This is a genomic window from Paraburkholderia dipogonis (genome assembly GCF_046027395.1).
Lineage (GTDB): Bacteria > Pseudomonadota > Gammaproteobacteria > Burkholderiales > Burkholderiaceae > Paraburkholderia > Paraburkholderia dipogonis_A.
Window position 1 is genome coordinate 1 of the sequence record NZ_JAQQEG010000020.1, and the last position, 115343, is coordinate 115343.

The following is a 115343-nucleotide window of genomic DNA, read 5'->3' on the forward strand; positions in this document are numbered from 1 at the left end:
GCAAGGGGGCGCCCCGCCTTTTTTATTGTGTCCTGGAGACGTCGTTCAAGCGTTCAGGCCGGTTGCGCGTTGACCCGTTGCATGACGCGCATCGTGCTGACCACCGCGGCGACCGCCGAGAAGCATGCGGCTACATAGAGCGCGATGGTCGGCCCGTGTTGTGGCGCAATGCCGAAGATCAGCGCGACCAGCGCCGCGCCGAGCGTCTGGCCGGTCAGGCGCGCGGTGCCCAGCATGCCGCTCGCGCCGCCGCTGCGCTCGCGCGGCGCCGCGGACAGCATGGTGCGATTGTTCGGCGACTGGAAGATGCCAAAGCCGGCGCCGCATAAGGCCATGCGCCACGCGATCTGCATGGCGTCCGGATGCGCGCCGAGCGTGGCGAGCAGCAACAGCCCGGCCGTCATCGCGACAAGTCCGACGCCGCCCAGCCATCCCGACGACACCTTGTCCGACAGCACGCCCGCAATCGGCGCCGCGATGATGATGACGGCGGGCCAGGGTGTCATGAGCAGTCCGGTTTCCACCTGCGATAAACCCAGCGTCTCCTGCAACAGAAAGGGCAGCGACACGAAGGCGAGCATCTGCGCGCAGAACGAACAGACCGAGGTGCCGATGGAAAGCGCGAAGATGGGAATCCTGAGCAAATCGATCGGCAGCAAGGGCGCCGGCTGCGTCAATTGACGGCGCACGAAGAAATAGCCGATCACCGCTGCAGCGAGCGCTTCGATCGCGACGTAGCCGAATCCCTCGCCGTGGCCGAGTCCGTCGACGGCAAAAATCAGCAGGCCGAAGACGAACGCGTTCATCACCGCGCTCAGGTAGTCGTAGGGCGATTCGTGGCCGGGGTTCATCGGCAGCGCCTTGAAGCCGCCGACGATTGCCGCGATGCCGATCGGCACGTTGATGGCGAACAGCCACGGCCACGAGGCGACGGCGAGCACGCCGGAAGCGACGGTCGGCCCGACCGCCGACGACACCGCGACCACCATCGCGTTGATCGAGATGCCACGCCCGAGCTGCGCGGGCGGATAGATCATGCGCACCAGCGCCGTGTTCACGCTCATGATGCCCGCCGCGCCGAAGCCTTGAATCACGCGAGCGAGCGCGAGAGTCGGCAGCGAAGTCGACAATGCGCAACCGAACGACGCCACCGTGAACAGGATCAGCCCGGCCAGATAGATACGCCGGTAGCCGATGCGGTCGCCGAGCGAGGCGAGCGGCAGCAGCGAGATGGTGATCGCCAGTTGATAGGCGTTGACGACCCAGATCGAGCCGGCGGCGCTGGCGTGCAGGTTGCGTGCGATAGTCGGCAGCGCCACGTTGGCAATCGCGCTGTCGAGCACCGCCAGCGTGAGGGCGAGTGCGATGACCAGCATCGCCCAATAGCGCTGCGGAATCGGCAAGCCTTGTTCGGTGCTGTCGGAGAACGAGGTGTCGGGGGCGAGCGTGTCGGCCGCTTCGGCGGGTATGGCGCCGTCCTTGCGCGGTGGTTGTGCGTGCATCGATTGTTCGAGTTGTAGTGGGGCGGCTCGCCGCTCGCGCGTGCCGAGTGCCGCCGTGAAAGAGCCGGCAGGCGCAGCGACGATGGCCGGCGCTCTTTGCGCACGCCGGCCATCGCGTCTCCCGCGTTATTTGAGTTCGTACAAGCCGGTGTGAGTGGTCGAGTCGAGTTCGTTCAGATGCGTCATGAAACGCGCCACCGCGTTGGTCGTGTCCGCGTTGATCGGCAGATGCGGCACGCGCAGCGCATGCAGACGGAAGATATAGCGATGTGCCTTGTCGCCGCGCGGCGGCGCGGCGCCGCCGAAGCCGACCGTGCCGTAGTCGTTGCGCACCTGCAGCGCGCCTTGCGGCAGCAACGAGCCGTCCGCCTTGCCGGCGTTGCGCGGCAGCGAGCGGGCGTCACCCGGAATATTCACCACGACCCAGTGCCAGAAGCCGCTGCCGGTGGGCGCGTCGGGATCGTGAACGGTGAGCGCGAAGCTCTGCGTGTCGGGCGGCGGTCCCTCCCACTGCAACGCGGGCGAGATGTTCTCGCCGTCCACGCCGAAGGCCTTGTCGTGGTATTCGTGGGCTTTCGGCATGAAGCCGTTAGTGGGAAATTCGTCGGACCAGAGACGGAAATCTGCCATGATGTGCCTCCCTTCTTGAGTGGTTCTGGGATGGTCGGGGCGTGCGGTTTTGCAACCGGTTTGCAGGGCAGGGCGCCGCGCGGAAGTACCCCGAGTTAGCCAATCGAGTGTATCACCAGCGGCCTGAAGAATTCGTGCTAGCCGGGCAGGCTACAGGCGGCTTTCAGCCACGCTCCTCGAAGCTGGGCGCGTCGCTCTTCAGCCACTCGACGAGCCGCTGCAAGACACCTTCGATATCGCGATTGGCGCCACGCAAAGCGCATTCCCATACCACCGCGACGCGCCAGCCGTTGGCGAGCAGCGCCGCGCGAACCTTGTCGTCGTTGCTGCGATTGCGGCCGATCTTGTCGCGCCAGAACTCCGGCCGCGTTTGCGGCCATTTGAAAAGACGACAGTCGTGGCCGTGCCAGAAACAGCCGTGCACCAGCACGACGGCGCGGTAGCGCGGCAAGACGATGTCTGGGCGCCCCGGCAGATCGCGCGCATCGAGGCGAAAGCGAAAGCCCTGCCGGTGCAGCAGGCTGCGGATCAGGATTTCCGGTTTGGTATTGCGGCCGCGAATGCCGGACATCATCCGGCTGCGCGTCGCGCTGTCGACGATATCGACCATCTTTAACGCTTGGCTAGTGTTTCGACGCGGCGGCCACCGCGAGTCGCTGACCGCTCACGCGTAGAGCGAGAGCGTTTGCTTCGAACCATGGCGCGTCTCCTCGGCAAGCAGGGTTTGCACATGCGGCAGCATGATGCGCGCCACTTCGCGCATCACCGGCATCACGACGCTGTTGCCGAATTGCCGGTAGGCCTGCGTGTCGCTCACGGGGATCCGGAAGGTATCGGGAAAGCCCATCAGGCGCGCGCATTCACGTGGCGTAAGGCGGCGTGGACGCAGTGCCTCGCCCTGATAGACAAGGATCTCGGAGCCGTCCTTGTGATAACGCGCCGACAGCGTGCGCGTCACACTGTTCGGATAAGCCATGCCGAAGCCGAAACCGTTGCCCGCCGCGCGGTGTTTCTCCGCGTAGTTCTGCAGGTAAGTCCAGAGGTTCGGCGTGAGCGTGTACTTGGGCTGCACGCGTCGGCTCGCGTGGTCGAAGAAGCGGTCGTGGTCCCACGGCAGCACCGGTTCGCTCCCGTCCGTGCGATGCAGGATCGAGCCCAGGCGCGGCCCGTCTTCCGGCAGATGCAGGTCGTCCCAGGAGAACGAAGTCTTGCCGCGAAAGCCGACGATAATGATCCGTTCCCGATGCTGCGGCGTGAAATGCTGGCCGTCGACCACGCGATAGTGCACTTCGTAGCCGAGTTCGTCGCGCAAGGTTTGCAGGATCACGTCGAAGGTGCGACCCTTGTCGTGCGAGAGCAGGTTCTTCACGTTCTCCAGCAGGAACGCGGCGGGGCGCTTCGCCTCGATGATCCGCGCGACGTCGAAAAAGAGCGTGCCCTGGGTCGTGCATTCGAAACCGTGTGGCCGGCCCAACGCGTTCTTCTTGCTCACGCCGGCGATCGAAAACGGCTGGCACGGGAAGCCGCCGAGCAGCACGTCGTGGCTCGGCACCTCTTCAGCCGGAAACGAGACGATGTCGCCGATCAGTGCGTGCTCGCCGCCGCCGGGGTAATTCTCGCGATAGGTCTTGGTCGAAAAATCGTTCCACTCGCTCGTGAAGACGCAGTCGCCGCCATGCGCTTCGAAGCCCATGCGAATCCCGCCGATGCCGGCGAACAGATCGATGAAGCGGAACTGGGCGTCGCCAGCCGCGCTGCGTTTGGCCCGCGCGCGGTTTTGCAGCAGATCGCGCAAGGCCGGTTCCAGCATCGCCGGGCACTGCGTTTCGCCTTTTTCCCAGCGGCGCACCGTCTTGATGTCCTTGCCGACATGCGCGGCGATTTCGCGTTGAGTGAAGCGGGCGCGCGCTTGCTTGAGCAGTGCGAGCGGTGCGGCGAGGGTCACGGGCGTCCTTGCTGGGAATTTTTGCGGACATTATGACCTAAGGTCGTCCCATTTCCCTATTTTTTGCGTAGCTTGGGCAGAAAGTTTCCAGGTTCGGCACACCGGGACAGCGCAAGTCCACCGCTAAATGTGGCTGTCACAGTTGCGCGTGTACGCTTCCAGGGTGACGCGAATTCCCCGCGTTGCGACGTGTTGAGGCCGCGAAGTGTTTCGCGGCCTTTTTTTAACTCGCGCAAATGGGCTGCCGCCGGTCCGGAAAAGGGCCGGGGTTCAGGCTCGCAGCGCGTCAGCCCGGGTGGCTGGCGTTGGCCGGATACGGCGGTGGGAACAGGGCGGCGGAGGCCGGCGCCAATTCATCCCAGGCCAGCTGAGGTTCGGCTTCGTACTGATCGAGCTGGAGCAGGAGACTGTCGACCGTGCACAGTTGCGCGTGGGACAGGTTGCCGGCGTCGAGCAACTGGTACAGACGCTTGCGCCAATACGCGGCCGGCAGGATCGGGCCGCCCAGATCGCCGTGTAAAGCCGGCCGCATCACACGCGCAATGTGCGCGATGTCCCGGTCGATCAGTGCGGCTTGGGATGATCCCGAAAGCGTAATGAGTGTGCGGTCCATGACTCCTCCTTCGCACCTTTACGGCAGGCTGTGGCGGGACTTTAGGCCTTTCTGAAAATATTTTTCGCGACGCGCGCTGGCGAAACCAGGCCGGGCGCAGGCACGGGCACACCCGTTGCTGAGTACGGATACTGGCGTAATGTCGCGCCGGCATTCCAAATAGTGGAGCCGAACATGAACAAGGACCAGGTGAAGGGTGTGACCGAGCAGGTCAAGGGCAAGGTCAATGAAGCGGTCGGCAAGGCCACGAACAACCCGGGCAAGGAAATAAAGGGCGATCTGCAACAGGGCGCGGGCAAGGTGCAGAAGGCCTATGGCGACGCCAAGGAAGACGCCAAGGACAACGCCAAGCGCAACGCGCCGTAATTCGGCTTGCGACGGGGTTGGACGGAAAAGGCGCTTCGGCGCCTTTTCTTTTTGCCGACGCTTTTGCGTTGTGCAAACGGACTTTTTCGACCGATGGCGGATTTTGCCTGGGAGTAACCCGGGGTTGGCGTCCAGAGCATTCCGCACGCGGTGCGCCGCCTTTAGACTTGGCGCATCCAACACGGAGACGGCGCCCATGACACCCGAAAAAATTCTTTCGATGTTCGAACGGCAATACCTTGAGGGCAAAACGCCCGTCGACCTGGAACAGACCTGCGCGAGCTTCGCCAGTTGGCTGGCGGCGGCGTGGGAGCTGCTCGATGGCGAGCAGAAGACGCTGCTGCTGACGGTCGGCGCGTCCTTGTGGCGCGAAGGTTATAACTTGCGCGCCGGCACGGCGACCAAGGATTTGTGGTGAGTGCGGGCTAGTGTGCGTTTTTGTTAGCGGGCCGCCGCTTACACGCATGTCGACTGTAAAACTTGCGCGCCCATAGGACCGTTGAGTTGCGCGCGCACGCGTTGCGCCGAGTCGGTTTATATTTGGCGATCTTGCGTCGGGATCTTCGCTGCCGGTCGTCTGGCCGGCTGACGAGGCCCGATTTTCGTATCAAGCCGCCACTTTCGCAAAAGGTTACACCGCCACATGACCGAACTATCCGCTTTTCCGATCACGAAGAAATGGCCTGCCGAGCATCCGGACCGGATTCAGCTCTACTCGTTGCCGACACCGAATGGCGTGAAGGTGTCGATCATGCTCGAAGAAACGGGTTTGCCGTACGAGCCGCATCTCGTGCGCTTCGATGCCAACGATCAGATGACGCCGGAGTTTCTGTCGCTCAATCCGAACAACAAGATTCCGGCGATCATCGATCCGAACGGGCCTGACGGCAAGCCGTTGCCGTTGTTCGAATCCGGCGCGATCCTGATTTATCTCGCGGACAAGAGCGGCCAGTTCATTCCGCAGGATGCCGTCGGCCGCTATGAAGCGATCCAATGGGTGATGTTCCAGATGGGCGGCATCGGGCCGATGTTCGGCCAGGTGGGTTTCTTCCACAAGTTCGCCGGCAAGGAGTACGAAGACAAGCGTCCGCGCGATCGCTATATCGGTGAATCGAAACGGTTGCTCGGCGTGTTGGATCGGCAGCTCGAAGGACGTGACTGGATTCTGGGTGATACGTATTCGATCGCCGATATCGCCACGTTTCCTTGGGTGCGCAATCTGATCGGCTTCTATGAAGCGGGCGATCTCGTCGGCATTCAGGACTTCCCGAACGTGACGCGCGCACTGGCTGCGTTCGTCGCGCGCCCGGCTGTGGCGAAGGGACTGGATATTCCGAAGCGTCCGTCGTAGTCGATTCATACGGCCGGGCGGCGGATTTCGTCGGCCGGCCGTCTTCACCTTGCGCCCGCCGCGCTCTCTGCGTGGATCTTGGGTTGTCTCTCTTCTATTTGCGTTCGCTTAACGCCGCTTCGACTGCATCATCATCGTCCGCGATAGTGCTCAGCCATGTGATCGACGAACGCCCGTACCTTGGGCGCCACATAACGCGTTTGCGGATACAGCGCGTAGTAATGGCGGCTTCCGAGCGCGTAGCCCGGCAAGACCTGAACGAGACGGCCGCTTCGGATGTCTGTCTGAACCGTCTGCCGCGTAAAGGCGGCAATACCTGCGCCCGCGAGCGCCGCGCAGTAGAGCGCAGTGATAGCGTCCGTTCTCAGCCGGCTGCGTGGCAAGACATGGATTGGCGCGCCTTGCTCGGATGTCAGCACCCATTCTGTCGCTTCGAGCGCGCCGGTAAAAGACAGTAACTCGTGCTCGGCGAATTGGCCGGCTGTGTGTGGGAGTCCGTGTCGAGCCAGATAGGTCGGCGATGCGACCAGAACGACGTCCGAGACGGTCAAGGTCTTCGCAACCAATGTCGTGTCCGCCAATGGTCCGCTGATGCGTAGCGCTACGTCAATGCCCTCTGCAACGAGGTCGACGAACTGGTCGCTGCACGACAACTCCAGCTCAATGTCGGGATAACGCTTCTGGAACGCCGGAAGCCAGTCAGCCAGTTCCAGTGTGCCGATGGCAAGCGGCGCGGTGACGCGCAGCAAGCCGGCCGCCTGTTGATGTTCGTTCGTCATGGCCTGCGCCGCTGCTTCCACGCGATCGAGAATATCGACGCTGGCTTTGTAGTAGCGTTCACCCGCGGCCGTCAGCGTAAAGCGTCGCGTGTTACGGTTGAGCAACTGAACACCAAGCGAAATCTCGAGCTGCTTCAATTGACGCGACACGCTCGAATGCGTGGTGTCGAGCCGCTCGGCCGCAGCCGAAAACCCTTGCGCTTCGACGATGAAGCGGAAGGCGCGCATTGCAAGCAACTGGTCCATGGGCGAGATTGGCGCTACGCGGCGTCACCACGAAGTGAATCGGGCCAATGCTTAGCGCAGCGGTAAGTGAATGATTTCCGACGTGCTCATCACGTCGCCAAACGGTCCTTCGATTTCGGCCAGTGACGCACGATGCATGCAGTGCACCGCCGAGGCGTCCGATGTTAACACGATCCAGGCAGCCACCAGCGAATCACCTCGGCCGATAATCGTTAGGATCGCGGATTATCTGATTGGCCTAATGAGCTTCGTGTCGTCCGTTAGGCTGTCAGCGACAGTACGTCGGCGGTGCTCATCACGGAGCCGAAGGTGTCGGCAATTTCAGCCAGCGCCGACCGATGCAGCATATCGTGCCCGACGCGCAACTCGCTATCGACGACGATGTCGCGGGTCGCGCATGCATCGGCGGCTACGACAACTTCAAAGCCTGCCGGTACCGCATCTCGGGCGGCACCGGCTACGCAGGCGTGCGTCATGAGGCCACCAATGACGAGATGCGTGATGCCATCGTCTTTCAGCGTCTGCGCGAGATCCGTGCTGGCAAATACGCTCACGGAGCTTTTCTCGACCACGCGATGGACGGGCTTCGGCTGCATGTCGGCGTGAATTTCGACTTGCCGGCTACCGGCAGCAAACAGAGGCGAGCCGGCCGGCGCAACGTGCTGCACGTGGACGACACGCCACCCATGGCGGTCGGCGCATTCGACAAGCCGGCGCGCGTTTTGCAATGCAGCCGCGCCATCAGGAATGGGCAGCGAACCCGTGAAATATTCGTTCTGAAAGTCGATCAGCAGCAACGCGGTGGTGCGAGCCGGCAGCGACGCGGGTAAGCAGGCACCGAGGATGCTACGAAGTGTGGGGCTAGACATGGTTCTCTTCGGAAGTATTGGAGAGGAACCGAGTCTACGGTCAGCGAAGCGTCGCAACAACGCTACGGGCGAGACAAAGTCTGTGCGTGATTTGCACAGATCGATGCCGCCGGAGTGGTTTTCTCGTGCGGCGGCTTGCGTGTTACGCAAGAGCGACCATCGCGAGAGGTTCTGCATGTTTAGGGCACTAGACGACTTGTTGAACTGTCGTAGCCTGATCCTTACCAAACATCTCATCCGCGTGGTGGGATACTCGCCACGCGTCCCCGGAATAGGTAATGAATCCACCTCAGCACGTCCGGATTGCTGGCCTCGACGGCTTACGTGCGCTTTCTGTCATAGCGGTATTTCTTGCGCATACCGGTCTTGCAGGCGTTGTGGGGGGCGGGTATGTCGGTGTCGACGTATTTTTCGTTTTGAGCGGCTACCTGATCACGAGCCTGCTGGTAGCGGAACAATTGCGCACCGGGCGGATCGATTTGCCGGCGTTTTTTTGGCGCCGCGCCCGGAGGCTGTACCCGGCCCTATTGCTGATGCTTGCCGGCGTCACGGTCTATTGTCTGATATTTCCTGCCCCGTTGAGATGGGCTCTGGAAGTCCTGCCGGCTTTCTTCTATGCGATGAATTGGGTGCGTGCGTTCGAGATCTACGACGCGCATCTCACCGGACATACATGGACGCTTGCGATCGAGGAGCAGTTTTACCTCGTTTGGCCCCTGATCCTGCTGGGCGTGTTGAAATTTTGGCCACGTCGCATCCTGATCGCGGTCGCGCTTCTCACAGTCGCGGTGATTGGGTGGCGTTCGTTTCTGATCTCGCATGACTTCCCAATGGTCCGCGTTTATTGTGGTTTCGATACCCACTCCGACGGTCTTCTGATCGGTGCGTTGCTGGCGGCGGCGCCTCGCAGTTGGATCTCCCGGGCCGGCAAGTTGTGGCCGATTGCTGCTGCCTATATCTGTTTCGTGCTGCTGAGCGAGACCGGCGTCGAGTTTTCGTTGCAGGCGTTGGGCTATCCGCTGACGCCGTTAGCCGCAGCACTCATCATTGCGAAGGTCGTGAGGGATCAGCGTTCCGGCTTGGTTCGTGTGCTCAATATCGCGCCGCTGGTGGGACTGGGGCGAGTTTCGTACGGCTTTTACCTGTGGCACTACGTTGTCCTGCAGTCGATGCTCTACGGTGGGCATGACACGCTGGGCGCATTTTTCGGTGGTTTCTCGCACCCGGATATCGCCATGGTGACGATCACTTTCGTCATATCGATGGTACTGACCTTATTCTCATGGTTTGTCGTCGAAAAACCGGCGATGGGATTGCGATTCCCCTGGCGGCGACGCGGTGATGGTCCGGGCCGAAGCCGCTGCGCGAGGTACGCGGCCGACGAAAACGCTCATTAGCGTGATGGGCGACGTTTGCCGCGTCTGCGACACCGAATAGTCGAGGGCGTCGCCATCAATTGTTTAGTTTTCGTGTCAGTCGATAGGTAATTGATTTGTTCGGCTTGCCGTGCAAGACATGGTAAGTTGCACACTGCCAGTCCCCACGCGAGAGGTAGTTCATGAATCTGGTCACGACGCTGCGCCGCGGACATCTTCTGAAACATGCCAATCTGTCGGGAGTCGGTCTCGAGATAGGGCCGTACGATCAGCCGACCGTGTTCAAGTCGGAAGCCGATGTGCGATATCTGGACTGGAAAGATAAAGAGCAACTGGTTCGGGAGTGCACGCACCCGGACATGATCGTCGACATACCTGAAATCGACTACGTGGTTCATTCGAACCGGTACGGCGACTACATCAGCGATAAGTTTGATTACATCATCGCGAATCATGTGATGGAACACGCGCCCAACATGATTCAATGGCTGTCCGATCTGTGCGACATGATGCAGCCGGGCGGAATTCTGTTTCTTGCCTTGCCCGACAAGAAATTCAGTTTCGACAAATATAGGCAGGACACGGCGCTGAGCCATTTCGTGGCCGAGTATCTGGCGGGCGTCGAGGAAATCCCGCGCGAACATCAAATCGAATGCGAGATCTATTACGACGAAGCATTCGTCAACAAGCCGATGCATGTGGCCGACAAGCTGGATATGAACCGTATCAGGCAGAAGCTGCAGGCACCTCCGCATGTCGGTATTCACAGCCACGTTTTCGAGAGCGGCACGATCGTGTCGAAGGTCTTGAAGCCGATCCTGAAGATGGGTTTCGTGGAGTTCAATCTCGTCGACTTCGTGCCTGCGCGCGGAGAAACTGGCGGGGAGATGATCATTGTTTTTCGCAAGGAACGTCCTCGCGTGGAACTCACGACCGAGGAGTTCTACGGTGCTCCGGTGGGTACGGAGAAGGCGGTGAACGCGAGCGCCGACCCGGCGGAGCGGCTCGCCGAGGCCGAAAAAGCCCTTGCCGAAATCCGAGCCAAGGTGGCAGTGATGCAAGAGGAGATTACATCGAGAACTTCGACGATCAGGGCGCTGGAGTCATCGACATCCTGGCGAATCACGGCGCCGCTGCGCGCCGCGGTGACGAAGCTGCGCGGACTCGGTGCGAGGGGGCGAAACGTATCGTATTGAGTGCGCGCGTCGAACCCGCTACTTACTCCGGTGTATCTGGCCACCGCGTCGCAATGGGCGTAGATAGCCGATTTGGGACCAAGGGCGGCAGCCTGAACAGGCCATCTCGAGAAAAACTCTCCTGCACCCAGGCGCTGCCTACACGGCCACACCGCTTCTTTGTATGATATTCGTCAGATGCCCTTCACCATTTGTCGGAGATCCCATGAAACCGATCAAATTGCGTGTGCCGCGCGAGGAAGCCGCCGACCTGCCGGACGATCTCACCGCGTGGGCGAGCCTCTCTGGCGTTGATCCGGGACTGACTGTATTGAGCGAGCCCGGTGCCGCGACCGACAGTAGCGCACCGGTCCTGTACCAGATCTACGTGAGCCAAAGCTTCTTCGAGCAGTTCCCGGAATGGCGGATGTACATCGAGCAGTAGGGGATCATGGCTCGATGCGCCGGGATAGTGGTCAGAAGGTCGCTTTGCGATTGATCCGGAGGAGCCATGTGCCGTCGGCAAGCGCTTTGTGAAAACATCGTACGAAATCCCTGGTTATATTCGTCGACAGGGGTCTGTAAGATAGCGATTCACCAGCGCCCCGAGCGCGGTGTGTGTTTTGAGCCGCGGCGTTGCCTGCGGCTTTTTTTTACCCGGCTTTTCTGAGCCGGGGTAGTAGTTTCCCTGGCGGCTCACCCTGGGGCATGGCGGTTGCGCATACTGGCTGCATACGCGGACCATCGCGTCAGGAGAGTGATCATGGCATGCCAGTCCTATGCTCCGTATCGCGGGTTCAGAATCGACGTTCAGGTCACGACCGGGAAGACGTTGTGTTTGCACAATGTCGGACGCCGGTACAAGGTGTCCTGGACTATCAGTTCGCCCAGCCAACCTGCACAAAAGGTTGCAAGTTTTCCAGAGCAACTGGAATTCATCTCTGAGCAAGACGCGTTCAGATACGCCGAGAAGCGAGCGCATACGTTTATCGACTGCATGCACTCGGAAGACTCCGCCATTTATTCCCTTCGTGATGGTGGGGGTGGGCGGGAGGAAGCGCCTCGGATGTGAAGGGGGATGGTTGGGCGATGCCTGTGTGGTCGACGTGCCCGGCGCTGCGTTGTACGCGTCTGCTCGTGTCTTGCGGTGATCGGGCGATTCCGCCTTGGCAGTCTTGGGTGACGACATCAACAAAAAGTCCGGCGGCGTTTTAGGCTAAGGAGCTTCTCGGGCAATCATGGCAAGCTGAAAAATTTAGTTCGTCCCTGACAGAATTCATACGTCAAGGGCTGATAGGGTTTCCGCTCGCTTTGCAATTTTTATACCCCCGCCAAGCCCCTAAATCCGTCTCCTGAGAAAGTACAGGTGCCATTTCCATGGAGCGTTGTAGTGAACATAAACGCCGAACGGGGATAGGTCTCGACCGAACAGCGACGATTGTTACATCACCGTTAGTCGCTGAAGGCGGGCACCCATTCCACGGCCGCTTGGGGCTCATGATCCATGGCCATCACAAAATGTCGTGCCATCACCTGCCTGAACGAATGTTATAGGCCGAAAAAGCCTTCTCAACCCGTGCGGAATCTAGACGAGCGCACGCATGGGAGCCTGCTCTGTCTTCCTCAGATGCTCCCGTCAGCGTGTCCGCGGCGAAAGCTGTGGCCCTATTGTCCCAGTAAGCACCCAGCAGAATTGCCGCAGGAACAGGATCGCGTTCGGCGGCGTCTTCATCGTGTTGATCGAGGTGACGTAGACGAAACAAAAACCCATAAGCTCCCAGAATCAACTGAGTACGATGCACCACATCGAGGATGTCTTTGGTTTCAATCACGCGCGTGATTCAACCTGACAATTTAACAAAGAAGCTAGCGGGCTATCCGCGAGCGTGAATGTTGGTTGCCATACGGTACTTCTGCCTTCAGCGTACGGTGAAACGCGCTCGGTGGATGGTAAGGCCGGCTGTAGGTGAAAGCCTAAAGAAAAGCCGCCTATGGCCGTAAAGACGCCCATGAAACGACAAATACCGGTCTGGATGCTGGTGGCGTCGCTGACCGGCTGCGCGAGCTGGTGCGATCACAGTTCCGACGTTCAAAAATGTATGAATCGCGTACATGCTGCCCAGGCGGTCGGCGCGGTGGCGCTCGTGGTGACCGCGGTTGTGCTCGTCGCGAAGAAATCTGGCGGCGGTGGTGTTGACGACGGGAGTCAAAGCTCTAACTACGGTCGACCGTACCCGGGAAATTGCCAATACGATTGGCAGACAGCCGCTGACGGATCACGTTGCGGCGCTCGGTCGGCCGAGTCGCGGCCGGGCGGTTATTGACCTACTCCCGGGACCGCAAGCCTTATTCTTCAACTTATTCCCTCCTCTTCGGAAGAAGACGTTCGCCCCGCCGGGTAGCGTCAGATGGTTTGATGCATAATCCCGGCTCGCCCACGCAGACGAGTTCACATGCAAGCGTTGCCCGCCCACAAGCCCCGAACGAAAAATATTGATCTGGAAGCATTGCGATCGATTGGCATTTTGTTTGTTCTATACCCTCACTCGCACAATATTTTCCCATGGAAAGTTGATTACGTTTCGAGGCTTTCGCCGGTTTTTTTTACGTGGACTGGAGTTGACCTGTTTTTTTGCGTTTCTGGGTACATCATCACGCGATCGGTTTTGTTTGAACTCAGGAATTGCAACGGCTGGGGTGATTTTGCGAAATTCGCAGTTCCATTCTGGGTAAGGCGCGCGTGGCGCCTTTGGCCAACGGCATGGCTGTGGCTGACCTACCTGCTGGCAGGATCGATATTATTCCACGCAAGCGGCTATTTTGGCGGAGGAGGCAGGAACTTCCTCTATCAGGTTTATTCGATGTTGCACCTTGCAAACCTTTATGGATGGTATTGCACGCTTAGCAATTCATGCGGCATCAATACCGTGTATTGGAGCCTGAGTCTGGAAGAGCAGTTCTACCTGCTCTTTCCTTTCCTGCTTTTTGCCATCCCGCGGAAATGGTGGTTTCACGCCTTTGCCGCGATAGTTCTGGTGCAAATCCCGCTGAATAGGGGCGGCTCGCTTCTTGGATTCGTGCGGTGCGACGCATTGGCGATTGGCGTAATCATTGGGCTATGGCAAAGTCGTGCGTCATATGCCGCGTTTCAGCCGAATTTTCTAGCTAACAAAAAATTGGCCTTGTTGACGGCCGTTATCTTGACCGTCTTCCTGGGGGCATTTGGGTGCCTACGAAATAACGATGATCCCATTTTCGACCGGGATCGTCGCAGTGCTATCGGGCCTGATGGTGTTCATATGCAGCTGGAATCAAGGTTACTTCGTTCCATATGCACCGCTTCGTGGGATCGCGGCTTATATTGGATCTCGATCGTATACCTTGTATGTCGTGCACATTCCGGCATTTATAACGGCTAAAGAGATCTGGTACCACATCCTCCCGGCTGGCACCGAACTGAACGGGACATACACAGTGCGTTTTGGCCTCACGGGTCTCGCGATTCTGATTATCTTTGTCGAGTTTAACTACAGAATTGTCGAAATCCCCTTGAGACGAAAGGGGCGAGCGATCGCTGATAGGCTTGGTTGGAAATTTTCGAAGCAGGATTCCACTGCGGATTCTTTCGAAAAGGTCGTTGCTGTTCAGTGACATGCTGCCGACCTTCCCCTGCTACAAAGCAGCCAGTGGGCGTCTTTTTCAAGCGCCGCTGCATCATCCTCAAAACCGATACTTCACCATACGCACGTCCGCGCCCGACCGACACCCCGGCAACCTTGCCGATCTGCCAAGCGTGGGGCGCATCGGAATGGATGGTTGAGGTGGGCACTCCCGGACCGGGCGACCAGTTATAGACAGTCACGTCCCAATCCGAGCGATACAGAACAACCCCGCTTCAGCACCTATGCGCCAGCCTTGGTATCCGAAATACGGCTCAACGGTGATCGAGACGCCCTGTGCATTGCCATTGCCGACAAAATTCGCATTCGGAACGTTGACCGGCATCGGGTTGATCAGTTTGGGTCTGCGTGCTGTAGTTCACGTCGACTGGAGTGCATTCGCACTGCGATGAGACATGTACGAGGCTGACGTAGCTGACGTGCCAGTCGATGCCCCATCTTTCACGTGTGTAGAGCGGCCGAGTGAAGCCCGCGGGCAGCACAGGCGCGCTCAAATCCGAGTTGATGCTGCATGCCTTGCTGATATCACGGGTTATCGCCTTGGGTACCGTCTCTGGAAACGCCGGCGCCAAGCTCGAGACGCACATAGTCGGTGATGCTGTCAGCGTGCGCGGCCGCAGCGGGACGGCCGAGCGACATTGCTACGGCTGCTGTTCTCCATCGGGCGCCGGGGTGTCGGTGTCCAAGTCGATTGTTGCTCCGACTCGGCGCGTGCGCTGTAGCACTCGTTCGATGGTCTGGGTGTCCAGTTCCAAGCGCGCCATCGCAAAGAACAGCATATGTGCGCCGAGCTCGCGCTTGTTCTTGGTGTCGTCGGATTTGGATGTGTACCGGCGAAATGCGCGGTTCCCAGCGACGCCGAACAGTTCCGTCATCTGCGTGCCGTGCAGACCGAGTTCCTTCTTGAGACGCTCGATGTCTTCCGGCTGAGGGGGCTTGTAATGCATGTCCGGAGATTTCCAGGTGCGCGAAAAGGCGCACGAAAGCAGGCTTTCATGATCGTTCCTATGGGGATGTCGGACCGCGCGGAAGGCGAGGTGCCAGTACGATCAGAGCAGGACCATCGGTCCTATATGTCAAGCAACACCACAACAATTTAATCAACAGCCGCCTAGTCGGCTTTTCCGATCGGTTGCGAGACTCTATGACGCATAGTTAGCGGGCGAGATCGACACGTCTTTGTCGAATGGCAACGATCGTCCAGAACATCGCAACCGCTTAAATTGCGCTGCCAGTGGGCTAGGCAATTGCGCCACGCCGGGGAGTGAGACGCGACAAGATTAGTCTCTGCGCGGGAATCTCTATCAGATGGTGGGCTGCTGCTGCGACCGCGATTGCCGCCAACCAGTACAAGGAAAATTTGGCTGCAATCGGATAGTCTGGCGTCATATAGCCGTGGTCCTCCGCATACCGCAAGACGAGTTGATGCACCATGTATAGAGCAAAACTGATCTCGCCAAGGTAAATGAGAGGCCGAGCTTGAAGCAGGCGAGACAGGGCGCCCCCTTCAAGTGCGAAGACGGCTATCAACAGAGTAAACAAAACGCCGGCGCCACAATTAGAGAGCCAGATTGCAACGGGCTTGATCGGATGGAAGGGTAGATCCGAGACGAATTTGAGATCGGCCGCCCAGATCGCTGACGCGACAATCAGCGCGGTACCGATCTCGAGCGCGCTCGCGCGCCAACCGCCTTTAATGGCGTTCCGAAGTTTGTCTCGCAATTGATAGGCTGCAATGCCCATCATGAATTCACTCAGCCTGGTGATGGGCGAAATGTACGCGGACCACAGCATTAACGGGCGCCCCATGTTCTTAAAGGCAAACAGCATTGCAGCCGTGACGATTGCTGTTCCTGCTAGTTTGGCTGCCCAGGTGGCATTTACCCGCCAAATTAGTAATGGGAAAACCGCATAGAAAAAGGCCTCATCGGACAAGCTCCACGAGATCCCGTTCAATGAGAAATACGTGGTGATGTCCCATGACCAGGCATGCAACAGAAGCACGTTGAGGATAGCGTCTGCGTCCCTCACCGAGCCACCTTCAAAATGGATCAGCCACAACGCCGCGGCAGCGCCAGCGAGATGGAGCGGCCAAATCCGGGCGAACCTCTTGAGATAGAAGATGAAGAGATCCGACCTCGAGGTGATCGTTCGATGGGTGTGGGCGAGAATGTACCCGGATAGAACGAAGAAGAGGGATACGGCTTGCGTGAGCGCCAGGTGGTTGGCGAGGCCGAAATAACCGAACTCGCGCCGCGTGTGAAAAACGACCACCATTGCTGCAGCGAAAAACCGCAACGACGTCAGCGAATTGATTTTTTGGGCTGGCACTGGTAAGGCTCCGAAAGATTTGGAGATCTTACCAGTGTCGTTGCGGCCGCATGGCAAATCGCTATATCACCATCGCAACATGGGCTCAGGCCCCGAGGTCGCGCGGTGCGGAATCAAGTGATAAGGCTCATCCTTGCTATAGAATGCGTTCCGCAAGCCAACTGGTGGGGCAGGCATGGCTCAACTATCACGGGGGAACATTTGAAAAGTATCGGGGAAGTTCTAGATCAGAGCGGAGGATTGGGTAAAGGATTCGGCTTTTTGCGGATAGCGCTAGCAGTCACTATCATTGGTTGGCACAGCCTGGTCATTTCTCAGGGTGATCGTATTTATTTCGACCAAAGATATATTTGGTCTTTGAATTATTTCTTGTTGCCAATGTTTTTTGGTTTGAGCGGTTTTCTCATTGCCGGCAGCGCGCAACGTCTCAGCATATTTGATTTTTACATCAACAGAGTTGCCAGAATATTTCCCGCCCTTGCTGTCGAAACAATAATATCCGCAATTATTATTGGTTCAGCAATAACGTCATTGCCGTTGGGCGATTACTTTACGCAACCAGGTTTTTTTGAGTATTTCAGAAACATGTATGGGGCGGTGGTATATGTCCTGCCCGGCGTTACCTTTCTGCCGCCTTACCCGGAGATTGTCAATGGCGTGATTTGGACCGTTCCTATCGAACTTGCCTGCTATCTCGTGATGGGCCTTCTGATTGTTTCGGGTTTACAGCGCCGTTGGGGACTGATCATTGGCGTCGGAATTTTCCTTCTCGCAATTCCTCACTTGATCAATCAGTTCAACATGCAGCAACTCAGTTCGTTTTTTGCAAGTTCGCACCACTTGAGTTTCCTGAATAGCGCTCGCGGAAAAACGTTGTTGCCGTCGTTTCTGTTCGGAGTCGCGGCCTACAACCTAAGGTACTCAATTCCGTTTAGCAGGATTGTCACGATGTTGTGCGTGGCGATAGTGATGGGCCTCGGAATTGCGGGCAATGTAAGCGAGGTGTTCTCTAATTTTATTTGCGCCTTGGTTTTATGCATCGCTTCCGTCGGCCTGATGTTGCAGATTGGTTGCTCCAATTTGGAAAAACTTTCTCCCAAGGGGGACTACTCGTATGGACTTTATATTTACTGCTTCCCATTTCAGCAGATAATCAATAAAGGAATGGCGATTGGCGGCGCCTTTGGTTTTTTTGCGAATTTTGCTCTGAGTCTGCTTATCGCTTTTTTCTTCGCAGCGTTTTCGTGGACATACGTGGAGAAACCGGTGCTTAAACTTCGCAAGCGATTCGGTCTTGTCAAAAAGGTGGAGTTGTCCGCTTAGAGTCTTCCAGGACAAGCGATCCACCGGACAGAAGCGACAATGACGCAGCACAAACCGCCCGCAGGGCGGTTTTTTTTCGCCTGAAACTAAGACCGCAAGCCCTCTCCAGAGGTTTTTTTGTTTCCGGGGATTGATGGAAGCCAAAGACATGTTGACGATGCCCGATCCGGAATTCCGCGCGCACGTTGTCGAATAGCTCGTTGCATACGATGCGGCGATTGCAGAGAACACCGAGGTCGCTCGGAAGGTAGAGGCGGCGGCCGATCAGGTCGCCGAGGACACTGCACTCATTCGCGGCATTCTGAGCGACGTCGCCGCCGGCGCGCGGTTCGTGTGTCGTCTCGCGGCCTCGTGGCGCTTCTTCCAGAGACAGGCGTTCATTCTCATCGTCCTGCCGCTGCTCGGGCTCTACGGATTCTGGTTCTACACGCAGTTCCATCGCTTGTGGGCGATCACCACGCCGCTGAGCGTCGCCGCGTTCCTTACAACCGTTGGCCTCGAATCGGCCCGGCTGGTCTTCACGAAAGAGACCTGGGGGCCGACGCCCACTCAACGTTGGTACGAGCCGCCGTCGAAGAAGGCGAGTGAGCCGGGTAACACGCAGCCTGGCGACGGTCTCCGATTCTGCGGCCGCGGGCTGATTCAAGTAACCGGCCGGCGCAATTACACGCTCGCGGCGATCGGCCTTGATCTCGATCTCCGCAATCCCTCCGAGCTACTTGAGCAACCGACCAACGCCGCGATGTCTGCGGGCCGGTATTCGTTCAACCGCAAGCTCAATGGAATCGCTGATGCTGGCGACTTCCTTGGCGTATCGCGGGCAGTGCGGCGTCGAAGGCGACACCGAACGGTTACTCGGAACGGCTGGCGTTATACGGCGCCGCGAAGGATGCGCTTGGCATCGTTTAACGGTTACACAAACATTTGATGTTTGTTCGTTTTTTGAGTCATTTGCGACCAGCCGCTTCAAGCGGCTTTATCGGTTTACGGGCCGTGACCGACGCTACCCAAATCCACGAAGAGAAAGAGACGTTTACCGTCGACGTCAACATCCCCGGCCACGAGCGACGCAAGACAACGGCACTGTTCGAACGCACGCGGAAGGTGCTGATCGCGCGCGACGGTGGGCGCTGCTTCATTTGCAACGCGACGGCAGAGGAGAGCGGTCATCCGCTTGAGGCGCATCACTACCCGATCGAGCGATAGTTCGCCGAGATGATCGACTGGTAGCGCTTCAAGTTCGACGCGCAGGCTGGCGTGTGGGGTGAGGCGATCAAGGAATCCGACTGGGACCACTTCACTGACTGGACCCAGTTCGTCGACGACATGACGGTCAACGACATGTTGCTTTGCAAGGCGCATCACATCGGGAAGGGCGAAGGCATGCATGCGTTGCCGTTCGCGATCTGGGGTATTCGTCCCTACTCCCCGTCGATTCCCCCAACGAATCTGGCTTGTGTTGGGCAAACGCGGACAATGACGGCAGCAAAAAGCCCCGCAGCGCAAGGCGTACGAGGCTTTTCTGGTAAAACTTGGGAGATGCTGGGAAGCTAGTTGGTCCCCCTGACAGGAATCGAACCTGTATCTAGCGCTTAGGAGGCACTTGTTCTATCCATTGAACTACAGGGAGAGGACCAAACCAAAATCATCGCCGCAATCCCGCTATCGAACAAGGTCTGCGGGGATCGGGCGAGTCCAAATTCGCCAGCGAGCGCAGAGTATATCAAACACGCCCAAACGCGAGGAGTGCCGCGCAAGAGCGCAGAAGCCTGTCCCACAAAGCAAACGGCCCAGCAGTCAAAGCCTGCTGGGCCATGCGAACCACGTCAACGAGCGCACGGGGCGCGCAACAAACTAACGCATCGCCCCCGCAACCCGACAAACCCGCCTCAGAACTCCACAACCGCGAACTCAGCCTTGCCCACGTCGCACAGCGGGCAGCGCCAGTCTTCGGGAATCGCGGCGAAGCGCGTGCCCGGCGCGATGCCTTCTTCGGGCAGGCCTTCTTCCTCGTTGTAGATCCAGCCGCAAATCAGGCAGACCCAGCTCTTATATTCAGTCACTTCAATTACTTCGCTCACGACGCACTCTTCTCTAGTTCAATGCAAGATCCGCCCAGTCTGCCCCTTTTTTGGGCACAGCGGCGACCTGCAATATTACCGGAATTTGCCAATTCTGCTGAAAACCACTGATGTGGCAGCGCCGCAAAGCGCCCGCGACAACGCCGAACCCACTCGGCGGACCGCGTCACACACAGCGTGTATGCTCTGATCCGCAGTTGATCTTTTGGACCGGCGCGCCGGGGCGCCTGGCATGAACTGCGACGATCGGCCTCAGGCCATTGAGGTGCCGTCGTCGCCGACATGGCCCGCGCAGACTCTCGTTTCCCAAAAAAGGAGAAAAACGATGTTCAAAAACAAATGGTTGGTCGGTGCGGCATTGGCCGGATTGCTCGCCGTATCCGGCGCGGCGCAGGCCGCGAGCGTGTCGTTCGTGCAGCCGGCGGACGGCGCGACCGTCAGCAATCCCGTCCACGTGGTATTCGGCGTCGACGGGATGAAGATCGCGCCGGCCGGTACGATGACGGAAGGCACGGGTCACCATCATCTGCTGGTGGACGGCAAGCCGCTGCCCAAGGGCGAGGTCATTCCCGCGAACGACAAGTCGCTGCACTTCGGCAAGGGCCAGACCGAAACCGATCTGACGCTGCCGCCGGGCGACCACACGCTGACGCTGCAATTCGGCGATGGCGCGCATCGTTCGTACGGTCCGGAAATGAGCAAGACCATCACCGTGCACGTGAAGTAATCCGCCGCGCGACACAGCCGGGCGCGTGCAAACGCCGTCCGGCTTCTTCATCATGCGCACCGGGCTTGTCCGCGTTTGGCAAGCCGGCCATTTGGCCTATCTCTTCCGGCATACAGGCACCCGCCCGCGCGCCCGGTACAATGGGCAGTTCCGACTCATCGCTGTCTTCTCCAATTCTCCATGTCGCTTTACACCATTACCGGAGCCCAACTGGCGTTCGGTCACGTCGCGTTGCTCGATCACGCGGATTTCTCTCTCGAAGCGGGCGAACGCGTCGGGCTGATTGGCCGCAACGGCGCGGGCAAGTCGTCGCTGCTGAAGATCGTCGCCGATCTGACCAAGCCTGACGACGGCCTCGTCACGCGTCAGCAGGGCCTGACTTCGGTCTACGTGCCACAGGAGCCGGAGTTCGACACGGACGACACGGTGTTCGACGCGGTCGCCGCCGGCCTCACGCACGCCCGCGCGCTGCTGGACGAATACGACGCGGTCGCCAACCAGCTCGCCGACGAACCGGAAGGTCCGGAGCACGACGCGCTGATGTCGCGCATGAACACGCTGCAATCGGCGCTTGACCATTCGGACGCCTGGAACTGGAGCACGCGCGTGGCTACCACGCTGCAACAGATCGGCCTGAACGGCGAGGCGCGCGTGGGCTCGCTGTCGGGCGGCATGCAAAAGCGCGTCGCGCTGGCGCGCGCGCTGGTCGTGCAGCCCGACGTGCTGCTGCTCGACGAGCCGACCAACCACCTCGACTTCGACGGCATCCGCTGGCTCGAAGACCTGCTGGTCTCGCTGCGCGCGGGCCTGCTCTTCATTACCCACGACCGCGCGTTTCTCGATCGCGTCGCCACGCGCATCGTCGAACTGGATCGCGGGCGTCTGCTCTCGTATCCGGGCAATTTCAGCGCTTACCAGACCAGGAAGGCGCAGCAGCTCGAAATCGAGCAAGTGGAAGCCGCCAAGTTCGACAAGCTGCTCGCGCAGGAGGAAGTGTGGATCCGTAAGGGCGTCGAGGCGCGCCGCACGCGCAGCGTCGGCCGGATCGCGCGGCTAGTGGAGATGCGCAACGAGCGCGCGGAACGCCGCAACGTGCTGGGCAACGTCAAGCTCGACGTCGGGCAGGGCGAAAAGTCCGGCAAGATCGTCGCCGAATTGACCGACGTCACCAAGCGCTACGGTTCGCGCACGGTGGTCGACAGCTTCACGGCCACGGTCATGCGCGGCGACAAGATCGGCTTTGTCGGTCCGAACGGCGCGGGCAAAACCACGCTGCTCAAGCTGATTCTCGGCGAACTGGCGCCGGACGAGGGCACGGTGCGCATCGGCACGAATCTGCAGGTCGCGTATTTCGACCAGATGCGCGCGCAGCTCGATCTGGAAAAGAGCCTCGCCGATACCATCAGCCCGGGCAGCGAGTGGGTCGAAGTCAACGGCCAGAAGAAGCACGTCATGAGCTATCTCGGCGACTTCCTGTTCGCGCCGGAACGCGCGCGTTCGCCGGTCAAGTCGCTGTCGGGCGGCGAGCGTAACCGCCTGCTGCTCGCACGCCTGTTCGCGCGTCCAGCCAACGTGCTGGTGCTCGACGAACCGACCAACGACCTCGACATTCCCACGCTCGAACTGCTCGAAGAACTGCTCACGGAATACGACGGCACGGTACTGCTGGTCAGCCATGATCGCGCGTTCCTCGATAACGTCGCGACGTCGGTGATCGCGTCGGAAGGCGGTGGCAAGTGGCGCGAGTATGTCGGCGGCTTTACCGATTGGCAGATCCAGCGCGACCGTTCACAGCAAATGGCGCTGGACGCGCAGAAGGAAGCCGGCAAGGACGCAGGCAAAGAAACGGCCGCGGCAAAAGACAGTTCCGCGGGCCGCAACACGCCGCAACGCGCCGCGAAGTTGTCGTTCAAGGAGCAGCGCGAACTGGACGCGCTGCCGGAGAAGATCGCCGCGCTCGAAGCCGAGCAGAAAGCGATAGGCGCACAACTCGAAGACGGCTCCGTGTTCGCCAAAGACGCGCAGGAAGGCACGCGTTTGACGGAGCGCTATGGCGCGATCGACGAAGAACTGCTGGTCGCGCTCGAACGCTGGGACGAGCTGGAAAAGCGGCGCAAATGAGGCACGGGGACGGCGCGGGATTGGGCCTAGCCACCGCCGTCCCTTATCCAGACGGCCAATCCCGTGCATCGTGAATTGCCGCGCGTATCGAAATCAGTAAAATACCCCGCGAACAGGCTTCCCCGGCGTTCGCACCAGCGTCGACGTTGCCCGCCCTGCTGCATGCAGGACAGGCTTCGAGCCGCCGTCGAGCGCGCCAACGGGAAGCCATGCGACAAAACAGCTTGCCCGCACTGCGGGCACCCCACCTAACCCCGTTGTTTCGTTTCGCTTTTTTTGAAAACTCAACGCATTGTCCACAGACCTGTGAACAGGACCTGTGGACAACGATGAACCGACGCACCGAGTCAACCATGTCTACGAAAAAGCCAAACGCCGCGTATAGCGAAGCGTCGATCAAGGTGTTGAAGGGCCTGGAGCCGGTCAAGCAACGGCCCGGGATGTACACCCGCACCGAGAATCCGCTGCACATCATTCAGGAAGTCATCGACAACGCGTCGGACGAGGCCCTCGGCGGCCACGGCCGGCAAATCACGGTCACGCTGCACGCGGACCATTCGGTCTCCGTCGAAGACGACGGCCGCGGCATTCCGTTCGGTCTGCACCCGGAAGAAGGCGTGCCGGTCGTCGAGATCGTTTTCACGCGCCTGCACGCGGGCGGCAAGTTCGACAAAGCCGCCGGCGGCGCGTACACGTTCTCGGGCGGCTTGCACGGCGTCGGCGTGTCCGTCACCAACGCGCTGTCCACGCGCCTCGACGTCACCGTGTGGCGCGACGGCAGGATCGCCGAACTGAGTTTCGCCAATGGCGACGTCGCCAAGGAACTCGAAGTGCGGCCCGCCGCGAAAGGCGACAAGAAATCCGGCACGCGCGTCACCGCGTGGGCCAATCCCAAGTACTTCGATTCGCCGAACCTGCCGCTCGGCGAACTGCAACGTCTGCTGCGCTCGAAAGCGGTGCTGCTGCCCGGCGTCGAAGTCACGCTGATCAACGAGAAAACCGGCGAACAGCAAAGCTGGAAATACGAAGACGGTCTGCGCGGCTATCTGCTCGAAGGCATGAACGGCAGCGATCTGCTGATTCCGCTGTTCGAGGGCGAGCGCTACGCCGAAAACTCGCGCGCGAGCGAAGAGACGTTCGCTGAGGGCGAGGGCGCCGCGTGGGTCGTCGCGTGGAGCGAGGAAGGTACGCTCACGCGCGAGTCGTACGTCAACCTGATTCCGACGCCCGCGGGCGGCACCCACGAATCGGGTTTGCGCGACGGTCTGTATCAGGCGGTGAAGAGCTTCGTCGAACTGCATAACCTGCAGCCGAAGGGCGTCAAACTTTTGGCGGAAGACGTGTTCGCGCGCGTGTCGTTCGTGCTGTCGGCGAAGGTGCTCGATCCGCAATTCCAAGGGCAGATCAAGGAACGCCTGAATAGCCGCGACGCGGTCAAGCTGGTGTCGTCGTTCGCGCGACCGGCGTTGGAGTTGTGGCTGAATCAGCACGTCGAGCACGGCAAGAAGCTCGCCGACCTCGTCATCAAGCAGGCGCAGGCGCGTACCCGCGCAGGCCAGAAGGTCGAGAAGCGCAAGAGCTCGGGCGTCGCTGTGTTGCCGGGCAAGCTGACCGATTGCGAATCGACGGAAATCGGCCGCAACGAACTGTTCCTCGTCGAGGGCGATTCGGCGGGCGGCTCTGCGAAGATGGGCCGCGACAAGGAATACCAGGCCATCCTGCCGCTGCGCGGCAAGGTGCTGAACACGTGGGAAACCGAGCGTGACCGCCTGTTCGCCAACAACGAGGTGCACGACATCTCGGTGGCGATCGGCGTCGATCCGCATAGCCCGGACGACAAGGTCGATCTGTCGAATCTGCGCTACGGCAAGATCTGCATTCTGTCGGACGCTGACGTCGACGGCTCGCACATTCAGGTGCTGCTGCTCACGCTGTTCTTCAAGCATTTCCCGCAATTGATTGAACGCGGCCATGTGTGCGTGGCGCGTCCGCCGCTGTTCCGGGTCGACGCGCCCGCGCGCGGCAAGAAGCCGGCGCAGAAGCTGTATGCGCTCGACGAAGGCGAACTCGAAGCGATTCTCGACAAGCTGCGCAAGGACGGCGTGCGCGATACGCAGTGGTCCATCAGCCGCTTCAAGGGCCTCGGCGAAATGAGCGCGGAACAGTTGTGGGACACCACGATGAACCCCGACACGCGGCGCCTCTCCCCGGTGGCGCTCGGCGAACTCGACTACGACGCCACGGTCGCGCGCATGACGATGCTGATGGGCAAGGGCGAAGCGGCGTCGCGCCGCAGCTGGCTGGAAGAAAAGGGCAACGAAGTGGAAGCGGATATCTGAGCGCGCTCATAGCGAACAAAGCGCGCGCATTGGATATTGAAAACGCACAGCAACTTCACGCCAAACACGGATACGGAATCTAGATGGACGACGATAACACTCTCGACCTTTTCACCGAGCCGCCGCCTCCCGAAGGCGACTTTCTCACGCTCGGCAACTACGCGGAACGCGCGTACCTCGACTATGCGGTGAGCGTGGTCAAGGGCCGCGCGCTGCCGGATGTGTGCGACGGCCAGAAGCCGGTGCAGCGCCGCATCCTGTTCGCGATGAACGACATGGGTCTGTCCGACAACGCGAAGCCGGTCAAGTCGGCGCGCGTGGTCGGCGACGTGCTCGGTAAGTATCACCCGCACGGCGACCAGTCCGCGTACGACGCGCTCGTGCGTCTCGCGCAAGACTTTTCGATGCGCTATCCGCTGATCGACGGCCAAGGCAATTTCGGTTCGCGCGACGGCGACGGCGCAGCGGCGATGCGGTACACGGAAGCGCGCCTCACGCCGATCTCGAAGCTGCTGCTCGATGAAATCAACCAGGGTACGGTCGATTTCATGCCGAACTATGACGGCTCGTCCGAGGAACCGAAGCTGTTGCCCGCGCGCTTGCCGTTCGTGTTGCTAAACGGCGCATCGGGTATTGCGGTCGGATTGGCCACGGAAATTCCGTCGCACAATTTGCGCGAGGTCGCGGCAGCGACGGTCGCGATGATCCGCAATCCGAAGATCGAACACGCGGAATTGATGCAACACATCGCCGGGCCGGATTTTCCGGGCGGCGGTCAGATCATTTCGAGCGACGCCGAGATTTCCGCTGCGTACGAAAGCGGCCGCGGCAGCCTGAAGGTGCGGGCACGCTGGAAGATCGAAGAACTCGCTCGTGGTCAGTGGCAACTGGTGATCACCGAACTGCCGCCGAACACCGCAGCGCAGAAGGTGCTCGAAGAAATCGAGGAGCAGACCAACCCGAAGATCAAGCTCGGCAAAAAGGCGCTCACCCCCGAACAACTGCAAACCAAGCAGACCATGCTGGCGCTGCTCGATGCCGTGCGTGACGAGTCTGGCCGGGACGCGCCCGTGCGGCTCGTGTTCGAGCCGAAGTCGAGCCGTATCGATCAGACCGATTTCGTGAACACGCTGCTCGCGCACACGAGCCTCGAATCGAATGCGTCGCTCAATATGGTCATGGTCGGTGGCGACGGCCGGCCGCGTCAGAAGGGCTTGAGCGAGATCCTGCACGAGTGGATCGCGTTCCGCTTCGCCACGGTGACGCGCCGCACGCGGCATCGTTTGTCGAAGGTCGACGACCGGATTCACATCCTCGAAGGCCGGATGATCGTCTTTTTGAATATTGACGAAGTCATCCGCATCATTCGCGAATCGGACGAACCGAAGGTCGCGTTGATGGCCGCATTCGGCTTGTCCGACCGTCAGGCCGAGGACATTCTTGAAATTCGTCTGCGTCAGTTGGCGCGGCTCGAGAAGATCAAGATTGAGAAGGAACTCGCCGAACTGAAAGACGAGAAGGCCAAGCTCGAAGAACTGCTCGGCAGCGAATCGGCGATGAAGCGTCTGCTCATCAAGGAAATCGAAGGCGACGCCAAGCAGTACGGCGACGAGCGTCGCACACTGATCCAGCAGGAAAAGCGCGCGACGTTCGAAGCGCGCGTGGTCGACGAACCGGTGACGGTCGTGGTGTCGCAGAAGGGCTGGGTGCGCGCGCTGAAGGGCCACGGGCTCGACGCGGCGGGCTTCACGTTTAAAGCCGGCGACGGGCTCTATGCGGCCTTCCAGTGCCGCACGCCGGACACGCTGGTCGCGTGGGGCAGCAACGGCCGCGTCTATTCGGTCGCGGTGGCGATGCTGCCGGGCGGCCGCGGTGACGGCGTGCCGGTTACATCGCTGATCGAGCTGGAATCGGGCAGCCATCTGATGCATTACTACGCGGCGTCTGCGGATCAGGCGTTGCTACTTGCGTCGAGCAACGGCTTCGGCTTTGTCGCCAAGGTCGGCGACATGGTGAGCCGCGTGAAGGCCGGCAAGTCGTTCATGACGATCGACGCCGGCGCCGCGCCGCTCGCGCCGATGCCGATGCTGCCGGATGCGACGCACATTGCGTGTCTCTCCTCGGGCGGGCGTCTGCTGGTGTTCGGCCTCGACGAGATGAAGACGCTCTCGGGCGGCGGCCGCGGCGTCACGCTGATGGGTCTCGACGACAAGGAAACGCTGGTGCAGGCGCTGGCCATCAATAACGCGGGTGTCGTGTTGATCGGCACGCGCCGCGGCGGCCGCGTCGACGAAGAGAAGGTGAGCGGCGCCGCGCTCGCGCCGCATATCGGCAAGCGGGCGCGCAAGGGCCGTACGCCTGAGAGCAAGATGAAGCTCGAAGGCATGCGTCCGGTGCTGGCCGCTTAACAAAGCTTGACGCTGGAACACGGCAAGCGTCTGCTAGCATGCGAGGCACTTGTCGTGCGTGGTACAAAACCGGGGAGCAGCATCGCCATTACGGTGGATATGCTGCGATAACAACTACAAAAACGGCGTGAAAGCCTCGAGTGCGATGGAACTGCGTGCATGGCATGCGGTCGAATGCGCTCAATAGCCGCTTGTTATAAGCGGTGTGGCGTCGTCGAGAGAGGAAAACAACATGAACAAGGCTATCGAACTCGCGCTCTTTCTCCATCTGCTCGCGGTCGCGGTGTGGGTAGGTGGGATGGTGTTCGCGCATTTCTGTCTGCGCCCGGCCATTGCCGATCTCTCGCCTCAATTACGCTTGCCGCTGTGGGAATCGGTGTTCGGCCGCTTCTTCAATTGGGTCGCCGCCTCCGTGCTGGTGATTCTCCTTACCGGCGGCTTCCTGCTGATGCAATTCGGCGGCGGGCATGCCACCTGGCCGCTGCATGCCATGGCCGGCCTCGGCATTGTGATGATGCTGATCTTCGGGCACATTCGTTTTGCCGTGTTCCCGCGCATCCGCCGCGCGGTGCAGGCGCAAAAATGGCCGGATGGCGCGCGGGCCGTCGGCACGATTCGTCGACTGGTGCTCATCAATATCGTGCTCGGTGTGGTGACGATCGGTGTCGCGGTACTGTCGCGCGGCTTCTGAAATATTGCAATTGCCCGTTTGAAATCCGATAGCCGCGTGGTGACACCGCCGCGCGGCGCACCCTTGAAGCCTCGTCATCATTGAGCGAAGCGCCGCTGTCGTCTAAATCAGCGCGCCATACGCGAGCCACAGCCCGCACACCACCGCCACCGTCCCGTACACCACGTACACCGGTACCTTCAGCTTGGCAAAGCACATGGCGGAGAACAGCGCGGTCAGCAGATAGACCGGTTTGAACGGCACATGCGCGGCAATGCGCAGCACGGCCACCGCGAGAAACGCGGTGGTGACGGCGCGCAGAATCCGCATGCCGTGCTCGAATCGCGGATCGGCCTTCAACTGATGCAAATGCCGCTGCGCCAGCACGACGAGACACCCCGACGGCACGAATAACGCGAGCGTGGCAATCAGCGCGCCCACCCAGCCGTCCACCAGATAGCCGAAGAACGGCACCACGTTCAACAGCGGTCCGGGCGACAGCGGCGACAGCGAGAACGCCAACGTGAAGTCGTTATCGGAGACGCCGATCGCCGGCGTGACGAACAGCGTCTTGAGCACCGGCAACGCCGAGAAGCCGCCGCCGAACAACGTCATGCCGGCACCCGCAAGCCGCGGCCACAACAGCGCCAGTTCATAGCGATGCGGCAACGGCATCGCGAACAACACGAGAAACACGCTCAGGGCGGTCAGCATCTGCCAGTCGCCGCGCGCGAACGACACGACGACGCGCGAGTTCCGAACCGGACTCACCAGCCAACCGGTGCCGAAGGCCGCCCCGAGCATGACGACGTAAGCGGCCGGACTGCGCGCATAGAAGAGCGCGATGCAACCCAGCACCGCCGCGCCCCATTCGAGTTTGCCGCGCACCAGGGCACGCGTCTGTTTGTACCAGGTGAGCGCGATCAGCGTCGCCAGCACAACGCTGAAGTGATTGAGCAAGGTTTGCGAGGCGGCGGCGCGCACGAACGGCGTGCGGTAGAAGATCGCGAACAGCGTCATCAGCACGAAGAAGGGCAGGACGCTGGCAATGCCCGCGACCCAGGCGCCGGCGCGTCCGCGCAACGCGTGCCCGAGTTGCACGGCGACGTTGCAGCCTACCGGGCCGGGCACCATCCAGGCGAGCGCGATCAGATCGGAGAAAGCGACGCGCGAGAGGCGTCCTTCGCGCTCGACATAATGGTTTTCGAGTTGCGCCATGAGCGCGAGGCCGCCCCATGACAACGCGGACAGGCCGAATACGACCCGAAACAGCGTCCATAGCGGTTCCCGTTCACCTCGTCTGGCAGCATCCTGGCTCGTGATCGTCTGCATGGCGCCACGCGCGCCCGGTACGCGGGCGCTCGTCCTTTGAGATCATCGTTTAGTGGTTTTGACGCGGCCGTCGGGCGGCATCGCGCTGTGATGCAGTACTGCGAGAATGTAGCCGGTTTTTGCGGCGCTGCGGGTAGATGACCCGTGATGGCCCGCAACGGGCGCCGCGCTCAGGTGTTGGTGCTGGATACGCTGCTGGTGCTGTCGGCTTCGTGCGCGCTGCGGCGGCCCGTCATCCCGCAGACGCCGAAGCGTTCCAGCAGCGCCGGAATCGCGTCCACCGGCACGGGACGCGAGAACAGAAAGCCTTGCGCCTCGATATGGCCGAGCGCGGCGAGCCACGCAATCTGCTCTTCGGTCTCCGTGCCTTCGACCACCACCGTGAGCCCGAGCGAACGCGCCAGATTGACGATCGCCGTGACCATCACACAGACGCTGCGGTCGCCCGGAATTGCCTGGATGAACGAACGGTCCACCTTCAGCGTGTCCACCGAGAAGCGGTTCAGGTAGGACAGCGACGAATAGCCAGTGCCGAAATCGTCGAGTGCGATGCGCACGCCGAGGCGCTTCAACGCGAAGATCTTCTCCGAGACGAGTTCGGGATATTCCATCATCGCCGTTTCGGTGATTTCGAGCTCGAGGCGGCGCGCGGAGATGCCGCTTTCCTCGATGGCGTGCGAGATCGTTTCGTACAGGTCGCCGCGCCAGAACTGCACCGCCGAGATATTCACCGCGAGCGACAGCGTGTCGTAACCCTGCTGCTGCCACAGCGCGAGTTGACGGCAGGCGGTCTCGATCACGAAGTCGCCGATCGGCACGATCAGGCCGGTCGATTCGGCAACCGGAATGAACTCGTTGGCCGGAATCAAACCGTGCTGCGGATGATTCCAGCGCACCAGCGCCTCGAAGCCCGTAATGCAGCGGCGCGTCAGATCGATCTTCGGCTGATAGGCTAGGAACAGTTGCCCTTCGGCGAGCGCCACGCGCAACTGCTGCTCCCACTTCATCAAGTGATCCGCGCGATGCGACAGTTGCGGCGAATAGAACTGATAGCAGTTCTTGCCCGCGTCCTTCGCACTGTACATGGCGAGGTCGGCTTTTTTCAGCAAGTCGATCTCGTTTTCATTGGCGACCGAGTAGAGCGCAATGCCGATGCTCGCGTGCAGCACGAACGAACTGCCGCGTACTTCGAACGGCTTGGCGAATGCTTCGGCCGCGGCTTCGGCGAGCGCGACGGCGCGCTTTTCGACGTCGTCGCCCTTGATCACGACGACGAACTCGTCGCCGCCGATGCGGCTCAGCGCGCCGCCTTCACCGACCGCGGTGGCGAGCCGCGAGGCCGTCATTTGCAGCACGATGTCACCGGCGTTGTGGCCGAGCGTGTCGTTGACGGTCTTGAAGTTGTCGAGATCGATAAAGAGAATCGCGAGGCGGCCGAGGTTGGCCGGCAGCGCCACGTCGTGCCGCAGGGTTTGCAATGTCGCGTAGCGGTTGCGCAGGCCGGTGAGCAGATCGTATTCGACCAGATGCGTCATCTCGCGCTCGCGGCCGAGCAGTTTGCCGATCAGGCCGGTGGCCACGGCAAAGAAGCTCAGCATGGCGAGCGAGATGAAGCCCGCCATCAGCAGATAGACGTTGCGCGTGTGGTTGTAGTCGGCGAATTCTTCCGCTTGCGACAGACCCACCAGCACGCCGAGCGGATAACCGTCGATATGCCGGTACGACACGATGCGCGTAACGTTGTCGATCGAATCGACGTAGGTGCCCGACACATGCTCCGAGGTCGGATACGAGCCGCTCGCCGAGAATGCGCCGTTGGCGGTTTCGGCGCTGCCGGTGCGCCGCGCGAGCACGGTGCCGTTGTCCGAGATCACCGCGATCACGCCTTCGTGGCCGATGGCCGCGTTGTTGTAGAAGTCGGTGGTGAAATAGCTGGGATCTTCGGAGACCACCACGACGCCCGCGAACGAGCCGTCCGGATGATTCAGACGCCGCGTCATCTGCAACGTCCAGTGGCCGGACACGCGGCCGAGCACCGGCTTGCTGATATACAACTGGTCGTCGTTCTCGTGTTCGTGGACCTTGAAGTGTTCGCGGTCGGATAGATCGATGCGCTTGGGATTGAGTTCGGCCGTGTTGGCGATCAGCGTGCCGTGTTCATCGATCAACGATACCTGCACCAGCGTCTCGCTTTGCACGACGCCTTTTTCCACTGTGCTGGCGAGATCGAAATGATTCGGCGTTTTCTCGAACTCGAATTTGACGAAGCGGGTGATCTGATCGACCTGGTGAATCGCCTTGACCGTGTGCTGCTCCAGCGCCGCGGAGAGAATCGCAGCAGAGGCCATGGCTTCACGATAAGTGGCTTCTTTCTCGACCGACAGACGCGCGAAGATCACCGTCCAAAGCAGGATCAGGACCAACACGCCCAGCGCGGGAATCGCGAGCAAAGCGCGTCGGCGCGACACTGCGGGATCGCGTCGGGCTTTGGCTTCGCGCTGGTCGGAGAAGCGGGATTGACTCATCGGGCGGCCCGTGCCTGGGTGCCGGCCGGTTGCAAACGAGCGAGCGTCGACTGCGCTGATTTCATGAGTGGCTGCATGGTGACCAAGGTGCCGGAACTGCTGCGCAGAAGAGATAAGCGTGGCGCCGTGCCTGACCATCCGCAGGTCATCGGGTACGTCTCGATATTACTTAATGCCACTGGATTAAGGAAGGGGCCGGGCATCGGGTATACGAGGGCGCGGCAAGCTGCCTGGTGCGGCGATTTTGGCACCCTGTGCGGCCAGTGTTGAGGCCGCCCCAGCGCGGTCGTGTTCGAATATTTCATCGGAAATCAGCGGCAAGGCGCGCCAGCATTCAGGTGTGCCAGGCCTTTAACAGGCCTCTTCCAATGCAAGGCGCATTTTAATAGGGCGAACGCTGCGGCGTTTTGTGGTCAAGCGCGGCCAGGCAGGGCGAACCCTATGCCGCTTCCGGTTGCGTGCCTGACACATGAACGAGGCAAGGGGCGTGCCGATCAGGGCAAGCGAAACGTGCCGTCGACAATCGTCACCGACGAGCCGCCAATCCATGTCTTGCGGCGCGCGTCGTCATAGTGCACGGAAACCTGGCCGGCACGGCCCAGCGCGGTGCCTTGACGGGCTGAATAGTGCGTGCCCGGGCGCAACTGCTGGGCGCTCAGCAGGCCGGCGAGCGCCGCATTGGCGCTGCCTGTCACAGGGTCTTCACCGACGCCGAAACTACCGCCGGCCATCAGGCAGCGCACCTCGAAAGTGGCCGGGCCGCCGGCCTCGTGCGGACCGTAGACGGCGAGGCCAAACGTATTGACCGAACGCGCGATGGCGGCGAGCGCGGCTACGTCGGGTTCGAGCGTGAGGCATTCACGCGCCGAATTGACGCGCACCACGAGCCACGGCGCACCATTGTCGACCGCGCAGGGCGCCGCGCTGAAATCGATTGCGTCGCTACGTAAAGCCGTAGAGAGTGCCGCGTAGCGATCCTCGGCAAGCGGTGTAACTCGCGCGGGTGGCGCGGCGAAGGCCCATGCGCCCTCCGATTCAGGCAACGCCTCGAGTTCGACGAGTCCCACGCCGCATTGCTGCACGAGTTTGCCGGCCTGCTTCGGCTGATAGCCGCTTTCGAGCAGCGCGTGCGCGCTGCCGAGCGTCGGATGGCCCGCAAACGGTAGCTCGCCATGCGTGGTGAAGATGCGCACACGATAGTCGGCGGCCGGGTCGGTCGGCTTCAACAGGAACGTCGTTTCGGACAGATTGGTCCAGTGGGCGATGGCCTGCATCTGATTCGTATCGAGTGCATCGGCATCGAACACGACGGCAAGCGGATTGCCTTTGAACGGCACCGACGTGAACACGTCGACTTGTTTGAAACGGACAGTGTGGGCGGGCATCGGGCGCGGTCCAGCGAATCAAACGGATGGATAGGGTTGGCGGATTCTATCCGTTGACGACGGAACGATCTACCTCGCCACAAATGCAAAACGCGCCGCGGGTGGCTGACACCTCGCGACGCGTTCCTGTCCCGCTGCGCCGGACGAACCGGCGGCTTCGACTGCGTTACTGCGTTACTCGACTTCGGCGATCATCTCGATCTCGACGCACGCGCCAAGCGGAATCTGCGCGACGCCGAACGCCGAACGCGCATGCTTGCCGCGTTCGCCGAACACGTCGGCGACCAGTTCGGACGCGCCGTTGGTGACCAGATGCTGTTCGGTGAATTCGAGCGTCGAGTTGACGAGACTCATCAGCTTGACGATGCGCGTGACGCGGTTCAGATCGCCGACATGCGCGTGCAGCGTGGCGAGCAGGTCGATGGCGATCGAGCGTGCGGCGGCTTTGCCTTCCTCGGTGGTGAGGGTGGCGCCGAGCTTGCCGGTCCATACCTTGCCGTCCTTCTTGGCGATATGTCCGGAGAGATACACCGTGTTGCCGCTTTGCGCGCTCATCACATACGCGGCAGCCGGCGCGCCGGCGCTCGGCAGTTCGATGCCCAGTTCCTCGAGCTTGTCGTACACATTCGTTTGAGCCATGGTGTGTCCTTCGTCAGTAGTGGAATTCGGTGAATGCGGGCCGGGCGAAAATCGCGCAACCCGCGCGCAAAAAATCGCGCAACCCGCGCGCAAAAAAGCGCGCGGCAGCGTTCAGATTTTCGCGCGGATCAGCGCGCCGAGACGCGACACGCCTTCGTCGATTTTGGCCGGCGGCACCGTCACGAACGACAGGCGCAGCGTGTTGTGTTGCGCTTCGTTCGCGAAGAACGGACCACCCGGCACGAACGCGACGTTCTGCGCGACAGCTTCTTCCAGCAGCTTCATGCTGTCGATCTGCGCGGGCAGATTCACCCACACGAACATGCCGCCTTCCGGGCGGTTCCAGCTTACGCCTTCCGGCATGTAGCGTTCGAGCGAGGCCAGCATGGCCGCGCATTGATCGCGATACAGTTCGCGGATGGTCGGCACGTGGGTGTCGAGGAAGCCGTCCTTGATCACTTCGTACACGATGCGCTGCGTGAAGCTCGGCGTGTGTAGATCCGTAGCTTGCTTGGCTTGCACGAGTTTGAAGATCAACTCTTCGGGCGCGATGATGTAGCCGACCCGCAGGCCCGGCGCCAGCACCTTCGAGAACGAACCGAGATGGACGATGTGGTCCGGCGCCATCGACAGCATGGTGGGCAGCGGTTCGCCCGCATAGTCGAGTGCGCCGTACGGATCGTCTTCGATCACCGGGAACGGCGCGGTCTTCGCGAATTCGGCGAGCGCTCGGCGGCGTTCGATCGGCAGGCGGCGGCCCGTCGGATTCTGGAAGTTGGGTTGCGCGTACAACAGGCGGGCGCCGGCCGTCAGGTCGGGCGTGAGGCTTTCGGGAACGAGGCCTTGTTCGTCGGTCGGCACTTGCACGTAGCGCGGCTCGTACATCGAAAACGATTGCAGCGCGCCGAGGTAGGTCGGCGTTTCGACCAGCACCGGGCTGTCCGGGCACACCAGCACCTTGCCGAGCAGGTCGAGCGCCTGCTGCGAGCCGGTCGTGATCAGCACCTGAGTCGGACGAATCTGCGCGCCGTTCACTGAATAGCGCTTCGCGATCCATTCACGCAGCGGCAGAAAGCCTTCGGTCGCGCTGTATTGCAGCGCCGCGGCGGGTTCGTCGCGCAGAATGCGGTCCGCTGCCGCGCGCATGCGTTCGGCCGGGAAGGTAGCCGGCGAGGGCAGGCCGCCCGCGAACGAAATGACTTCGGGCCGCTCCGTGACCTTCAGAATCTCGCGAATCGCCGAGCTCGTGAGCTTGCGTGCACGTTCGGACAATTGCCACATGGGGGCTTTCAAGTCGCTTTGGTCCATGGTCTCCTCTGCTGGTACTGGAACCGGTCAAAACTTCAATTATCGCGCGAGTCGGCGACCCGCGCGCGCTGCTTATTTAAGGGTCCGTAGACCGTCGGGTGTTTCAAACTCGGCGACGAGCGCCGGTGCGCCTTCCGTAGGCTGCAACGCGATCAGATGCGCCGCGCCGAGCCAGCGCAATTGCGCGGCCACCGTGTCGGCTTGCGGATGCGCGCCTCTCAAGGCTTTCAGCGAGATCTCCGTTTCCGGCAAGGCCGTCGACGGATGCTTCGTCGTGTCCCACTGGATCAGCGAGGGCAGCACACCGTCGCCAATGCCTTGCCAGGCGGGGAACGCGCCGTTGTCGGGCACCGTCAGGCCCCACGTGAAATCGCCGCGCGTCATCGGCACGACAGGAGGAATGCGCTGCGGATACTGCGCCTGCCACGTCGGCAGATGTTTCGGCCGCTCGACCCGCGCGACCCAGTGCGACAGATACGGTCCGTTTTCGAGCCGCGCGTGCGTCGCCGGGTCGTCGAGGGCGAACAGGCGGGGGCGCGGCGCGCTGCCGTCGGCCGGCGCACTGGCCAGCGACACGACCTGCGGATCGACCGCGATCACTTCCAGATACACGCCGCCCCACAGGTTCAACAGGCGGTTGTGCGTGCGCATCAGCGGATGCGCGCCGCCGCCGGCCGGTGCGACGCCGAGCGTATCGGCGACGTACTGAGTGCCCTCGTCGAGGGTGCGGGCGGAAATCACGAGGTGATCGAGGCGGAGCGGATGAGCAGTCATGACGGATCGGGGAAACGGTTTCTGCGGTAAACCGGAGCGCGCCGGGTGTCGCGGCAACGCTGCCGGGGCCGTAAGCATAACCGTTTGCCGGATCGGCGGGCCATGCGGATGGGTGTTCGGCAGGGTTTTGCCGGAGAGCACGTGGGCGTCGTAAGGCTTGCCGTGCCGCATTCCATCCTTTACTTATCTCAAATGTAGCGATGCCGACCGGCACAGTAACGGTACAATCGGTTCGATACTGTTCGGTACAGTTGGAGCCCGTCATGTCCGTCCCGCTCGCCCAGATTCCCGCCCCGCACGACACTGCCTCGCTAACGCTGGTCGAGCAGCTCGTCCAGTGGGCGCGCCGCCGCATCGAGGAGCGCGTGTTCCGCCCCGGCATGCGCATGCCGTCGATCCGCAAGCTCGCGCTCGACAAGGGCGTGTCGCGCTTCACCGTGGTCGAGGCGTACGAACGGCTGGTGGCGCAGGGTTTTCTGGAGTCGCGGCGCGGCTCGGGGTTCTATGTGCGCGAGCGGTTGGGCGCCGCGGCCAGCACCACCGCCGAGATTCATCCGCTCACCGCAGCGGCGCCGGCGCCCGCGACGATCGATGTGGTCTGGCTGCTGCGCAACATGCTGCACACCGGCGCGCGGCCCGAACGCAGTCCCGGCCTCGGTTATCTGCCGGCGCGCTGGCTCGACGGCGATTTGATCACCAACGCGCTGCGCACGCTCGGCCGGCAAAGCGGCGCGCAGATGCTCGGCATTGGCACGCCGCAGGGTTTTTTGCCGCTGCGCCAGCAGTTGCAGACGCGGCTCGAGGAACTGGAGATCGGCGCGTCGCCGGATCAGATCGTGATGGTGTCCGGCATCACGCAGGCCATCGACCTGATCTCGCGCATCTACGTGAAGCCGGGCGATGCCGTGATCGTCGGCGATCCGGCGTGGTTTCAGATGTTCGGGCGTTTCGCGTCGCAGGGCGCGCGCCTCGTGGGCATGCCGTACACGCCGGACGGCCCGGACCTCGACGCGCTCGAGTCGCTCGTGCAGACGTGGCGGCCGAAAATGCTGGTGATCAACTCGGTGCTGCAGAACCCGACCGGCACGTCGCTCACGGCGGCCCAGGCGTTCCGGATTCTGCGCCTTGCCGAAGCGTACGATTTCATTGTCGTCGAAGATGATATTTATGGCGATCTGTGTCCGCCGAGCTATCCCGGCACGCGGCTCGCGAGCCTCGACCAGTTGAAGCGCGTGATCTACCTCGGCAGTTTTTCGAAGACGCTCGCGCCGAATCTGCGGGTCGGTTTCGTTGCCTGCGCGCCTGAAGTGGCCACGGCGGTCAGCGACCAGAAGATGCTGATCGGCATGACGAGCCCGGAACTGAACGAGCGTGTGCTGTACAAGATTCTGACCGAAGGCCACTACCGGCGGCATGTCGAACGGCTGCGCGTGCGGCTCGACGGCGTGCGTGAGAAATCCGTGCGGATGCTGGAGAAGACTGGCCTGAAGCTGTTCCTGACGCCCATGGCCGGCATGTTCCTGTGGGCCGACACGGGCGTCGACGCCGACGCGCTGGCGGCCGCCGGCCACGAAGCCGGCTTTCTGCTAACGCCCGGCAGTCTGTTTTCCCCGCAGCAATCGTCGACCACCTGGATGCGCTTCAATATCTCCAACTGCGGCGATCCGGAGCTGGCAAGCTTTTTGTGCCGTTATCTCGACAGCGTGGCGCGCCGCGCCTCTTGAAACCGCGCCGGCTTGCCCCCAATTACGCGGACAATCCGGCAAGCCGCCGCTCGGGAGCCCCGGGCGCTTTGCGGCCGCCGGCGGTAGCCGCGTCGGCGCAAGGTCGGCCCGCGGGCGTTACGCCGGCGGCGAGCCGGCAGGGCCGACCGCAACGAACGGCGCCGCACCCGACTTGAACCCCATTCGCAACAGAGAGGAAGTCCGACCATGGCACAAGAAACCATGAGCTTTCAGGCAGAAGTGAAACAACTTCTGCACCTGATGATCCATTCGCTGTACAGCAACAAGGAAATTTTCCTGCGCGAGCTGATTTCGAACGCGTCCGACGCGGCCGACAAGCTGCGCTTCGAAGCGATCGAAAACAGCGCGTTGTACGAAAACGATCCGAACCTGCGGATTCGCGTGTCGTACGACAAGGCCGCGCGCACCATCACGCTCGACGACAACGGCATCGGCATGAGCCGCGACGAAGCGATCGCCAACCTCGGCACGATCGCGCGTTCGGGCACCAAGGAATTCTTCGGCAAGCTCTCCGGCGACCAGCAGAAAGATGCGACGCTGATCGGTCAGTTCGGCGTGGGCTTCTATTCGGGCTTCATCGTCGCGGACAAGATCACGGTCGAGACCCGCCGCGCCGGTTTGCCGGCCTCGGAAGGCGTGCGCTGGAAAAGCGCGGGCGAGGGCGATTTCGCCGTCGAGCAGATCGAGCGCGCCGCGCGCGGCACGACCATCACGCTGCATCTGCGTGCCGATGAAGACGACCTGCTGTCGTCGCATCGTCTGAAATCGATCATCCAGAAGTACTCCGACCACGTCGCGCTGCCGATCCTGATGCAGAAGGAAGAGTGGGACGCGGAAAAGAGCGAGATGGTCACGAAAGACGAGGACGAGACCGTCAACCAGGCCAGCGCGTTGTGGACCCGCGCGAAGAACGACATCACCGAAGAACAGTACAAGCAGTTCTATCAGCACCTCTCGCACGATCATCAGGATCCGCTCACGTGGACGCATAACCGCGTGGAAGGCCGCAGCGAGTACACGCAATTGCTGTACGTGCCGACCCACGCGCCGTTCGACATGTTCAACCGCGATCATCGCGGCGGCCTGAAGCTGTACGTGAAGCGCGTGTTCATCATGGACGACGCCGAGCAACTGCTGCCGGCCTACCTGCGTTTCGTGAAGGGCGTGGTCGATTCGGCGGATCTGCCGCTGAACGTGTCGCGCGAAATCCTCCAGGAAAGCCGCGATGTCAAGGCGATCCGCGAAGGCGTGACCAAGCGTTCGCTGTCCATGCTCGAAGAGCTGGCCAACTCGGATAACGAGGCGGACAAGGAAAAGTACGCCGGTTTCTGGAAGGAATTCGGCCAGGTGCTGAAGGAAGGCATCGGCGAAGACTTCGCCAATCGCGAGCGGATTGCGAAGCTCGTGCGTTTTGCGTCGACGCATACGGACACGCCCGAGCAGACTGTGTCGCTGGCCGACTACGTCGCACGCATGAAACCCGAGCAGACCAAGATCTACTACGTGACCGCCGACACCTGGCAGGCCGCGACCCACAGCCCGCATCTCGAAGTGTTCCGCAAGAAGGGCGTGGAAGTGCTGCTGCTGACCGATCGTGTGGATGAGTGGATCCTGTCGTTCCTGAACGAATTCGAAGGCAAGCCGCTGCAAAGCGTGGCGCGCGGCGACCTCGATCTGGGCGCGTTGAACGACGAGGAAAAGCAGGCGCAGGAAAAGGTCGGCGAAGAGTTCAAGCCGCTCGTCGAGAAGATGAAGGAAGCGCTGAAGGACAAGGCCAAGGACGTGCGTCTCACGTTCCGCCTGACCGATTCGCCGTCCTGCCTCGTTGCCGACGACGGTGAAATGAGCGGCTATCTGCAACGCATGCTGAAGGCCGCGGGGCAGGAAGCGCCGTCGTTCCATCCGATTCTCGAAGTGAATCCGGAGCACGCGCTGGTGAAGGGTCTGCACGCGGACAGTGCGAACTTCGACGACTGGTGCCATCTGCTGTTCGATCAGGCCTTGCTCGCTGAAGGCGGCGCGCTGGACGATCCGGCGAGCTTTGTGAAGCGCACCAATGCGCTGCTGCTGGCGCGCGCGAATTGAGCGTGGGTCGAACCTGATCAGCAGCGTCGGACTGACGTTGCCGGGTTGAAAAATGCGCTGCTTCGGCAGCGCATTTTTTTTGCGTGACGCGGCGTCACGGAGTGAAGTGCAGTTGACTCCGCTTCGGCCGCCTCAGGCCGAGTGCTTAACGCGCGGGCGCTGGTCCGTCCAGATGACGCACTTGCGAGAGCACGCAGCCGGCCAACTCTTTTGCCTCGTGACACGAAGCGTGATCGGCGAGCACTTTCGCCGCGAGACTGCCGATGGCCTTGCTGGTCTGTTTCGACGTGTGGTGTTGCGCCAGCGCCGAGCCTGCCAGTTCTTTTTCCAATTGCGCGACACCTACGCGCCGTAAAACGACCGCAGCCAGATGAGCGATGCGGTCGGACGTTTCCTTCTGATTTGCCGTATTCAAACGATGCTCCTTTGTTGTAGTGAGTCAACCTGGATCGACTAGCGGGATGCCGTTCGTAGTCGACCGAAATTAATTATGGTTAACTAACTAAACAGAATCAACGTCATTAAATTGAGATTGGTTTATGAGATATAAAAACTCGGCTTTGTCTTATGCTCGCGCGATTTCTATTCGGAGGCTTGAAGCATTATTTTCAATTTCTAAGCATTGAAAGCACCGGTCCTATTTTTGTGATTACGCCTTCGCGCATGACAACAACAACGCTCTGAATTCCCATGTCCGATTCCGCCCTGGCAGTACCTCTCGATTCCGTTCATCTCCTGTGGTCGATCCTGCGTGAGCAAGGCTTCGATGCCGCCGCGCGTCGCGCGGTCGAATTCGCTGTGGCCGGCGCGACGCCGCAGTTGCACGCCGACTTGTGCGCGAGCGCGGGGCGTTTCGAAGAGGCGTATCACAGCGCGTCGCAGGCGCAAGCGTGCGCGAACGGAGCGCGCCATGCGCGGGTCGCGCTGTTCGCCGACGCGCTCGGCTACACCAGCGCTGCGCAGCGCGACAGCGAGCGGGCCGTGGCCGCGCAGCCGGTCGAAACAACGATCGACTGGGTCGTGTGGTTGATCGACACATGCGGCGCGCAGTCGGCGGCCGCGCGAATCTTGCGTGCCTATGAACGTCGAGCGGCGCAGGACGCGCGCGCGCCGTGGTGGTTGTCGATCGCGTTGGCGGCGCTGCCCGAGACGAGCGCGCGGGACGAGCGTCGCGCGGCGTTGTTGCGGGCGTATGCGCTCGACCCCGCGGTCGATCCGGCGTTGCCGCTGCAACTCGTGCTGGCGTTGCGCGAGATGCGCGATTGGCCGGCGGTCGAGCGTATCTGCCGCGAAAGTCTTGCGCGCAATCCCGCCGATGTGGAAATGGCGTGGCAACTCAGCCACGCGCAATGGCAGTGCAACGACGCGGCAGCGGCGGAGGCCACCATGCGCGCCGTGGACGCCGTCGCGCCCGGCAATGCGGACGTGCTGGCGGCCATCGGCATGTATCTGAACGAGCAGGCGCGCTACGAGGACAGCGAGTCGGCGCTGCGTGCGGCGCTCGCGATCGACCCGTCGGCGGTGCAGGCAGCGGTCGATCTCGCGGACCTGGAACTACGGCGCGGCGATTGGTCGAGCGCGTGGCCGGGTTTCGAGGCGCGTCTCGCGCGCGATGACCGCGAACAGAACAACGTCGTGAGCGTGATGAGGCGTTTGTGTCCGCGCTGGCATGGCGAGGCGCTGGCCGGCAAGACCTTGGTCGTGCACAGCGAGCAGGGCAGCGGCGACGACATTCAGATGGTCCGCTTCGTTCCGCATCTGGCGGCACGCGTGCGTGACGAAGGCGGCCGGCTGGTGCTTGCCGTGCGTCGCGCGTTGCAACCGCTGTTTGCGCGTTTTTACGCGGATTGCCTGTCGATCGAAGAAGGTCCGCTCGGCTCACCGGATTACGCTTTGCCGCTGATGAGCTTGCCACTCGTGCTCGGTCTCGAACCGGAGCAGGTTCGCGGCGCGCCCTACCTGCAGGCCGATGCGTCGAAAGTCGCGGCGTGGCGCGCCCGGATCCGCGCGCACGCGCCCGATGCGATGTGGCACGTCGGTCTCGTCTGGTCGGGCAGCCCGACACATCGGCGCGACGCCAAGCGGTCTATTCCACTAGCGACGCTGACGCCGCTGCTGACGCTGCCGGATGTCGTATTCCATCCGCTCACGCCCGGGCGCCATGCCGATGTGACGGCGCTCGCCGCGCAGGGTTTTCGCCTGTGCGATCTGACCGGCGGTTACGAAGACGGCTTCGACGATGTGGCGGCGCATCTCACCGCATTGGACGCGCTGGTGACGATCGACAGCGCACCGTTGCATCTCGGCGGCGCGTTAGGGCATCGCGTGCTCGCGATGCTCGATCACGTCTCGCACTGGTCGTGGGGCGACGAAGAGGCGCAGCCCTGGTATGACTCGGTCGAGCTATTCCGACAGCCACAGCCCGCACAGTGGGCGCCGGTGGCCGAGCGGGTGGTCGCGCGTCTGAAGATGATGATGGCGCCGGACCGGACAGCCTGAGCGGCGCAAGCCACCGCAGGTTGAGCAACTCACGCAACTGATCGACTTTGATGCACGAACCAGAATTCCTACTTCAGACCAGTGTCTCCAACGATGTCGGCGCGATCACCGCGCGTGCCGACGCCTGCTTCGCCGCGGGGTGCCATCACCAGGCGATTGCCGACTACGAGCGCCTTCTCGTCAAACAACCGCACAACGTGCACGCGCTCCATCGTCTTGGCCTCGCATCATTTCGCGTCGATCGGCCCGATCGTTCGCGCGAGTATCTCGATCAGGCATTGAGCCTCACGCCCGAGCGCGCGGATATCTGGGAGCATCGCGGCTTGATCGCCGCGCTGGGCGGCGAGCTGATCGCGGCCGAAGCGTTCTACCATCGCACGATGGCTCTGAGTGGCGGCACCGCGAGCCTGCATCGGAATCTCGGCGATTGCCTGAAGCTTGCGAAGCGTCTCGTCGAAGCGCGCGGGCACTACCTCGAGGCGCTCGAACTCGAGCCGACATTGCATCATGCCGTCCGCGCGCTCGCACAGATCAGTATGGAGCTTGAACGCTATCAGGACGCCGTGGACTACTGGCTGCGTGCGTGGACGCTCGACTCGACGCATCTGACGGACGCGCTCGAACTGATTGCGGCGTTGTCGGGAGCGCAGCGCGGTGCGGGGATCGACGGCGTGCTCGCCGAACTGCGCGCTCGATTCGCCGGCGACGCATCCGCGTTACAACAGGTGGCCTTTGCATTGAACGGCGTGGAGCGCTTCAGGGATGCAATCAGCGTCGCCATCGACGGCCTCGGCGTCGATCCGCACAACGGCTGGCTGCATCACAACGCGTCATTTGCGTTCAATATGCTGGGCGACTTTCCGTCCATGCACGCGCATGCCGTCGAAGCAGCGCGGCTGATGCCCGATCATCCGCAGATGCAATTCAATCTCGCAGCCGCACAACTGCGCGCCGGTGACCACGAAAACGGTTGGAAGCAGTACCGCTGGCATGAGGCCCTGCCGGAAAATCACGATCTGGTTCGGCCGCCTTATCCGGAGTGGCAAGGCGAGCGGGTGACGGGCCGTCGCTTTCTGCTCGTCGGCGAGCAGGGGCTGGGCGATCAACTGCAGTTCTTGCGCATGGCCGAGTGGTTGCATCGGCGCGGCGCGCAGGTCGACGTCTGGGTCGAGGCTCCGCTGGGCGACGTGGCGCGAAGAACGGCCGGCGTGCATGCCGCGTGGACCACCGCGCCGCCCGGACCGTACGACTACTGGTGCCGCATGCTCAGAATGCCGGAGCATATGAAGCTGGATCTGCCGATGCTGCCGCTCGCGACGTCTTATCTGCGAGCGGAACCGGCGCAGGTGCAACGCTGGCAGAACCGGCTCGACGCGATTTGTGCGGCCGACGCGCGCAATCCGCCTGGAAGGCGCATCGGTATTGTCTGGGCCGGCAATCCGGCATATGGGCTCGATCGCTATCGGTCGATTCCGTTGCCTCAATGGCTGTCGGTTTTGCAGCAGACGGGCGTGCAATGGTTCGCGCTGCAAAAGGGCGAGGCACAGAACGAGGCAGTGGCGTGGCGCGAGGATATCGGCATGCACAGGCTCGGGCCGGAGATCGGCACGTTCGCCGACACGCTGGCGATCGTGCAGTTGCTCGATCTGGTCATTACGGTGGACACGGCGGTTGCCCATCTGGCCGGCGCATGCGGCACGCCGGTCTGGGTGCTGGTGCCCACGTTCACCGACTGGCGCTGGATGACGGAGCGCGACGATAGTCCTTGGTATCCGTCGGCGCGTCTGTTCAGGCAGCGCGAGTTGGGGCGGTGGGACACGGTGCTCGACGAGGTCGCACGGGCATTGCGCGATTTTGTCGCTGATTGAAAACCGGGCGGCCTCATGCGCGCCCGGGTTTCTATTTGAAGGCGGCCGCGAAATGGCCGTTGGCTATTTCTTCCCCATCAACGTATCCATCGTCTCACCACGCACGACGATCTCGGTGCGGCGATTCAGCGCGCGGCCTTCGGGCGTATCGTTGCTCGCCACCGGATCGTTGTACGCGTTGCCCTTCGTGCGAATACGGTTCATCGCGATGCCACGCGCCACCAGCGCATAACCCACCGCGGTCGCGCGCGCTTCGGACAGTTGCTGGTTGTATTCGAGCGTGCCGACATTGTCGGTGTAGCCCTCGACGACAATCGGTTTCTTGCTGCGCTTGAGCAGCACGGCCGAACGATCGATGACCGCGGCCGCGTCGCTGCGCACGTCGGATTTGTTGAAATCGAACAGCGCGGTTTCGGGCAGCTTGACCGCGACACCGCCGGCGACCGGTGCCACCTCGATGCCAACGGCCTTGTTCAACGATGTCTCCGTATCGCGGTTCAGCGGAGCCGCGCAACCTGCCACCAGCAGGACAGAGATCGCGCATGCGGTTGTGCCCAGAATGTTCTTCATCTTCGTGTTTTCTCCTTGATTATTCGTTCACGTGGCGCGCCATTCGAGCGTGGGCGGCCGGCTTTGCAAAGCACGGAGGTTTTATCGCGCGACGCGAGCCGCCGAGAATCGGAACTATCTGAAATCGACACGCCGGTGGAGGTGCTTCACGACCGGTGTCGTATTCGATGGAATCTGATGAAGGGAAGAGCCTGCGCGCCAGGGAATGGTCCGACAGCCACGCCGTTATAATCCGACACCATGTCTATCCGTTTCGATGCCGCCGACGCCCACTGGCGCGTCGCTCCCTTAGCCGGCTTTAGCGCCGCCCAGAAAGACTGGCTGACCCGAGGTGGTTCACTGACCGCGCATCTGCGCGCGCTCGGCGCGGTGGCGGTGCGCGTGACGCGCGAAGGCGTCGCGCTGCCGTGGGCCGACGAGAGTGCCGCGCTCGGCCTCGCGCCGCGTGCGCCGGTTTGGGTCCGGGAAGTGGTGCTGTCGGTCGACGGCGTGCCGTTCGTGGCGGCGCATAGCGTCGCGCCGCTCGCCGCGAGCGCGGGTGTGTGGCAGGCCATGCGGCGCCTGCGCACGCGGCCGCTGGCCGAACTCCTGTATAGCGATAGCAGCGTGGCGCGTTCGTCGCTGGTGAGCCGCAGGTTGACCGCCCGGCATCCGCTCTATCACCTCGCGGCACGTGAGGTCGACGGGCCGCCGCCGCACGCGCTACTCGCGCGCCGCTCGGTGTTCGAGCGCCACGACGCGCCGTTGATGGTGACCGAATGCATGTTGCCGGCGCTATGGACGCATCTGGCGAGTTTGTCCGAGGCGAGCCGATCGGACGAGTGGCTGGCGCATCCGCGGGTGCGCGAACACGGCCGTCCGCTCGATCACACCGCATCGCGCGCGCATCCCGCAACGCGCGCGTCCGACGAACGGAGCCGTTGATGCTGCGCGGCTTTCCTCCCGTCGTCGCCGCGGATACGCACACGCTGATTCTTGGCAGCTTTCCCGGCGAGGCGTCGCTTGCCGCGACGCAGTACTACGCGCATCCGCGCAACCAGTTCTGGCGCCTGCTCGGCACCGTGCTCGACGAGCCGCTCGCCGAACTGACGTACGAAGAGCGTCTGCGTCGCGTGCTTGCGCACGGCATCGGCGTGTGGGACGTGCTCGCCGCCTGCACGCGCGAGGGCAGTCTCGACGCGGCGATCCGCAATGCCAGCCCCAATGATTTTGCTTCGTTGCGCGCCCACGCGCCGAAGCTCGCCAAAGTCTGCTTCAACGGCAAGACGGCGGGCCGCTTCGCGCCGGTGATCGGCGCGGCGGGCTACGTCACCCTGGTATTGCCTTCGTCGAGTCCGGCGAATGCTATGCTCTCGTTCGACCAAAAATTGCGTCTTTGGCGCGACATCCTTACATGACGACATTGATCAAGCGCGCTTCGGCTGAAGCGCGTGCCTTCCGCAACCGCGACGCTGACGTCGCCGGCGGTAAACAAAGAGAACAGAAAACCACGCGCACCAAAAAGCGCGTTTCGCACGACGACGATCTGTACGACGCGCCGCAAATCGAAGCGCCGCGCAAGCCGCGTTTTGCGCCGGTGACGTTCTCGGAAGAGGGCGGCGTGCGCTTTCTGCATTTCGGCACGGAGTGGGTGCAAGGCGCGATGCGTCTGCGCAAGCCGGATCACATCGAACTCGAATACGCGCAGCAGATGATGGCCTGGCTGCTGTTCATCGAAACGCCCAAGCGCATCGTCCAGCTCGGTCTGGGCGCCGCTGCGTTGACCAAGTTCGCGCACCGGTTCCTGAAGCGCGCGAAGGTCGAGGCAGTGGAAGTGAATCCGGCGGTCGTGGTGGCCGCGCGCACGATGTTCGAACTGCCGCACGACGACGCCCGTTTGACGGTGCACGAAACCGACGCATGGGACTTCGTCAACGACCGCGCCAACCACGGCACGATCGGCGCACTGCAGATCGACGTCTATGACGCGACCGCGCGCGGCCCGGTGCTCGACAGCGTCGGCTTCTATCGTGCGGTGCGCGCGTGCCTGACCGACGCGGGCGTGGTGACGGTGAACCTGTTCGGCGATCACCCGAGCTTCGTGCGCAATATGAAGCGTCTGAACGAAACCTTCGATGGCCGCGTGGTCGCGCTGCCGGAAGTACACGACGGCAACCGCATCGCGATCGCGTTCTCGGGTCCGGCGCTCGACGTGCCGTTCACGGCGCTGCAAGCGCGCGCCAAGCTGATCGAAGCGGAACTCGGCTTGCCGGCGCGCAAGTGGATCAAGGGTCTGCAGGAATCGACCGGGCAGACCGGCGCCTCGTTCTCGGTCTGATTGCGACGACCTAAGCGGTCGGGCCGCGCAAGCCGGTCCGATCCAAAGCGGTGCATGGACTGAATGTCCGGGCCAACGCGCCACTTGCCGTTGCGCCCACGCGACGTTCGCCGCGACATCCATCGCGCATTGAACAGCCGGTCCTCTTCCTCGCGAAGCGGGCCGGCCTGTCAGACCCAAGCCGCGCGGCCTTAGGCGTCCCGCTGCAGCGCTTCCAATACGCCCGTTGAAACAGCGTCCCGCCGGCCCCTGAACGCACGGTCGTGCTGGGGTCGTCCCTGCTTGACCGCGCGTTCGCCGCTCCTATACTCTTTCGAAGCTTTCGGGGCGCCCGTGGCCATCCGCTATGGGATCCACCTCCCGTCAAACACGGGCCAACATTTCAATAATAGGGAAGAGGAGACGTCATGGCTCACGACGCCGACGCGAACAAGGCCAGCAAACACTGGCTCTGGTTGCTGCTGTTGCCCTGGATCGCGATGATCTGGGTGCCGTCATATAACAAGGTCGAACCGGTGCTGTTCGACTTTCCGTTCTTCTACTGGTATCAGCTCCTGTGGGTGCTGATCAGCGCGATCATCACGGCGCTCGTGTACTTCAAGACCAAGACGCGCTCCAGCGGCCGTTCGCAGGGGGGCGCACGATAATGAACGCGATTGCAACTTTCGTCTTCGTTCTGTTTTTCATCGGCGTCACGATTCTCGGCTTTATCGCGGCCCACTGGCGGCGCGGCGATCTCGCGCATCTGGAAGAGTGGGGCCTTGGCGGGCGGCGCTTCGGCACCGTCGTCACCTGGTTCCTGCTGGGCGGCGACCTGTACACCGCGTACACCTTCATCGCCGTGCCGGCGCTGGTATTCGGTGCGGGCGCAACCGGTTTCTTCGCGCTGCCGTACACGATCCTGATCTATCCGTTCGCGTTCGTCGTGTTCCCGAAACTGTGGAGCATCGCCAAACGTCAGGGCTACGTGACGTCGGCCGACTTCGTGTCGGCGCGCTATGGCAGCCGTATGCTCGCTCTGGCGATCGCCGTGACCGGCATCGTCGCGACCATGCCGTACATCGCGCTGCAACTGGTCGGTATCGAAGTGGTGATCGGCGCGCTCGGTTTCGACACCAAGGGCTTCGTCGGCGATCTGCCGCTGATCATCGCGTTCGCGATCCTGGCGGCGTACACGTACACCTCGGGTCTGCGCGCGCCGGCCATGATCGCGGTGGTCAAGGACGTGCTGATCTACATCACGATCTTCGCCGCGATCATCGTGATTCCGCCGCAACTGGGCGGCTTCGGTCATATCTTCAGCGTGGTGCCGCCGGCCAAGCTGCTGCTGAAGGCGCCGGATGTCTCGAGCCTGAATGGCTACAGCGCGTACGCGACGCTCGCGGTGGGTTCGGCGCTCGCGCTGTTCCTGTACCCGCACTCGATCACAGCGGTGTTGTCGTCGAAGTCGGGTAACACGATCCGCCGCAATATGGCGATGCTGCCGGCGTACTCGCTGGTGCTCGGCCTGCTCGCGCTGCTCGGCTTCATGGCTTTGGCCTCGGGTGTGAAGGACATGCCGGAGTTCGCGCCGTACTTCAAGGCGTTCGGCCCGAACTTCGCGGTGCCGGCGCTGTTCCTGCATTACTTCCCGTCGTGGTTCGTCGGCGTGGCGTTCGCGGCGATCGGCATCGGCGCGCTGGTGCCGGCGGCGATCATGTCGATCGCGGCTGCAAATCTGTATACGCGCAACATCCACAAGGAGTTCGTCAATCGCAACATGACGAACGAGCAGGAGACCAACGTCGCGAAGCTGGTCTCGCTGATCGTCAAGGTCGGCGCGGTGGCGTTCATTCTCGGCCTGCCGCTCACGTACGCGATCCAGTTGCAGTTGCTCGGCGGTATCTGGATCATCCAGACCTTGCCGGCGATCGTGCTGGGTCTGTACACGCGCGTGCTCGACTACCGCGGCCTGCTGATTGGCTGGGCGGTCGGCATCGCAACCGGCACATGGATGGCGATTTCGCTGAAGCTGGCCGGCTCGATCTTCACGATCCACCTGTTCGGCATGGCGATTCCGGGCTACGCGGCGGTGTGGTCGCTGATCGTGAACCTGGTGGTGGCGGTGGTGGTGAGCCTGCTGGTGCGCGCGGCCGGTATGCAGCGCGCCGAAGACCGTACCCGTCCGGAAGACTATCTGGACGTGGTCGAAAGCTGATCACGACCGCTTTACGTCGCGCCGCTTCACGTTGTTTGACGGCTTGAAGACTGCAACGCCCGCACACGAAGGTGTGCGGGCGTTTGTCTTATAGCGCCACTCCAGGGCAGGATAGCGGGACCGACCTTCACCGCATCGAGCGCGCCGCCATGGCTTCTGCCGATTCCCACACTGTGATTCCACGCCGCTCGGCGCTCAGCCGGATGGTTCGCGCGGTTACGTCGCCCTACTACCGCTATCGCCATGCCAAGGTGCTGCACAGTTTGCGTGTCGGGCTGGCCATGCTGGTTTCGATTCTGGCGACCACCGGCATCGACATTCCGCACGGCATCTGGTCGTCGGTCACTTTGCTGGTGGTGATCGGCGGCTTGCAGCATCACGGCAATATCCGCAAGAAGGCGGCCGAGCGGGCGGCGGGCACATTGCTGGGAGCGTCGATCGGGCTCGCGCTGATCGTGTTGCAGAACCTCACTGGGTCGGCGCCGCTCACCTATGTGCTGATGTCGATCGTCGCGGGCATCTGCGCGTGGTTCGCGATCGGCTCGTCTGGCTATATCGGGCTGTTGACGGCCATCACCATGTGTATCGTCGCGGGCCACGGCGACAACCTGATCGACGTCGGATTGTGGCGCACGCTGAACGTGCTGATCGGCATCGTGATCGCGCTGGCGTTTTCGTTTGCGCTGCCGCTGCATGCCACCTATTCGTGGCGCTATGGGCTCGCGACGAATCTTCGCGAATGCGCGCGCGTCTACACGCGGCTGCTGGAAGGCGAGACGATCAGCGAGGAAGAGCAGGTCAAGCGCTTTCTGGCGATCAACAAGCGGCTTGTGCAATTGCGTTCGCTGATGCCATCGGTGGCGAAGGAAATCGACGTGCCGCAGTCGAAGCTCGAAGAGATTCAGCGGCTGCACCGCTCGGTGCTCAGTTCGCTGGAGTTGCTCGCCACGGGTCCGCTGATGCACGCCGACGCCGTGGCGCGCGCCGCGTATGCCGCGCACTGCGGCGTGGAGGTGCGCACCGTGCGCTCGATTCTGCTGGCGATGGCGCGTGGCCTGCGCTTTGGGCGGGCGACCCACTTCGGCATTCCGGCCGCGTCGCCGCTCGCGCAGAGGCACGGCGACGCGGCGCTCAAGCTGCCGCCCGAATTGCAGGGGCCGTATTGGCTCGGACAGCGGCTTGCCGAACAGGTGGACCGGCTGCGCGAGCGATTGCTGGAAACCGAGCCGAACTGGAACATCGAACGGCGTTCGGGGATTCTGGGGAAGGTTTAGGGCGGGGTGGGATTGCGCTTGCTTCTGCGTCTGCCACGCCCGCCACGCTCAACCTTCCGGCACCGTCACCATCCACATGAGACCGAAGCGGTCGACCACCATGCCGAAGCCCTTGCTCCAGAAAGTCGGCTGAAACGGTAGCGTCACCTGGCCGCCGTCGGCGAGCGCATTGAAGTACTTTTCGGCGGACGCGGCGTCGTCGGCGGTCAGTGACAGGCTGAAGCCGTTCATCGTGGCAGCGGGATCGCAATGGCCGTCGGAGGCCATCCAGTCGGTCGAACCCATCCGCACGTTGGCGTGCATGATCTTTTCTTCGAGACCCGGCCGCGGCTGATTTTGCGGATCGGGCGGCGCCTCCTTATAGCGCATCTTGAAGGTCACCTGAGCGCCGAGTTTCGCGCAGTAATAGTCGAGCGCTTCTTCGCAACGTCCGTTGAAAAATACGTAAGGTTGAACCAGCATGATCGTCTCCGGAAAGGGTAAGCAGCGCGACATCCCCCGCAAAAAAGCCACGCAAGCGCGCATGGTTTGAAGAAGTACCGCGACGGCGCGCGCAGCGCCGCCGGAAGAATGAGCGCTTTGTCACAAGCGCGGAATGTGCGAGGGCACGGATTCCAGATGCACCACTACCGTGGCTGCGCGGGGGTCCCGCTTAAGAATTAGCGGTGTGAAGCGGCTTTCTTTGCCTACTTTCTTTGCCGCGGCAAAGAAAGTAGGTGCCGCCCCGCACAGGGGCAACGCTAATAGACCACCGTGAAACGCCCTTGCAGAAGATTCTAGTCGCCTGTCAGGCGGCAATTGTGACTATATGTCGTAGGCGCGGCGGTGCTCGACGCAGATCAAATGCAACCGCAAGCGCCGCAGGTTCGTAAACGGCACACGGCCCTGAACCGTGAAGTCCAAGGCCGCGTGTGTGAAGCGCCGGCCTGAAGCAGCGCGAGCGACGCTTACCGCAACGCTTCGATCAGCTTTTCCAGCTTAACCGCGTCCGCAGCGAAAGCGCGAATCCCCTCAGAGAGCTTTTCAGTCGCCATGGCTTCGTCATTGACAAGAAACCGGAACGACGATTCATCAACTGGCACGCGTTCGATATCCGCATCTTTGGCGATATCCGGCGACAGCTTGCGTTCCACCTTATCGGTGCTGTCATGCAACTTTTGCAGTAGATCCGGGCTGATGGTCAGCAGATCGCAGCCGGCCAGTTCCAGAATCTGACCCGGCGTGCGGAAGCTCGCGCCCATCACCTCTGTCTTGTAGCCGAACTTCTTGTAGTACGCGTAAATGCGACGCACCGATTTGACGCCCGGGTCGTTGGCGCCGCCATCTTTCGCTTCGTCCCACGCACTGCCGGCGTTCTTCTTGTACCAGTCGTAAATCCGGCCGACGAACGGCGAGATCAGTTGCGCGCCCGCTTCGGCGCAGGCAGCCGCCTGGGCGAGCGAGAACAGCAGCGTCATGTTGCAGTGGATGCCTTCCTTCTGCAGCACTTCCGCCGCGCGGACGCCTTCCCACGTGGAAGCCAGCTTGATCAGCACGCGTTCGCGGCCGATGCCGTGCTCCTTGTACAGCGAGATCAGTTCGCGGCCCTTGGCGATCGAGGCTTCCGTGTCGAACGAGAGGCGCGCGTCCACTTCCGTCGACACGCGGCCCGGAATGATCTTGAGAATTTCGGTGCCGAAGGCGATCAGCAACTGGTCGATGATCGCGCCGACCGGCTTCGACGCGTGCGCCTTGACGGTCTTTTCGAGCAGCGGCTTGTAGTCGTCTTTCTGCACCGCTTTCAGAATCAGCGACGGATTGGTGGTCGCGTCCTGCGGCTTGTACTGGGCAAGCTGCTGGAAGTCGCCGGTATCGGCCACGACGGTGGTGTATTGCTTGAGTTGATCGAGTGCGGTTGTCATGTTCGAGCCTTCAGGGCGCGTGCGCGCCGTGGTTCAGGAGAAATGAGGTTGCCACCGGCCTGAAACGCAAACCGGATCCGGCGGCCGCGGGTCACGCTGCAGCGCTACCCGCCATCTTGCCGGGGAATTTTGACGGAAAGCGCTGCCGGATGCTTCTATTCTATGGCGGATCGGCTGATGCAGTATTGACACTTGCCCCCGGCGATCCGTTCACACGGATTTCAGGCGGCATTTTCGGCGGGCCGATCTGGCGCTGACAGATTCTGCCGAGCGCTTTTTGCCGACTGATTTGTCAACTGCGTTGGCCAACCGCCTTTGCCAATCGCGGTTGCCAAACGCCGTTACCTACACCAGGCGGTTGGACATCGAGCCGTCGTCGCCTCGCCCGGCTGCCTCGTCAGCCGCGCCGCGCATTCAACACCACTTGCGTGAGCACGCCCGCCACCAGCCCCCAGAAAGCCGAGCCGATGGACAGCAAAGTCAGCCCGGACGCAGTCACCATGAACGTGACCAGCGCCGCCTCGCGCTGTTTCAGGTCCTGCATGGCGTTGGCGAGGCCGCTCATGATCGAGCCGAACAGCGCCAGCGCCGCGACGGAGACCACCAGTGCCTTCGGCAAGGCCGCGAACAACGCGGCGATTGTCGCGCCGAAAACGCCGGCGATCAGGTAGAACATGCCGCACCACACCGCCGCCGTATAGCGCTTGTTGCGGTTTTCATGCGCTTCGGGTCCGGTGCAGATCGCCGCGGTAATCGCCGCAAGATTGATGCCGTGCGAGCCGAACGGCGCGAGCAGGAGCGAGGCGATGCCGGTGGTCGAAATCAGCGGCGCGGAGGGCGTGGTATAGCCGTCGGCGCGCAGCACGGCGATGCCCGGCACGTTCTGCGACGCCATCGCCACAACGAAAAGCGGAATCCCGATGCTGACGCTGGCCGCCACCGAGAACGCCGGCATCGTGAACACCGGATGCGCCAGCGCGACGTGGAAGCGGCTGAAGTCGAGCAGCCCGAGCCCGCCGGCGGCCGCCGTGCCGACGATCAGCGTCGTGACGATCGCATAGCGCGGCGCGAGCCGTTTGACGATCAGGTAGGTGAAGAACATGGTCAGCACGAGCGCGGTCTGGAATTGCGCGGCGCGGAAAATCTCGATGCCGATCTCGAACAGGATGCCCGCCAGCAAGGCCGAGGCGATGCCCGCCGGAATCTTTTGCATCAGCGCATCGAACCAGCCGGTGAGGCCGACCAGGGTCAACAGCAGCGCGCAGACGATAAACGCGCCGATCGCGTCCGCATACGCCACATGCGGCAGCGACGACACCAGCAGCGCCGCGCCGGGCGTCGACCAGGCGATCACGATCGGCGCGCGAAAGCGCAGCGAGAGGCCGATCGTGCAGACCGCCATGCCGATCGACAAGGCCCAGATCCACGACGAAATCTGCGCGTCGCTCAGATGCGCGGCCTGGCCCGCCTGGAACATCAGCACGAGCGAACTGGTGTAGCCGGTCATCATCGCGACGAAACCGGCGACGACAGCGGACAGCGAAGTGTCGGCGAAAGGATTGAGGCGCCCGGGCGGAGTGGCGGCAGGGGACAAATCGGGCGTGGAAGACGGACTCATGCAGATGCTTTCTTATCGTTAAAGGTGAAACGTGACCCGACTATTTGCTCAGCATGCGCATGGCGGTCTCGAGGCCGGCGAGCGTGAGCGGGTACATGCGGTGGCCGAGCACCTCGCGGATCGCGCTGACCGACTGCCGGTACGCCCACAGCCCTTCCGGTTCGGGATTGAGCCACGCGTGGTGCGGGAAATGATCGGCGAGCCGGCGCAGCCATACCGCGCCGGCTTCGGCGTTGTTGTACTCCACCGAGCCGCCCGGCTGCAGCACTTCGTACGGGCTCATCGTCGCGTCGCCGACGAAGATCAGCTTGTAGTCGGACGTGAATTTGTGCAGCACGTCCCACGTCGGCATGCGCTCGGCGTGACGGCGGCGGTTGTTCTTCCACAGGAAGTCGTACACGCAGTTGTGGAAGTAGTAGAACTCCAGGTGCTTGAACTCGGCTTTGGCGGCGGAGAACAGCTCCTCGGTGCGCTTGATGTGATCGTCCATCGAGCCGCCCACGTCGAGCAGCATCAGCACTTTCACCTTGTTGTGCCGCTCGGGCACCATCTTCAGGTCGAGCCAGCCGGCGTTCGCGGCGGTGCTGCGGATCGTGTCGGGCAGATCGAGCTCTTCGGCGGCGCCTTCGCGGGCGAACCGGCGCAGGCGGCGCAGCGCGATCTTGATGTTGCGCGTGCCGATTTCGACCTGGTCGTCGTAGTCGCGGTAGGCGCGCGCTTCCCAGACCTTGACGGCGGTGCGGTTGCCCGCCGCGTCGCCGCCGATGCGCACGCCTTCCGGGTTGTAGCCGCCATTGCCGAACGGCGACGTGCCGCCCGTGCCGATCCACTTGTTGCCGCCTTCGTGGCGCTCCTTCTGTTCGTCGAACAGCTCCTTCAGGCGCTCCATGAGCTTGTCGAGGCCGCCCATCGCCTCGATTTGCGCTTTTTCTTCCGGCGAAAGATCGCGTTGCAGCTTCTTCTTCAGCCAGTCGAGCGGGACGTCGAAGGCGAGCTCCGAGGCCTGCGCGACGCCCTTGAAATACGCGCCGAACGCCTGGTCGAACTTGTCGAAATACTGTTCGTCCTTGACCAGCGTGATGCGCGCTAGATAGTAGAACTCGTCGAGCGACGGCGCGATCACGTTGGCTTTGAGCGCCTCGAGCAGCGTCAGGTATTCCTTCACCGACACCGGCAGTTTGGCGGCGCGCAGCGAGTAGAAAAAGTCGATCAGCATGCTGGGTCCTCTGCGGCGGCGGATGGTCGGGGCGGCGCGCGCTTCAATGGCGGCCTGGCGGCCGGTCGGCGACCATCCGGCGCTCAGTCACGATCAATCAACGATCAATCAACGATCAATCAACGGTTGTTGCGATTCATGAAGATCAGCCGCTCAAACAGGCTCACGTCCTGCTCGTTCTTCAGCAGCGCGCCGTGCAACGGCGGAATGATCTGCTTCTGGTCGGACGAACGCAGCGCTTCGGGCGGAATGTCTTCGGCGAGCAGCAGCTTGAGCCAGTCGAGCAGTTCCGAGGTGGACGGCTTTTTCTTCAATCCGGCGACGTTGCGCAGTTCGAAAAAGCTCTGCATGGCGGCCGCGAGCAGTTCTTTCTTGATGCCCGGATAGTGCACCTCGACAATCTGCTGCATGGTGACCGGGTCGGGGAACTTGATGTAGTGGAAGAAGCAGCGGCGCAGGAACGCGTCGGGCAGCTCCTTCTCGTTATTCGAGGTGATGATCACGAGCGGGCGCTGCTTCGCGCGGATCAGCTCGTGCGTCTCGTACACGTAGAACTCCATGCGGTCGAGTTCGCGCAGCAGGTCGTTGGGGAATTCGATGTCGGCCTTGTCGATCTCGTCGATCAGCAGCACGGTTTGCTCGTCAGACTCGAACGCCTGCCACAGCACGCCTTTGACGATATAGTTGCCGATGTCCTTGACGCGCTCGTCGCCGAGTTGCGAATCGCGCAGGCGCGACACCGCGTCGTACTCGTACAGACCTTGCTGCGCCTTGGTGGTGGACTTGATGTGCCACTGCAGGAGCGGCATGCCGAGCGCGGCGGCGACCTCTTCGGCGAGCATGGTTTTGCCCGTGCCGGGTTCGCCCTTGATCAGCAACGGGCGCTTGAGGGTCATCGCGGCGTTGACCGCGAGCTTGAGGTCGTCGGTGGCGACGTACTGCGATGAGCCTTCGAAACGCATGGCGAGATGCTCTTTTTCGGGAAAAAACCCAGTATAAGTCAGAAGGCCTGTTGGCCTGAAACCGCCTCGCGTAAGGTGTCACCCGCGGTGCCGTAGCGCGAAGCGAGTGCGCAGGCGGCGCTGGCGAGCGGTCCGAACGCTCGCCCGGCGGGCCCGGTGGGCGGGCGCGCCGGGCGCAGCGGGCCGAATGCAGCGTGGGTGCGGTGTCGGATGCCCTGTCGAACCGGCGCGAGCGGCCTGCATGCGACGGCGGCCGCCATGCCTTGCGGATCGGGCGCGGCGGAGCAAAGCGGCGCTAGCCGTGGCTTTGCGGTGGCCGGAAGCGCCGCGGCCCCGCGCGGTGGACGTTCGGCGCGGCGTCGCGGTACAATTAGCCCGATTTTTTTGGCCTGCGTGGCTCCCTATAAGAATAACGGCGCGGGCCGTTGCCTTTTTGGTCGCCCGTTTCCCCTCAAGCCAGGTTACATGCTATGAATAAATTCGTTGGCAAACACGTCGTGATCGCAGCGCTGTCGGTGCTCGCGGGCTATACGGCCGGTGCGCAGGCAGCGGATGTCGTCGGCAACGCGAAGGCGGGCCAAGGCAAGGTCGCGATGTGTATTGGCTGCCACGGCATCCCTGAATACCGCACGGCTTACCCTGAGGTCTACCGCGTGCCGATGCTCGGCGGGCAGAACCAGGCGTACCTCGAGAACGCCCTGCATGGCTACAAGAAGGGCGACCGCCATTTCGAAACAATGCGCGCCATCACCGCGTCGCTGTCGGATCAGGACATCGCCGACATCGCTGCCTACTACGCAGCGCAAAATTCCTCTTCGAAGAGCAATCCCGACAAGTGACCGGCCGCGGTCGTCCATCCAGTCACTCGGCAAATAAATTCGCGGGATAGGAGAATTCATGAATAAGCCCCAACAGGCACTCCACACGGTGTTCAAGGCCGCATGCGCGTCGGCGGCAGTGATCGGTCTGGTTGCAGCGAACGTCGCGCATGCCGCCGACGCCGGCAACGGCAAGGTGCTGTCCGACAGCCACAACTGCGCGGCCTGCCACGGCGTGAACCTGAACAAGCCGGTGAGCCCGGAATATCCGAAGCTCGCGGGTCAGCATTCCGACTACGTCTACTGGGCGCTGCGTCAGTACCAGATGGGCAACGGCAACCCGCACCTCGGTCGCAACAACCCGATCATGCAGGCGCAGGTGCAAAGCCTGTCGCAAAGCGACATGAAAGACATCGCCGCTTATGTCGAATCGCTGAACGGCGATCTGGTGCAGAAGAAGTAAACGAGCTTGCGCGGTTTCCAGATTGCACAGCACCCCGCTTCGGCGGGGTGTTGTGCTTTTGGGCGCTCGGTTCTGGTCGCCGGATGTGCCAGCTTCAGTCGCGCGTGGCGCGCCGCTCGATGCGCTGCAGGTACGCGTCCGTGTCGGGCGGCGTGCCGGTGCGCTGCGCTTCCCAGATGGTTTCGCCCAGGCAGTCCATGATGGCGTGCTGCGCCTCGTGGGTCGAACCGAGGCGCGCGGCGAGCCGTTCGTGCGCCGCGCGTATGCCGGGCGGCTGGTCGATCGACAACTGTTCGGTGATCGCCAGATGCATCGACAGATGCAGGAACGGGTTGGTCTGGCCGCGTTCGGGCGAGTAGTCCTGCGCCTGGGCGGCGTCGCCGTCGGTCAGGTCGGCGTGGTATTCGGGGTGTTCGACGATCCAGTCGGCGGCGATTGCCTCCAGCGGCGTCAGAATTTCGCCTTTGCGCTGTTTGCGCCAGGTGTCGGTGAAGAAGAGACGGACTTCGTCGCGGCTGGGATTGAACATCGTGAGACCGGTGCGTTGAGTAGGGCGTGTGACGTGAGCCTGTAAAACGTCAGCCTGTGAAGCGGACGAGGCAGGGCGTCATTTTACGCCGGGGCGGCGCGGGCTGCTGGCGGCACCACGGCGTTGCATGAGGTGCCGGTTCCGCTCACAGATCCGGCGGCGGCGTTTTCGGCCGGAACTCGCACAGCGGCTCGATCACGCAATGCCAGCATTCAGGCCGGCGCGCCTTGCACACATAACGGCCGTGCAGGATCAACCAGTGGTGCGCGTCCTGCTTGAACTCGGCGGGCGTGAATTTCTCCAGCGCCGCTTCGACCGCGCGAACGTCCTTGCCGGGCGCGAGACCGGTTCGATTCGCAACCCGAAAGATGTGCGTGTCGACCGCGATGGTCGGATGACCGAACGCGGTGTTCAGAATCACATTGGCCGTTTTCCGGCCGACGCCCGGCAAACTTTCGAGCGCTTCGCGATCCTCGGGCACTTCACCGCCGTATTGGTCGAGCAGAATGCGGCAGGTCGCAATGACGTTCTTCGCCTTGGTGCGATAGAGACCGATCGTCTTGATGTAGCCGGTCACGCCTTCTTCGCCGAGATCGAAAACCTGCTGCGGCGTGTTCGCGACCGGGAACATCTTGCGCATGGCCTTGTTGACCGACACGTCGGTGGCCTGCGCCGACAGCAGCACGGCGATCAGCAGTTCGAACGGAGTGGTGTACTCGAGTTCGGTTGTCGGATGAGGAGTGAGACTTTGAAACGTCTCGTAGATGGCGCGGCGTTTGTTCGCGTTCATGCTGGGCGTGACGGTGCGGTTAGCGCTTATCGGACGGCGTGTTGGTGTCGTCCGCGGCGAGGCCGAGACGGCGGCGGCGTGCTTCGGCGGCGTCGATCTGCGCCTGCACGTCCGCGCTCACGCGCTCGGTGTTCAGCGGGCCTTGGCCCTTGGCGGCCAGTTCCTCTTTCTTCTTGCGAGCACGTTCGAGCGCGGCCTGGATGATCGCGCGTTTCCTGGCTTCGGCGTCGTCCATGGCGGGCGCGGCCGATGGCGCCGCGGCGTTGGCTTGCGTTGTTTCGGTAACCTGAGCAGCGGGCGCGCTGCCGGCCCGCCGCGCTGCAGCACGTGCTTCGGCAGCCTCGCGCTCGCGTGCGAGACGCGCTTCGCGCCGGTCGTGGCGTGCGCGCGCGGCGTCGGCCTGAGCCTGGCTCCATGCGTCCCAACCGGTCGCTTCACCCGTGACCGGCGGCAAGGCAATGCAGTCGACGGGGCAGGGCGGCACGCACAAGTCGCAACCGGTGCAGAGTTCGGCGATGACCGTATGCATCTGTTTCGGTGCGCCAACTATTGCATCGACCGGACAGGCCTGCATGCACAACGTGCAGCCGATGCAAACTTGTTCGTCGATAACCGCCAACGGACGCGGCCGTTCGACGCCGTTGGCGGAATTGAGCGGGATCACCGGCTTGCCGAGCAAAGCGGCGAGCCGGGCGATGCCTTCGGCGCCGCCCGGCGGGCATTGATTGTAATTGGCCTCGCCGCTTGCAACGGCTTGCGCATAGGGACGGCATGCGGGGTAACCGCACTTGGTGCATTGCGTCTGGGGGAGCAGATCTTCGATGCGGTCTGCGAGTGTTTTGGTATCTGTCACGGTCACGACGTGGGGCTTTGGCTTGCGGCCGCACAGCTTGAACTAAATAGCACATTATCGCCGATTTCCCCAATTGCCATCCGCAATCCATGTGCCATAATCGAAGCGCTTTTTTCGAAAGACCGCAGAAGGGTATTCCCCCAACCAGCCCGTTCAGTGCTGTCGGTGCAAGGCCCGAGGAGAGGCCGGCGGTGCGATCCGGATAACGCGGCTCACGAAGACGATGCCACCATGAATCAGCCGAAAATCAAAAGAGATCCTGAAGGCACACGGCGCCGCATTCTGCTTGCGGCGGCCGAAGAGTTTGCAAATGGTGGGCTATTCGGCGCGCGCGTCGATCAGATTGCCCGCCGCGCGGAAACGAATGAGCGCATGCTCTACTACTACTTCGGTAGCAAGGAGCAGCTTTTTACCGCCGTACTCGAGCACGCGTTCAGCGCGCTCAATGAAGCGGAGCGCACGCTCGAACTCAATGGCATCGCCCCGGTCGAGGCGATCACGCGTCTCGCGCATTTTGTTTGGGATTACTACCGCGATCATCCCGAGTTGCTGCGTCTCATCAATAACGAGAACCTGCATGAAGCACGCTATATGCAGAAGTCGACGCGCATCCGCGAAATGATCTCGCCGATCGTCGCCACGCTCGGCGGCATTCTGGAGCGCGGTCAACGCGCGGGGCTGTTTCGCACCAACGTCGATCCGCTGCGCTTCTATGTCACGCTCTCCGGCATGGGCTACTACATCGTGTCGAACCGCTTCACGCTCGAAGCCACACTCGGCCGCGATTTCAGCAGCGCGAGCGAGCGCAGTGAAGTCATTCAGATGAACACCGAGTTGCTGCTCGCGTATCTGTTGCGGAAGTAGGCCGCGTCAAAAGCGGCGCACTGAGGCTTCGGGATCCTCATAAACGACAACGGCCTCCAAAGAGGCCGTTGTTTATCGACTACGCGTGCGACGCTCAGGCTTCGACTTTTTCCTTCGCTGCCTTCGGCGCTTTGTTGTGCTCGAGGATGAAGTCGCGCAACTGCGGATAGATGATGGTGCGCCAGCGGCGTCCCGAGAAAATGCCGTAGTGTCCGCACTTTTCCGCGGTGAAGTGACGCTTGTGCTCTTCCGGAATGCCTGTGCACAGATCGTGTGCGGCATAGGTCTGGCCGTCGCCGGAGATATCGTCCAACTCGCCTTCGATCGTGAAGAGCGCGGTCTTCGTGATGTCCTGCGGTTTCACCCGTTCGCCGGAAACGTCCCACGTGCCTTCGGCAAGGCGGAATTCCTGGAACACCACGCGGATCGTGTCGAGGTAATAGTCAGCGTCCATGTCGAGCACGGCGTTGTACTCGTCGTAGAAGCGGCGGTGTGCTTCCGCGTCGTCTTCGTCGCCGCGCAGCAGGCTCTGGTAGTAATCCCAGTGGGACGCCGCGTGACGTTCCGGATTCATCGCCACAAAACCGGTGTGCTGCAAAAAGCCCGGGTAGACCTTACGGCCCACGCCCGGATAATTCGGCGGCACCGTGAAGATCACGTTGTTCTCGAACCACTCGTACGAGTGCTGGGTGGCGAGCGAGTTGACCGAAGTCGGGCTCTTCCGGGCGTCGATCGGGCCACCCATCATCGTCATGGTGCGCGGCGTGTCTTCGCCGCGGCTCGCCAGCAGCGAAATGGCGGCGAGCACCGGCACAGTCGGTTGGCACACCGAGATCACGTGCAGATTCTTCGCGCCAATGTGGCGGATGAATTCCTGAATGTAGGCGACGTAGTCGTCCAGACGAAACTCGCCGGCTTCGAGCGGCACCATGCGTGCGTCGATCCAGTCGGTCAGGTAAACCTTGTGGTCTTGCAACAACGTGCGCACGGTGTCGCGCAGCAGCGTGGCGTGGTGTCCTGACAACGGTGCGCATACCAGCACGACCGGCTCATCTTTCAATTGGATGACAGCGTCGCTGTCGTCGGCGAAACGCTTGAAGCGCATCAGACGGCAAAACGGCTTCTCGATGATCGTCTGTTCAATGATCGGAATGTTATGACCGTCTTTGACAATCTGATGAAGATTGAACTCAGGCTTTTCGTAATCTTTGCCAAGCCGGTAGAGCAGTTCGTAACCGGCTGAGAGGCGCGTGGCGCCGGGCACGTAGGCCAAAGGGCTGGCGGGATTCGCGAAGGATTTCGACGCGGCCTGGGCCCAGGCGGTAAGGGGGCTCAACATCGCCCGCTGGAATTCGTGCAGTTGGTAGAGCATGGGTGCTCCGTTTTAAGCGGTTCGCATGGGGCTTCGCAAACACGCGTGTGGCGTTGCGGCAGGCCATTCTGGTTGTGGGCACATTGTTTTTCGGCCGACAGTCTAGTCGATCATATCGAACAAAGCGTACTTGTGCAATGCAGCATTTTGCGTGCGGCTAGCACGCAAACTGTCATTAAATCATGCTACTGGCGATGTTGCCGCGCCGCTATCCGGGGTTGCAGCAGCATCAAGTTCCGGTTCTCCGGTGCCGTCATGGGGCGGTTGACCGGTCGCCTGCGCCATGGCCTGTTCATGTTTCATCAGGTTCAGGCCGGTGTGCACGAGCGCCACATGCGAAAACGCCTGCGGGAAATTGCCGACGAGGCGCTTCGCAGCCGGATCGTACTCTTCCGCGAGCAAACCGACATCGTTGCACAGCGCGAGCAGCCGTTCGTACATCGCGATCGCTTCGTCGAGGCGGCCTTGCAACGCCAGGTTGTCCACCATCCAGAACGAGCACGCCAGAAACGTGCCTTCCCCCGGCGGTAAGCCGTCGTCGTATTCGGTGGTGCGATAGCGCATCACGAAACCGTCGCGCATCAGGTCCCGCTCGATCGCCGCCACGGTGCCTTTGACGCGCGGATCGTTCGGCGGCAGGAAGGCGACCAGCGGCATCAGCAGCACGCTCGCGTCGAGCTGGTCGGTGCCGTAGCACTGCGAGAACGCGTTGAGCGCGGGATTCCATGCCTTCTCGCAGACTTCCGCGTGGATTTGCGCGCGGGTGGCGCGCCATTCGTCGAGCGGCCCGTCGAGCTTGAACATTTCCGCCGACTTGATGGCGCGGTCGTAGGCGACCCACGCCATCACCTTCGAGAAGGTGAAATGCTGGCGGCCGCCGCGCGTTTCCCAGATGCCTTCGTCGGGTTCCTGCCAGATCGTGTCGAGGTGAGAGAGCAGCGCGCGCTGCACGTTCCACGCGGTGTCGTCTGCCTGCAGGCCGCCGACGCGCGCCAGATGCAGCGCATTCATCACTTCGCCATAGACGTCGAGCTGGCGTTGGCCGACCGCGTTATTGCCGATCCGCACCGGTTTCGCGTCCTGATAGCCCGGCAGCCAGTCGATTTCGAATTCCGGCAAACGGCGCTCGCCCGCAATGCCGTACATGATCTGCAACTGATCCGGCGCACCGGCCATCACGCGGCCGAGCCAGCTTCGCCACGCGCGTGCTTCGTCGTAGTAGCCGCCGCGCATCATCGCGAGCAGCGTGATCGTGGCGTCGCGCAGCCAGCAGTAGCGGTAATCCCAGTTGCGCGTGCCGCCGAGCTGCTCCGGCAGCGAAGTCGTGGGCGCCGCGACGATGCCGCCGGTCGGTTCGTAGGCGAGCGCCTTCAGGGTGATCAGCGAACGGCGGATCGGCTCGGCCCAGCGTCCTTCGACTGTGCTGCGCGCCGACCATTCGAGCCAGTGATTCTCGGTGCGCGCGAGCGACGTGTGCGGATCGCGCGCCGGTGGAATGCGCAGATGCGAGGGCGAGTAGGCGAGGGAGAACGGTACCCGTTCGCCTTCGCTGACGGTGAACTCGGCGACCGTCTTCATGTCTTCGCCACGCAACTCGACCGGCGTGCGCAACACGGCGGTGTCCGGTCCGACGATCGCCTTGATGCCGCTGTCGTGCTTCAGGCGGTCGACCCACGGCACCGAGAAACCGTAATCGAAGCGCAGCACCAATTCCATTTTCATGCGCACCGTGCCGCGTTTGCCGACCACGAGCCGCACCATTTCGGACCAGCCGTTACCCGGCGGCATGAAATCGATCAGCGTGACGGCGCCCTCGGGCGTCTCGAAGTCGGTTTCGAGGATCAGCGTTTCGCCGCGATACCGGCGGGTGACAGTCGGCGGCGTGTCCGAGACCGGCGAGATCAGCCAGCGGCCGTTCTCGGGCGTGCCGAGCAGGGCGGCGAAGCAGGCGCCGGAATCGAAACGCGGCCAGCAGAGCCAGTCGACGGAACCTTCGCGGGAGACGAGCGCGGCCGTGTGGCCGTCGCCGATGAGCGCATAGTCTTCGATGAGTGCGGGCATGGGGAGCGAGTCAGTGTGGCGCGCGGCGAGCGCCGCCGCGCGTGGTGTCGTTGAAGTGTCGTTGCCTTTACCCGACTCGCGCGATGCGCTTTGGTTCATCACGCGACGCAGCAAAACGCGAGTTGGTAATTGTCAAACCACTGCCTACAATCAGATGTCACGCCGACGCCCGGAGCTTTCCGGATTGTGAACCGGCCCCGCCCATGGCGTATACAGACGCCGTTTCCGAGGACCAGAGCTATGCTGAACCCGTCGAAATCCGATTGCATCACGATTCTCTCGGCCGCCAGCGAACTTGCCGACGATTCGATGTTACCGCTCGATTATGGCCGGCTAGGGCTGAGCCGCAACGGCATGCTGGCCGCCGCCGCCTTTCTGGTCGAACGGGCCTGCTTCCGGCGTTATCAGGAAGGCGACGGCCATTATGCCGTCGGCGCGTTGTCGCTGCAGGGACGCTTGCGTCTCGACCAGCTTTCGAACGGCTGACTGACGGCGCTTCGCGCACGCCGGATGCTTGCCGCACCGCACTGAGCGCGCACTGGTCGCACACACGCCGCGCTTCGGGCGAGCGCACACCGCTTCGCCGCGCCGTCCGGTTTTATCGCTTGCCTGGACTTCACGGCCATCGGCGTGTGAAGCTTCGGCACGTCTTATGTCCTGCCTCGATGCGGGGCGCCGCCGGGCCGGCGCGGCGCCCGGTCCGGCGTCCCATGCTTGCGTAACCGCTTGCCGCCGCCGCTCAGAAGTGCGACGACCCCACGCCGAAGATCCCAATGATGCCGATGATGATCAGATAGAGCGCGACGATGTAGTTCAACAGGCGCGGCATGATGAGAATCAGAATACCGGCGATCAACGAAACCAGCGGGCCCAGGCTGAGTGTGACGTTCATGAAGACTCCGTAGTGTGAGACGCGATTGAAAAAACGCCCCGTCAGGCGGGACAATTGCTGCGCATGCTGCCGAATGCCGCCCAGCCGGATGCCGGTCAACGGATTCGCTGCATGATCCGACACAACGCTTTTATACTTCTTTCGATAAGAACAACGCTCGACCGATTGCGCGGCAGACCAGCGACACCATGACAACCGATTCAACCAAATAACCGATGTCCAGGAGGTCATATGCTTCGTCGTCACCGGGCCGCGATGCCTGCCGTTGCAAATTCCCATCTGCCTTCTGCTGCTGATTCCACCTCGTGGCGCGCGGCGCAGCCTGCTCCATCGCGCGCCGCTCGCTCGATAATAAAAGGTTTCGTGCTCATGGTCTCGATTGTTGCTTCGCATGCGTTCGCGCAAGATTCCGGCCCGGCTCCCGCCGACGGCGTTTATGACATGCTGGTCGGCACCTATACCGGCCCAAAGAGCGAAGGCCTGTACGTCTATCGCTTCGACACGAAGACGGGTGAAGCGACGCGCGTCTCGGTCGCGCAGACGGTCAACCCGTCTTATCTCGTGGTGAGCCGCGACCGCCGCTTCGTCTATGCGGTCAACGAAATGCCCGGTGACAACGGCCCGGCCACGCAGCGCGGCGGCATCAGCGCGTTTCGTTTCGACGCCGCGAGCGGCCAGCTGACGTTCCTCAACAAGGTCTCCTCGGACGGCAACGATCCGTGCTATCTGAGCCTGTCGCCGGACGGCAAATATCTACTGACCGCGAACTACTCGGTGGCCGCCGATCCGGGCGGCAGCTTCGCGGTGTTTCCGTTGCAAGCCGACGGTCAGGTCGGCCCGTCGGTGCTCACGGTGCATCACGAAGGCGGCGGTCCGGTGAAGGGCCGTCAGGACAACTCGCACGTTCACTCCACCGTGTTTTCGCTGGACGGCCACTATCTGTTCGCGCAGGATCTCGGCGCGGACAAGCTGTACTCGTACCGCTACACGCCCGACGGCAGCCGCGGCCTGTTCGGCCCCACCGACTGGCGCTACACCCAGGAGAAAGCCGGCACGGGTCCGCGCCATCTGGTGTTCGGCGCGGACGGCAAACACGCGTATCTGACGAGCGAACTGGCCGCCACGGTCAGCACGTTCAATTACAACGACGGCAAGCTCACGCAGGTGCAAACGCTACCCCTCACCGAGCCGGGCTTCAAGGGTGCGGTGGGCGGCTCGGCAATCCATTTGTCGCCGGACGGGCGTTTCCTGTACGCATCCAATCGCGGCGACGCGAACGACATCGTGATCTTTTCGGTTGACCCAACCAACGGGCACCTGAAGAAGATCGGCCATCAATCGAGCATGGGCAAGTCGCCGCGTGAATTCGCGATCGACCCGACCGGCAACTGGCTGATCGTCGGCAATCAGAACAGCGATACCGTGTATGTGTTCAAGCGCGATCAGCAGAGCGGTCTGCTTGAAGCGAATCCGAAGCGTTTCGAACTCGGCTCGCCGGTCGATTTCAAGCTGGTCTCGCCATCGTGAGTGAGGGCGAAGCGCGTGATGTGATGGCGCGCGCTGGATGAAAAAATGGGCCGCTTTTTCAAGCGGCCCATTTTCTTGCGGCGGGTGGTTTTGCCCTGGCGATGACCAGCAATAGTCGCTTATTCCGCCGGCCCGGGCGCCAGCACTTCGCGGCTGCCGTTGATGCCCATAGCCGACACGAGGCCCGCCGTTTCCATCTGTTCGACGAGACGCGCCGCGCGGTTATAACCGATGCGCAACTGCCGCTGCACCGACGAGATCGACGCGCGCCGCGTGCGTACGACGAAGGCGACGGCTTCGTCGTAGAGCGGATCGGCTTCCGCATCTGGCGATTCGCCGAACAGATCCTGTGCCGCGCCGCCATCGGTGGCCGGGCCGTCGAGAATGCCTTCCTCGTACTGCGGCTCGCCGAACTGTTTCAGATACTCGACGATCCGGTGCACTTCCTCGTCGGCGACGAATGCGCCGTGCACCCGTTGCGGATAGCCTGTGCCGGGTGGCAGGAACAGCATGTCGCCCTGGCCGAGCAGCGACTCGGCGCCCATCTGGTCGAGAATCGTGCGCGAGTCGATTTTCGACGATACCTGGAAGGCCACGCGCGTCGGAATGTTCGCCTTGATGAGGCCGGTGATCACGTCCACCGAAGGACGCTGCGTCGCCAGAATCAAATGGATGCCGGCGGCGCGCGCCTTCTGCGCCAGCCGCGCAATCAGCTCTTCGATCTTCTTGCCGGCCACCATCATCAGGTCGGCGAGCTCGTCGATTACGACTACGATCAGCGGCAGTGGCGCGAGCGGTTCGGGCGCTTCCGGCGTCAACGAGAATGGGTTGCCGAGCTTCTTGCCCTTGGCTTCGGTGTCGCGGATTTTCTGGTTGAAGCCGGCCAGATTACGCACGCCGACCGCCGACATCAGACGGTAGCGCTTTTCCATTTCGCCGACACACCAGTTGAGCGCGTTGGCGGCCAGCTTCATATCGGTGACGACCGGCGCGAGCAGATGTGGAATGCCTTCGTAGACCGACAGCTCCAGCATCTTCGGGTCGATCATGATGAGGCGCACTTCTTCGGGCGTCGCCTTGTAGAGCAGCGAGCAGATCATCGCGTTGATCGCCACCGACTTGCCCGAACCGGTCGTGCCGGCGACCAGCATGTGCGGCGCCTTCGCCAGATCGGCGACTACCGGATGGCCGGTGATGTCCTTGCCCATGGCGAGCGTCAACTGCGAATGCGAGTTCTGATAGACGCTGGCTTCGAGGATTTCGGACAGGCGGATCGTCTGACGCTTGGCGTTCGGCAATTCGAGGCCCATGCAAGTCTTGCCGGGAATCGTCTCGACCACGCGGATGGACGTGAGGCCGAGGCCGCGCGACAGGTCCTTCATCAAACCGACGATCTGACTGCCGCGCACGCCGAGCGCCGGCTCGACCTCGAAGCGCGTGATGACCGGCCCGGCCGACGCGCCGACGACGGTGACCGGCACCTTGAATTCCTGTAGACGCTGTTCGATCAGCAGGCCGGTTTCGATAAGCTTTTCTTCGGAGACCGGTTCGACGTCGATGTCCGCGGGCGCGAGCAGGTCGAGCGTGGGCAATTCCACCATCGATGCCGCGGGCGCGCGGAACTCGAAGCCGTTGGCGGGGCTGTGGCCGCGCAGCGGCGGGCGTGATTGGGCGGCGAGTTCGGGAGCTTCGCTGGGCCCTGTGGGCTCCGTGGACGGGGCCGCGGTTGGGTAAGGTGTCGCGAGCGGTGCCGATGTTGCCGGTGCTGGTGGCGCTAGCGGCGGGATGGCGGCTTCGTTCGTACGGTCTTCGATGGCGACGGGTTCGTCGGCGATGACGTCGGATGCCACGGGCGCGGTTTGAACCGCGAAGCCCGGAAAGCGAACCACGTTCGATGCTCGTGGTGTGATGGTTTGCGGCGGTACTGCGGTGGTTACGTTTGCAGCGTGCGCGGCGATTGACGAGCCGGATGCTTCAAGTGCGTGCGAGAGGGCAGGGGAGTCCGACGTTTCCGTTTCGACTGGCACCGCGGATTCACCTTGGCGCGCAATACTCAGCGATGGGGTGACGTCACGTGTCGGCACGGCCGCGCTCGACGCAACGACGCTGCTGACAGCCGGCGCACTCGATGACGTAGCCGCGTGTTGCGCTAGTACCGCATCGAGTTCGGCTTCCCAAGGCGCGAGCGTTTTATCGATCACGAGTTCAGCAACCGGCGCGGGCACGGCGGGTTGCGGTTCGACAAACGGTGCGGCTTCTTCCACGTGTTCGGCGATTGCCGGCGTAATAATCTGCTCGACGACGTTCGGCGCGATGAGTTCTGAATGGTCCGCAGGCTGGCTGAGCGTCTGCGCGATTTCAATGCTCGGGCTTGCGTGGCTGTCGGCGTGAATTGTTGACGCCGTCGAATCGTCTTCGGACGGCGGTTCATCCTCGTGCGATTCGCTTGCCTGCAACTGTGCAGCAAATATCTGGAACGGCGTCGGCGTAGCGACCGGCGGCACATCCTGCGAGGCAGGTGAAGGTGCAGGTGCAGGTGCACTCACCGACGCGCGCTCGACCACCGGAGCCGCCGTCAACGGAGCTTGAATAATCGGCGGCTCGATCGGCCACTGCACGACGGGCTCGAGGCTGACTTCAGGCGGCACTTCGAACGCGGCTTCCATGCGCGGCGCATCGGTCGGCGGTTCTATCGCGTGATCAGCCGCAGCATTGCCGGCAACTCCCAGCGAAGGCACATTCTCATCCGGCGTCAAAGCCGGTTCAACTGCATCCGTCTGCGACACATCCACACTCGACCGCTCAGCCTCGACCGACGGCGCGGCGTTCGGCGCACTCACCACCTTCGCGTTTTCCGTGCCGGTGCTGCGCGCGAGGCTGACACCCGCAATGTCGGTCCAGCGTGCGGCGTTTTCCGCGATGCTGCGAAGCGTCTCCTGGACGCTGGCGGGCGGCGTGACTTTCTGCGTCGCCGGCATCGGCCGCGTGTAGCTGGGCGGCGGACGGCGCGTGGCCGGCGTCGGCATGGCATCGTTCGAGCGCGGGGCAGGCGAGAAAGCTTGCCGGGGCGTCGGCGCGCGACTGACGGAAGCCGCCGGGGCCGCCGTGCCTTGAGCCATTGTCGAAGGGCGACTTGCGCCGGATGTTGCATTTCCTGCGGAACCCGCGGCCGCATGAGAGCCTGCGCCGCCGGACACGGTACGCGCCGTCGCTGTCGTGTGCACCGCCGCTTGAGCCACTTTCGCCGCCGCACCGGCCGCACCCGCCGCAACCGGAGCAGAGGCAGCACCCGCGGCCAAACCCGCGCCGCCCCCCAACGCTCCCACCGGCCGCTGTTCACCCGCCGAGCGACGTCCAACCTGCAATGCGCCATCGCGAGCCGCCGCACCGGACGCACCCGAACCCGCTACCGGCGCAGCCGCGCGCGGCCCGGACTCGCGCAGCCCGGACTCGCGCAACCAGCCAGCTGGCGCGACCGGCTCTGCCGGCATCCATGCCGCTTTGTCCGCTTTAAGTGGCTGCGTCTGCATCGGCACGTGTCGCGGCGGCGTCGTCGCGGCGCCCGTGCGCAGCACCGGCTCAGCCTGTGCCGCCTGGCTGCGCGGCGTGGCCGTGCCCGCGCGCCAGCTCGCCGCAGCGCCACGCGCCGCCGCATCCTTACCCGCTGCGCTCGCCGCGGCGCCAGCCGCAGCCGCGTCGCGTCCACGCGCCGGCGGACGCCAGACCGTCGGGCGCGCATATCGACCATTGGTTTTCGGCGCCATCGTATTGGTGGCCGGCGAAACATGCGTCGGCAAACCATCATCGACGCTGCGATGACGGCGCGCTTCCTCGTCGCGTTTGGCGAGGCCGCGCGACAGGCCGAGGCCGAACGCGCCGTCGGCCCAGGCGGCGAAGTCGCGCCAGCGGAAGTCGATCAGCCACGGCAGACTGATAAAAAGCAGCGCGAGCGCTGCCAGGGGCGTGCCGATATGCCCGAGCAGATGGCCGAATCCCGCGGCCAGCGCATGGCCGAAGCCATTCACGCCGGCCACACCGATCAGCGACGCCTCCAGCGTGCAGCTCGCCACCAGCACGCAGACGAAGCCGAGCCACAGCCGGATCGTGCCGGGGCCGCGCAGACCCGCGCCGCCCGGCAGTGCCGACCTCACGAGACGCCAGAAAAGAGGAATGAACCAGACGGCTGACCCGCCGAACCAGCCGAAAACTACCGTGTGCATACTAGACATCAACGAATGACGGACGCGCAAAAACGCAATCCGTCGAGTTTAAACCGGCGAAGCCCGATGCTTCGAAGGCAGACGCAAGTATGCTTGCGTCAATTGGAAAGCAGACCGGCGCGCGGCCTGCCGTCGGTGAAAAACAACGGCTGTCGGGACAGCCTTCATCCGTCATGCGGACCGTCCCGATCGAGGCGCTCCGCTCCGCAGTCCGGTTCGCTCATCAGCGTGCCTGGGCATCGACCGGGCGGTCCGCGACTCGTTCATTTCGTGCTGCGGTCGAAGGTCAGCGTGTCGCCGTTGTCGAGCACAAGTTGCATCTGCTGCGGTGCGCGCATCTGCACGCCGGTGCGGTCGATGTGTGTGAGCGCGTTCAGATATGCGCCTTCGATCTGTCCGCCCGGCGTCATGCACGCCATGCGCGTGCCGCCCAGCGTGCCGAAGCTCAGCTTGCCGTCTTTCAGCGCATACGAGCCCATATAGCGGTTGCAGCCGGAAAAGCCGCTGGCGTGGCGCTGGCCGGTCGAGGTGGAGAGCGTGAGCGTGATCGGCGCGTCCTGGTCCGCGGCCGGAATCGCGCGCGCCGTGCCGTCGGCCTGTTTCCAGGCGCTCAGCACCCAGCTGGTGTCGTCGAGCAGTTGAGCGGCAGCGGGATTGAATGGATCGGGCGCGGCGGCTGCCGAGTCGGGATGTTTCGGGATCGCGCAGGCGCTCAACAGCGCGGCGACGCTCAACGCGGCGAGGGCGGTGCGCAGATACGGGGTGAAGCGCGCAACACGTCGCGCGGAGGAGCTTTGGAGCATGACGTCGTTCCTCTTCAAACTGGCGAAGGCGTAAGGGTAACGCACTAAGCTCGCCGCACGCGAGAGCAACGGCACGCGAAAGCGCTGATTCGGAGCGCCGCGGCGCCCTTACGCGCCATCGTCGTGCCAGGCCATTGCCCTTCGCGCGGATCATGGTGCGGTCGCCGCGAGCAAGGCGCGGCGAGGGGCCCGCATGTTAACATCGTGTTCTACCCAATCCCACCCTCATCCGACTTTTATCTGGAGACCTCATGCAGATCGGCCAACGGATCGGCACGCCCCTTTCTGAATCCGCCACGCGTGTCATGCTGCTCGGCGCCGGCGAGCTGGGCAAGGAAGTGATCATCGCGCTGCAGCGGCTGGGCGTCGAAGTGATCGCCGTCGACCGTTACCCGAATGCACCGGGCCACCAGGTGGCGCACCGCGCGCACGTGATCGACATGACCGACCGCGCCGCGTTGCGCGCGCTGGTCGAACAGGAGCGGCCGCATCTGATCGTCCCCGAGATCGAAGCGATCGCCACCGACGCGCTCGCCGCCATCGAAAGCGACGGTCTCGCCGAGGTGATCCCGACCGCGCGCGCCACGCAGCTCACCATGAACCGCGAAGGCATCCGCCGCCTCGCCGCTGAAGAACTCGGCTTGCCGACCTCGCCGTACGCGTTCGCCGATTCGCTCGACGAACTGCGCGCGGGCATCGCCCAAGTTGGCTATCCGTGCGTGGTGAAGCCGGTCATGTCGTCGTCGGGCAAGGGGCAGTCGGTGCTCAGAAGCGATGCCGACGTCGAACCCGCATGGCAATACGCGCTGGCCGGCGGCCGCGTGAATCATGGGCGCGTGATCGTCGAAGGCTTTATCGACTTCGAATACGAAATCACCCAGTTGACCGTGCGCGCCATCCACCCGACGAGCGGTCAAGTCAGCACCTATTTCTGCGACCCGATCGGCCACGTGCAGGTGGCGGGCGACTACGTCGAATCATGGCAGCCGCAGCCCATGAGCCCGCTTGCGCTCGAACGGTCGCGCGAGGTCGCGCACAAGGTGACGGCCGCGCTCGGCGGCCGGGGCCTGTTCGGCGTGGAACTTTTCGTGCGCGGCGATGACGTATGGTTTTCGGAAGTGAGTCCGCGTCCGCACGACACGGGTCTCGTCACGCTGTGCTCGCAGCGCTTTTCGGAATTCGAATTGCACGCGCGCGCGATCCTCGGTTTGCCGGTGGATACGTCGCTGCGGGCGCCGGGTGCGTCTGCGGTGATTTACGGCGGTCTCGATGAGGCTGGCATTGCCTTCGAAGGCGTCGCCGCGGCGTTGGCGGTGCCGAACGCGGACTTGCGTTTGTTCGGCAAGCCGGAGAGTTTCGTCAAGCGCCGCATGGGCGTGGCGCTTGCCACCGGCGAAAATACGGACGAAGCGCGCTCGCGTGCGAAGCAGGCCGCGGCAGCGGTGCGGCCGGTGTCGGCGAAGTAAGTGACGGCGCGGCGCAGCGTGAATCGCTATAGCTGAAGCGATTTCGCCGTGAGTCGCCCGACTCGCGCGCCCGGCACCCTCGCCGTGCGCGCAATCTGAATGCTTGGGCTCGTCGAGCTCATCGGAGTAGAGGTACGTATGGCGCTGGAAATCCGCAACACCACGCGGCGCGGTTGGACCGGCCGTCTCGGCGCACTCGGCGTGCTGCTCGCGCTGTGCGCCGGGTTGACGGGGTGCGGCCTCGCGGCTGCGCCGTGCCGGGTCGCATCGGCAGGCTTGAAGATCGTGCCGCTGGTCGGGCACGTCGCCGCCGCGCCGACCGACGCGTGCGCCGACGTGATCGATCCATAATCGATCCGTCATCCGTCTTTTGGCCGCAACTCCAGGCGCAACGTGCGGCGCGTCCCCCGTGTTTGATTGGTAGCAACGATCGAGGCATCTCATGAAGAAATGGCTTGTTGCAGTCACCACGGCGGCGGGTCTCGCGGCGCTATACGGCCAGGCGTGGGCCGCGCCTTTGCAGTTCTCCGAGATTCAGGCCAAAAACCGTCAGACGCACAAATACACCTGCGCGACCGGCAAGATCCTGCATGTCACTTACTGGAACACGGCGAACGGCCAAAGCTTCGCGCTCGTGCCGGTGAAGGGCAAACAACTGCTGTTCGTCAACACGCTGTCGGCGTCCGGCGCGAAATATCAGGCCGGCAGCTACACATGGTGGACCAAGGGGCCGCGCGCCGATCTGTATGACGCGATGGCCGGCGAAAACGCGCCACCCATGCTCTCCGACTGCATCACCATCAATCGCTGAGCGCGATGTGGCGGCATTCTCTACCCATGCCGCCGCTTCCTCTTCCGACCCCTGCCTTGCGGCGCTGCCCGCCAGCGCACACCGTTTCCAGTCGAGTAGTAAGCTGTCCGGCATGGCATTCGCCGCCGTGCTGTCGTGTCATGCCATCAAGCCATGCCGGGCACTGCCGGCGCGGCCGTCGTCGTTTTCGATCGTCCGTTTCCGGAGCCCGAGCGTTGGGCTCACGGCCCGCGTCCGTATCATCAAGCGAGACCCTCAATGAAAGCATCGGACCTGTTCGTCAAATCGCTGGAAGCCGAAGGTATCGAGTACGTGTTCGGCATTCCCGGTGAAGAAAATCTCGATCTGCTCGAATCGCTGCGGCGCTCGAAAATCCGCCTGATCCTCACGCGCCATGAACAGGCGGCCGGTTTCATGGCCGCCACGTACGGCCGTCTCACCGGCCGCATCGGCGTGTGTCTGGCCACCCTCGGGCCGGGCGCGACCAACTTCGTGACCGCCGCGGCGTACGCGCAGCTCGGCGGCATGCCCATGCTGATGGTCACCGGGCAAAAGCCGATCAAGTCGAGCAAGCAGGGGCATTTCCAGATCGTCGACGTGGTGCGCATGATGGAGCCGCTCACCAAATACACGCGGCAGATCGTGTCGGTCGCCAATATTCCGGCGGCGGTGCGCGAGGCGGTGCGTCAAGCGGAAGAAGAACGGCCCGGCGCCACGCACCTCGAACTGCCCGAAGACGTCGCGCATGAGGAGGGCGATGGCAAGCCGATTCCGAAGAGCTTTAGTCGCCGTCCCGTCGCCGAGGAAAAAGCCGTGGCGCGCGCAGTCGAGGCGATCACCAGCGCGAAGCATCCGCTATTGATGATCGGCGCGGGCGGCAATCGCAAGACCACCACCAAGATGCTGCGCGAGTTCGTCGACCAGATCGGCATTCCATTCTTCACGACGCAGATGGGCAAAGGCGTGATCGACGAATCGCATCCCATGTGGCTCGGCAACGCGACGCTGTCCGACGGCGACTTCGTGCACCGCGCGATCGACCACGCGGACTGCATCATCAACGTGGGTCACGACGTGATCGAGAAGCCGCCGTTTTTCATGCGCAGCGGCGAGGCCGGCGAGAAGACGGTGATTCACGTCAACTTCCTCGGCGCGGAAGTCGATACCGTGTATTTCCCGCAGATCGAAGTGGTCGGCGATATTGCCAACGCCGTGTGGCAGCTCAAGGAAAGTCTCAAGGAGCGCCAGAAGCATTGGGACTTCACGCGCTTCAAGGAGATCAAGGAGCACTTCGAGGCGCATCTGGCCAAAGGCCAGCATGACGACCGCTTTCCCATGTATCCGGTGCGCGTCGTCAACGACGTGTACGAGACCACGCCAGTCGACGGCATCGTGTGTCTGGACAACGGCATGTACAAGATCTGGTTCGCGCGCTACTACCGCGCGCACGAACCGAATTCGCTGCTGCTCGACAACGCGCTGGCGTCGATGGGCGCGGGGCTGCCGTCCGCGATCGCAACCAAGATCGTGCATCCGGACCGCAAGGTCATGGCCGTGTGCGGCGACGGCGGCTTCATGATGAACTCGCAGGAACTGGAAACGGCGGTGCGTCTGAAACTGGATCTGGTGATCCTGATTGTGCGCGACGACGCGTTCGGCATGATCCGCTGGAAGCAGGAAAACATGAATTTCCCGGACTACGGCATGACGCTGAGCAATCCGGACTTCGTCGCGTATGCAGAGAGCTATGGGGCGAAGGGACACCGCATCGAATCGGCGGCCGAATTCGCACCGTTGCTGCGCGAATGTTTCGCGACGCCGGGCGTGCATGTGATCGATCTGCCGATCGACTATTCGGACAACGAGCGCGTGCTGAATCGCGAAATCAAGCGGCTTTCGGCGCAACTGTGAACCGCAGGTGAATGGCAGAGGAGCGGCCGCGGGGCATGGCCCTTGCTGGCAGCTTTTTCATTGTCAGATTGTCAGGCATCGGATCAAGGAGACGCGTCATGTTGCAAAAGACTTACCCGTACTACCTCGCGAACGTTGCGGTGGCTGCCAACACCGATCTCGAAGTCACCGATAAATTCAGCGGCGAAGTCGCTACCCGCGTCGCGATGGCCGACGCCACCGCGATCGACAAAGCGATCGGGCATGCCGTCGACGCCATGCCCGCCATGCGCGTCTTTCCCCCGTTCAAGCGTCAGGCGGTGCTCGAACATTGCGTGAAACGCTTTCGCGAGCGCTACGACGAACTGGCGCTCGCGCTGTGTATCGAAGCCGGCAAGCCGATCAACGACTCGAAAGGCGAGGTCACGCGCCTGATCGATACGTTCAAGGTGGCCGCGGAGGAGTCGGTGCGCATCGACGGCGAGATCGTCAATCTGGAGATTTCGCCACGCGCCAAGGGCTACCACGGCTATGTGAAGCGTGTGCCGATCGGGCCGTGCTCGTTTATTTCGCCGTTCAATTTTCCGCTGAACCTGACCGCGCACAAGGTCGCGCCGGCCATTGCGGCGGGTGTGCCGTTCGTGTTGAAGCCGGCGAGCCGCACGCCGGTCGGCGCGCTCATCATGGGCGAGATTCTGGCGGAGACCGACCTGCCGAAAGGCGCATTCTCGATTCTTCCCGCGCATCGCGACGGCGCGGATCTCTTCACCACCGACGAGCGCTTCAAATTGCTGTCCTTCACCGGCTCGCCCGCTGTGGGTTGGGAGCTGAAGAAGAAGGCCGGCAAGAAGAAAGTGATTCTGGAGCTGGGCGGCAACGCGGCCGCGATCGTCGACGGCGATCAGGGTGAGAAGCTCGACTATGTGGTTGATCGGCTGGCGTTCGGCGCGTTCTATCAGTCGGGACAGAGCTGCATCGGGGTGCAGCGGATTCTGGTTCATGCAAAGGTCTATGATGCGCTGCGCGAAAAGCTGATCGCCAAGACGAAGTCGCTGGTGATGGGCGATCCGAAAGACGAAAAGACCTTCGTCGGACCGATGATCTCCGAATCGGAGTCCAAACGCCTCGCCGGCTGGATGGAAAGCGCGGTGCAGGCGGGCGCGAAAATCGTCGCGGGCGGCAAGGTCGACGGCGCGATGTTCGAGGCGACGCTGCTCGAAGGCGTGAAGCGCGACACGGATCTGTATCGCAAGGAAGCCTTCGGGCCGGTGGCGATTCTGGAGCGCTTCGACGATTTCGGGGCCGCGCTCGCGACCGTCAACGACAGCGACTTCGGCCTGCAAGCGGGCGTGTTCACGGATTCGCTCGCGCATGCGCATCGCGCGTGGGACGAACTCGACGTGGGCGGCGTGGTGATCAACGACGTGCCGTCGTTCCGGGTCGACAACATGCCGTATGGTGGCGTGAAGGATTCCGGGCTGGGGCGTGAAGGCGTGCGCTACGCGATCGAGGACATGACTGAACTGCGGTTGATGGTGATGCGCGAGACGTGGTGAGACGGCCGGGACTGTGAGGCGGTCAAGCGGTGAGGTGGTGACGCGACGTAGCCGCGAGACGGCTGAGACGCGCCAGCGCCGCCCGCGCCGCCGCAGGCCGGGCGGCGCGCTGATCGCGGCGCCGCCGAACCGACGTGCTGTCACGCAACTGTCGTCTCCACGAACTACGCTGCGAGCGAGGCGCGCCGGTGCTTTGCCGCGATTCGCCGGCGGGTGCGCCGCCTGCTGGCGCCGGGCTTTCGCCACCGTAAGCAGAAAGCCGGCACATGCGCCATGAGTGTTTTTGCTGAAGTGCTACAATACCGGCCTTTCCGGCGGGTGTTTCCGCCGGCCGGAGCCGGCCGCATTTTTTCCTGCAATACCAACGGGTCCCGTGCGGAACGCCGTGGCTCCGCCTTCATCACAATGCTCTCTGCGGTTCCGACCGCTGCCGCGCGCACGCGCCAAGCGCATTTTTAGCGAAAGCCACCATGTCCGACACAGCCGTCACGCCCAGCACTGCGACTTTTGATCAATTCGGCCTCGCGCCCGACATCCTGAAAGCCGTCAAAGAGTCGGGCTACACCATCCCTACGCCGATCCAGGAGCAGGCGATCCCTGTCGTGCTGGCCGGCCGTGACATGATGGGCGCCGCGCAAACCGGCACCGGCAAGACCGCGAGCTTCTCGCTGCCGATCATCCAGCGTCTGTTGCCGCAGGCGAGCACGAGCGCTTCGCCCGCCCGCCATCCGGTGCGCGCGCTGATCCTCACGCCGACCCGCGAACTGGCCGACCAGGTCGCCGCGAACGTGCAGGCGTACGCGAAGCACACGGCGCTGCGCAGCGCCGTGGTGTTCGGCGGCGTGGACATGAATCCGCAATCCGAGCAACTGCGCCGCGGCGTCGAGATTCTGATCGCCACGCCGGGCCGTCTGCTCGATCACGTGCAACAGAAAACGGCGAATCTCGGCCAGGTGCAGATCCTCGTGCTCGACGAAGCCGACCGGATGCTCGACATGGGCTTCCTGCCGGATCTGCAGCGCATCCTGAACCTGCTGCCGAAAGAGCGTCAGACGCTGCTGTTTTCGGCCACGTTCTCGGGCGAAATCAAGAAGCTTGCCGCCACGTATCTGCGCAACCCGCAGACCATCGAAGTCGCGCGCAGCAACTCGACCGCGACCAACGTGACGCAGGTCGTGTACGAAGTGGCCGAGGGCGACAAGACCGGCGCGGTCGTGCAACTGATTCGCGAGCGCGGCCTCAAGCAGGTGATCGTGTTCTGCAACAGCAAGATCGGCGCGAGCCGGCTGGCGCGCAGCCTCGAGCGCGACGGCGTGGTCGCGACCGCGATTCACGGCGACCGCACGCAGAATGAACGGATGCAGGCGCTCGACGCATTCAAGCGCGGCGAGATCGAAGCGCTGGTGGCGACGGATGTCGCCGCGCGCGGTCTGGACATCGCCGAACTGCCAGCGGTGATCAACTTCGATCTGCCGTTCAATGCGGAAGATTACGTGCACCGGATCGGCCGTACCGGCCGTGCGGGTGCTTCGGGCGACGCGTTGTCGCTGTGCAGCCCGAACGAGCGCAAGCAGTTGGCCGATATCGAGAAGCTGATCAAGCGTCCGCTGGATGTGCAACGTCTGACGGTGGAAGCGCCGGTGCGGCATCACCATGAAGAACGCGCGCCGCGTCGCGAGCGCAGCAGCGAGGGCCGTGAGGATCGCGGCAGCCGTCGTCGCACGGGTGCGTCGTCGTCGGGTTCGTACGACCGGCCGCATCATCATCGCGCGCAGCCCGTGGATGATTTCTTCCTGAAGCCTTATGAGCCGTCGCCGTCTTCGGTTCGCAAAATCGAGGAGGCCGCTGCTGCTTCCGCTGCGCCACAAAAGGCGGCTTCCAAGCAGCCGTTGGCAGCGTTGTTAGGCGGGTTTGGGATGCCGCGGAAGTCGTCGTCTTCCTGATTTTTGGTTCGCGGGCGCGGCTCGGTTCGGTTAGCCGCGGCGCGGGCTGGGCTCGGCCCGTAGTGGGGCCGCAGGCAGCGCGGCAAAAATTTGGGGCGCTTCGAAAGTTCGCCTCGCACCGTGCAAGCGCGCCGGGTGCCGTAGCCAATCTGCGCAATGCACGCCGCGCAAGGCGAGATCATTTTCAGGCGTGAATCGCGTTCACGTTGCTGGTAAGCCCATCCGTTTTGCCCATGCCGCCGTGGCGGCAGCATAAAAGCCGTCCAGCGTCGTATGGGCCGCAGCGCTTTCCAGGTCGAGCCCAAGATGCTGTGCCGCTGTGCTTAGCGCTTCAAGCGGCTTGTCGCTATCCAGCGCCGTGGCTCCGTTCTGCTTGCTGAGTTTTTCGCCCTGTTCATTCGTGACGACGGGCACATGCAAATACTCCGGCGTCGGCACACCCAGGCAACGCTGCAGATAGATCTGCCGTGCCGTTGAATCCATCAAATCCGCGCCGCGCACGATGTGCGTGATGCCCGCGTCCGTGTCGTCGACGACCACCGCCAGTTGATACGCCCATTGGTCGTCCGCGCGCTTCAGCACGAAGTCGCCGACTTCGGTGGCGAGATTCTGTGTCTGCTTGCCCTGCCAGCGGTCCTCGAACGTGATGATCGCGCTGTCGCCGTCGGGCACGCGCAGGCGCCATGCGCGCGCCGGTTTGCCGTGCAGGCCGTCGCGACAGGTGCCGGGATAGGCGAGGGTCGTGTTGCGCGCGTGCGCGTTGAGCAGCGAGTCGGCGATTTCCTTGCGAGTGCAGCCACACGGATAGATCATGCCGGCAGCCTTCAATTGCTCCAGCGCTTGCTGGTAGCGCGCCGGCCGCGTGCTTTGCCAGACGGGCGGTTCGTCGGCATGCATGCCGAAGTGCTCGAGGGTGGCGAGGATGTCTTCTGCGGCGCCCGGCACGGTGCGCGGACCGTCGATGTCTTCAATGCGAACGAGCCATGCGCCCCGATGCGCGCGTGCGTCCAACCAGCTCGCGAGCGCGCTCACCAGCGAGCCGAAGTGCAACGGCCCGGTGGGCGAGGGTGCGAAACGTCCGCGGTAAGTCATGGTTGAGTGGTGGCGTTCTGCGCCGCCACCATCACGCGGCGCGCGCCGCCTTGCTGTCCGGATGACATTCCGGACACGTCTTGCCCGCCACGTACATCGGCGATTCTTGCGCTTCCGGCGGGACTACCGCGCGGCAGCCGAAGCATTGCGTGGTCTTGCTAGGCTCGAGTTGCGGATTGAGCGCGGTGCGGTAGTCGAACACGAAGCAGTCGCCGTGATAATGCGCGCCGCCCACTTCCTCGAAGTACTTCAGAATGCCGCCTTCGAGCTGGTACACGTTCTCGATGCCGACTTCCTTCATGTGGATCGCGGCCTTCTCGCAGCGAATCCCGCCCGTGCAGAACGACACCACCGTCTTGCCTTCCAGGTCGGCGCGATTTTGCTCGATCACTTCGGGAAACTCGCTGAATTTCGTAATGCGGTAGTCGAGCGCGTTGTCGAACGTGCCGACGTCGACTTCGAACGCGTTGCGCGTGTCGAGCATCACGACCGGACGGCCCTGATCGTCGTGACCGCGGTCCAGCCAGTGTTTCAGCGTGGGCGCGTCGACGAACGGCGCGCGGCCGAGTTCCGGCCGGATGGCCGGCTTTTTCATCGTGATGATCTCGCGCTTGAGCTTGACCAGCATGCGGGTGAACGGCTGCTTGTCCGACAGGCTTTCCTTGAACTGCAGATTCACGAACTTGCCGTCGAACAGCGCGTCGTGACGGATGTAGTCGATGAACGCGTCGGCGTTCTCGCGCGTGCCGGCGACGAACAGGTTGATGCCTTCCGGCGCCAGCAGAATGGTGCCTTTCAGGCCCAGCGCATTGCAGCGTTCCGTCACGAGCGGGCGCCATGCGGCGGTGTCTTCGATGGTCGCGAAATGATACGAAGAGAGGTTGACGATACTCATGAGTGTCCAGCGGTAAGAAGTGACCGGCCTTGCGGAAAACGGGGCGCGTTGGGCTGCCCGCCTTCAAACGCCATACGGCGCGGCCACGTCGAATAGGCGAAACCCGTATTATCCCTCAACCCGGCGCTTTGCCCGACTCGGCCGAATGGCCAACGGATTGCGGTAGCGCAAATCGTTCGTGAACTTGCTGTCGATTCGCTGCACTCAGGTGGCCGTCCGCATGCTCCGCCGGCCCAGGAACGCCTGCGCACGCGGCTCGCGCGTTTGCGTCCTAAGCCGATCGGCTAACGCGCGGTTTTGGCCTGAAAACTCCGGAAGGGTGGAGTTACAATGTCGCCCATGTCAGATCCCCGCTTCGTTCATCTCCGCGTTCACTCCGAATTCTCGATTGCCGATGGCATCGTGCGTCTTGACGACATTGTCAAGGCCGCGGCCAAAGACGGCCAGGGCGCGCTCGCCCTCACCGATCTCGGCAACGCATTCGGCCTCGTCCGTTTCTACAAGGAAGCCCGCGGCAAAGGGGTCAAACCCATTGCCGGCTGCGACGTCTGGATCACCAATCCGGACGACCGCGACAAGCCTTCCCGTTTGTTGCTGCTGGTGAAAGACCGGCTCGGCTATCTGAACCTGTGCGAACTGCTCAGCAAGGCGTCGCTCACGAATCAGTATCGCGGTCGCGCGGAAATCGAAGCCGGCTGGCTCGAATCCGGCCTGGGCGTCGGGCTCCTCGCCTTGTCCGGCGCGCAGCAGGGCGACATCGGCCTTGCGCTCGCGGCGGGTAACGAAGAAGCGGCCAAACGCAACGCGTTGCATTGGGCGAAGGTGTTCCCGGGCGGCTTTTATATCGAGTTGCAGCGCTGTGGTCTGCCTGGCGGCGAGCAGTATGTGCAGCAGGCGGTCGCGCTCGCGGCGTCGCTGAAACTGCCGGTGGTCGCCACACATCCCATGCAGTTCATGACGCCGGACGACTTCACCGCGCACGAAGCGCGCGTGTGCATTTCCGAAGGCGACATTCTGGCGAATCCGCGCCGCTCGAAGCGCTTTACGTCCGAGCAGTACTTCCGCACGCAGGAAGAGATGGCGGCGCTGTTCGCGGACATTCCGTCGGCGCTCGCCAACTCGGTGGAAATCGCCAAGCGTTGCAACCTCACGCTCGAACTCGGCAAGCCGAAGCTGCCGCTGTTCCCCACGCCCGACGGCATGTCGCTCGACGACTACCTCGTGCAGTTGTCGAAAGAGGGCCTCGAAAAGCGTCTCGAGCAGTTGTATCCAGACGCGGCCGAGCGCGAAGCGCAACGCGAAACGTATTACGCGCGCCTCGAATTCGAGTGCGGCACGATCATCAAGATGGGCTTTCCCGGCTACTTCCTGATCGTGGCGGACTTCATCAACTGGGCGAAGAACAACGGCGTGCCGGTCGGTCCGGGCCGGGGCTCGGGCGCGGGTTCGCTGGTCGCGTACGCGCTCGGCGTGACCGACCTCGATCCGCTGCGCTACAACCTGCTGTTCGAACGTTTCCTGAATCCGGAACGGGTGTCCATGCCCGACTTCGACATCGACTTCTGCCAGCACGGCCGCGATCGCGTGATCCAGTACGTGAAGGAAAAGTACGGTGCGGACGCCGTGTCGCAGATCGCCACATTCGGCACGATGGCGGCGAAGGCGGCGGTGCGCGACATCGGCCGGGTGCTCGATCTCGGCTACATGTTCACGGACGGTATCGCCAAGCTGATTCCGTTCAAGCCGGGCAAGCATGTCACCATCGCGGACGCGATGAAAGAAGAGCCGCTCCTCCAGGAGCGCTTCGACAACGAAGACGAAGTGCATCAGCTGCTCGAACTCGCGCAGCGCGTGGAAGGCCTCACGCGTAACGTCGGCATGCACGCGGGCGGCGTGCTGATCGCGCCCGGCAAGTTGACCGATTTCTGTCCGCTGTATACGCAGGGCGATGAAAGCGGCGTCGTGAGCCAGTACGACAAGGACGACGTCGAAGCCGTCGGCCTCGTGAAGTTCGACTTCCTGGGTCTGACCACGCTGACGATTCTCGACTGGGCCGAGCGCTATATCCGCCGCCTCGATCCGTCCAAGCAGGACTGGTCGCTCGCGCAGGTGCCGCTCGACGACCCGGCGTCGTTCTCGATCCTGAAGAAAGCGAATACGGTCGCTGTGTTCCAGCTGGAAAGCCGCGGCATGCAAGGCATGCTGAAAGATGCGCAGCCTGACCGCTTCGAGGACATCATCGCGCTGGTCGCGTTGTACCGTCCGGGCCCAATGGACCTGATCCCGAGCTTCTGCGCCCGTAAGCATGGCCGCGAAGTGGTGGAGTATCCGGATCCGCGTGTCGAATCTGTTCTGAAAGAGACCTACGGCATCATGGTCTACCAGGAGCAGGTGATGCAGATGGCGCAGATCATCGGCGGCTACTCGCTGGGCGGCGCCGACTTGCTGCGTCGCGCGATGGGTAAGAAGAAGGCCGAGGAAATGGCCGAGCATCGCGAGCTGTTCCGTCAGGGCGCCGCGAAGAACGGGCTGGCCGGCGAGAAGGCCGACGAAATCTTCGACTTGATGGAGAAGTTCGCGGGCTACGGCTTCAACAAGTCGCACGCGGCGGCGTATGCACTGCTCGCGTACTACACCGCGTGGCTGAAGGCGCACCATCCGGCGGAATTCATGGCGGCGAATATGTCGCTCGCCATGGACGACACGGACAAGGTCAAGATCCTGTTCGAAGACTGTCTCACGAACAAGATGGCGGTGCTGCCGCCGGACGTCAATCTGTCCGCGTACCGCTTCGAACCGGTGGCGGAAGCCGAAGGCAAGCGTTCCCGAACCATCCGCTACGGCCTCGGCGCCATCAAGGGCAGCGGCCAGAACGCGATCGAGGAAATCCTGCGCGCGCGTGAAGAAGGGCCGTTCATCGACATCTTTGATTTCTGCAACCGGGTCGATCGCCGTATCGTCAATCGCCGTACGGTCGAAGCCTTGATCCGCGCCGGCGCGTTCGACACCTTGCATGCGAATCGCGCGCAGCTGATCGCGTCCGTCTCGCTCGCCATGGAAGCCGCCGAGCAGGCGAGCGCCAACGCGCTGCAGGCGGGTCTGTTCGACATGGGCGACGCGCCCTCGCAAGGTCACGAACTGGTCGACGAGCCCGAGTGGCCAGAAAAGAAAAAGCTGCAGGAAGAGAAGGCCGCGCTCGGCTTCTACCTGTCGGGCCATCTGTTCGACGCCTACAAGGACGAAGTGCGCCGCTTCGTGCGCCAGAAGATCGGCGAGTTGAAGGAAGGGCGCGACAAGCTGGTCGCGGGCGTGATCGCGTCGCTGCGCACGCAGATGACCCAGCGCGGCAAGATGCTGATCGCGTTGCTCGACGACGGCACCGGCCAATGCGAAGTCACGGTGTTCAACGAGACGTTCGAAGCGCACAAGCAACTGTTCAAGGAAGACGAACTGCTGGTCGTGCAAGGCCAGGCGCGTAACGACGCGTTCACGGGCGGCATCCGCTTCACCGTCGACACGGTCATGGATCTCGGCCGCGCGCGCTGCCGTTACGCGGAAGCGGTGAAGGTGCAGATGAACGGCAATGCGGACGCGTTGGCGCTGCGTCGCGTGCTCGAAGCGCATAGCGCGGGCAAGGACGAACCGCAAGCGGCAGCGGCGCCGGCGGCTTCATCGCGCGGCGGAAACGGTGGTGGGAACGGCGGTGGCCGTAATGGTGGCGGCTATGGTGGTGGCCAGCGTCAGGCGGTACAGATCCCGAACGGGCTCGCCGTGCAGGTGGTCTATCGCAGCCAGAATGCGGAAGGTGAAATGCGTCTGGGCGACGCATGGCGCGTGAAGCCGACCGACGAACTGCTCGCGGCGCTGCGCGGCGAGTTCGCGGGAAGCTCGATCGAGATCGTCTATTGACGTTGCGTTTGCCCGTGCCACTGGCGCGGGCAAACCGATCTGCGTTCAGCGACGCGTCTTCGCCCCCAGCCGCGCCAGCTTCAAAAACCGGTAATACACCGTCTCTGCATTGAACACCGCGATCATGAACCCGGCGCGGCCGTCCAGAAATCCACGACGCAGCAAGTAAGTCCGCACGAACGCCCATGCGCCGCGCCCGAGCGCCTTGCCGAAGCTGCCGCGCTGACCTGCCGCATGACGTTGCTGGGCGCCCGCTGTCGAATACGCATCGAGCTTGCGCAACACGCCTTCGAAGTCCTCGTAGGAGTAATGCATCAGCTTGCCGGTGAGGCGCTGCGCCGGTGTATCGAACACCAGCCGCTCATGCACCAGGTCGTCGGAGAAACGCGCGGCGCCGCGCTTGAAGAGGCGCGGAATCCAGTCCGGATACCAGCCACTGTGGTGAATCCAGTGGCCACAAAAACTCGACAACCGGTCTACCGCGTAGACATTGGCGGTGGGGGCCGTAAGCGCCGCGCGGATCGCTGTCGCCAGTTCAGGCGAAACGATCTCGTCGGCGTCGATCGAAAGAATCCAGCTGGTGCTGAGGGCGTCGACCGCGCGATTCTTTTGCGGGCCGAAGCCCGGCCAGTCGGTCTGCTCGATCACGCGGGCGCCGTGGGCTCGGGCGATCCCGGCGGTGCCGTCGGTGCTGCCGCCGTCGATCACGACGATCTGGTCGGCGAAGGCCACGGCTTGCAGGCATTCAGCCAGCCGCGCCGCCGCGTTTTTGGTGATGATGGCGACGCCGAGGGTGGTTTCTTGCATACCTGAGTAGCGTGAGGGCGGAATGACGGAACGAATCGCGCAAGCGGGTGGCGGCAGGCGACCGGCACGAGGAGTATACACAGCCGGCCTCTATCCGCCGACGCTCACCCTCAACCGTTTACAATGCTCTTTTTTGATATTCCGCACGGCAGGCATTCTGTCCGCCGCGTGGCTGCAGTCCCGCCTTCTCAGAGGATTCCTTGAGCGCGAAGCCAACGTTAAGCAAACCCATCGGTTCAGGCGAGGCGTCGTCGGCCGCCGTCGTCTTTAAACGGCTATGGCCGTATATTCAGCCGCTGATCTGGGTTCTCCTCGGCGCAATCGTCGCGATGGCGGTCAGCGCCGCGACCGACGCGGCGATCCCCGCCTTGCTCAAGCCTCTGCTGGACAAGGGCTTCGGCGCGCATGCCAACGACAAGACGAAGTGGTTCGTTCCGGCCGCGGTGATCGGCCTCGCACTGGTTCGCAGCCTGTCGCAATACGCGTCCGGTTATCTGCTTGCCTACGTGACCAACAAGATCCTGCTCGATCTGCGCCTGAAGATGTTCGACCGCATGATCCACACGAGCGTCGCGTTCTTCCAGCGCGAAACCGCGAGCACGGTGATCAACGCGATCGTCTTCGAGGTGAACCAGATTCTCAACGTGCTGCTGAGTGTGCTGGTCACGCTGGTGCGCGATTCGCTCACCGTCGTCTTCCTGCTCGGCTATCTGTTCTATCTGAACTGGCGCCTGACGCTGATCGTCGCGGTGCTGCTGCCGGCGATCGGCTGGCTGGTCGGCAAGATCAACCGCCGCTTGCGTCGTTTGAACCGCGAGCATCAGCTGCTGACCAATGAGCTTTCGTACATCGTCGAAGAGTCGGTGGGCGGCTACAAGGTCGTCAAAGTACACAACGGCGAGCAGTACGAGATGGAGCGCTTCGAGTCGATGAGCAAGCGTCTGCGCGGCTACGCCATGCGCATGACCGTGTCCGGCGGCCTCGCGCAGCCGTTGACGCAGTTCCTCGCGTCGATCGCGCTCGCCGTCGTGATCACGATCGCGGTGGTGCAGTCGTCGTCGGATCAGACCACGGTCGGCGGCTTCGTCGCCTTCGTCACGTCGATGCTGCTGATCATCTCGCCGCTCAAGCATTTGATGGACGTGAACCAGCCGCTGCAACGCGGCATGACGGCGTGCGAACTGATCTTCGGTTTGATCGACGAGCCGTCCGAACCGGAAGGCGGCGGCAAACCGCTCGAGCGCGCGCGCGGCGAAGTGGAATTCCGCGGCGTCTCGTTCAACTACAGCGCCAACGCCACGCATAATCGCCACACGCTCGACCAGGTCTCGTTCAGGGTGGCGCCGGGCGAAATGGTCGCGCTGGCGGGCCCGTCGGGCAGCGGCAAGACCACGCTGGTGAATCTGCTGCCGCGCTTTTTCGATCCGACCGCCGGCCAGATTCTGGTCGACGGCGTGGCGATCCCCGAATACGATCTGCACGCGCTGCGCGGCCAGATCGCGATGGTGAGCCAGGACGTGGTGCTGTTCAACGACACCGTCGCCAATAACGTCGCGTACGGCCAGGCCGCCGATCCCGACAAGGTCAAGGCGGCGCTGCGCGCGGCCAACCTGTGGGACACCGTCGAGGCCATGCCGAAAGGCATCGACACGCTGGTCGGCGACAACGGCCTGATGCTCTCGGGCGGCCAGCGGCAGCGTCTGGCGATCGCGCGCGCGATCTACAAGGACGCGCCGATCCTGATCCTCGATGAGGCGACCTCGGCGCTGGACTCCGAGTCCGAGCGCCATGTGCAGGCCGCGCTGGAAACCTTGATGAAGGGCCGCACGACACTCGTCATCGCGCACCGTCTGTCGACCATCGAGCGCGCGAACCGCATCCTGGTGATGGAAGCGGGGCGGATCGTCGAGAGCGGCAGCCATCGTGAACTGCTGGCGCAAGACGGGCTGTACGCGCATCTGCACCGCATCCAGTTCCAGCAGACCGCGGCCTGAAACGCAACACACGTCAATCCGCCATTCGCCTCTCCATTCACGCGGTCCGCTAGCCCGGACCGCGCATGACTTACCCCTTAACATTTGACGAGGCGCAGGCGCGCGCTGTCTGAATGAAGAAACTTGGACTGTCCAGTAACGCCTTGCAGCACAGCGGCGGCCTCGAGCGCTACGCCATGGACCTGGTGCGCGGCCTCGCCGCGCTCGGCGTCGAGCCGGCTTTCTTCGCGCGTCGGTTCGACGCGTCGCTGCCGGAATGCAAGTTGGTCGAGCCGCATCGCATCAACGTCTCGTTCCTGCCGGGCAAGCTGCGCGACCGCTGGTTTTCGTGGCGCTTGCGCGCGGCGCGGCGCGCGGCGAGCGTCGATGTGCTGATCGGCTGCAACCGCGTCGACTCGTCCGAGGTAGCGATCTGCGGCGGCACGCATCTCGGTTTCTTGCGGGCGACGGGGCGCGCGCAGAAGCGTTCGGATCGCTGGCAGATTGCGCTCGAGCGCCGCCAGTACGAGCGCGCGGAAGTCGTAGTGGCGCATTCGCGGCTGATGCACGACGAACTACGCGAACTGTACGGTGTCGACGAAGCGAAGATCCGTGTGCTGTATCCGCCCGTGGATGGCACGCGCTTCGCGCCGACCGATGCCGCGACGCGTTCCACCTTGCGTCGCAAATATGGTTTCGCCGACAACGAGATCGTCCTGCTGTTCCCGTCGAGCAGCCACGAGCGCAAGGGTTTGCCGCTCATCGAAGCCGCGCTGCGCGACACGTCGCTGCCCGTGGTGGTGGCCGTGGCCGGGCGGCCGCCCGCGCGCACCTCTGAACGGCTGCGGTATATCGGCTATGTGAAAGAGCTCGCGGAGTGTTACCAGGCTGCGGACTTTACGATCCTCGCATCGACGTACGAGCCGTTCGGGCTGGTGGGTATCGAATCGGTGATGTGCGGCACGCCGGTCATTTTCCCGTCGAGCATTGGTTGTTGCGATGCGATCGCCCCACACGCGAAATTCGTCTTCGCGCCGAATGACGTGGCCGATCTGCGCGCAACCCTCGAACGGGCGGTGCGCGAGCATCGCGGCGGCACGCGTCGCGCGCCACCGGAACTGGCCCGCGACGCGGTGCTTTATGACGCAAGCGTGGCCGCTCACGTGAGCGCGCTGTTGACGCTGGCGCGGCAGATCGACGCCGCGCGTTAGGACCGCCACACCCTTGTCACAGAAGGGGCGGGCGGGCCGCCTGGCGCGGTTTTGCGTCGTTCGACGGCAGGGTCGCATGTTATAATTTTGCTCTATCGACGCTCGAACTCAATTCGAGCCGAACACCCACTTATTTCATCGAGCTTTCCATGCCGGCCTGGACAGGCCGGCGGGCGAGAGGCGCCGCGTCCCGAGCCGCGCCAGCCCGCCGTGACGGGGCGTAGCCGCTGCACTGGAGGCCTTCGGGAAGAATACCGCTGGAGATTGTGCATGGCGAACGCGACCTCACGCCGGGTATCGGCGTACAGCAAGATCGCGGCGGGAACCAACGCGCCGACGAGCCTATGAGTCGGCTTGCCGGGCGTCTTCGTATTTTTGCGCGGGCCATCCCGCGACTGCTGATCAAACCATTGCGCCGCGAGCCAAGGCACCCGCGCCGTATCCTGATTGCGCATCATCTGTTGCTGGGCGACACGCTGCTGCTCACGCCGCTCGTCGCCAAGTTGCGCGCGCAACATCCGCAAGCGCAGATCGTTCTCGCCTGTCCGAAGGCGATTGTGCCGCTGTATGCCGGGCGGCCTTTCGATATCACCGCGTTGCCGTTCGATCCGCGTGATCCGAAGTCGGTGCGGGACGTTTTGCTTTCCGGACCTTACGACCTCGGCATGGTGCTCGGCGACAATCGTCATAGCTGGCTTGCGTTGGGCGCGGGCTGCCGCTGGATCGTCGGGCATGCGGGCGATCGGCCGGCCTGGAAGAACTGGCCGCTCAACCGCAGCGTGCCGTATCCCGATACGGCGGCGGCCTGGGCCGACCTCGCCACGGAACTGATCGACGGGCCGCCGCCGCGCGCCTATCGACCCAGCGACTGGAGCGCGCCGCAACACGCGGCGCTGCCCGAACCGTCGCTGTTGACGAAGCCTTATGTCGTGTTGCATCCGGGCGCGAGCACGAGTGTCAAGCGCTGGCCCAACGCGCGCTGGCGCGAGCTTGCGCAACGCGTGGAAGCACTCGGCTATCTGCCGGTATGGACCGGCGGTCCGGGCGAAGCAGAACTGATTCGCGCAATCGACCCGGACCCGCATCATCCGAACCTGGCGGCGCGGCTCGGTCTCGGCGAGTTGTGGCATCTGTTTGCCGGCGCGCAAGCCGTGGTTTGTCCCGATACCGGCGTCGCGCATCTGGGGCGTCTGATTGGGGTGCCCACCCTCGCGCTGTTCGGGCCGGGCAACGCGCTGATTCATGGCGCGGGCCGCTATTGGAGCGAGGTGCCCTTCGTGCCGATTACGATCGCCGATATGCCGTGCCGCGATCAGCCGTTTATTTTCCGCCGCGAGGTAGCATGGGTGCGACGCTGTGATCGCAACGAGACGACCTGCGTGGCGTGGCGCGGCGACCATGCCGACTGTATGGGTCGGCTGTCGGTTGAGTCGGTATACAACGCATTGCAAAATGTTCTGGTGAAAGTGTAATGACTCACACGGCTGCGCGAATGGAGCGCGTGTTCTGGGTTGCCTGTCCGGTCATTCTGTTTGTGGTGATGTTTGGCCACATGACGGCGATCGTCTTCAATGCGCTCGCCCTGATGGCGCTCGGCGTGGCGGCGGCGGCCTGGTCGCCGGACCGGCCCTCGCTGCGGCACTGGCCGTTGGCGCTGCCCATTGCGGGCTGGGCCGCCTGGAGCCTCGCCTCGGTCGCGTGGTCCATGTATCCGATGATCAGTGTGCACGCGTGGTGCGACGAAGTGCTGTATCCGCTGGTGTCGTTCTGGGGCTTCTGGCTATTCGGCACCCAACTGCGGCGGCCCGAGCCCGTGGTGCTTGTCAACTGGATCGCCTGCGTGGCGGTGGCCGTGATCAGCGCGCTCCACTGGGGGCATTTGCAACCGCCCACTCCCAATACCTTCCCAATGCATTTCTATAACCGCGTCGGCCACACCAGCACGCTCGCGGTATTTTCGATGGCGCTCTTCGCGGGCTTCATGCTGCGGCCGCGTTGGCGCGTGATCGGCGCGAGCGGCATCGTGCTGTGCCTCTTTATCGGATTGGCAACGCTCAACCGGTTCTTCTGGCCGGCGGCCGCCGCGACGCTGCTGGTCGCGTTGTTCCCGCTGTACCGGCGGCGCCTGCTGCTGGCGTTGCTGGTCATCGCCGTGGTGGGCGCGGCCGGCGTCGGCACACTCGAGCTCAGTTCCCGCCTGCGCACGGCCGCCATGCCCCCTGCCACGCAGTTACACGATCTGGCGATCGACGGTCATCAGGTCTACGTGCCAGGCTCGCTGTCCGCGATCGGCGACACGGTATCGGCCGACACGCGTCCGAAGCTGTGGGCGTTTTATGTCGGTGAAGCCGAGCGCCACGCGTGGGTCGGCGTGGGCTTCGGCAAGCCGCTGCCGGGTATCGTCTATCGCAGTGAAATGCCGGCCAGTCTGCTGGCGGTCGAACCGCAAGCGCTGACGCACGCGCACAACCTGTTCATCAACACGTGGTTGCAGACGGGATTCATCGGGGTCGTGTTGCAGACCGTGCTGTTGCTGTGCCTCGTCGTGCGATTCTGGCGGCTGCGGCGGGTCAAGCCCTGGTTGTGCGCCGCGGGCGTTGCGCTGGTGGCCGGCATGATCGCGAAAAATACGACCGATGACTTCATGTGGCAGACCACCATGCTCGCGTTCTGGGCTTTCGCGGGCCTGCTGCTGGGCTGCGCGGAACAGGCTCGCGCGCCAGGCGGAACGTCGACCGAGACTGCACGTGGGCAATCCACGGTGGCGCGCAGTGAACAGCGGCGCGAAGCGCCAACGGCAGAGTTGGGCGAATAACCAGGATGACGAACGTGAACCCTCACTCTACTGAAGCTGACCGCACCCCGCTGCGCATCCTGTTTCATATCAACGATTTCGGCAAAGGCGGCACTGAGACCGCGTTGCTATCCTGGCTGAAGACGCTCGACCGGCGGCTGTTCGCGCCGAGCCTGTCGGTGGCGTATCCGACCGACGACCTGGCGTTCTGGCGCGCGCAGTCGATTCCCGATGACGTGCCCGTCCATGTGCTCGCCTCGTCGAAATGGATGTACGCGCTGCATCAGGCGGCGCGCCGGCGCAAGCTGGGCACCGGCGAGAAGTTATTGCACAAGCTGTTGACCTACGGCGCGATCCGGCCGCTGCTGGCGCTGCGTATGCGGCATCTCGTCAAGCAACACGATCTGGTCTGCGATTTCGATTTTTCCCTGCGCCATATGGCGGGCAGTTGCAATGTGCCCTGGTTCGGGGTGAACCATTTCAGCCTCGCGGCACGGCTCGGCGGCAAGAGCGAGCGGTACATCGCCCGGCGCGTGAGGCATTACGCGCGTTACTCGGCAATCACCGTGCTGATCCCCGCCATGCTGAACGAGGCAAGGGAACTCTTTTCGGCAACCGGCCAGGACATGGACATTGTCGAATTGCCGAATGTGATCGACGTCGACGCGCTGCGACACGCAGCGCGCGCGGAGATCAAACGTCCGGCTGAATCATTCATCGTTTCCGTGGCGCGTCTCGACGAAGGTCAGAAGGACCACAAGACCTTGCTGCGAGCCTACGCCCAGTTGCGTGAGCGCGGCCGCTGCGAGGCGGCGCTCGTCCTGATTGGCGAAGGGCGGGACCGGCGCGAACTCGAGCAGCTCGCCGAGGCACTGGGGATCGGTGCATCGGTGCAGTTTCTTGGCTTCTGTGCCAATCCGCTGCCCTATATCCGGCAGGCAGAAATGCTCGTCTTGAGCAGCCGCTACGAGGGTTGCGCCGTGGTGCTCGGCGAGGCGATGGCGCTCGGCACGCCGGTGCTGTCGGCGGATTGCCCGACCGGTCCGCGAGATATGCTGGAAGGTGGCAAGGCCGGCCTGCTGGTGCCGGTCGGCGACGTGGACGCCATGGCGCTCGCCATCGAGCGCCTGCTGACGGACACCGAGCTACGTCGGAGTCTCGCGCAAGCCGCGCTGCAAAAGGTCGAGACCTTCACGCCCCCTCGCGCCAATCAGCGGATGCTGGAACTGGCGTTGCGCCTGCTGGCGAAACACGACTCGCCGTCGGGCGTGCAAACAGTTCACTGAAAGCTCACTGAAGCGCAAGCCAGAGATTCACACGCCGCCGGTCACCAGCGGCAGCACCGTCAGATCAGGATGCGTGCCTTCCACGATGCTGCGTCCCACGTGTACGCCTTCATAGAGCGCTTCGTCTTCGCCGGCGAAGCTCTCTTCGCCGTCGGGGTGAAATGGCACTGCGTGGCCGGGAATGGCCGGATCCGCGCCCGGATGGCAAACGTAGCCGATATACGTGTAGCGTTTATTCGCCGCGGTCGGCATGTGCCCTTCGCTGGGCGGGTTTTTCAGAAACGGCGCTACGTGAATTTCGAAACCCTCGTATTCCACCATCTGCCAGGGTGCGGTTTCATCGGCCATGGCCGCCTCCGTCTAGTCGCGCGCTTGTCAAAAAGTCTAGGTGATTTCAACGTAAAGCGCGCTCAAAACGGATACGGCAAAACCACTACGGTTTGATCGCGCCGAGCTGCTTGAGCAGCGTCAGATTGTCTTCGAGGTGCCAGTTTTCGACGATGCGGCCGTCCTTCACGCGATACAGGTCGAAGGCCTGGAAGTCCACGGTCTGGCCGGTGCCTTGAGGTTCTGGAACTGCCCGGTGAAGTGACCATGGAAATGCAGATGCACCGAGGCGCGATCGCCGGCCACCACGAGATCGTCGATTTCCGCGTGCAGGTCGGGCACCGCTGCGCGAAAGCCCTTCGACGCCTGCAGCGGACCCTCAGGACCCTGCGGGCGTCCGTCCGGCAAGGTGCGATCCACGAAAGCAGGCGACAACGCGAGCTTCGCGTAGGCCTCGTCGCCGGTGTTCCAGAAGGCGGCGTAGCGACGGGCAGTCCGGGCGACTTCGGCGCTTTGCGCCGAGTTCGACGCGACGGCGACGTGGTGCGGCACGGGCAGGTCTGCGTCGCTTGCGGCATGGGCGCCCAAGGCGCCGGTGAGGCTCGCGGCGACCAGCATATGACGGGCGATTCGGGCGATTGACGAGGTGGACATGGCGCGCTCCGGAGAGAGTTGAAGTGGATGAAGCGCATTCTCCGGCGTAAGGCTGTGTTTGATAATCGGTCTGTCGCTTAAAGGATTTTCTGTTTTTATTTGAAAATAACTGCCGCAGCGTGAACGCTCGGACGACGAAGTAACAGAGTCGTTCCGGCCGACCGCGCGACGTCTATCGTCAGATAGAATGGTGCGCTTTGCCCGTACACGACACTGCCCATGTGGTTCAAAAACCTTCAGCTTCACCGTCTTCCCGCTCCGTGGTCCGTCACCCCAGAACAAATGCAGAAGTGGCTCGCGCCGCACGCGTTCGCGCCCGGCAATAGCGTCGAGATGCAAAGCCACGGCTGGGCGTCGCCGCGCGATAACGACTCGCTGGTGTACGCGCTCAATGGCCAGATGTTGCTGGTGTTTCGCGCCGAAAAGAAACTGCTGCCGGCCTCGGTCGTCACGCAGGTGACCAAGGAGCGCGCGCTCGAACTCGAGGATCAGCAAGGCTTCAAACCCGGCCGCAAGCAGATGCGCGAACTCAAGGAACAGGTCACCGACGAACTGTTGCCGCGCGCCTTCAGCATTCGCCGCGACACGCGCGTGTGGATCGATTGCAAGAACGGCTGGCTAGTGATCGACGCCGCTTCACAAGCGGTCGCCGATGAAGTGCGCGGCCTGCTGGTCAAGTCGATCGATCAATTGCCGCTCGGCACGGTGCGCGTCACGCACTCGCCGGTCGCGGCCATGACCGAATGGCTGCTGTCAGGCGAGGGCCCCGCTGGCTTTACGCTCGACCAGGACACCGAGTTGCGTTCGCCCACCGAGGGCAACGCGACCGTGCGCTATGTGGGACATACTTTGGACGCCGAAGATATGCGCCGTCATATCGAAGCCGGCAAGCAATGCATGCGGCTCGCGATGACGTGGAACGATCGCGTGTCGTTCGTGCTGACGCCGTCGCTGACGATCAAGCGCATTGCGCCGCTCGACGTGCTGAAGGAAGCGAGCGATCCCACCGCGCAAAACGACGACGAACGCTTCGACTCCGACGTCACGCTGATGACCGCCGAACTCGACCGCCTGCTGAGCGATCTGCTCGATGCGTTGGGTGGCGAGCAGGGCGGCGAAGCGATGCCGCAAGCCAGGGCGGCGTAAGCACCGTCTGGTTTTCTGGTTTGTTGCAGGCCGGCGCGTTGAAGTCTTTCCGCGCCGGCCTTTTTCATGCCGGATCGATCGGGCGCGAAAACGCATCGGCATGAGCGGTACAAAGATGCTCGAGCGAGGCGCGGCGAATGTGCGCTTTCGCTTCGTGGTTCACGTCGGACCGTTGCGCGCCCACGCCGCGAAAATGGTTAAGATGGCGATCAGCAGAACGCATCAGTCACGGAGGACTTGCAATGGTTCGTCTGGTCATGATTCTGTTGGGCGTCGATTACTTGCGCACGCGCTGGCGATCGTTGCGGATCGTCGGCTGCATCAGTCTGCTGTTCGGCGTCTCCGTGTTCATTGATGCGCTCGATGGCGCGCTCTATTTTCCCATCACCCCGTTCGTCTCGTTGCTGTTGCTCGAAGGCCTCGCCACGCTGGCCGTCGCCTGGACCGGCATGGGCGGGCAACGCACGCTGCGCTATGTGAAGGGCATCGGGTTCACCACCGCGGCCGCGCTGATTCTGGTCGGCCACGAGCACGGCAATTTCATTCTGTCGATGATCTTCGGCACGCTCTTTCTCGCCGATGGCCTCTTGCAGATCGTCTCGGCCAAAGTGGTCCGCTTTCGCACGTGGCGGCTCGCGATGATCGGCGGCGCTGTCGAAATCGCGCTGGCGATTTTCTTCTATCAGCCCTATCCGACTCACTACGTGGGCACGGTGCCGTACTGTGTCGGACTCGGCCTGATCTTTGGCGGATGGAACATGATCCTGCTGAGCGCGCGGGTGCGGCTGCTCGCGTCGAACCCCGCGGTCGTCGCGGGCGATTCCCCGGCGGATGCCGGCATCGCCGCCGCGAGCGCGCTGGCCGCCAGCCGTCTGATTGCGCACGAATGGGACGGCCCGCCCGCCGCCGACGAAGCCGCTTTGACCGTGCACGTGTGGACACCGGTCGGCTCCGCCAAGGGCGAAGCACGGCGGCAATTGATCGTGGATCGCTATATCGCGGCGGTGGACCGCAACGGCGTGATATCGACCGGCCATGCCGCGCTCGAATCGCCCGAGGGCGTCTACATCAGCCTGTATCCGGGTGTCGAGATCGATCGCTCGCCCGACGACTTCGCGCGGCTTCTGCGCGCCACGCGCGAGAACGACGTGCCTGGGCTATTTCAGCCCGATTACCCGACTGAATCCAAAGCGTGGTGTCCGTCGACGGTTCAGGTGCGCATCCGCAACTACGATCCGGTCCGTCTGCGCCGCTTCTGGGACACGTATCGACAGGACACGACTTACAACCTCACGCATCGCAACTGTTCAAGCAGTGTCTCGCGCGCCCTGGAGGCCGCGATCGAGGGCGCCTCGGCGCGTGTGTGGGGCGACCTCGGCGGCTGGCAGCCATTTCTGCGCGTGATCTCGACACCGGAACTGTGGGTCGCCGCGCAAGTGCGCAAGCGAGCCGCGACGATGGCGTGGACACCCGGCCTCACGCTCGATTACGCGCGGGCGCTGAGCATGCTGGCCGACCCGCGGCCTTCGGGCTGGGTCAAGATGGCGCGCCTCGCGGTGCGCAGAATGGTTCGCTCGCGCCAGCAATGGCGCGAGGAGGCTCGTCACGCGCACGTTGCCGACGACGCGGCACGCGGCACGGTGCGCGAATGACGCACGCCCGGCGCGAGCGCTGCCCAACTTCGGCGTCACGGTAAAAATAACAATCGCATCAACAGCTTGCAGTTTTTGCCGGATAGTTATGCACAGATTTGCGAACAGATTCTGTTGATAACTTCTCCCGCGCGACGCCGCGGCCAAATGAGTGCTTTCAACCAATATGGCGGGTGTATGCTCAACCCGTCAGTTTGTGTTTGAGAGCACTCGACCACACCGCAACCCGGCCGTGGCTCATTGAGGATCAAAACCGCGCTGCGCGCTTTTTGCCCGCTGTGGCCGCGGCTTTTTACAAGCGTGAACGCGATGGACAGGATGAACCCAGCGGCATCCATCGGGCGGTCAGATGAATGAGCCGCAGCGCTTCACGGTGCGCCATGTCAGCGTCTACCGTTACTCGGAACCCGTGCGCTTCGGTGAACATCGCATGATGTTCCGGCCGCGCGCGAGTCACGATTTGCGCCTCGTCACGAACAAGCTGGTGATCACACCCGCGCCGTCGCGGTTGCATTGGCTGCACGACGTATTCGACAACTCGGTGGCGGTCGCGAGTTTCGCGGACAAGGCGAGCGAATTGCGCTTCGACAGCGAAGTGACACTCGAGCACTTCGAAGCGCCCATGCCCGATTACGCGCTGGAACCGTACGCGGTGAACTGGCCGTTCGCGTACACGAACGAGGAGGCGTCCGATCTCGTGAACGCGCGCAGCCGCCAGTATCCGGACAGCGATGTGGATGAGTGGGCGCGCCGTTTCGTGCCGACCCTGGGCGGTGCTGCAAAGGCCAGCGGCAAAGGTGGCAAAAGCAGCGCGGGTAGCAGCGGCACGATGGCGCTGCTGCGAGCCATGACGCTCGAAATCAAGAGCACGTTTTTCTATGTGCGCCGCACGGAAAAAGGCGTGAACCGTCCCGGCGACACCTTGCGCAGCCGCAGCGGCAGTTGCCGCGATTTTGCCGTGCTGATGATGGACGCGGTGCGCTCGCTCGGCCTCGCGGCGCGCTTCGTGAGTGGCTATCTGTTCGTGCCCGAGCACGACGCGACGCAAGGCGGCGGCGCGACGCACGCATGGTTGCAGATCTATTTGCCGGGCGCCGGCTGGGTCGATTTCGATCCGACCAACAGTATCGTCGGCAACCGCCATCTGATTCGCGTGGCGGTGGCGTGGAACGCCTATCAGGCGCTGCCGTTGTGGGGCACGTGGCATGGCGCGCCGCATTCGTTTCGCGGCTTGCAGGTGGATGTGAGCGTGACAGAAGGCGAATGACGGTGAAACGAGGCGGATAAGGGCGAATGAACGCGCGCCGAATGTCGCGGCGTGTCGAATCGAAACGTGTATGCGGGGAGTGCCGCTTCGGGCGGCTCGTCGTGCGCGTCAATTGAACGTTTCAACTGGAAGAGGGCGCCGCGATGAAACTGCGCGTTGGCTACGAGCTGGTCTATGAGTGCGTGCAACCGACGCCGATGATGCTGATGTTGAACACCCACTATTCGCATGCGAAAGAGGTGCTGAATCCTGATTTGCTGGTGGTCGATCCGCCGGTGCCGATCAGCCAGTATCGCGATTCGTTCGGCAATCTGTGCAGCCGGCTGGTGGCGCCGCCGGGAAAAATTGCCTTTTCGACGAGCGCGGTGCTGGAGGTGTCGTCCGAGCCGGAGATGCGGCCGCCGTACACGGAGCAGCATCCGGTGGAAATGCTGCCCGACGATACGCTGGTGTTTCTGCTCGGCAGCCGCTATTGCGAAACCGATCTGCTCTCCGAATTCGCGTGGCAGACCTTTGGCAAGCTGCCGCTCGGGCGCGGGCGCGTGGATGCGATCTGCAATTACGTGCACAACCACATCGTGTTCGGCTACGACTTTGCGCGGCCGACCAAGACCGCATGGCAGGCCTGGCAGGAGCGCAAAGGCGTGTGCCGGGACTTCGCGCATCTGGCCGTGGCGCTATGCCGGGCCATGAATATTCCGGCGCGCTATTGCACAGGCTATATCAGCGATGTCGGCCTGCCGCCGCCGTACGCCACGATGGATTTCGCCGCGTGGTTCGAGGCCTATATCGGCGGATGCTGGCAGACCTTCGACCCACGCAACAACGCGCCGCGTACGGGGCGTGTGCTGATGGCGCGAGGGCGCGACGCGGCGGACGTGGCACTCAGCAATGCGTTCGGGCCGACGCAGTTGTTGAAGTTCGCGGTGGTGTGCGAGGCCGTCTAGCTGCGTTGCGGATACCGACCTGAAGCCGCCCGAGCGCTGCGCAGCCCGCACTCGATATTAACAACGGCATTCACGCAATCCGGCTCGGCGTCATTCCCCGAGCGCCAGCGCGCGCTTCCTTCGCACCAACGCCGCGCCGACTGACACCGCCGCGCCGATGCCGCCCATCGTCAGCGACAGGATCACGATCAGCGGACCGGTTTGCGTGCGCGCGGAGAACACACTGACCAGCAGGCCGGCGAGCGGCTGCGTGATGTTGTTGAGAAGGATCACCACGCCGGTCGTCTTGCCGTAGTCCTGCGGCGGAATGATTTGTTGCCGCGCGCTGCGGATGTAGACGTTGAACATCTTGTCGAAGCCGACGATCAGCAGGAAGCCGAGCGCATAGCCCCACGGCGCCGCGCTTGCACCAGCGATCACACCGCCGGCGCAGATCGAGACGAAGGCAACCAGTCCCAGGGTGCGCGCCGGCCAGGCGGCGCGTGCGATCGTCAACAGAATCAGCACCGTGGCCACGGCGCCGGCTGTTTGCAGTCCGGCATAGTAGTGATTCGATTGCGCGTGAAGGCCGGTCACCATGGCCGCGGACGTGGCGAGCGTCACGCCGATCACCAGATTTTCGGCGGCGGCGAGCAGCACGACTTTCTTCAGGCCAGGCAGCACCAGCACATGCCGTAGCGCGATGCGCAACGGCAGTGTCCAGTGACCCGGAGCCAGGGCCGACGGCTTGGCGGCGCGAAAACCGCTCGCGCGTTGCCACAGCAGCAGCGCGCCATCGGCGAGGAGAAACAGCACGCCGGTTGCGCCGACGACCCATTCCCAACGCCACAGGCCGAGCAGCAGCGCGGCGAGCATCGGGCCGAGCACGAACCCCAACTGGTCGGCCAACTGCGAGTAGGCGAGCACGCGCTGAAACTGCTGTGTGCTGAAAATCTGCGGCAGCATGACTTCACGCGCGACGAGGCCTTGGCTCGTCAACACGCCGCATACGGCCGAGAGTGCGATCAACCAGCCGATACCGCCGAACAGCGCATAAGCGAGTATGCCGCCGAAACATGCCAGCGCCCGCACGGTCTGGCTCACGCGCATCAACCTGAGCGGCGAGATGCGGTCGCACAGGGCGCCGAAGAAAGGAAACACCAGATAGCGCGGCAGCGTTTCGATAAAGAACGCGAGGCCCGACCACGAGACTTGATGCGTGGTCTGGAAGACGACGAGCGGCACGAGAAACAGCAGGACCTGATCGGCGAGACGCGCGACAAACAGCGAGCAGAAGAAAGCCTGATGGTTGACGCGCACCGTTCATGTCCCGCCGTTTATGGGTCGAGACCGATCCTATCAAAGATAGAGCGCCCCCGCCCCTAGCCCGCTTGCTGCGCCGTGGATTCTCAACGCAACTGCAAGCAGCCCGCGCGCCGACGGCGACGCGTGTGCAGGGCCGCCACACTTCAATCGCCGCGATAAGCCGTTTCGAGCGGCGCGATATCGAGCTTGATCATGCTCATCATCTGCTTCATCACGCGGCTCGCCTTGACGGTGTCCGGGTCGCGCAGCATCTCGCCGAGTACGTCGGGCGCGATCTGCCACGAGACGCCGAACCGGTCCTGAAGCCAGCCGCACTGCCACTCCTTGCCGCCGTCCAGGAGTCTCGTCCAGTAACGGTCGATTTCCTCCTGTGAATTGCAGTGCACGAACAGCGAAATCGCCGGCGTGAAGGGGAACTGCGGGCCGCCGTTCAGGGCCATGAACTCCTGGCCCTCGATCTCGAACGTGATGGCCAGCACGTCGCCCTCTGGCCCGGGTCCGGCGTCCGTGTAGTGCATCGTGGTGGCGATGCGGGAATCGGAAAACACGGACGTATAGAAGCGTGCCGCATCTTCGGCATTGCCGTCGAACCACAGGCACGGCGCAATCTTTTGCATGACGTTTCTCCTCCTTCTCACCGGACGGACCGCGCCTTACTTCATGCAGTCCATGGCTTGCTGGATTTCTTCCGGGCTCAGGTCGCGCTTGTGCGTGGCCAAAGACCAGCTATGGCCGAACGGGTCTTTCACCTGGCCGTAACGGTCGCCCCAGAACATATCGGTGACCGGCATCACGACGGTCGCGCCGGCGTCGACGGCCTGCTTGAAGCTGGCGTCGACATCTTCCACATAGTAGTGAATGGTGACCGGCGTGCCTTTTAGCGTATTCGGGCCGAACGACTGGTGCTCGGGCCATTCGTCGGTCAGCATCAGCATGGAATCGCCGATCTTCAGCGTGGCGTGCATGACCTTGCCGCCGGGGCCCGGCAGGCGGACCTGTTCGACGGCGTTGAAGGCCTTGGTGTAGAACGCGATGGCGTCCGCGGCGTTGGCGCAGATCAGATACGGGGTGAGCGAGTGCATCCCGTCGGGGATCGGTTTGACAGCGTTGCTGGACATGACGGCGACTCCTTGAAGTAACAGGTTCGTGAGTTGAAAGACCGACTGTGCGAGCCAGGCCTTCAACGTTACGACGAGTACGCCATCTGTGAATCGACACTCCGGAAAAAATATTTTTGGCCGGGCGTACGGCGAGCGGCCGGGGCGCGTGTTTCAACCGGCCGGATTGTCCTCTTCCGGCGGCGCGGCGGACGGCGCCGGCGTGCCGCCACGCGGCGCGCCGAGGATGGCGATCTGGAACGTCGGCGTCGCCGCGAGCGATTGCAGCGTGGCGTCTTCGGGAATGTGTTCGAACAGCGGCAGAATCACCGAGCCGCCGATCACCGCGCGCCGGCTGTCATCGGCGGGCCGCAAGCCCCATACGTCCTGATAGACGACCGGCACCGCGCTGCCGTTGCGGGTGGTGTTGCCGATATACAGCATCACATGGCCGCCGATGTAGATCAGCGTGCGCAACGGCTCGCCGTGCTGAGCGAGATAGTCAAGCCGCTGCGCGGGCGTGGACGACGACAGGTCGATCATGCGGCCGGCGTTCATCTGCGTGGACGAATGGCGCGGCAGCCAGACCCCGAACGCGGCGAAGATGCTTTGCAGTTCCGACGAACAGTCGTTGTAGAAGCCGCTGTTGCCCCACCCGTAGGGGCGGCCGATCAGCGTTTTCATCAGCATCGCCAGATGGCGCGGCGTCGCGGCGAACGGCGCCGGCGCGATTTGCGCGTCGCTCAGGGCGGCGGTGCGGATCAGCGCCTGGCCGTCGGCGTCGCGCGCTGGCACGAGCACTTGACGCGTAACTACAGCGTTGACCGAGCCGCCGGCGTCGCTCGCGGCAGGCTTTGCCTGCGTCGGCTGCGCGGCGTTGGCAGGCACGATCGGCAGCAGCGTGCCGGCCGGCGCGTCGAAGCGGAACACGCCGCGGCTGTCGCGCACCGGCGCCGACGCCACGATCACCGCACCGAGTGATTTACCCGTGGCTGCGCGCCATGTATCCACGAAGCGGTCGTTGGCCATGCCGACGCCGTCGCTGCGCACCCAGCCCTGCACGTCGGGCGTCTGCACGTAGTGCCACGCGCCGTCGACGCTGCTGCCGAGCACATACAGTGGCGTGCCGGGCCGCGCGGCCGAAATCTGCAGGTTGTCGAACGGATAGCCTTCGCCGGCCAGATGATGGTCGTAGAACGATGGGTCGGTGGTCGGCAGTTCGCGCACCATCAGGTTGCTGGTGGCGATTGCGCGGCGCTGCGGCTGATAAACGGCCAGCTGCGTGAACTGCGCGACGTTCATGTTTTGCGCGATGGCGTCGATCCACGCCTTGTCGTGCGGCCGGAAATTTTCGCCGTAACCGATGTCCGCGCCGCTCTTGCCCGTGTTATCGAACTTGCCGATGCGCCGCTGCTGCAATGCCGCAATGTCCGCGCCTTGCTGGCGATAGACGCGCATCGTCACGAAGTTGGCATTCCACGGCGAAGGCGCCGATGTGCCGGTACCGAAGTAGCGCGCGTACAGGGCCTTGAAGTGCGCCTGCTGGTCCGCGAGACTCAGGAATGGCTGGTCGTAGTCCGGGCTGTCCGGCTCGAGCCAGTGATCGACGTCCTGATCGTAGTGTGCGATGGGGAACAGCGTGACGGTGTCGACCGGCGCGTGCGCGTCGTGCGCCGGCGACGGATTGCTGCAGGCGGTAATCGCCGCGAGCGCGGCACACAGCGCGGCGGCGCGGCAAGCGTTTGGCCAGGCGGCGGCGAGGCGGGACAGAACGGCAACGGGCATGAGGTTCGGCGAAGAAGGTCCAGGGCACGATGATACGGTGTTGGCGCATTGTGCGGCACGTCGTACCGGCGCCGTGTCGTACGCACCCGTTGTGCCCACCCAAACACAACGCTTATGTGGTTTCATTGGGGTTCGCATCGTCAATAGAGGCTGCGCGATACCGCGTTTCACGCGCAGGCTGCCGCAGCCGGCGAGCGTTCCACTACGCTCACTGCTCAACCCAACGCATGGCCTCGAAAAAACGCTCGTACGAGGCCGTCTAACCAAGGAGAACTACATGCAAACCAGCGCACGCAATCAATTCGCCGGCGAAGTCACCGGACTGAAACATGGCGCCGTGAACGACGAAGTCACGCTGCGCACCCAGGACGGTCTCGAGATCGTGTCGATCATCACGCACGGCAGCGCGACGTCGCTCGGCCTCGCGGTGGGCAAGCAAGCCTTCGCGCTGGTCAAGGCGTCGTCGGTGATCATCATGGTCGACATTACGAAGGAGCAGGTGTCGGCGCGCAATTGCATCGCCGGTACGGTGTCGGCGGTCACGAAGGGCGCGGTGAATTCCGAAGTGTCGATCAGCGCCGGCGGCGCGCAGATCGCGGCAATCATCACCAACGAGAGCGTCGATCGCCTCGGCCTCGCGAACGGCAAAGCCGCGACGGCGATTTTCAAGGCATCGAGCGTGATCATCGGCGTCGATCGGTAATCGTCGTGTGGTTTTTCCCGGTGGTTTCCGCTTTGCGCGGAGGCCGACGGGTCTGACGGAACCGGAAGGAAAGAGGGCTTTGCTGTGTGCCCGTCGCCGCGCGGCGCCAGCGCGCGCCGTGAAGGGAACGGCGGCATGCTTTAAACTGCACGACTCGCTGTTCCTCTTTCCGCTTTCATCACGGACGCCGTCATGTTCGAAGTCTCCTCCGCCTCGCATCTGCCCAAAGCCGCGCATTACGAAGAACTGGTCGCCCAGGCGCGCTCGCTGCTCGCTGGCGAAACCGACTGGATCGCCAACGCCGCGAATTTTTCCGCCTTCGTGTTTCATTCCCTGACCGATCTGAACTGGGCCGGCTTCTATTTCCACGACGGCCAGGAACTGGTCGTCGGACCATTCCAGGGCAAGCCCGCGTGCGTGCGTATCGCCCTCGGCAAGGGTGTCTGCGGCACGGCCGCGCAAACCCGGAAGACGCAGGTCGTGCGCGACGTGCACGAGTTTCCCGGGCATATTGCCTGCGATTCGGCATCGCAATCGGAAATCGTCGTGCCGCTCGTCGCGCCGGACGGCACGCTGATCGGCGTGTGGGATGTGGACAGCCCGGTCGTCGCGCGCTTCGACGAAGAAGACGCGAAGGGCATGGAAGCGCTGTGCGCGGTGTTCATCGAAGCGGCGCTGCCGCGCGCCGCGTAAAAAGCACAGTAGCGGCGCGGCGGCACCGTATGCTTTTCCGTACATAGAGTCAATGCAGTTCAGGGGATGGGTCGGCGGACCTCATCCCGCTATCGTTCTCTCCAACGCGCTCGAGACAGCTCATGAGCGCGACGAACCCCACCAGGTTTTGGAGACACGCATGAGTTCCGCCACTGCCACCACCAGCCCGCTGACATTTCAACGCTCCCCCGCGTTACCCCGCAATTGCACGTTCGATAGCCACGACTGGGAGATTCTCAGCCGCTACTGGCATCCGGTGGCGTTCGCCGCCGAAGTTAGCGACAAACCCATCAGCGTGACGCTGCTCGACGAACCGCTCGTGGTGTTCCGCTCGAACGGCCAACTGGTGAGCGCGCGCGATATCTGTCCGCACCGCGGCGCGCCGCTCAGCCAGGGTTGGGTCGAGAACGGCAATATCGTGTGCCCGTACCACGGTCTCGCCTATAACAGCGAAGGCAAGTGCAAGCACATTCCGTCGCAAACGGACTGCCCGATTCCCGAACGCCTGCATCTCGTCACGTATGCGACGCAGGAAGCGTACGGGCTCGTGTGGGTGTCGCTGGGCGGCGGCACGGAAGCCTTGCCTGCGTTTCCGAACTGGAACGATCCCGACTTCCAGCAGATCCTGCCGCCTTCGATCGACATCAACGCATCGGCCGGACGCCAGACCGAAGGCTTCATCGACGTCGCGCATTTTGCGTGGATTCACCACGACAGTTTCGCGGACCGGCATAACCCGGTGGTGCCGCAGTATTCCGTCGAGCGGCGCGAGCGCGGCATGCATGCGGAGTATGTGAGCAGCGTCAGCAACTTTCCGAAATCGATGCAGCATCGCGCGCCTGACGGCTATCTGTGGCGCCGGATTTTCGAAGTTGACGTGCCGTTCTTCGCGCGTCTCACGGTGCATTTTCCCGAGGAAGGGCGTCTGTCGATTCTGAACGCCGCGAGCCCGATATCCGCGCGCAAGACGCGTCTGTTCGTGCCGATCGTGCGCAACTTCGACAAGGACCTGCCGCTCGACGACGTCTACGCGTTCAATCGTCAGGTGTTCGAAGAAGATCGCGCGATCGTCGAGCAGCAGCGTCCGGAAGACCTGCCGATCGACCGCGCGGCGGAAGCGCCGATTCTGGCCGATCGTTCGTCGGGTGCGTATCGGCGTGCGCTGGCCGAGATCGGTCTCGGCCAGGCCTATGTGCGCTGAAGCGCGCCGCGATTCGGGAGACAAGCCATGAAAGTATGGGAATGTGTGATCTGCGGCTTTCGCTATGACGAAGCGCTTGGCCTGCCCGAAGCGGGCATCGCGCCGCGCACGAAGGGGGAAGACGTGCCGGACGACTGGCTGTGTCCGGACTGTGCCACCGGCAAGCACGATTTCGAAATGCAGGTGATTGCATGACGGCCGCCCAGCAGGAGAACAACGCGCCGCCGGTGGTGATCGTCGGCACCGGCATGGCGGGCTATACGGTTGCGCGCGAGTTGCGCAAGCTCGACAGCAGCGTGCCGATCGTGATGATCAGCCGCGACGACGGCAGCTTCTATTCGAAGCCGATGTTGTCGAACGCGCTGGCGATGAAGAAAGAGCCGCATACGCTGGCCAGTTTCGACGCGCTGGCGATGGCGGCGCAACTGGGTGCATGGATTCGCGTGCGCCAGAAGGTCGAGCGCATTCTGCCGGCCGAGCATACGTTGGTCGTGGATAACGCATTGGTGGGCTACAGCAAACTGGTGCTGGCCACCGGCGCCGATCCGCGCCGCTTGCGCGTGGCGGGCGACGGCGCGAATGATGTGTTGTCGATCAACGATCTCGACGATTACGTGCGCTTTCGCCTCGCGCTCATGCGTTGCCGTTCGGTGGCGATCCTCGGCGCGGGGCTGATCGGCTGCGAGTTCGCGAATGATCTGGCGGCCGCCGGATATACGGTCGATCTGATCGATCCTGCCGCAACGCCGCTGGCGCGTCTGCTGCCGCAGGAAGTCGGCGAAATTTTCGCGCGCGGCCTCGGCACCGGTGGTATCCGCTTTCATGCGGGCCGCAGCGTGAACCGGATCGATCGCCTGTCGGACGGTTACCGGCTGAGTTTCGCTGACGCTGAACCGATCGACGCCGACCTCGTCGTGTCGGCGATCGGGCTCGCGCCGCGCACGTCGCTGGCCGCTGCGGCGGGCCTCGAAATCGATCAGGGTATCCGCACCGACGCGTGGTGCCGCACCAGCGCGCCGGACATTTACGCGCTCGGCGACTGTGCCGCGATCGACGGCAAAGTGCAGCCTTATGTCTTGCCGATCATGCACGCCGCGCGTGCTCTAGCGCGAACCTTGGCCGGCGAGCCGACGCGCGTCGCTTTCCCGGTGATGCCGATCACAGTGAAGACACCGGCGACGCCGGCCGTCGTCGTCACGCCTGAAGGCGAGGGCGCCTGGTCGATTGAGACCGGCGTCGATGCGGCCGCGCACGCGGCGCGCGCCGTCTGCAAGGACGCCTCGAGCGAACGGCCTCTCGGCTTTGCTCTACTCGGCGCGGCGGTGGAAGGCAAAGCGGCGCTTGTCAAGGCGATGGCCGCGGGAGGCGCGAACTAACCCATAACAATCTTCCGTCTGACCGACCTTACTTTGTGATCGCTCGGTGTCTGAAAGGGGCCTGTCACCTCGAAGGTATCCGATGATTGCATTCGCGCCGCAAGCTCTCTCGCTTGCGGCGTTTTTTTATGGGCGGAAAAAGGCGGGATGACGTGGCCTTGCAGTTTACTTAGGAAGCCAGATCTTTAGCGACGCTGGCAATCAGCCTGCGCAACCATACCGCCGCCACGCTGCGATGCGTGCGGTCGTGCCAGAGCTGATAGTAGGTGAGCGCGCGCGGTTCGCCGGGAACCGGCTCGATGCGCAGCGGCAGGAGTTTCGTGTAATGGGTGGCGAGCGCGCGCGTGGTGGTGAACAGCAGATTGGAGCGCGCAAGCACGTAGGGCGCCATGCCGAAGTAGGGTAGCGTCGTCGTGACGGTGCGCGACAGGCCGTTGCGCGCGAGTTCGATATCGACGGTGCCCCACGCCGTGGTGTTGTAGGTCGTCACGGCCAGATGGTCGGCTTCTTCGTAGACCGGCTTGCTCAGGCGGCCGGGTTTGATCGGGTGGCCGTTGCGCATCAGGCACACCAGTTCGTCCTTGCACAGCGGTTGCAAATGCAGATGCTCCGGCGGCGTGCCCCAGTTGCCGATCACCAGATCGAGAAAGCCGCTTTCCAGGCCGTGTTCGTAGCCGCCGTCCACCATCATCAGATGCCTGAACTCGAGCTTGGCGTGCGGCGCTTCGCGATGAAACGCGTCGACTACGGCGGGAACGAAGAACGCGTCGAGATAGTCCGGTGAGCCGATGCGAAAGGTCTGATTGGTGGTCGCCGGATTGAACGTCGTGGTGGGATGCAGAATGGCGGCGATGCTGTTCAGCGCCTGCGCGGTGGGTTCGATCAAGGTCAGCGCGTGTGCCGTGAGCACCATCCGGCTGCCGCTGCGCACCAGCAGCGGATCGCCCGTCATGTCCCGCAATTTGCGCAGCGCCACGCTCACGGTCGGCTGCGATTGTCCGAGCAACGCCGCCGTGCGTGAGACGCTCGATTCGGTCAGCAGCGTGTGCAGCACCTTGAGAAGGTGCGAGTCGATGACTTCCTTGGACATGAAATGCGGGACGCTGTCTCGTGGGGATCCGTGTGGAACGGTGCCGCGAAACGGCGTGTTTTATCGGGGGGATCGTCAGCGAAATATATCCACGGATATAGCGGTCGTCAATCCGGCGCAGCCCTGCCCTAGGTATCCGAACGCCATTGCGCAAGGGCTCATGAAAGTTCGAATATCCCGGCAATAGCGAGACGCGTATGACGCGCGGATGCGCGAGCGCGTCGGTTGGGAGGATTGGGGATTACACCAAGGGAAACGATTGGCGCGAAGAATGCGGGGCAGCGAATTCGGTGGGGGCGCGAAAGCCGTTATCATACGCACGGTTGCCCGAAACATCGGACCGGATTTCGGGGCTTTGCTGTTTGCGCCCACGCGTCAATAACACATCCGATCGCTTTCACTACTCAGGAAAAAACAAAAGGCCGGCGCGATGCAAGTCCCCCTCCACGCCGAAATGCGTACGCGCGATGCCGCGCTTGCCTCGGCGCCTTACGGCATGTTCATCTGCAACGCGAACGGCACGTTCGACGCCGTCAACGCCGCTTTCGAAAAGCTGACTGGATTTGCAGCGGCAGAACTGATTGGCCGGCGTACTTTCGAGTCTTTGTTCGATCCCGCCGAACTCGCGAAGCGCCGCGCCGAACTGCTGCCGCTTGCCGCGGTGACTTCTCGCTATGAAGCCGAATGGAGCTTTTTGCGGCGCAACGGTACGCCGGTTCGCGTGGTGCTGGCGTTGGCGCCGCTCATCGCCGAGCCCGCGGATCCGGGTGGTCTCGCCATCACACCTGCGCTCTACGTGGGCATCGCCATCGACATGACGCGTTACGCGCAATCGGAAGCGCGCCTCTGGTACGTCGCGCATCACGACGGCGTGACCCGCCTGCCGAATCAAACGCTTTTTACTGAACGCCTGGAACTGACGATCGCGCGTTGCCAGCGTAGCGGCAGCGGTTTTACCGTGCTGATCGCCGAACTCGATCATCTGCGCAAGCTGCGCGATGCGCTCGGGTTGCATGCGGCCGAACTTGTACTGCAGATCGTCGGTGAGCGATTGCGCGGACTCTTTCCGAACGACGGCACGATCGCCTCGATCGGCGGCACGCAGTTCGCCTTGCTGGTCAACGAAACCGGCGCGGCCGCCGATGCCTTCGCCGCCGAAGCGCTGGGCCGCATCGCCGAGGCGATCGACTACGCCGGCACCACGTTGAACATTACCGCGAGCATCGGCATCGTAGCTTATCCGGCCGACGGCGGCGATGCGCCTACGCTGATGCGTCGTGCGGGCGTGGCGTTGTCGGCGGCTTCGGCCGTGAGCGGCAATGCGGTGCGGCGGTTTTCCGCCGCGCTCGAAGGTCAGGCGGCGCGCCGCTTCGAACTGGAGACCATGCTGCGCGATGCGATCGAGCGCCAGCAACTGCATCTCGTGTATCAACCGCAGGTGACGCTCTCCAACGGCCGCATCGCGCAAGTGGAGACGTTGCTGCGCTGGAACCATCCGCAGCGCGGCTTGATCAGTCCCGTCGAATTCGTGCCGGTCGCGGAGGAGGCGGGGTTGATCGAGCAGATCGGCGAATGGGTGATCCGAACCGCGTGCCGCGACGCCGGCAAATTGTTGCGGCTGACGGGCACGTTGCCGCGCTTCGCGGTGAACGTGTCGCCGCAGCAGTTCCAGCGGCAGAATCTGTTCGAGACGATCCGCGAGGCGTTGGAAGATGCTGCGCTCGACCCTTCGTACCTCGAGGTGGAAATCACCGAGGGTGTGCTGCTCGGCGACACCGAACAGGCTTTGCAAACACTCTTTGCGTTGCGCGATCTCGGCGTGGAGGTGGCGGTGGACGACTTCGGCACCGGCTATTCGAGCCTCGCGTATCTCACGCGTTTTCCGCTGAATCGCCTGAAAATCGACCGCTCGTTTGTGATGCGCATGAGCACCGATCCGCAGTGCGCGGCGCTGGTCGGCGCCATCATCGCGATGGCGCATGCGCTCAAATTGCGCGTGACGGCCGAAGGCGTCGAAACGGCCGAGCAGGCCGCGCAACTGGAAGCGCTCGGGTGCGATGAAGCGCAAGGTTTCTGGTTCTCGCGTCCGATTACCGTCGCCGCACTGCGTAATTTGCTGAGGCCGTTGGGCGCTCCCTGACGCGCAGTTTTGCCGGCGGCACGGATCCCATGCTCACGCGCATGCTTAGCCATCCATATCAATGCTGGATCTTTTGCAGCGCATCGCCGCGATGAACGGCATGCTTGCCGCTCTTTTCGCTTTGTACTTCGTAATGTGGATCGGATGCAGACGCATCGACGGTTTTACCGTCCACGGTCGTATGGGTAGAAATGACACGCACGACCTTGCCGTGCGTGACGCCTTGCGGCGTGTTCCAACTGACGCGATCTCCAGGCTTCAATTGTTGGGACATTAGACGCTCCTTTGCCCGGACCAGGGACGGCGTAAAGCGCCTCGCTGGTGAGGCTTTGCATGGTTGCACTGCGGCTGTTCGCATGTTCAAGCAAGCAGCGTGCCTCTGCGCATGAAATGTAAAGGGCGGGAACGTATCCTGCTTCGTTGCGTCAAGACACCTATACCGTAACGGAACGAAGACTCAAGATGAACGATCTCCTCGCCCGACTCTTTCACTTCCAGCCGTCGTTGCTCGTCACGCTGACGCACGACGCCCTTCATATCGTGCTGGCCGTACTCATCCTCGTGGTCGGCTGGTGGCTCTCGAATCGCGTCGGCACGATGTTCGCCCGCGCGCTTGCGCGCACGCATGCGGACCCGACGCTCGCGCCGATGCTGGCAGCGATGAGCACCTGGGCTTTGCGAGTGCTCGTGTTCATCGCGGCACTCAGCGAAGTTGGCATCGCGACCGCGAGCGTGCTGGCGGTGCTCGGCGCCGCCGGCCTCGCGATCGGCCTCGCGTTGCAAGGCACGCTGCAAAATATCGCGGCCGGCATGATGCTGTTGATGCTGCGGCCATTTCGCGTCGGCGACGTGATCGAAGGCAGCGGCGCGGCCGCGGGCATCGTGCGCGAAGTGGGGCTCTTCACCACGCGTATCGAGCGTGGCGACGGCAACGCTGTGTTCGTGCCGAACAGCCAGATCTGGAGTAATCCGGTGATCAACTACAGCAGCGGCGGCACGCAGCGCATCGAGGTCGAAGTGGGCCTCGCGCAGCGCAAGGACATCGACGCCGCGATCGGCGAATTGAAGAAGCTGGTCGCCGACGAGCCGCGCGTGCTGAGCGGCGCCACGCTCGCGCCGATCGTGACGGTAGCGGACTATCCAGACGACGGCGGCGCGACCCTTCGCATCGCGGCATGGGTGCGCACGCCGGACGCGTCGCTGACCAGCGGCGACCTGCACGAGCACGCGCAGGCCGCGCTCGAACAGGCCGGCTGCCCGGTCGCGGCGTAGTAGGCCACCTTGCGATCGTCAGCGGGCCTGTTGCTGCCCGTGTGCGCTGGTATAGCGCACGAGGCGCCTCGTGCAGAACGAGGCTCGTGCGATCACGGCACCGCGTCTATAGCCAGCCTCCGGTCATTCATGTTGGACGGACCCGTTTGATTCGACGCCGATGTGTCGATTCAATGCGCACGCGGATGGGCGAGGAAAAATCGCACCATTTCCGCGGCGGCATCGGGGCCGGACGGGTCCGTGTAGGAACCGTGCTGACTGCCGCCGGCCCACGCGTGACCCGCGCCATGAATCGACCACGACTCCGCTTCGACGCCGTTCGCCGCGACGTGCCGTTGCTGCGTATATGCACGCTGGCCGCTTGCCACGCCTGATTGCGCGCTGACGGTGGTGGTGCCGGCGTCGAAGGGCGCGAGGATCCCGGCCGCATTCGACGGGTGGACCGTCGAGTCAGCGTCGCCATGAAACACGATCAGCGGACGTTGCGGCGTGCCATGCGTGCGTTTGCGTTGCGCCTTGCCACCCTTCATCGCGCCGAGCGCCGAAGGCAAGTCCTTCGCGCTACCGTAGGCGAGGCCCGAATGCACGCCAGCCGCCGCGTAGAGATCGGGCGACGTCTTCAGCATGATGTCCGCCATCGCGCCGCCCGCCGACAGACCCGCGACATACACGCGCGCCGGATCCACACGATAGCGTCCCATCACCTCTCGCGTGATGCCGGCGATTAGCGACGGCTCGCCCTGGTCGCGTAGTTGATCGACAGGCTTGAACCAGTTCCAGCATTTCGAATGATTGGCCGCTTGCGCCTGATTCGGATACACGACGATGAAGCCATGACGCTCGGCCATTTCGTTCATGCGCGTGCCGGCGGCAAAGTCGTCGGCGTTCTGCGTGCAGCCGTGCAGCATCACGATCAGCGGCAATGGTTCGCTGTTGTAGACAGCCGGCACGTAGAGCTTGTACTGGCGTTGTCCGGCTGCGTTGCTGAACATGTGCGTGCTGAAGGTGCCCGGCGTGTCGGCGTCGAGAGTCGGCGCGGCAGGGGCGTGCGGCGCGGGGCGCGCCTGGGCCTGCGTTTGGGTTTGCATCTGCGTCCACGCTTGCGCCCATTCGCTGGCATTCGACGGCGTGTTCGGTGTTTGTACGTGGTCCGCGCGGGTCTCGTTCGCTTTGCCGCCCGAGAGCGCGCGCTGAACCGCCGCAGTGGCTTCCTGCGGGCCCTTCGTGCGCAATAGCTCGAAGGCATCTGTCATCGATTTCAGGAAATCTTCGTTCATCTTCATGATGGTTCGCATTGACCTGTGTGGGGCGTGGGTGAGCGAGTCGACTGATGAGTCACTGCTTCAGCCACGGCAATGAGGCGAGCGTCGCGCCTAGCTGATGCGGCCGGCAAGCGCTGCCTTGACCGCGGGCGACGCGTGAAAGGCGCCAAGGACCACCACCGATGCAATCGTGGCCGCCGCGAGTTCCGGCGGCACATCGGCTGCGATGCTGGCGAGGCCGAGCACATGAATGTCGAGTTGTTCGTGCGCGGCCTGAGCCGCCTCGAGATCCTGCCGCGAGAAGTGCTGCATGCCGAGCACCATGGCGCGCCGGGTCACCGTCTCCGTGACGACCTGGGCATGCACCGCGAGCTGATTGCGGATCGCCGTGCGGATCAGGTCGGTGCGGTTCGAGTAAAAGCCTTCTTCGACCAGTAGATCGATCTGGCCGAGGTCGATCGGGCCCAGGTTGATGGTGATTTTTTCGGTCTCGCCGCCTTTGGGGCGGGAGGTGGCAACGAGGTTGAGTTTGGGCATTTGCACTCCGCTAGGCATCTGGAGGCCATCCAATTAACATCCAGTGGGATGGTTATACGCCTCTTGGCGGGATGCGGTCAATGGGGAAATTGGGGGTTCGTTCGGGGTTCCGGACGGTGAGAAGCGCCTGGCAGGGGTATCGGCGCGAACAGCATCCAACGAGTACGCGAGTCTGTTTTCAGGTCTGCGCGGCCCATTGTCAGGATCTATTGTTCGTGACGGAGTGAACCTGGCAGCAGACCTTTGTCGCGCTGCGGAGTTATTTCGATCGATCACCTCGACGCAACCAATGAATTGCCTTGTTGGGACAAGGCTCCGCCGAGTTGCTCGGCGGTCGTTTCCATCATTGGGGGTATCGGCAACCGCGTCCGGCGCACGATACCCTGCGGCGTAACCAACTTACATCAGCACGATATCGTACTGCTCCTGGCTCAGATTCGACTCCACCTGCAGTGACACCGGCTTGCCAATAAAATCAATCAGCATCGCCAGATGCTGCGACTCTTCCTCGAGAAACAGATCGATCACCTGCTGCGACGCCACCACGCGAAACTCGCGCGGATTGAACTGCCGTGACTCACGCAGAATCTCCCGCAGCACGTCGTAACACACCGTGCGCGGCGTCTTGACCTGCCCCTTCCCCTGACAAACCGGACAAGGCTCGCACAGCACATGCGCCAGAGACTCACGCGTACGCTTGCGCGTCATCTCGACAAGCCCGAGCTGCGAGAACCCATTCACCGTGACACGCGTGCGATCGCGCGACAAAGCCTTCTTCAATTCGCCGAGCACCTGATCGCGATGCTCGACGTTTTCCATATCGATGAAGTCGATAATGATCACGCCGCCCAGATTGCGCAGACGTAATTGCCGCGCAATGGTGTGCGCGGCTTCGAGGTTGGTCTTGAAGATCGTATCGTCGAAGTTGCGCGCGCCGACGTAACCGCCGGTGTTCACGTCGATAGTCGTCATCGCTTCGGTCTGGTCGATCACGAGATAGCCGCCCGACTTCAGATCCACGCGGCGCGACAACGCGCGCTGAATTTCCGCCTCGATGTTGTACAGGTCGAAGAGCGGCCGCTCGCCGGTGTAGTGATGCAGTTTCGATGACACGGCCGGCGTGAACTCGGCCGCGAAATCGGCCAGCATCTGATACGTCTCGCGTGAGTCGACCTGAATGCGCGAGCTTTCATCGTTGACGAAATCGCGTAGCACGCGTTGCGCAAGATTCAGATCCTGATACAGCAGGCTCGTCGGCGGCATACGCTGCCCTTGCGAGAGAATCGTCGCCCACGT

The 115343-nt window shown here is 63.0% G+C and carries 98 protein-coding genes, 1 tRNA gene and 1 pseudogene (1 of these 100 running past the window's edge); 52 read left to right on the plus strand and 48 right to left on the minus strand.

Translation table 11 applies throughout. From position 1 onward, the window contains the following. Positions 1-53: 53 nt before the first annotated feature. The 5 genes from PQR32_RS20870 to PQR32_RS20890 form a co-directional block, all read right to left on the minus strand. Positions 54-1502 carry an MFS transporter gene (locus PQR32_RS20870; RefSeq protein WP_408231072.1) on the minus strand — a complete coding sequence of 483 codons (1449 nt, stop codon included), beginning with the start codon at positions 1500-1502 and terminating at the stop codon, positions 54-56. Positions 1503-1628: 126 nt separating this feature from the next. After that, on the minus strand, positions 1629-2132 hold the full coding sequence (locus PQR32_RS20875; RefSeq protein WP_408231075.1) for a YbhB/YbcL family Raf kinase inhibitor-like protein: 504 nt from the start codon (positions 2130-2132) through the stop codon (positions 1629-1631). 163 nt (positions 2133-2295) lie between these two features. Further along, positions 2296-2742 (minus strand): very short patch repair endonuclease, encoded by a 447-nt coding sequence (locus PQR32_RS20880; protein ID WP_408231078.1) that lies wholly within the window; start codon positions 2740-2742, stop codon positions 2296-2298. 54 nt (positions 2743-2796) lie between these two features. Beyond that, a complete protein-coding gene (gene dcm / locus PQR32_RS20885; protein ID WP_408231081.1) occupies positions 2797-4077 on the minus strand; it encodes a DNA (cytosine-5-)-methyltransferase in 1281 nt (426 codons plus the stop codon). Positions 4078-4363: 286 nt separating this feature from the next. Then, positions 4364-4690 (minus strand): hypothetical protein, encoded by a 327-nt coding sequence (locus PQR32_RS20890; protein ID WP_408231084.1) that lies wholly within the window; start codon positions 4688-4690, stop codon positions 4364-4366. Between the two features lie 174 nt (positions 4691-4864). Between PQR32_RS20890 and PQR32_RS20895 the strand changes: the two genes are divergently transcribed. The 3 genes from PQR32_RS20895 (at position 4865) to PQR32_RS20905 (ending at position 6407) form a co-directional block, all read left to right on the plus strand. Then, positions 4865-5056 (plus strand): CsbD family protein, encoded by a 192-nt coding sequence (locus PQR32_RS20895; protein ID WP_310812642.1) that lies wholly within the window; start codon positions 4865-4867, stop codon positions 5054-5056. Between the two features lie 196 nt (positions 5057-5252). Further along, on the plus strand, positions 5253-5474 hold the full coding sequence (locus tag PQR32_RS20900; protein WP_408231087.1) for a hypothetical protein: 222 nt from the start codon (positions 5253-5255) through the stop codon (positions 5472-5474). Positions 5475-5699: 225 nt separating this feature from the next. After that, a complete protein-coding gene (locus PQR32_RS20905; RefSeq protein ID WP_408231090.1) occupies positions 5700-6407 on the plus strand; it encodes a glutathione S-transferase N-terminal domain-containing protein in 708 nt (235 codons plus the stop codon). 131 nt (positions 6408-6538) lie between these two features. Here the strand turns inward: PQR32_RS20905 and PQR32_RS20910 are convergent, their stop codons facing one another. Together PQR32_RS20910 and PQR32_RS20915 are read right to left on the minus strand one after the other, a co-directional pair. After that, the gene (locus tag PQR32_RS20910) at positions 6539-7432 is read right to left on the minus strand and encodes a LysR family transcriptional regulator (protein ID WP_408231093.1); all 894 of its coding nucleotides are present in this window, start codon (positions 7430-7432) and stop codon (positions 6539-6541) included. Positions 7433-7692: 260 nt separating this feature from the next. Then, a complete protein-coding gene (locus tag PQR32_RS20915) occupies positions 7693-8301 on the minus strand; it encodes a cysteine hydrolase family protein (protein WP_408231095.1) in 609 nt (202 codons plus the stop codon). A gap of 278 nt (positions 8302-8579) precedes the next feature. Between PQR32_RS20915 and PQR32_RS20920 the strand changes: the two genes are divergently transcribed. The 3 genes from PQR32_RS20920 (at position 8580) to PQR32_RS20930 (ending at position 11297) form a co-directional block, all read left to right on the plus strand. Continuing rightward, positions 8580-9698: an acyltransferase family protein gene (locus PQR32_RS20920; protein ID WP_408231098.1), complete on the plus strand. Its 1119-nt coding sequence runs from the start codon at positions 8580-8582 to the stop codon at positions 9696-9698. 161 nt (positions 9699-9859) lie between these two features. Continuing rightward, positions 9860-10873 (plus strand): class I SAM-dependent methyltransferase, encoded by a 1014-nt coding sequence (locus tag PQR32_RS20925; protein ID WP_408231101.1) that lies wholly within the window; start codon positions 9860-9862, stop codon positions 10871-10873. 205 nt (positions 10874-11078) lie between these two features. Beyond that, positions 11079-11297, plus strand: a complete 219-nt coding sequence (locus PQR32_RS20930) for a hypothetical protein (protein ID WP_408231104.1) — start codon at positions 11079-11081, stop codon at positions 11295-11297. 1084 nt (positions 11298-12381) lie between these two features. Here the strand turns inward: PQR32_RS20930 and PQR32_RS20935 are convergent. Next, positions 12382-12684 (minus strand): hypothetical protein, encoded by a 303-nt coding sequence (locus PQR32_RS20935; protein ID WP_408231107.1) that lies wholly within the window; start codon positions 12682-12684, stop codon positions 12382-12384. Between the two features lie 621 nt (positions 12685-13305). Between PQR32_RS20935 and PQR32_RS20940 the strand changes: the two genes are divergently transcribed. Further along, a complete protein-coding gene (locus tag PQR32_RS20940; RefSeq protein ID WP_408231110.1) occupies positions 13306-14271 on the plus strand; it encodes an acyltransferase family protein in 966 nt (321 codons plus the stop codon). A 902-nt stretch (positions 14272-15173) separates the two neighbouring features. On the opposite strand, the gene PQR32_RS20945 is transcribed toward PQR32_RS20940, so the two are convergent. Then, positions 15174-15479 (minus strand): XRE family transcriptional regulator, encoded by a 306-nt coding sequence (locus PQR32_RS20945; protein WP_408231113.1) that lies wholly within the window; start codon positions 15477-15479, stop codon positions 15174-15176. A gap of 292 nt (positions 15480-15771) precedes the next feature. Beyond that, positions 15772-16863, minus strand: a complete 1092-nt coding sequence (locus tag PQR32_RS20950) for an acyltransferase family protein (protein WP_408231116.1) — start codon at positions 16861-16863, stop codon at positions 15772-15774. Between the two features lie 117 nt (positions 16864-16980). Here PQR32_RS20950 and PQR32_RS20955 point away from each other — a divergent pair, with 117 nt between their 5' ends. Together PQR32_RS20955 and PQR32_RS20960 are read left to right on the plus strand one after the other, a co-directional pair. Further along, positions 16981-18186: an acyltransferase family protein gene (locus PQR32_RS20955; RefSeq protein ID WP_408231119.1), complete on the plus strand. Its 1206-nt coding sequence runs from the start codon at positions 16981-16983 to the stop codon at positions 18184-18186. A 331-nt stretch (positions 18187-18517) separates the two neighbouring features. Then, positions 18518-19114 (plus strand): glycoside hydrolase family 19 protein, encoded by a 597-nt coding sequence (locus PQR32_RS20960; protein ID WP_408231122.1) that lies wholly within the window; start codon positions 18518-18520, stop codon positions 19112-19114. A 56-nt stretch (positions 19115-19170) separates the two neighbouring features. Here PQR32_RS20960 and PQR32_RS20965 read toward each other — a convergent pair whose 3' ends face one another. The 3 genes from PQR32_RS20965 to PQR32_RS20975 all read right to left on the minus strand — a co-directional run bounded on the left by PQR32_RS20965 (position 19171) and on the right by PQR32_RS20975 (position 20267). Continuing rightward, the gene (locus PQR32_RS20965) at positions 19171-19575 is read right to left on the minus strand and encodes a hypothetical protein (protein WP_408231125.1); all 405 of its coding nucleotides are present in this window, start codon (positions 19573-19575) and stop codon (positions 19171-19173) included. 166 nt (positions 19576-19741) lie between these two features. Continuing rightward, positions 19742-19816, minus strand: a tRNA-Arg gene (locus tag PQR32_RS20970). A gap of 259 nt (positions 19817-20075) precedes the next feature. After that, positions 20076-20267: a rubredoxin gene (locus PQR32_RS20975; RefSeq protein WP_007175738.1), complete on the minus strand. Its 192-nt coding sequence runs from the start codon at positions 20265-20267 to the stop codon at positions 20076-20078. 325 nt (positions 20268-20592) lie between these two features. Between PQR32_RS20975 and PQR32_RS20980 the strand changes: the two genes are divergently transcribed. The 5 genes from PQR32_RS20980 to PQR32_RS21000 all read left to right on the plus strand — a co-directional run bounded on the left by PQR32_RS20980 (position 20593) and on the right by PQR32_RS21000 (position 28553). Then, positions 20593-20994 carry a DUF4399 domain-containing protein gene (locus PQR32_RS20980; RefSeq protein WP_134456770.1) on the plus strand — a complete coding sequence of 134 codons (402 nt, stop codon included), beginning with the start codon at positions 20593-20595 and terminating at the stop codon, positions 20992-20994. Between the two features lie 180 nt (positions 20995-21174). Further along, positions 21175-23115 carry an ATP-binding cassette domain-containing protein gene (locus tag PQR32_RS20985; protein ID WP_408231127.1) on the plus strand — a complete coding sequence of 647 codons (1941 nt, stop codon included), beginning with the start codon at positions 21175-21177 and terminating at the stop codon, positions 23113-23115. A 353-nt stretch (positions 23116-23468) separates the two neighbouring features. After that, entirely contained in the window at positions 23469-25454 is a 1986-nt protein-coding gene (locus PQR32_RS20990; protein WP_408231130.1) for a DNA topoisomerase IV subunit B, read from the plus strand. A gap of 83 nt (positions 25455-25537) precedes the next feature. Further along, positions 25538-27862 carry a DNA topoisomerase IV subunit A gene (parC, locus tag PQR32_RS20995; RefSeq protein ID WP_408231133.1) on the plus strand — a complete coding sequence of 775 codons (2325 nt, stop codon included), beginning with the start codon at positions 25538-25540 and terminating at the stop codon, positions 27860-27862. A 232-nt stretch (positions 27863-28094) separates the two neighbouring features. Next, positions 28095-28553, plus strand: a complete 459-nt coding sequence (locus tag PQR32_RS21000; RefSeq protein ID WP_012432243.1) for a CopD family protein — start codon at positions 28095-28097, stop codon at positions 28551-28553. Between the two features lie 102 nt (positions 28554-28655). Here PQR32_RS21000 and PQR32_RS21005 read toward each other — a convergent pair whose 3' ends face one another. From PQR32_RS21005 to PQR32_RS21030, 6 genes are all read right to left on the minus strand, one after another. Next, on the minus strand, positions 28656-29864 hold the full coding sequence (locus PQR32_RS21005; RefSeq protein WP_408231136.1) for a chromate transporter: 1209 nt from the start codon (positions 29862-29864) through the stop codon (positions 28656-28658). Positions 29865-30034: 170 nt separating this feature from the next. Continuing rightward, the gene (locus PQR32_RS21010) at positions 30035-32389 is read right to left on the minus strand and encodes a bifunctional diguanylate cyclase/phosphodiesterase (protein WP_408231139.1); all 2355 of its coding nucleotides are present in this window, start codon (positions 32387-32389) and stop codon (positions 30035-30037) included. 494 nt (positions 32390-32883) lie between these two features. After that, the gene (locus tag PQR32_RS21015) at positions 32884-33774 is read right to left on the minus strand and encodes a PhzF family phenazine biosynthesis protein (RefSeq protein ID WP_408231142.1); all 891 of its coding nucleotides are present in this window, start codon (positions 33772-33774) and stop codon (positions 32884-32886) included. A gap of 174 nt (positions 33775-33948) precedes the next feature. After that, complete coding sequence (locus PQR32_RS21020; RefSeq protein WP_408231145.1) at positions 33949-34413, minus strand: RidA family protein; 465 nt, start codon at positions 34411-34413, stop codon at positions 33949-33951. Positions 34414-34524: 111 nt separating this feature from the next. Next, positions 34525-35721, minus strand: a complete 1197-nt coding sequence (locus PQR32_RS21025; RefSeq protein ID WP_408231148.1) for an aminotransferase-like domain-containing protein — start codon at positions 35719-35721, stop codon at positions 34525-34527. Positions 35722-35793: 72 nt separating this feature from the next. After that, complete coding sequence (locus PQR32_RS21030) at positions 35794-36495, minus strand: VOC family protein (protein ID WP_408231151.1); 702 nt, start codon at positions 36493-36495, stop codon at positions 35794-35796. Between the two features lie 263 nt (positions 36496-36758). On the opposite strand from PQR32_RS21030, the gene PQR32_RS21035 reads away from it, so the two are divergent. After that, positions 36759-38219: an aminotransferase-like domain-containing protein gene (locus PQR32_RS21035; RefSeq protein ID WP_408231154.1), complete on the plus strand. Its 1461-nt coding sequence runs from the start codon at positions 36759-36761 to the stop codon at positions 38217-38219. A gap of 207 nt (positions 38220-38426) precedes the next feature. Next, positions 38427-40325 (plus strand): molecular chaperone HtpG, encoded by a 1899-nt coding sequence (gene htpG / locus PQR32_RS21040; RefSeq protein WP_408231157.1) that lies wholly within the window; start codon positions 38427-38429, stop codon positions 40323-40325. 145 nt (positions 40326-40470) lie between these two features. On the opposite strand, the gene PQR32_RS21045 is transcribed toward htpG, so the two are convergent. Next, a complete protein-coding gene (locus PQR32_RS21045) occupies positions 40471-40740 on the minus strand; it encodes a hypothetical protein (protein WP_408231160.1) in 270 nt (89 codons plus the stop codon). 275 nt (positions 40741-41015) lie between these two features. On the opposite strand from PQR32_RS21045, the gene PQR32_RS21050 reads away from it, so the two are divergent. Together PQR32_RS21050 and PQR32_RS21055 are read left to right on the plus strand one after the other, a co-directional pair. Beyond that, a complete protein-coding gene (locus PQR32_RS21050) occupies positions 41016-42824 on the plus strand; it encodes a hypothetical protein (protein ID WP_408231163.1) in 1809 nt (602 codons plus the stop codon). A gap of 50 nt (positions 42825-42874) precedes the next feature. Continuing rightward, positions 42875-44692 (plus strand): tetratricopeptide repeat protein, encoded by a 1818-nt coding sequence (locus PQR32_RS21055; RefSeq protein WP_408231166.1) that lies wholly within the window; start codon positions 42875-42877, stop codon positions 44690-44692. 63 nt (positions 44693-44755) lie between these two features. On the opposite strand, the gene PQR32_RS21060 is transcribed toward PQR32_RS21055, so the two are convergent. After that, positions 44756-45262, minus strand: coding sequence for an OmpA family protein (locus PQR32_RS21060; protein ID WP_408231169.1), 507 nt, complete (start codon positions 45260-45262; stop codon positions 44756-44758). A 240-nt stretch (positions 45263-45502) separates the two neighbouring features. Between PQR32_RS21060 and PQR32_RS21065 the strand changes: the two genes are divergently transcribed. From PQR32_RS21065 to PQR32_RS21090, 6 genes are all read left to right on the plus strand, one after another. After that, entirely contained in the window at positions 45503-46186 is a 684-nt protein-coding gene (locus tag PQR32_RS21065) for a chorismate--pyruvate lyase family protein (RefSeq protein ID WP_408231172.1), read from the plus strand. Beyond that, entirely contained in the window at positions 46186-46659 is a 474-nt protein-coding gene (locus PQR32_RS21070; protein WP_408231174.1) for a DNA-deoxyinosine glycosylase, read from the plus strand. Before PQR32_RS21065 ends, PQR32_RS21070 begins: the two co-directional genes overlap by 1 nt. Then, positions 46656-47579, plus strand: coding sequence for a class I SAM-dependent methyltransferase (locus tag PQR32_RS21075; protein ID WP_408231177.1), 924 nt, complete (start codon positions 46656-46658; stop codon positions 47577-47579). Before PQR32_RS21070 ends, PQR32_RS21075 begins: the two co-directional genes overlap by 4 nt. Positions 47580-47986: 407 nt before the next feature. Further along, positions 47987-48226: a DUF3311 domain-containing protein gene (locus tag PQR32_RS21080; protein WP_408231180.1), complete on the plus strand. Its 240-nt coding sequence runs from the start codon at positions 47987-47989 to the stop codon at positions 48224-48226. Beyond that, a complete protein-coding gene (gene mctP, locus PQR32_RS21085) occupies positions 48226-49776 on the plus strand; it encodes a monocarboxylate uptake permease MctP (RefSeq protein WP_408231183.1) in 1551 nt (516 codons plus the stop codon). The genes PQR32_RS21080 and mctP overlap by 1 nt, the downstream gene beginning before the upstream one ends. Positions 49777-49925: 149 nt before the next feature. Beyond that, positions 49926-51050 (plus strand): FUSC family protein, encoded by a 1125-nt coding sequence (locus PQR32_RS21090; protein ID WP_408231186.1) that lies wholly within the window; start codon positions 49926-49928, stop codon positions 51048-51050. A gap of 48 nt (positions 51051-51098) precedes the next feature. Here the strand turns inward: PQR32_RS21090 and PQR32_RS21095 are convergent, their stop codons facing one another. From PQR32_RS21095 to PQR32_RS21115, 5 genes are all read right to left on the minus strand, one after another. After that, positions 51099-51512 carry a VOC family protein gene (locus PQR32_RS21095; protein WP_408231189.1) on the minus strand — a complete coding sequence of 138 codons (414 nt, stop codon included), beginning with the start codon at positions 51510-51512 and terminating at the stop codon, positions 51099-51101. 485 nt (positions 51513-51997) lie between these two features. Beyond that, positions 51998-52951, minus strand: a complete 954-nt coding sequence (tal, locus tag PQR32_RS21100) for a transaldolase (RefSeq protein ID WP_408231192.1) — start codon at positions 52949-52951, stop codon at positions 51998-52000. A gap of 397 nt (positions 52952-53348) precedes the next feature. Further along, complete coding sequence (locus PQR32_RS21105; RefSeq protein WP_408231195.1) at positions 53349-54569, minus strand: benzoate/H(+) symporter BenE family transporter; 1221 nt, start codon at positions 54567-54569, stop codon at positions 53349-53351. Between the two features lie 40 nt (positions 54570-54609). Continuing rightward, on the minus strand, positions 54610-55785 hold the full coding sequence (locus PQR32_RS21110) for a vWA domain-containing protein (protein ID WP_408231198.1): 1176 nt from the start codon (positions 55783-55785) through the stop codon (positions 54610-54612). Between the two features lie 119 nt (positions 55786-55904). Further along, positions 55905-56747, minus strand: a complete 843-nt coding sequence (locus PQR32_RS21115) for an AAA family ATPase (protein WP_408231200.1) — start codon at positions 56745-56747, stop codon at positions 55905-55907. Between the two features lie 470 nt (positions 56748-57217). On the opposite strand from PQR32_RS21115, the gene PQR32_RS21120 reads away from it, so the two are divergent. Both PQR32_RS21120 and PQR32_RS21125 read left to right on the plus strand, forming a co-directional pair. Then, a complete protein-coding gene (locus PQR32_RS21120) occupies positions 57218-57586 on the plus strand; it encodes a c-type cytochrome (protein WP_132375378.1) in 369 nt (122 codons plus the stop codon). Between the two features lie 58 nt (positions 57587-57644). Then, complete coding sequence (locus PQR32_RS21125; protein ID WP_132375377.1) at positions 57645-58028, plus strand: c-type cytochrome; 384 nt, start codon at positions 57645-57647, stop codon at positions 58026-58028. A gap of 94 nt (positions 58029-58122) precedes the next feature. On the opposite strand, the gene PQR32_RS21130 is transcribed toward PQR32_RS21125, so the two are convergent. From PQR32_RS21130 to rsxB, 3 genes are all read right to left on the minus strand, one after another. Continuing rightward, positions 58123-58557 carry a DUF1841 family protein gene (locus PQR32_RS21130; RefSeq protein ID WP_012432270.1) on the minus strand — a complete coding sequence of 145 codons (435 nt, stop codon included), beginning with the start codon at positions 58555-58557 and terminating at the stop codon, positions 58123-58125. 145 nt (positions 58558-58702) lie between these two features. Continuing rightward, complete coding sequence (gene nth, locus PQR32_RS21135; RefSeq protein ID WP_408231203.1) at positions 58703-59347, minus strand: endonuclease III; 645 nt, start codon at positions 59345-59347, stop codon at positions 58703-58705. Positions 59348-59366: 19 nt separating this feature from the next. Further along, on the minus strand, positions 59367-60200 hold the full coding sequence (gene rsxB, locus PQR32_RS21140; RefSeq protein ID WP_408231205.1) for an electron transport complex subunit RsxB: 834 nt from the start codon (positions 60198-60200) through the stop codon (positions 59367-59369). 231 nt (positions 60201-60431) lie between these two features. On the opposite strand from rsxB, the gene PQR32_RS21145 reads away from it, so the two are divergent. Continuing rightward, positions 60432-61064 (plus strand): TetR/AcrR family transcriptional regulator, encoded by a 633-nt coding sequence (locus tag PQR32_RS21145; RefSeq protein WP_012432273.1) that lies wholly within the window; start codon positions 60432-60434, stop codon positions 61062-61064. 94 nt (positions 61065-61158) lie between these two features. Here the strand turns inward: PQR32_RS21145 and PQR32_RS21150 are convergent, their stop codons facing one another. After that, complete coding sequence (locus PQR32_RS21150; protein WP_408231207.1) at positions 61159-62436, minus strand: polyhydroxyalkanoate depolymerase; 1278 nt, start codon at positions 62434-62436, stop codon at positions 61159-61161. Between the two features lie 180 nt (positions 62437-62616). Next, on the minus strand, positions 62617-64497 hold the full coding sequence (locus PQR32_RS21155) for a glycoside hydrolase family 15 protein (RefSeq protein WP_408231442.1): 1881 nt from the start codon (positions 64495-64497) through the stop codon (positions 62617-62619). 240 nt (positions 64498-64737) lie between these two features. Between PQR32_RS21155 and PQR32_RS21160 the strand changes: the two genes are divergently transcribed. Then, complete coding sequence (locus tag PQR32_RS21160; RefSeq protein WP_408221107.1) at positions 64738-64983, plus strand: hypothetical protein; 246 nt, start codon at positions 64738-64740, stop codon at positions 64981-64983. A gap of 253 nt (positions 64984-65236) precedes the next feature. On the opposite strand, the gene PQR32_RS21165 is transcribed toward PQR32_RS21160, so the two are convergent. After that, positions 65237-65389 (minus strand): DUF3096 domain-containing protein, encoded by a 153-nt coding sequence (locus tag PQR32_RS21165; RefSeq protein ID WP_011487411.1) that lies wholly within the window; start codon positions 65387-65389, stop codon positions 65237-65239. A gap of 231 nt (positions 65390-65620) precedes the next feature. Between PQR32_RS21165 and PQR32_RS21170 the strand changes: the two genes are divergently transcribed. Then, a complete protein-coding gene (locus tag PQR32_RS21170; protein WP_408231211.1) occupies positions 65621-66916 on the plus strand; it encodes a lactonase family protein in 1296 nt (431 codons plus the stop codon). A gap of 119 nt (positions 66917-67035) precedes the next feature. Here the strand turns inward: PQR32_RS21170 and PQR32_RS21175 are convergent, their stop codons facing one another. Both PQR32_RS21175 and PQR32_RS21180 read right to left on the minus strand, forming a co-directional pair. Beyond that, complete coding sequence (locus PQR32_RS21175) at positions 67036-71136, minus strand: DNA translocase FtsK (RefSeq protein ID WP_408231214.1); 4101 nt, start codon at positions 71134-71136, stop codon at positions 67036-67038. A 263-nt stretch (positions 71137-71399) separates the two neighbouring features. Further along, positions 71400-71939, minus strand: coding sequence for an META domain-containing protein (locus PQR32_RS21180; RefSeq protein WP_408231217.1), 540 nt, complete (start codon positions 71937-71939; stop codon positions 71400-71402). Positions 71940-72190: 251 nt separating this feature from the next. Here PQR32_RS21180 and purT point away from each other — a divergent pair, with 251 nt between their 5' ends. From purT to PQR32_RS21210, 6 genes are all read left to right on the plus strand, one after another. Then, the gene (gene purT, locus PQR32_RS21185; protein WP_408231220.1) at positions 72191-73405 is read left to right on the plus strand and encodes a formate-dependent phosphoribosylglycinamide formyltransferase; all 1215 of its coding nucleotides are present in this window, start codon (positions 72191-72193) and stop codon (positions 73403-73405) included. A gap of 138 nt (positions 73406-73543) precedes the next feature. Beyond that, positions 73544-73756, plus strand: coding sequence for a DUF6726 family protein (locus PQR32_RS21190; RefSeq protein WP_116119374.1), 213 nt, complete (start codon positions 73544-73546; stop codon positions 73754-73756). A gap of 91 nt (positions 73757-73847) precedes the next feature. After that, complete coding sequence (locus tag PQR32_RS21195) at positions 73848-74216, plus strand: MliC family protein (RefSeq protein WP_408231223.1); 369 nt, start codon at positions 73848-73850, stop codon at positions 74214-74216. A 258-nt stretch (positions 74217-74474) separates the two neighbouring features. After that, entirely contained in the window at positions 74475-76127 is a 1653-nt protein-coding gene (locus tag PQR32_RS21200) for an acetolactate synthase large subunit (protein ID WP_408231226.1), read from the plus strand. 98 nt (positions 76128-76225) lie between these two features. After that, positions 76226-77662 (plus strand): aldehyde dehydrogenase family protein, encoded by a 1437-nt coding sequence (locus tag PQR32_RS21205; protein ID WP_408231229.1) that lies wholly within the window; start codon positions 76226-76228, stop codon positions 77660-77662. A 470-nt stretch (positions 77663-78132) separates the two neighbouring features. Beyond that, positions 78133-79605 (plus strand): DEAD/DEAH box helicase, encoded by a 1473-nt coding sequence (locus PQR32_RS21210; RefSeq protein ID WP_408231232.1) that lies wholly within the window; start codon positions 78133-78135, stop codon positions 79603-79605. Positions 79606-79806: 201 nt separating this feature from the next. Here PQR32_RS21210 and gluQRS read toward each other — a convergent pair whose 3' ends face one another. After that, the gene (gluQRS, locus tag PQR32_RS21215; protein ID WP_408231235.1) at positions 79807-80697 is read right to left on the minus strand and encodes a tRNA glutamyl-Q(34) synthetase GluQRS; all 891 of its coding nucleotides are present in this window, start codon (positions 80695-80697) and stop codon (positions 79807-79809) included. 31 nt (positions 80698-80728) lie between these two features. Continuing rightward, a complete protein-coding gene (locus PQR32_RS21220; RefSeq protein WP_408231238.1) occupies positions 80729-81592 on the minus strand; it encodes a sulfurtransferase in 864 nt (287 codons plus the stop codon). A 330-nt stretch (positions 81593-81922) separates the two neighbouring features. Between PQR32_RS21220 and dnaE the strand changes: the two genes are divergently transcribed. Continuing rightward, on the plus strand, positions 81923-85501 hold the full coding sequence (gene dnaE, locus PQR32_RS21225; RefSeq protein ID WP_408231241.1) for a DNA polymerase III subunit alpha: 3579 nt from the start codon (positions 81923-81925) through the stop codon (positions 85499-85501). A 45-nt stretch (positions 85502-85546) separates the two neighbouring features. Here dnaE and PQR32_RS21230 read toward each other — a convergent pair whose 3' ends face one another. Continuing rightward, on the minus strand, positions 85547-86308 hold the full coding sequence (locus tag PQR32_RS21230) for a glycosyltransferase family 2 protein (protein ID WP_408231244.1): 762 nt from the start codon (positions 86306-86308) through the stop codon (positions 85547-85549). 200 nt (positions 86309-86508) lie between these two features. On the opposite strand from PQR32_RS21230, the gene msbA reads away from it, so the two are divergent. From msbA to PQR32_RS21255, 5 genes are all read left to right on the plus strand, one after another. Beyond that, a complete protein-coding gene (gene msbA, locus PQR32_RS21235) occupies positions 86509-88302 on the plus strand; it encodes a lipid A export permease/ATP-binding protein MsbA (RefSeq protein ID WP_408214394.1) in 1794 nt (597 codons plus the stop codon). Positions 88303-88415: 113 nt separating this feature from the next. Beyond that, positions 88416-89492, plus strand: coding sequence for a glycosyltransferase family 4 protein (locus PQR32_RS21240; RefSeq protein WP_408231248.1), 1077 nt, complete (start codon positions 88416-88418; stop codon positions 89490-89492). Positions 89493-89836: 344 nt separating this feature from the next. Continuing rightward, a complete protein-coding gene (locus PQR32_RS21245; protein WP_408231251.1) occupies positions 89837-90964 on the plus strand; it encodes a glycosyltransferase family 9 protein in 1128 nt (375 codons plus the stop codon). Continuing rightward, complete coding sequence (locus tag PQR32_RS21250) at positions 90964-92307, plus strand: O-antigen ligase family protein (RefSeq protein WP_408231254.1); 1344 nt, start codon at positions 90964-90966, stop codon at positions 92305-92307. The genes PQR32_RS21245 and PQR32_RS21250 overlap by 1 nt, the downstream gene beginning before the upstream one ends. A 5-nt stretch (positions 92308-92312) precedes the next feature. Further along, positions 92313-93572, plus strand: a complete 1260-nt coding sequence (locus tag PQR32_RS21255; protein ID WP_408231257.1) for a glycosyltransferase — start codon at positions 92313-92315, stop codon at positions 93570-93572. Between the two features lie 27 nt (positions 93573-93599). Here the strand turns inward: PQR32_RS21255 and PQR32_RS21260 are convergent, their stop codons facing one another. Together PQR32_RS21260 and PQR32_RS21265 are read right to left on the minus strand one after the other, a co-directional pair. After that, positions 93600-93920 carry a hypothetical protein gene (locus PQR32_RS21260; protein ID WP_408231260.1) on the minus strand — a complete coding sequence of 107 codons (321 nt, stop codon included), beginning with the start codon at positions 93918-93920 and terminating at the stop codon, positions 93600-93602. A gap of 163 nt (positions 93921-94083) precedes the next feature. Then, positions 94084-94553: pseudogene (locus tag PQR32_RS21265) on the minus strand (ester cyclase); the annotation flags it as partial. Positions 94554-94772: 219 nt separating this feature from the next. Between PQR32_RS21265 and PQR32_RS21270 the strand changes: the two are divergent. The 4 genes from PQR32_RS21270 to PQR32_RS21285 all read left to right on the plus strand — a co-directional run bounded on the left by PQR32_RS21270 (position 94773) and on the right by PQR32_RS21285 (position 99565). Then, positions 94773-95699, plus strand: a complete 927-nt coding sequence (locus tag PQR32_RS21270) for a recombination-associated protein RdgC (RefSeq protein WP_408231263.1) — start codon at positions 94773-94775, stop codon at positions 95697-95699. 242 nt (positions 95700-95941) lie between these two features. Beyond that, positions 95942-97351 (plus strand): HdeD family acid-resistance protein, encoded by a 1410-nt coding sequence (locus PQR32_RS21275; RefSeq protein WP_408231266.1) that lies wholly within the window; start codon positions 95942-95944, stop codon positions 97349-97351. Positions 97352-97700: 349 nt separating this feature from the next. Beyond that, a complete protein-coding gene (locus tag PQR32_RS21280) occupies positions 97701-98618 on the plus strand; it encodes a transglutaminase family protein (RefSeq protein ID WP_408231269.1) in 918 nt (305 codons plus the stop codon). Positions 98619-98761: 143 nt separating this feature from the next. Further along, on the plus strand, positions 98762-99565 hold the full coding sequence (locus PQR32_RS21285; RefSeq protein WP_310812496.1) for a transglutaminase-like domain-containing protein: 804 nt from the start codon (positions 98762-98764) through the stop codon (positions 99563-99565). A 90-nt stretch (positions 99566-99655) separates the two neighbouring features. Here PQR32_RS21285 and PQR32_RS21290 read toward each other — a convergent pair whose 3' ends face one another. From PQR32_RS21290 to PQR32_RS21305, 4 genes are all read right to left on the minus strand, one after another. Continuing rightward, on the minus strand, positions 99656-100864 hold the full coding sequence (locus PQR32_RS21290) for an MFS transporter (RefSeq protein WP_408231272.1): 1209 nt from the start codon (positions 100862-100864) through the stop codon (positions 99656-99658). Positions 100865-101013: 149 nt separating this feature from the next. Further along, positions 101014-101487, minus strand: coding sequence for a VOC family protein (locus PQR32_RS21295; RefSeq protein ID WP_408231275.1), 474 nt, complete (start codon positions 101485-101487; stop codon positions 101014-101016). A 36-nt stretch (positions 101488-101523) separates the two neighbouring features. Then, positions 101524-101988: a VOC family protein gene (locus tag PQR32_RS21300; RefSeq protein ID WP_408231278.1), complete on the minus strand. Its 465-nt coding sequence runs from the start codon at positions 101986-101988 to the stop codon at positions 101524-101526. 153 nt (positions 101989-102141) lie between these two features. After that, positions 102142-103752, minus strand: coding sequence for an SH3 domain-containing protein (locus tag PQR32_RS21305; protein WP_408231281.1), 1611 nt, complete (start codon positions 103750-103752; stop codon positions 102142-102144). Between the two features lie 277 nt (positions 103753-104029). On the opposite strand from PQR32_RS21305, the gene PQR32_RS21310 reads away from it, so the two are divergent. From PQR32_RS21310 to PQR32_RS21330, 5 genes are all read left to right on the plus strand, one after another. After that, positions 104030-104455 carry a TOBE domain-containing protein gene (locus PQR32_RS21310; protein ID WP_408231284.1) on the plus strand — a complete coding sequence of 142 codons (426 nt, stop codon included), beginning with the start codon at positions 104030-104032 and terminating at the stop codon, positions 104453-104455. A gap of 192 nt (positions 104456-104647) precedes the next feature. Beyond that, on the plus strand, positions 104648-105148 hold the full coding sequence (msrC, locus tag PQR32_RS21315) for a free L-methionine (R)-S-oxide reductase MsrC (protein ID WP_408231287.1): 501 nt from the start codon (positions 104648-104650) through the stop codon (positions 105146-105148). 160 nt (positions 105149-105308) lie between these two features. Next, entirely contained in the window at positions 105309-106370 is a 1062-nt protein-coding gene (locus PQR32_RS21320) for an aromatic ring-hydroxylating dioxygenase subunit alpha (RefSeq protein ID WP_408231290.1), read from the plus strand. Between the two features lie 27 nt (positions 106371-106397). Beyond that, positions 106398-106565 (plus strand): rubredoxin, encoded by a 168-nt coding sequence (locus PQR32_RS21325; protein ID WP_408231293.1) that lies wholly within the window; start codon positions 106398-106400, stop codon positions 106563-106565. Continuing rightward, a complete protein-coding gene (locus tag PQR32_RS21330) occupies positions 106562-107746 on the plus strand; it encodes an NAD(P)/FAD-dependent oxidoreductase (protein WP_408231296.1) in 1185 nt (394 codons plus the stop codon). The genes PQR32_RS21325 and PQR32_RS21330 overlap by 4 nt, the downstream gene beginning before the upstream one ends. Before the next feature lie 169 nt (positions 107747-107915). Here PQR32_RS21330 and PQR32_RS21335 read toward each other — a convergent pair whose 3' ends face one another. Then, complete coding sequence (locus tag PQR32_RS21335; protein ID WP_408214432.1) at positions 107916-108836, minus strand: LysR family transcriptional regulator; 921 nt, start codon at positions 108834-108836, stop codon at positions 107916-107918. Between the two features lie 430 nt (positions 108837-109266). Between PQR32_RS21335 and PQR32_RS21340 the strand changes: the two genes are divergently transcribed. Beyond that, the gene (locus PQR32_RS21340; protein ID WP_408231299.1) at positions 109267-110976 is read left to right on the plus strand and encodes a putative bifunctional diguanylate cyclase/phosphodiesterase; all 1710 of its coding nucleotides are present in this window, start codon (positions 109267-109269) and stop codon (positions 110974-110976) included. A gap of 58 nt (positions 110977-111034) precedes the next feature. On the opposite strand, the gene PQR32_RS21345 is transcribed toward PQR32_RS21340, so the two are convergent. Next, entirely contained in the window at positions 111035-111250 is a 216-nt protein-coding gene (locus PQR32_RS21345; protein ID WP_408231302.1) for a hypervirulence associated TUDOR domain-containing protein, read from the minus strand. A gap of 188 nt (positions 111251-111438) precedes the next feature. Here PQR32_RS21345 and PQR32_RS21350 point away from each other — a divergent pair, with 188 nt between their 5' ends. Next, positions 111439-112248 carry a mechanosensitive ion channel family protein gene (locus PQR32_RS21350; protein WP_408231305.1) on the plus strand — a complete coding sequence of 270 codons (810 nt, stop codon included), beginning with the start codon at positions 111439-111441 and terminating at the stop codon, positions 112246-112248. Between the two features lie 170 nt (positions 112249-112418). On the opposite strand, the gene PQR32_RS21355 is transcribed toward PQR32_RS21350, so the two are convergent. The 3 genes from PQR32_RS21355 to rng form a co-directional block, all read right to left on the minus strand. Further along, positions 112419-113531, minus strand: a complete 1113-nt coding sequence (locus PQR32_RS21355; RefSeq protein WP_408231308.1) for an extracellular catalytic domain type 1 short-chain-length polyhydroxyalkanoate depolymerase — start codon at positions 113529-113531, stop codon at positions 112419-112421. A gap of 90 nt (positions 113532-113621) precedes the next feature. Next, positions 113622-114047: a ribbon-helix-helix domain-containing protein gene (locus tag PQR32_RS21360; protein WP_408231311.1), complete on the minus strand. Its 426-nt coding sequence runs from the start codon at positions 114045-114047 to the stop codon at positions 113622-113624. Positions 114048-114446: 399 nt separating this feature from the next. Then, positions 114447-115343: the 3' portion of a ribonuclease G gene (gene rng, locus PQR32_RS21365; RefSeq protein WP_012432329.1), read on the minus strand. It continues 573 nt past the right edge of the window; only the last 897 of its 1470 coding nucleotides appear in the window; its start codon lies off the right edge, out of view; the stop codon is at positions 114447-114449.

What these genes read in the sequence shown, in the direction of transcription:
- PQR32_RS20870 (WP_408231072.1), bottom strand. Translation starts at nt 1,502, where the DNA reads ATGCACGCACAACCACCGCGCAAGGACGGCGCCATACCCGCCGAAGCG.
- PQR32_RS20875 (WP_408231075.1), bottom strand. Translation starts at nt 2,132, where the DNA reads ATGGCAGATTTCCGTCTCTGGTCCGACGAATTTCCCACTAACGGCTTC.
- PQR32_RS20880 (WP_408231078.1), bottom strand. Translation starts at nt 2,742, where the DNA reads ATGGTCGATATCGTCGACAGCGCGACGCGCAGCCGGATGATGTCCGGC.
- PQR32_RS20890 (WP_408231084.1), bottom strand. Translation starts at nt 4,690, where the DNA reads ATGGACCGCACACTCATTACGCTTTCGGGATCATCCCAAGCCGCACTG.
- PQR32_RS20895 (WP_310812642.1), top strand. Translation starts at nt 4,865, where the DNA reads ATGAACAAGGACCAGGTGAAGGGTGTGACCGAGCAGGTCAAGGGCAAG.
- PQR32_RS20900 (WP_408231087.1), top strand. Translation starts at nt 5,253, where the DNA reads ATGACACCCGAAAAAATTCTTTCGATGTTCGAACGGCAATACCTTGAG.
- PQR32_RS20905 (WP_408231090.1), top strand. Translation starts at nt 5,700, where the DNA reads ATGACCGAACTATCCGCTTTTCCGATCACGAAGAAATGGCCTGCCGAG.
- PQR32_RS20910 (WP_408231093.1), bottom strand. Translation starts at nt 7,432, where the DNA reads ATGGACCAGTTGCTTGCAATGCGCGCCTTCCGCTTCATCGTCGAAGCG.
- PQR32_RS20915 (WP_408231095.1), bottom strand. Translation starts at nt 8,301, where the DNA reads ATGTCTAGCCCCACACTTCGTAGCATCCTCGGTGCCTGCTTACCCGCG.
- PQR32_RS20920 (WP_408231098.1), top strand. Translation starts at nt 8,580, where the DNA reads ATGAATCCACCTCAGCACGTCCGGATTGCTGGCCTCGACGGCTTACGT.
- PQR32_RS20925 (WP_408231101.1), top strand. Translation starts at nt 9,860, where the DNA reads ATGAATCTGGTCACGACGCTGCGCCGCGGACATCTTCTGAAACATGCC.
- PQR32_RS20930 (WP_408231104.1), top strand. Translation starts at nt 11,079, where the DNA reads ATGAAACCGATCAAATTGCGTGTGCCGCGCGAGGAAGCCGCCGACCTG.
- PQR32_RS20940 (WP_408231110.1), top strand. Translation starts at nt 13,306, where the DNA reads ATGCAAGCGTTGCCCGCCCACAAGCCCCGAACGAAAAATATTGATCTG.
- PQR32_RS20945 (WP_408231113.1), bottom strand. Translation starts at nt 15,479, where the DNA reads ATGCATTACAAGCCCCCTCAGCCGGAAGACATCGAGCGTCTCAAGAAG.
- PQR32_RS20965 (WP_408231125.1), bottom strand. Translation starts at nt 19,575, where the DNA reads ATGCATGCCTTCGCCCTTCCCGATGTGATGCGCCTTGCAAAGCAACAT.
- PQR32_RS20980 (WP_134456770.1), top strand. Translation starts at nt 20,593, where the DNA reads ATGTTCAAAAACAAATGGTTGGTCGGTGCGGCATTGGCCGGATTGCTC.
- PQR32_RS20985 (WP_408231127.1), top strand. Translation starts at nt 21,175, where the DNA reads ATGTCGCTTTACACCATTACCGGAGCCCAACTGGCGTTCGGTCACGTC.
- PQR32_RS20990 (WP_408231130.1), top strand. Translation starts at nt 23,469, where the DNA reads ATGTCTACGAAAAAGCCAAACGCCGCGTATAGCGAAGCGTCGATCAAG.
- parC (WP_408231133.1), top strand. Translation starts at nt 25,538, where the DNA reads ATGGACGACGATAACACTCTCGACCTTTTCACCGAGCCGCCGCCTCCC.
- PQR32_RS21000 (WP_012432243.1), top strand. Translation starts at nt 28,095, where the DNA reads ATGAACAAGGCTATCGAACTCGCGCTCTTTCTCCATCTGCTCGCGGTC.
- PQR32_RS21005 (WP_408231136.1), bottom strand. Translation starts at nt 29,864, where the DNA reads ATGCAGACGATCACGAGCCAGGATGCTGCCAGACGAGGTGAACGGGAA.
- PQR32_RS21010 (WP_408231139.1), bottom strand. Translation starts at nt 32,389, where the DNA reads ATGAGTCAATCCCGCTTCTCCGACCAGCGCGAAGCCAAAGCCCGACGC.
- PQR32_RS21015 (WP_408231142.1), bottom strand. Translation starts at nt 33,774, where the DNA reads ATGCCCGCCCACACTGTCCGTTTCAAACAAGTCGACGTGTTCACGTCG.
- PQR32_RS21020 (WP_408231145.1), bottom strand. Translation starts at nt 34,413, where the DNA reads ATGGCTCAAACGAATGTGTACGACAAGCTCGAGGAACTGGGCATCGAA.
- PQR32_RS21025 (WP_408231148.1), bottom strand. Translation starts at nt 35,721, where the DNA reads ATGGACCAAAGCGACTTGAAAGCCCCCATGTGGCAATTGTCCGAACGT.
- PQR32_RS21030 (WP_408231151.1), bottom strand. Translation starts at nt 36,495, where the DNA reads ATGACTGCTCATCCGCTCCGCCTCGATCACCTCGTGATTTCCGCCCGC.
- PQR32_RS21035 (WP_408231154.1), top strand. Translation starts at nt 36,759, where the DNA reads ATGTCCGTCCCGCTCGCCCAGATTCCCGCCCCGCACGACACTGCCTCG.
- htpG (WP_408231157.1), top strand. Translation starts at nt 38,427, where the DNA reads ATGGCACAAGAAACCATGAGCTTTCAGGCAGAAGTGAAACAACTTCTG.
- PQR32_RS21050 (WP_408231163.1), top strand. Translation starts at nt 41,016, where the DNA reads ATGTCCGATTCCGCCCTGGCAGTACCTCTCGATTCCGTTCATCTCCTG.
- PQR32_RS21055 (WP_408231166.1), top strand. Translation starts at nt 42,875, where the DNA reads ATGCACGAACCAGAATTCCTACTTCAGACCAGTGTCTCCAACGATGTC.
- PQR32_RS21060 (WP_408231169.1), bottom strand. Translation starts at nt 45,262, where the DNA reads ATGAAGAACATTCTGGGCACAACCGCATGCGCGATCTCTGTCCTGCTG.
- PQR32_RS21065 (WP_408231172.1), top strand. Translation starts at nt 45,503, where the DNA reads ATGTCTATCCGTTTCGATGCCGCCGACGCCCACTGGCGCGTCGCTCCC.
- PQR32_RS21070 (WP_408231174.1), top strand. Translation starts at nt 46,186, where the DNA reads ATGCTGCGCGGCTTTCCTCCCGTCGTCGCCGCGGATACGCACACGCTG.
- PQR32_RS21075 (WP_408231177.1), top strand. Translation starts at nt 46,656, where the DNA reads ATGACGACATTGATCAAGCGCGCTTCGGCTGAAGCGCGTGCCTTCCGC.
- PQR32_RS21080 (WP_408231180.1), top strand. Translation starts at nt 47,987, where the DNA reads ATGGCTCACGACGCCGACGCGAACAAGGCCAGCAAACACTGGCTCTGG.
- mctP (WP_408231183.1), top strand. Translation starts at nt 48,226, where the DNA reads ATGAACGCGATTGCAACTTTCGTCTTCGTTCTGTTTTTCATCGGCGTC.
- PQR32_RS21090 (WP_408231186.1), top strand. Translation starts at nt 49,926, where the DNA reads ATGGCTTCTGCCGATTCCCACACTGTGATTCCACGCCGCTCGGCGCTC.
- PQR32_RS21095 (WP_408231189.1), bottom strand. Translation starts at nt 51,512, where the DNA reads ATGCTGGTTCAACCTTACGTATTTTTCAACGGACGTTGCGAAGAAGCG.
- tal (WP_408231192.1), bottom strand. Translation starts at nt 52,951, where the DNA reads ATGACAACCGCACTCGATCAACTCAAGCAATACACCACCGTCGTGGCC.
- PQR32_RS21105 (WP_408231195.1), bottom strand. Translation starts at nt 54,569, where the DNA reads ATGAGTCCGTCTTCCACGCCCGATTTGTCCCCTGCCGCCACTCCGCCC.
- PQR32_RS21110 (WP_408231198.1), bottom strand. Translation starts at nt 55,785, where the DNA reads ATGCTGATCGACTTTTTCTACTCGCTGCGCGCCGCCAAACTGCCGGTG.
- PQR32_RS21115 (WP_408231200.1), bottom strand. Translation starts at nt 56,747, where the DNA reads ATGCGTTTCGAAGGCTCATCGCAGTACGTCGCCACCGACGACCTCAAG.
- PQR32_RS21120 (WP_132375378.1), top strand. Translation starts at nt 57,218, where the DNA reads ATGAATAAATTCGTTGGCAAACACGTCGTGATCGCAGCGCTGTCGGTG.
- PQR32_RS21125 (WP_132375377.1), top strand. Translation starts at nt 57,645, where the DNA reads ATGAATAAGCCCCAACAGGCACTCCACACGGTGTTCAAGGCCGCATGC.
- PQR32_RS21130 (WP_012432270.1), bottom strand. Translation starts at nt 58,557, where the DNA reads ATGTTCAATCCCAGCCGCGACGAAGTCCGTCTCTTCTTCACCGACACC.
- nth (WP_408231203.1), bottom strand. Translation starts at nt 59,347, where the DNA reads ATGAACGCGAACAAACGCCGCGCCATCTACGAGACGTTTCAAAGTCTC.
- PQR32_RS21145 (WP_012432273.1), top strand. Translation starts at nt 60,432, where the DNA reads ATGAATCAGCCGAAAATCAAAAGAGATCCTGAAGGCACACGGCGCCGC.
- PQR32_RS21150 (WP_408231207.1), bottom strand. Translation starts at nt 62,436, where the DNA reads ATGCTCTACCAACTGCACGAATTCCAGCGGGCGATGTTGAGCCCCCTT.
- PQR32_RS21155 (WP_408231442.1), bottom strand. Translation starts at nt 64,497, where the DNA reads ATGCCCGCACTCATCGAAGACTATGCGCTCATCGGCGACGGCCACACG.
- PQR32_RS21160 (WP_408221107.1), top strand. Translation starts at nt 64,738, where the DNA reads ATGCTGAACCCGTCGAAATCCGATTGCATCACGATTCTCTCGGCCGCC.
- PQR32_RS21165 (WP_011487411.1), bottom strand. Translation starts at nt 65,389, where the DNA reads ATGAACGTCACACTCAGCCTGGGCCCGCTGGTTTCGTTGATCGCCGGT.
- PQR32_RS21170 (WP_408231211.1), top strand. Translation starts at nt 65,621, where the DNA reads ATGCTTCGTCGTCACCGGGCCGCGATGCCTGCCGTTGCAAATTCCCAT.
- PQR32_RS21175 (WP_408231214.1), bottom strand. Translation starts at nt 71,136, where the DNA reads ATGCACACGGTAGTTTTCGGCTGGTTCGGCGGGTCAGCCGTCTGGTTC.
- PQR32_RS21180 (WP_408231217.1), bottom strand. Translation starts at nt 71,939, where the DNA reads ATGCTCCAAAGCTCCTCCGCGCGACGTGTTGCGCGCTTCACCCCGTAT.
- purT (WP_408231220.1), top strand. Translation starts at nt 72,191, where the DNA reads ATGCAGATCGGCCAACGGATCGGCACGCCCCTTTCTGAATCCGCCACG.
- PQR32_RS21190 (WP_116119374.1), top strand. Translation starts at nt 73,544, where the DNA reads ATGGCGCTGGAAATCCGCAACACCACGCGGCGCGGTTGGACCGGCCGT.
- PQR32_RS21195 (WP_408231223.1), top strand. Translation starts at nt 73,848, where the DNA reads ATGAAGAAATGGCTTGTTGCAGTCACCACGGCGGCGGGTCTCGCGGCG.
- PQR32_RS21200 (WP_408231226.1), top strand. Translation starts at nt 74,475, where the DNA reads ATGAAAGCATCGGACCTGTTCGTCAAATCGCTGGAAGCCGAAGGTATC.
- PQR32_RS21205 (WP_408231229.1), top strand. Translation starts at nt 76,226, where the DNA reads ATGTTGCAAAAGACTTACCCGTACTACCTCGCGAACGTTGCGGTGGCT.
- PQR32_RS21210 (WP_408231232.1), top strand. Translation starts at nt 78,133, where the DNA reads ATGTCCGACACAGCCGTCACGCCCAGCACTGCGACTTTTGATCAATTC.
- gluQRS (WP_408231235.1), bottom strand. Translation starts at nt 80,697, where the DNA reads ATGACTTACCGCGGACGTTTCGCACCCTCGCCCACCGGGCCGTTGCAC.
- PQR32_RS21220 (WP_408231238.1), bottom strand. Translation starts at nt 81,592, where the DNA reads ATGAGTATCGTCAACCTCTCTTCGTATCATTTCGCGACCATCGAAGAC.
- dnaE (WP_408231241.1), top strand. Translation starts at nt 81,923, where the DNA reads ATGTCGCCCATGTCAGATCCCCGCTTCGTTCATCTCCGCGTTCACTCC.
- PQR32_RS21230 (WP_408231244.1), bottom strand. Translation starts at nt 86,308, where the DNA reads ATGCAAGAAACCACCCTCGGCGTCGCCATCATCACCAAAAACGCGGCG.
- PQR32_RS21240 (WP_408231248.1), top strand. Translation starts at nt 88,416, where the DNA reads ATGAAGAAACTTGGACTGTCCAGTAACGCCTTGCAGCACAGCGGCGGC.
- PQR32_RS21245 (WP_408231251.1), top strand. Translation starts at nt 89,837, where the DNA reads ATGAGTCGGCTTGCCGGGCGTCTTCGTATTTTTGCGCGGGCCATCCCG.
- PQR32_RS21250 (WP_408231254.1), top strand. Translation starts at nt 90,964, where the DNA reads ATGACTCACACGGCTGCGCGAATGGAGCGCGTGTTCTGGGTTGCCTGT.
- PQR32_RS21255 (WP_408231257.1), top strand. Translation starts at nt 92,313, where the DNA reads ATGACGAACGTGAACCCTCACTCTACTGAAGCTGACCGCACCCCGCTG.
- PQR32_RS21260 (WP_408231260.1), bottom strand. Translation starts at nt 93,920, where the DNA reads ATGGCCGATGAAACCGCACCCTGGCAGATGGTGGAATACGAGGGTTTC.
- PQR32_RS21270 (WP_408231263.1), top strand. Translation starts at nt 94,773, where the DNA reads ATGTGGTTCAAAAACCTTCAGCTTCACCGTCTTCCCGCTCCGTGGTCC.
- PQR32_RS21275 (WP_408231266.1), top strand. Translation starts at nt 95,942, where the DNA reads ATGGTTCGTCTGGTCATGATTCTGTTGGGCGTCGATTACTTGCGCACG.
- PQR32_RS21280 (WP_408231269.1), top strand. Translation starts at nt 97,701, where the DNA reads ATGAATGAGCCGCAGCGCTTCACGGTGCGCCATGTCAGCGTCTACCGT.
- PQR32_RS21285 (WP_310812496.1), top strand. Translation starts at nt 98,762, where the DNA reads ATGAAACTGCGCGTTGGCTACGAGCTGGTCTATGAGTGCGTGCAACCG.
- PQR32_RS21295 (WP_408231275.1), bottom strand. Translation starts at nt 101,487, where the DNA reads ATGCAAAAGATTGCGCCGTGCCTGTGGTTCGACGGCAATGCCGAAGAT.
- PQR32_RS21300 (WP_408231278.1), bottom strand. Translation starts at nt 101,988, where the DNA reads ATGTCCAGCAACGCTGTCAAACCGATCCCCGACGGGATGCACTCGCTC.
- PQR32_RS21305 (WP_408231281.1), bottom strand. Translation starts at nt 103,752, where the DNA reads ATGCCCGTTGCCGTTCTGTCCCGCCTCGCCGCCGCCTGGCCAAACGCT.
- PQR32_RS21310 (WP_408231284.1), top strand. Translation starts at nt 104,030, where the DNA reads ATGCAAACCAGCGCACGCAATCAATTCGCCGGCGAAGTCACCGGACTG.
- msrC (WP_408231287.1), top strand. Translation starts at nt 104,648, where the DNA reads ATGTTCGAAGTCTCCTCCGCCTCGCATCTGCCCAAAGCCGCGCATTAC.
- PQR32_RS21320 (WP_408231290.1), top strand. Translation starts at nt 105,309, where the DNA reads ATGAGTTCCGCCACTGCCACCACCAGCCCGCTGACATTTCAACGCTCC.
- PQR32_RS21325 (WP_408231293.1), top strand. Translation starts at nt 106,398, where the DNA reads ATGAAAGTATGGGAATGTGTGATCTGCGGCTTTCGCTATGACGAAGCG.
- PQR32_RS21330 (WP_408231296.1), top strand. Translation starts at nt 106,562, where the DNA reads ATGACGGCCGCCCAGCAGGAGAACAACGCGCCGCCGGTGGTGATCGTC.
- PQR32_RS21335 (WP_408214432.1), bottom strand. Translation starts at nt 108,836, where the DNA reads ATGTCCAAGGAAGTCATCGACTCGCACCTTCTCAAGGTGCTGCACACG.
- PQR32_RS21340 (WP_408231299.1), top strand. Translation starts at nt 109,267, where the DNA reads ATGCAAGTCCCCCTCCACGCCGAAATGCGTACGCGCGATGCCGCGCTT.
- PQR32_RS21345 (WP_408231302.1), bottom strand. Translation starts at nt 111,250, where the DNA reads ATGTCCCAACAATTGAAGCCTGGAGATCGCGTCAGTTGGAACACGCCG.
- PQR32_RS21350 (WP_408231305.1), top strand. Translation starts at nt 111,439, where the DNA reads ATGAACGATCTCCTCGCCCGACTCTTTCACTTCCAGCCGTCGTTGCTC.
- PQR32_RS21355 (WP_408231308.1), bottom strand. Translation starts at nt 113,531, where the DNA reads ATGAAGATGAACGAAGATTTCCTGAAATCGATGACAGATGCCTTCGAG.
- PQR32_RS21360 (WP_408231311.1), bottom strand. Translation starts at nt 114,047, where the DNA reads ATGCCCAAACTCAACCTCGTTGCCACCTCCCGCCCCAAAGGCGGCGAG.